Source organism: Streptodolium elevatio (assembly GCF_053592165.1).
This window is the reverse complement of record NZ_JBSFVE010000015.1, coordinates 57,672-153,584: the sequence shown is the minus strand read 5'-3', so window position 1 is coordinate 153,584 and position 95,913 is coordinate 57,672. Positions and strand designations below refer to the sequence as shown.

82 protein-coding genes, 2 tRNA genes and 1 pseudogene are annotated in these 95,913 nt (G+C 70.6%); 35 read left to right on the top strand and 50 right to left on the bottom strand.

The annotated features are described in order from the left end of the window. Window positions 1-403: 403 nt before the first annotated feature. Window positions 404-862, bottom strand: a complete 459-nt coding sequence (locus tag ACWD12_RS26175) for a hypothetical protein (protein WP_450101582.1) — start codon at window positions 860-862, stop codon at window positions 404-406. Window positions 863-912: 50 nt separating this feature from the next. Here ACWD12_RS26175 and ACWD12_RS26170 point away from each other — a divergent pair. Next, window positions 913-1,951, top strand: a pseudogene (locus ACWD12_RS26170) (site-specific integrase); the annotation flags it as partial. Between the two features lie 87 nt (window positions 1,952-2,038). Here the strand turns inward: ACWD12_RS26170 and ACWD12_RS26165 are convergent. Both ACWD12_RS26165 and ACWD12_RS26160 read right to left on the bottom strand, forming a co-directional pair. Next, a tRNA-Arg gene (locus ACWD12_RS26165) sits at window positions 2,039-2,111 on the bottom strand. A gap of 478 nt (window positions 2,112-2,589) precedes the next feature. Further along, window positions 2,590-2,680, bottom strand: a tRNA-Ser gene (locus ACWD12_RS26160). A gap of 148 nt (window positions 2,681-2,828) precedes the next feature. On the opposite strand from ACWD12_RS26160, the gene ACWD12_RS26155 reads away from it, so the two are divergent. Next, window positions 2,829-6,692, top strand: coding sequence for a PAS domain-containing protein (locus tag ACWD12_RS26155; RefSeq protein WP_450101581.1), 3,864 nt, complete (start codon window positions 2,829-2,831; stop codon window positions 6,690-6,692). Window positions 6,693-6,909: 217 nt separating this feature from the next. Here ACWD12_RS26155 and ACWD12_RS26150 read toward each other — a convergent pair whose 3' ends face one another. Together ACWD12_RS26150 and ACWD12_RS26145 are read right to left on the bottom strand one after the other, a co-directional pair. Further along, window positions 6,910-8,559 carry a long-chain fatty acid--CoA ligase gene (locus ACWD12_RS26150; protein ID WP_358351091.1) on the bottom strand — a complete coding sequence of 550 codons (1,650 nt, stop codon included), beginning with the start codon at window positions 8,557-8,559 and terminating at the stop codon, window positions 6,910-6,912. Window positions 8,560-8,667: 108 nt separating this feature from the next. After that, entirely contained in the window at window positions 8,668-10,425 is a 1,758-nt protein-coding gene (locus tag ACWD12_RS26145) for an MDR family MFS transporter (protein WP_450101580.1), read from the bottom strand. A 191-nt stretch (window positions 10,426-10,616) separates the two neighbouring features. Between ACWD12_RS26145 and ACWD12_RS26140 the strand changes: the two genes are divergently transcribed. Continuing rightward, on the top strand, window positions 10,617-10,979 hold the full coding sequence (locus ACWD12_RS26140) for a hypothetical protein (RefSeq protein WP_450101579.1): 363 nt from the start codon (window positions 10,617-10,619) through the stop codon (window positions 10,977-10,979). Here ACWD12_RS26140 and ACWD12_RS26135 read toward each other — a convergent pair. The 6 genes from ACWD12_RS26135 to ACWD12_RS26110 all read right to left on the bottom strand — a co-directional run bounded on the left by ACWD12_RS26135 (window position 10,933) and on the right by ACWD12_RS26110 (window position 16,826). After that, on the bottom strand, window positions 10,933-11,733 hold the full coding sequence (locus tag ACWD12_RS26135; protein ID WP_450101578.1) for a glycoside hydrolase domain-containing protein: 801 nt from the start codon (window positions 11,731-11,733) through the stop codon (window positions 10,933-10,935). The two genes, ACWD12_RS26140 and ACWD12_RS26135, sit on opposite strands and share 47 nt — an antisense overlap. A gap of 186 nt (window positions 11,734-11,919) precedes the next feature. After that, window positions 11,920-13,101, bottom strand: coding sequence for a lipid-transfer protein (locus ACWD12_RS26130; protein WP_358354983.1), 1,182 nt, complete (start codon window positions 13,099-13,101; stop codon window positions 11,920-11,922). Next, window positions 13,098-13,523, bottom strand: coding sequence for a MaoC family dehydratase (locus tag ACWD12_RS26125; protein WP_358354982.1), 426 nt, complete (start codon window positions 13,521-13,523; stop codon window positions 13,098-13,100). Before ACWD12_RS26125 ends, ACWD12_RS26130 begins: the two co-directional genes overlap by 4 nt. Continuing rightward, window positions 13,520-14,647 (bottom strand): acyl-CoA dehydrogenase family protein, encoded by a 1,128-nt coding sequence (locus ACWD12_RS26120; protein WP_450101577.1) that lies wholly within the window; start codon window positions 14,645-14,647, stop codon window positions 13,520-13,522. Before ACWD12_RS26120 ends, ACWD12_RS26125 begins: the two co-directional genes overlap by 4 nt. 2 nt (window positions 14,648-14,649) lie before the next feature. Further along, window positions 14,650-15,648, bottom strand: a complete 999-nt coding sequence (locus tag ACWD12_RS26115) for a bifunctional MaoC family dehydratase N-terminal/OB-fold nucleic acid binding domain-containing protein (RefSeq protein ID WP_450101576.1) — start codon at window positions 15,646-15,648, stop codon at window positions 14,650-14,652. Next, window positions 15,645-16,826 (bottom strand): acyl-CoA dehydrogenase family protein, encoded by a 1,182-nt coding sequence (locus ACWD12_RS26110; protein ID WP_450101575.1) that lies wholly within the window; start codon window positions 16,824-16,826, stop codon window positions 15,645-15,647. The genes ACWD12_RS26115 and ACWD12_RS26110 overlap by 4 nt, the downstream gene beginning before the upstream one ends. Before the next feature lie 144 nt (window positions 16,827-16,970). Here ACWD12_RS26110 and ACWD12_RS26105 point away from each other — a divergent pair, with 144 nt between their 5' ends. Then, window positions 16,971-17,858 (top strand): hypothetical protein, encoded by an 888-nt coding sequence (locus tag ACWD12_RS26105; RefSeq protein ID WP_450101574.1) that lies wholly within the window; start codon window positions 16,971-16,973, stop codon window positions 17,856-17,858. Here the strand turns inward: ACWD12_RS26105 and ACWD12_RS26100 are convergent. Continuing rightward, window positions 17,844-18,497, bottom strand: a complete 654-nt coding sequence (locus ACWD12_RS26100; protein WP_450101573.1) for a DUF4291 domain-containing protein — start codon at window positions 18,495-18,497, stop codon at window positions 17,844-17,846. The two genes, ACWD12_RS26105 and ACWD12_RS26100, sit on opposite strands and share 15 nt — an antisense overlap. Before the next feature lie 367 nt (window positions 18,498-18,864). On the opposite strand from ACWD12_RS26100, the gene ACWD12_RS26095 reads away from it, so the two are divergent. Further along, window positions 18,865-19,701, top strand: a complete 837-nt coding sequence (locus tag ACWD12_RS26095) for a phosphotransferase family protein (RefSeq protein WP_450101572.1) — start codon at window positions 18,865-18,867, stop codon at window positions 19,699-19,701. Between the two features lie 69 nt (window positions 19,702-19,770). Here the strand turns inward: ACWD12_RS26095 and ACWD12_RS26090 are convergent, their stop codons facing one another. Together ACWD12_RS26090 and ACWD12_RS26085 are read right to left on the bottom strand one after the other, a co-directional pair. Next, window positions 19,771-21,210, bottom strand: coding sequence for a DUF2079 domain-containing protein (locus ACWD12_RS26090; protein WP_450101571.1), 1,440 nt, complete (start codon window positions 21,208-21,210; stop codon window positions 19,771-19,773). A 52-nt stretch (window positions 21,211-21,262) separates the two neighbouring features. Beyond that, a complete protein-coding gene (locus ACWD12_RS26085) occupies window positions 21,263-22,081 on the bottom strand; it encodes a DUF1838 family protein (protein ID WP_358354970.1) in 819 nt (272 codons plus the stop codon). A 148-nt stretch (window positions 22,082-22,229) separates the two neighbouring features. On the opposite strand from ACWD12_RS26085, the gene ACWD12_RS26080 reads away from it, so the two are divergent. Together ACWD12_RS26080 and ACWD12_RS26075 are read left to right on the top strand one after the other, a co-directional pair. After that, the gene (locus ACWD12_RS26080) at window positions 22,230-23,750 is read left to right on the top strand and encodes a class I adenylate-forming enzyme family protein (RefSeq protein WP_450101570.1); all 1,521 of its coding nucleotides are present in this window, start codon (window positions 22,230-22,232) and stop codon (window positions 23,748-23,750) included. An 84-nt stretch (window positions 23,751-23,834) separates the two neighbouring features. After that, window positions 23,835-24,644, top strand: coding sequence for a cyclase family protein (locus ACWD12_RS26075; RefSeq protein WP_358354969.1), 810 nt, complete (start codon window positions 23,835-23,837; stop codon window positions 24,642-24,644). Between the two features lie 19 nt (window positions 24,645-24,663). Here ACWD12_RS26075 and ACWD12_RS26070 read toward each other — a convergent pair whose 3' ends face one another. Genes ACWD12_RS26070 through ACWD12_RS26055 form a run of 4 tightly spaced genes read right to left on the bottom strand, consistent with a single transcriptional unit; the run spans window position 24,664 to window position 27,161 of the window. Further along, window positions 24,664-25,872, bottom strand: coding sequence for a hypothetical protein (locus ACWD12_RS26070; protein ID WP_450101569.1), 1,209 nt, complete (start codon window positions 25,870-25,872; stop codon window positions 24,664-24,666). Between the two features lie 40 nt (window positions 25,873-25,912). Next, window positions 25,913-26,764 (bottom strand): 1-aminocyclopropane-1-carboxylate deaminase/D-cysteine desulfhydrase, encoded by an 852-nt coding sequence (locus ACWD12_RS26065; protein ID WP_450101568.1) that lies wholly within the window; start codon window positions 26,762-26,764, stop codon window positions 25,913-25,915. Continuing rightward, window positions 26,743-26,943: a DUF397 domain-containing protein gene (locus tag ACWD12_RS26060; protein ID WP_450101567.1), complete on the bottom strand. Its 201-nt coding sequence runs from the start codon at window positions 26,941-26,943 to the stop codon at window positions 26,743-26,745. Before ACWD12_RS26060 ends, ACWD12_RS26065 begins: the two co-directional genes overlap by 22 nt. Next, window positions 26,940-27,161 carry a Scr1 family TA system antitoxin-like transcriptional regulator gene (locus tag ACWD12_RS26055; protein ID WP_450101566.1) on the bottom strand — a complete coding sequence of 74 codons (222 nt, stop codon included), beginning with the start codon at window positions 27,159-27,161 and terminating at the stop codon, window positions 26,940-26,942. The genes ACWD12_RS26060 and ACWD12_RS26055 overlap by 4 nt, the downstream gene beginning before the upstream one ends. Before the next feature lie 317 nt (window positions 27,162-27,478). On the opposite strand from ACWD12_RS26055, the gene ACWD12_RS26050 reads away from it, so the two are divergent. Continuing rightward, window positions 27,479-28,720, top strand: coding sequence for a serine/threonine-protein kinase (locus ACWD12_RS26050; RefSeq protein WP_450101565.1), 1,242 nt, complete (start codon window positions 27,479-27,481; stop codon window positions 28,718-28,720). 49 nt (window positions 28,721-28,769) lie between these two features. On the opposite strand, the gene ACWD12_RS26045 is transcribed toward ACWD12_RS26050, so the two are convergent. Beyond that, window positions 28,770-29,627, bottom strand: a complete 858-nt coding sequence (locus tag ACWD12_RS26045; RefSeq protein ID WP_450101564.1) for an RNA polymerase sigma-70 factor — start codon at window positions 29,625-29,627, stop codon at window positions 28,770-28,772. 23 nt (window positions 29,628-29,650) lie between these two features. Beyond that, window positions 29,651-30,562, bottom strand: coding sequence for an NAD-dependent epimerase/dehydratase family protein (locus ACWD12_RS26040; RefSeq protein ID WP_450101563.1), 912 nt, complete (start codon window positions 30,560-30,562; stop codon window positions 29,651-29,653). 286 nt (window positions 30,563-30,848) lie between these two features. Here ACWD12_RS26040 and ACWD12_RS26035 point away from each other — a divergent pair, with 286 nt between their 5' ends. Then, window positions 30,849-32,249, top strand: coding sequence for an SPFH domain-containing protein (locus ACWD12_RS26035; protein WP_450101649.1), 1,401 nt, complete (start codon window positions 30,849-30,851; stop codon window positions 32,247-32,249). 24 nt (window positions 32,250-32,273) lie between these two features. On the opposite strand, the gene ACWD12_RS26030 is transcribed toward ACWD12_RS26035, so the two are convergent. From ACWD12_RS26030 to ACWD12_RS26015, 4 genes are all read right to left on the bottom strand, one after another. Beyond that, window positions 32,274-33,704, bottom strand: coding sequence for a chloride channel protein (locus ACWD12_RS26030; RefSeq protein WP_450101562.1), 1,431 nt, complete (start codon window positions 33,702-33,704; stop codon window positions 32,274-32,276). 184 nt (window positions 33,705-33,888) lie between these two features. Next, window positions 33,889-34,083: a hypothetical protein gene (locus tag ACWD12_RS26025; protein WP_358354952.1), complete on the bottom strand. Its 195-nt coding sequence runs from the start codon at window positions 34,081-34,083 to the stop codon at window positions 33,889-33,891. 188 nt (window positions 34,084-34,271) lie between these two features. Beyond that, a complete protein-coding gene (tenA, locus tag ACWD12_RS26020; RefSeq protein ID WP_358354949.1) occupies window positions 34,272-34,934 on the bottom strand; it encodes a thiaminase II in 663 nt (220 codons plus the stop codon). Window positions 34,935-35,082: 148 nt separating this feature from the next. Continuing rightward, window positions 35,083-35,400 (bottom strand): cupin domain-containing protein, encoded by a 318-nt coding sequence (locus ACWD12_RS26015; RefSeq protein ID WP_358354946.1) that lies wholly within the window; start codon window positions 35,398-35,400, stop codon window positions 35,083-35,085. A 123-nt stretch (window positions 35,401-35,523) separates the two neighbouring features. On the opposite strand from ACWD12_RS26015, the gene ACWD12_RS26010 reads away from it, so the two are divergent. From ACWD12_RS26010 to ACWD12_RS26000, 3 genes are all read left to right on the top strand, one after another. Then, the gene (locus ACWD12_RS26010; protein ID WP_358354943.1) at window positions 35,524-35,898 is read left to right on the top strand and encodes a phage holin family protein; all 375 of its coding nucleotides are present in this window, start codon (window positions 35,524-35,526) and stop codon (window positions 35,896-35,898) included. 79 nt (window positions 35,899-35,977) lie between these two features. Then, window positions 35,978-37,102: a cystathionine gamma-lyase gene (locus ACWD12_RS26005; RefSeq protein WP_450101561.1), complete on the top strand. Its 1,125-nt coding sequence runs from the start codon at window positions 35,978-35,980 to the stop codon at window positions 37,100-37,102. A gap of 874 nt (window positions 37,103-37,976) precedes the next feature. Beyond that, the gene (locus tag ACWD12_RS26000) at window positions 37,977-38,873 is read left to right on the top strand and encodes a LysR family transcriptional regulator (protein WP_358354938.1); all 897 of its coding nucleotides are present in this window, start codon (window positions 37,977-37,979) and stop codon (window positions 38,871-38,873) included. A gap of 61 nt (window positions 38,874-38,934) precedes the next feature. On the opposite strand, the gene ACWD12_RS25995 is transcribed toward ACWD12_RS26000, so the two are convergent. The 6 genes from ACWD12_RS25995 to ACWD12_RS25970 form a co-directional block, all read right to left on the bottom strand. Beyond that, on the bottom strand, window positions 38,935-39,399 hold the full coding sequence (locus tag ACWD12_RS25995) for an NUDIX domain-containing protein (RefSeq protein ID WP_358354935.1): 465 nt from the start codon (window positions 39,397-39,399) through the stop codon (window positions 38,935-38,937). A 187-nt stretch (window positions 39,400-39,586) separates the two neighbouring features. Next, window positions 39,587-40,258 carry a response regulator transcription factor gene (locus ACWD12_RS25990; RefSeq protein ID WP_358354932.1) on the bottom strand — a complete coding sequence of 224 codons (672 nt, stop codon included), beginning with the start codon at window positions 40,256-40,258 and terminating at the stop codon, window positions 39,587-39,589. Continuing rightward, window positions 40,243-41,781: a sensor histidine kinase gene (locus ACWD12_RS25985; protein WP_450101560.1), complete on the bottom strand. Its 1,539-nt coding sequence runs from the start codon at window positions 41,779-41,781 to the stop codon at window positions 40,243-40,245. Before ACWD12_RS25985 ends, ACWD12_RS25990 begins: the two co-directional genes overlap by 16 nt. 34 nt (window positions 41,782-41,815) lie before the next feature. Beyond that, a complete protein-coding gene (locus ACWD12_RS25980; RefSeq protein ID WP_450101559.1) occupies window positions 41,816-44,032 on the bottom strand; it encodes an MMPL family transporter in 2,217 nt (738 codons plus the stop codon). Between the two features lie 254 nt (window positions 44,033-44,286). Continuing rightward, on the bottom strand, window positions 44,287-44,931 hold the full coding sequence (locus tag ACWD12_RS25975; protein WP_358354924.1) for a response regulator transcription factor: 645 nt from the start codon (window positions 44,929-44,931) through the stop codon (window positions 44,287-44,289). Then, the gene (locus ACWD12_RS25970) at window positions 44,895-46,184 is read right to left on the bottom strand and encodes a sensor histidine kinase (protein ID WP_450101558.1); all 1,290 of its coding nucleotides are present in this window, start codon (window positions 46,182-46,184) and stop codon (window positions 44,895-44,897) included. The genes ACWD12_RS25975 and ACWD12_RS25970 overlap by 37 nt, the downstream gene beginning before the upstream one ends. Window positions 46,185-46,587: 403 nt before the next feature. Here ACWD12_RS25970 and ACWD12_RS25965 point away from each other — a divergent pair, with 403 nt between their 5' ends. The 3 genes from ACWD12_RS25965 to trxA (ACWD12_RS25955) all read left to right on the top strand — a co-directional run bounded on the left by ACWD12_RS25965 (window position 46,588) and on the right by trxA (ACWD12_RS25955) (window position 48,251). Next, window positions 46,588-47,349 (top strand): SDR family NAD(P)-dependent oxidoreductase, encoded by a 762-nt coding sequence (locus tag ACWD12_RS25965; protein ID WP_450101557.1) that lies wholly within the window; start codon window positions 46,588-46,590, stop codon window positions 47,347-47,349. A 138-nt stretch (window positions 47,350-47,487) separates the two neighbouring features. Continuing rightward, window positions 47,488-47,934 carry a MerR family transcriptional regulator gene (locus ACWD12_RS25960; RefSeq protein ID WP_358354916.1) on the top strand — a complete coding sequence of 149 codons (447 nt, stop codon included), beginning with the start codon at window positions 47,488-47,490 and terminating at the stop codon, window positions 47,932-47,934. Beyond that, window positions 47,931-48,251 carry a thioredoxin gene (gene trxA / locus ACWD12_RS25955; protein WP_358354914.1) on the top strand — a complete coding sequence of 107 codons (321 nt, stop codon included), beginning with the start codon at window positions 47,931-47,933 and terminating at the stop codon, window positions 48,249-48,251. Before ACWD12_RS25960 ends, trxA (ACWD12_RS25955) begins: the two co-directional genes overlap by 4 nt. A gap of 37 nt (window positions 48,252-48,288) precedes the next feature. On the opposite strand, the gene ACWD12_RS25950 is transcribed toward trxA (ACWD12_RS25955), so the two are convergent. The 3 genes from ACWD12_RS25950 to ACWD12_RS25940 form a co-directional block, all read right to left on the bottom strand. Beyond that, on the bottom strand, window positions 48,289-48,774 hold the full coding sequence (locus ACWD12_RS25950; protein WP_450101648.1) for a GNAT family N-acetyltransferase: 486 nt from the start codon (window positions 48,772-48,774) through the stop codon (window positions 48,289-48,291). Between the two features lie 5 nt (window positions 48,775-48,779). Further along, window positions 48,780-48,950: a hypothetical protein gene (locus ACWD12_RS25945; protein WP_450101556.1), complete on the bottom strand. Its 171-nt coding sequence runs from the start codon at window positions 48,948-48,950 to the stop codon at window positions 48,780-48,782. A gap of 61 nt (window positions 48,951-49,011) precedes the next feature. After that, entirely contained in the window at window positions 49,012-52,785 is a 3,774-nt protein-coding gene (locus ACWD12_RS25940; protein WP_450101647.1) for a replicative DNA helicase, read from the bottom strand. 541 nt (window positions 52,786-53,326) lie between these two features. On the opposite strand from ACWD12_RS25940, the gene ACWD12_RS25935 reads away from it, so the two are divergent. Further along, window positions 53,327-54,703: an MATE family efflux transporter gene (locus ACWD12_RS25935; protein ID WP_435839061.1), complete on the top strand. Its 1,377-nt coding sequence runs from the start codon at window positions 53,327-53,329 to the stop codon at window positions 54,701-54,703. Window positions 54,704-54,815: 112 nt separating this feature from the next. Here the strand turns inward: ACWD12_RS25935 and ACWD12_RS25930 are convergent, their stop codons facing one another. The 6 genes from ACWD12_RS25930 to rpsF all read right to left on the bottom strand — a co-directional run bounded on the left by ACWD12_RS25930 (window position 54,816) and on the right by rpsF (window position 59,431). Next, on the bottom strand, window positions 54,816-57,095 hold the full coding sequence (locus tag ACWD12_RS25930) for a heavy metal translocating P-type ATPase (RefSeq protein ID WP_450101646.1): 2,280 nt from the start codon (window positions 57,093-57,095) through the stop codon (window positions 54,816-54,818). A 180-nt stretch (window positions 57,096-57,275) separates the two neighbouring features. After that, complete coding sequence (locus ACWD12_RS25925) at window positions 57,276-57,500, bottom strand: heavy-metal-associated domain-containing protein (protein WP_450101555.1); 225 nt, start codon at window positions 57,498-57,500, stop codon at window positions 57,276-57,278. A 240-nt stretch (window positions 57,501-57,740) separates the two neighbouring features. Continuing rightward, the gene (gene rplI, locus ACWD12_RS25920; RefSeq protein ID WP_358354906.1) at window positions 57,741-58,187 is read right to left on the bottom strand and encodes a 50S ribosomal protein L9; all 447 of its coding nucleotides are present in this window, start codon (window positions 58,185-58,187) and stop codon (window positions 57,741-57,743) included. A 17-nt stretch (window positions 58,188-58,204) separates the two neighbouring features. After that, window positions 58,205-58,441 carry a 30S ribosomal protein S18 gene (rpsR, locus tag ACWD12_RS25915; RefSeq protein ID WP_003978893.1) on the bottom strand — a complete coding sequence of 79 codons (237 nt, stop codon included), beginning with the start codon at window positions 58,439-58,441 and terminating at the stop codon, window positions 58,205-58,207. Window positions 58,442-58,506: 65 nt separating this feature from the next. Further along, entirely contained in the window at window positions 58,507-59,085 is a 579-nt protein-coding gene (locus ACWD12_RS25910; RefSeq protein ID WP_358354900.1) for a single-stranded DNA-binding protein, read from the bottom strand. Window positions 59,086-59,140: 55 nt separating this feature from the next. Continuing rightward, the gene (rpsF, locus tag ACWD12_RS25905; protein WP_235056889.1) at window positions 59,141-59,431 is read right to left on the bottom strand and encodes a 30S ribosomal protein S6; all 291 of its coding nucleotides are present in this window, start codon (window positions 59,429-59,431) and stop codon (window positions 59,141-59,143) included. Window positions 59,432-59,672: 241 nt separating this feature from the next. On the opposite strand from rpsF, the gene ACWD12_RS25900 reads away from it, so the two are divergent. After that, window positions 59,673-59,990 carry a hypothetical protein gene (locus ACWD12_RS25900; protein WP_450101554.1) on the top strand — a complete coding sequence of 106 codons (318 nt, stop codon included), beginning with the start codon at window positions 59,673-59,675 and terminating at the stop codon, window positions 59,988-59,990. An 86-nt stretch (window positions 59,991-60,076) separates the two neighbouring features. On the opposite strand, the gene urtE is transcribed toward ACWD12_RS25900, so the two are convergent. The 5 genes from urtE to urtA form a co-directional block, all read right to left on the bottom strand. Further along, entirely contained in the window at window positions 60,077-60,772 is a 696-nt protein-coding gene (urtE, locus tag ACWD12_RS25895) for an urea ABC transporter ATP-binding subunit UrtE (RefSeq protein WP_450101553.1), read from the bottom strand. Then, window positions 60,772-61,596 carry an urea ABC transporter ATP-binding protein UrtD gene (gene urtD / locus ACWD12_RS25890; protein ID WP_450101552.1) on the bottom strand — a complete coding sequence of 275 codons (825 nt, stop codon included), beginning with the start codon at window positions 61,594-61,596 and terminating at the stop codon, window positions 60,772-60,774. The genes urtE and urtD overlap by 1 nt, the downstream gene beginning before the upstream one ends. Continuing rightward, entirely contained in the window at window positions 61,593-62,897 is a 1,305-nt protein-coding gene (urtC, locus tag ACWD12_RS25885) for an urea ABC transporter permease subunit UrtC (protein ID WP_450101551.1), read from the bottom strand. The genes urtD and urtC overlap by 4 nt, the downstream gene beginning before the upstream one ends. Beyond that, window positions 62,894-63,772: an urea ABC transporter permease subunit UrtB gene (urtB, locus tag ACWD12_RS25880; protein ID WP_358354888.1), complete on the bottom strand. Its 879-nt coding sequence runs from the start codon at window positions 63,770-63,772 to the stop codon at window positions 62,894-62,896. Before urtB ends, urtC begins: the two co-directional genes overlap by 4 nt. A 135-nt stretch (window positions 63,773-63,907) precedes the next feature. After that, window positions 63,908-65,152, bottom strand: coding sequence for an urea ABC transporter substrate-binding protein (gene urtA / locus ACWD12_RS25875; protein ID WP_450101550.1), 1,245 nt, complete (start codon window positions 65,150-65,152; stop codon window positions 63,908-63,910). Window positions 65,153-65,357: 205 nt separating this feature from the next. On the opposite strand from urtA, the gene ACWD12_RS25870 reads away from it, so the two are divergent. The 3 genes from ACWD12_RS25870 to ACWD12_RS25860 all read left to right on the top strand — a co-directional run bounded on the left by ACWD12_RS25870 (window position 65,358) and on the right by ACWD12_RS25860 (window position 68,147). Further along, window positions 65,358-66,476, top strand: a complete 1,119-nt coding sequence (locus tag ACWD12_RS25870; RefSeq protein ID WP_450101549.1) for a lipid II:glycine glycyltransferase FemX — start codon at window positions 65,358-65,360, stop codon at window positions 66,474-66,476. A gap of 83 nt (window positions 66,477-66,559) precedes the next feature. After that, on the top strand, window positions 66,560-67,591 hold the full coding sequence (locus ACWD12_RS25865) for an alanine racemase (protein WP_450101548.1): 1,032 nt from the start codon (window positions 66,560-66,562) through the stop codon (window positions 67,589-67,591). 37 nt (window positions 67,592-67,628) lie between these two features. Then, entirely contained in the window at window positions 67,629-68,147 is a 519-nt protein-coding gene (locus ACWD12_RS25860) for a nitroreductase/quinone reductase family protein (protein WP_450101547.1), read from the top strand. On the opposite strand, the gene ACWD12_RS25855 is transcribed toward ACWD12_RS25860, so the two are convergent. The 4 genes from ACWD12_RS25855 to ACWD12_RS25840 form a co-directional block, all read right to left on the bottom strand. Continuing rightward, on the bottom strand, window positions 68,140-68,826 hold the full coding sequence (locus ACWD12_RS25855) for an LppU/SCO3897 family protein (protein ID WP_450101546.1): 687 nt from the start codon (window positions 68,824-68,826) through the stop codon (window positions 68,140-68,142). The genes ACWD12_RS25860 and ACWD12_RS25855 overlap by 8 nt on opposite strands. Window positions 68,827-68,897: 71 nt before the next feature. Continuing rightward, complete coding sequence (locus ACWD12_RS25850) at window positions 68,898-70,112, bottom strand: glycosyltransferase family 39 protein (protein ID WP_450101545.1); 1,215 nt, start codon at window positions 70,110-70,112, stop codon at window positions 68,898-68,900. Between the two features lie 42 nt (window positions 70,113-70,154). After that, window positions 70,155-71,699 (bottom strand): glycosyltransferase family 87 protein, encoded by a 1,545-nt coding sequence (locus ACWD12_RS25845; RefSeq protein WP_450101544.1) that lies wholly within the window; start codon window positions 71,697-71,699, stop codon window positions 70,155-70,157. A 114-nt stretch (window positions 71,700-71,813) separates the two neighbouring features. Next, window positions 71,814-74,258 carry a transglycosylase domain-containing protein gene (locus ACWD12_RS25840; RefSeq protein ID WP_450101543.1) on the bottom strand — a complete coding sequence of 815 codons (2,445 nt, stop codon included), beginning with the start codon at window positions 74,256-74,258 and terminating at the stop codon, window positions 71,814-71,816. Between the two features lie 768 nt (window positions 74,259-75,026). Here ACWD12_RS25840 and ACWD12_RS25835 point away from each other — a divergent pair. The 6 genes from ACWD12_RS25835 (at window position 75,027) to ACWD12_RS25810 (ending at window position 80,827) form a co-directional block, all read left to right on the top strand. After that, complete coding sequence (locus ACWD12_RS25835; RefSeq protein ID WP_358354867.1) at window positions 75,027-75,677, top strand: PadR family transcriptional regulator; 651 nt, start codon at window positions 75,027-75,029, stop codon at window positions 75,675-75,677. Between the two features lie 48 nt (window positions 75,678-75,725). Beyond that, window positions 75,726-76,805 carry an inositol-3-phosphate synthase gene (locus ACWD12_RS25830; protein WP_358354864.1) on the top strand — a complete coding sequence of 360 codons (1,080 nt, stop codon included), beginning with the start codon at window positions 75,726-75,728 and terminating at the stop codon, window positions 76,803-76,805. A gap of 224 nt (window positions 76,806-77,029) precedes the next feature. After that, window positions 77,030-78,148, top strand: a complete 1,119-nt coding sequence (locus tag ACWD12_RS25825; protein WP_450101542.1) for a ScyD/ScyE family protein — start codon at window positions 77,030-77,032, stop codon at window positions 78,146-78,148. A 100-nt stretch (window positions 78,149-78,248) separates the two neighbouring features. Next, on the top strand, window positions 78,249-79,571 hold the full coding sequence (locus ACWD12_RS25820; RefSeq protein WP_450101541.1) for an MFS transporter: 1,323 nt from the start codon (window positions 78,249-78,251) through the stop codon (window positions 79,569-79,571). A gap of 155 nt (window positions 79,572-79,726) precedes the next feature. Continuing rightward, window positions 79,727-80,188 carry a hypothetical protein gene (locus tag ACWD12_RS25815; protein WP_450101540.1) on the top strand — a complete coding sequence of 154 codons (462 nt, stop codon included), beginning with the start codon at window positions 79,727-79,729 and terminating at the stop codon, window positions 80,186-80,188. A gap of 90 nt (window positions 80,189-80,278) precedes the next feature. Beyond that, window positions 80,279-80,827: an LppU/SCO3897 family protein gene (locus ACWD12_RS25810; RefSeq protein ID WP_450101539.1), complete on the top strand. Its 549-nt coding sequence runs from the start codon at window positions 80,279-80,281 to the stop codon at window positions 80,825-80,827. 79 nt (window positions 80,828-80,906) lie between these two features. Here ACWD12_RS25810 and ACWD12_RS25805 read toward each other — a convergent pair whose 3' ends face one another. Beyond that, on the bottom strand, window positions 80,907-82,418 hold the full coding sequence (locus tag ACWD12_RS25805; RefSeq protein ID WP_450101538.1) for a CCA tRNA nucleotidyltransferase: 1,512 nt from the start codon (window positions 82,416-82,418) through the stop codon (window positions 80,907-80,909). A gap of 115 nt (window positions 82,419-82,533) precedes the next feature. Here ACWD12_RS25805 and ACWD12_RS25800 point away from each other — a divergent pair, with 115 nt between their 5' ends. The 9 genes from ACWD12_RS25800 (at window position 82,534) to ACWD12_RS25760 (ending at window position 95,297) form a co-directional block, all read left to right on the top strand. Next, entirely contained in the window at window positions 82,534-82,995 is a 462-nt protein-coding gene (locus ACWD12_RS25800) for an NUDIX hydrolase (protein ID WP_358362352.1), read from the top strand. Then, window positions 82,992-85,334, top strand: a complete 2,343-nt coding sequence (locus tag ACWD12_RS25795; protein ID WP_450101537.1) for a DUF6049 family protein — start codon at window positions 82,992-82,994, stop codon at window positions 85,332-85,334. The genes ACWD12_RS25800 and ACWD12_RS25795 overlap by 4 nt, the downstream gene beginning before the upstream one ends. Window positions 85,335-85,469: 135 nt before the next feature. Continuing rightward, complete coding sequence (murJ, locus tag ACWD12_RS25790) at window positions 85,470-88,169, top strand: murein biosynthesis integral membrane protein MurJ (protein WP_450101536.1); 2,700 nt, start codon at window positions 85,470-85,472, stop codon at window positions 88,167-88,169. Window positions 88,170-88,476: 307 nt separating this feature from the next. Continuing rightward, window positions 88,477-90,633, top strand: coding sequence for a protein kinase family protein (locus tag ACWD12_RS25785; RefSeq protein WP_450101535.1), 2,157 nt, complete (start codon window positions 88,477-88,479; stop codon window positions 90,631-90,633). A 48-nt stretch (window positions 90,634-90,681) separates the two neighbouring features. After that, a complete protein-coding gene (gene sigM, locus ACWD12_RS25780; protein WP_450101534.1) occupies window positions 90,682-91,368 on the top strand; it encodes an RNA polymerase sigma factor SigM in 687 nt (228 codons plus the stop codon). Beyond that, window positions 91,365-92,396, top strand: a complete 1,032-nt coding sequence (locus ACWD12_RS25775) for an anti-sigma factor family protein (protein ID WP_450101533.1) — start codon at window positions 91,365-91,367, stop codon at window positions 92,394-92,396. Before sigM ends, ACWD12_RS25775 begins: the two co-directional genes overlap by 4 nt. 158 nt (window positions 92,397-92,554) lie before the next feature. Next, the gene (trxB, locus tag ACWD12_RS25770) at window positions 92,555-93,508 is read left to right on the top strand and encodes a thioredoxin-disulfide reductase (protein ID WP_450101532.1); all 954 of its coding nucleotides are present in this window, start codon (window positions 92,555-92,557) and stop codon (window positions 93,506-93,508) included. Window positions 93,509-93,621: 113 nt separating this feature from the next. After that, window positions 93,622-93,948 (top strand): thioredoxin, encoded by a 327-nt coding sequence (trxA, locus tag ACWD12_RS25765; protein ID WP_358362341.1) that lies wholly within the window; start codon window positions 93,622-93,624, stop codon window positions 93,946-93,948. A 182-nt stretch (window positions 93,949-94,130) separates the two neighbouring features. Beyond that, on the top strand, window positions 94,131-95,297 hold the full coding sequence (locus ACWD12_RS25760; protein ID WP_450101531.1) for an N-acetylmuramoyl-L-alanine amidase: 1,167 nt from the start codon (window positions 94,131-94,133) through the stop codon (window positions 95,295-95,297). 241 nt (window positions 95,298-95,538) lie between these two features. Here the strand turns inward: ACWD12_RS25760 and ACWD12_RS25755 are convergent, their stop codons facing one another. Further along, window positions 95,539-95,793, bottom strand: a complete 255-nt coding sequence (locus ACWD12_RS25755) for a hypothetical protein (RefSeq protein WP_358362338.1) — start codon at window positions 95,791-95,793, stop codon at window positions 95,539-95,541. Window positions 95,794-95,913: the final 120 nt, after the last annotated feature.

Genomic DNA, 95,913 nt, shown 5'->3' with positions numbered 1-95,913 from the left:
GTTTTTGTCGTCTTTGCGTTCCCTGGTGACCCCGGGGTACTGGGAGTACACCAGGATGCCCCCCGCCCCCCGGCCGGTGGGGGACCGCCGTGACCGGCGGCCACGCCGCACGCGCGGCGGTCCCCCACCGGCCGGGCGGTGGCGCGCCGCTTGCGGCGCGCTCTTGATCCACGAGAGATCAATTCGGCAGTTGATCTGTCCGGCACTGCATCACGCGTTGGTGAGTGGCACTCAGGCCGCGACCGGGGGCACCCAGGTCGGGAACGCTTGATCAGTGGCAGGCGTCGTCACGAACCGCGTAGGGGGGTCGGGGGAAGGACGGAACTTCCCCGGATCGGCCGGAGGTCGATCGGCGCGGTACGCGTCCACGGATCGTCACCTGGCGGGTCTGGGCTCCCACTGCTCAGGCAAGGCACCATGCGGCGGTGGCATCGTCCTTGTCCTTGCCGCGGGGCCAACGGGCGCCGTTCGGGTCGGAGTTTTCGGCGGCGCGGACTCGTGCGATGAGTTCGGCCGGCCCTTCGGTGCGGAAGACGTTCAGGGCGCCTGGCCAGTCGGTGAGGTCGAAACGGTCGACTGCTCGGGAGGCTCCGTCGGTTAGGGCTGACAGAGCCACGACATAGGAGCGGGGGACGCTTCCGGAGAGGGCCTGCGCAGCTGCGGCAGGATCGGCGGCGGCCACCCAGAACCCTTCGGGCTGATTGCGATGCGCGCGCAGGGCCTCGACGTACAACCGGTGCGCGGTGACGCGTTCGGGGGTGCCGTTGGGGATGGCGTCCATGGCGGCGCGGTACTTGTTGCCCACCTGGGCTTCGCGGTCGTCGGTGATGACCCGGATGCCGTCGTGTGTCTCGATGGCCAACGTGGAGTCGGCGAGTACGAGGTAGTCGAGGGCTTCACCGTTCGACGCCGACGGTTGAGTCGTACCTCTCTTACTGGCTCGCCGAGATCGTCAAGCCGGACCTCGCGCCGCTCACATACATCGCGTACGAGTGCTCGTCGCGCCTCTACATCACTCCGCACATCGGTAAGAAGAAGATCAACAGGCTTACGGTGCGGGACATTCGGACCTGGCTCAACACGCTGCGCGCGACGTGCCAGTGCTGTGCACAAGGAAAAGATGCGAAGCGTCCCGAAGAGCACCGGGGCCCACGACGTCGGCGGCGGTGCTGTGCGATCGGGCAGTGCTGCCGGCAGTACCCGTCCCAACGGACAATCCAGGCGGCGCGGGATGCGTTGCGCGCGGCGCTCACTCACGCGATCGCAGAAGAACTGATCTCAAAGAACGTGGCGGGGCTCGTCCCTGTGTCCAAGCCGCGCAAGCGGAAGTTCCGTCCGTGGACGGTGGATGACGCCAAGGCGTTCCTTGAGCACACGCGCAACGCTCGGGACTCGCTGTATGCCGCGTGGGTTCTTGTGCTCGTCCTCGGCCTGCGCCGCGGGGAAGTGCTCGGACTGACCTGGGACCTGGTCGACCTGGACGCCGGGGAAACTCACCCCCGAACGTCAGCTCCAGCGCGCCGGCGGCGAGTTGCTGCACCCGGAGACCAAGACGGAAAGCTCGGAAGCCACGCTCCCCCTGCCTGACATCTGCGTGACGGCGCTCAAGCTGCGGCGCGAGGAACAGCAGCGGGCCAGGGAACGCGCGGGCGAGTTGTGGCAGGACACGCGCGGCCTGGTGTTCACGACGCGGTACGGGACACCGATCGAGCCGGGCAACCTGACGCGGATGTTCCCGGCGCGGTGCACGAAGGCGGGCGTACGGCCGATCAAACTGCACGACACACGCCACACGTGTGGCTCACTCCTGGTCGCGCTCGGCGTGCATCCGCGCGTGATCATGGAGATCCTTCGGCACTCGCAGATCTCGGTGACGATGGAGGTGTACAGCCACGTGCCGAGTGAGGACACGCGGGCGGCGCTCAAGAAGCTAGGCGATCAACTCGGGTGAGCGTTGCTGTACTTCGCTGCTGTACGCGGGGGCATAACACGCAAGAGGCCCTCTCCCACGATCAGGGAGAGGGCCTCTGAGCTGCTGTGCGCTCGGCAGGATTCGAACCTGCAACCTTTTGATCCGTAGTCAAATGCTCTATCCGTTGAGCTACGAGCGCTGGTCGGTGAACCGAGAAGAACAATACAGGATCCGGCGCCGGGGCTGAAATCGATTGTGTGACTGGGGGCGGGAGGGGGAATTTGGGGCGGTTTGGGGGGAGGGAGGTCGACGGGGGTCGGAGTCTGCGGGAGGTGGGTCTGCGGGGGTGGTGTCGGGGTGCGGGTTGGGGGAGGGGTGTCTCGGGAGTGGGCGAGGGGGGTGGGTGAGGGCGGGGGGTGGAGTTGGGGTGGGGGTCGAGTGGGGGGTCGGGTGTTCGCTGAGAGCGAAAAGGGGGGTTTGGTCTGGGTGGGGCGAAGGTGGGGGTTGTGCGGCATAGATCACATGGCGGGAGGGGCGGAGGGGCGAAGCGGATGGAGGGGGATGGTCGGGGCAAAAGGGATTGCCCGGGTGCTGGGGGTGGCCGGGTGGTTACGGAGGGGTCCGGGGCGGGGACGCAGAACGGCCCGTCCGGTTGGACCGGACGGGCCGTTGAAGTGCGGAGGCTCCGGGATTTGAACCCGGGATGGGGTTGGTTACCCAAACCGCATTAGCAGTGCGGCGCCATAGACCAGACTAGGCGAAGCCTCCATCGGTGTATCCCGACGGCGGATAGATTACCCGCCCGGTCAACGCTGGGGCAAAAAGAATGCGATAGTCGGTCGTGACATGCCTCCGGGGGGACGGGCAGGATGGGCCGTCGGCACAGTCCAGGGGACGTTGAGGAGGTACGCGCTTCGTGAGCAGCAGGCCATCCCGAGGCGCTGCTCGCCTCGCCGCCATACTCGACGCCCTGCCTGACGCGCTCCTGCTGGTGAACCGCAACGGCACGGTGGTCAACGCGAATGCGATGGCGCTGGAGGCGTTGGAGGCCCCGGGCACGCCGATCGTGGGGCGGGGACTGCTGGACCTGCTGCCGACGTTCGACCGCAGCCGCATTCCGGGGTCCGTACGTGCCATGGACACGTCGGAGACGCGGACGAAGCCCACCCGGATGACCGCGCGGCGTACCGACGGCTCGCTGATGCCGGTCGAGGTGACGAGCGCGAACCTGCCGGGGGCCTACGACGACGAACTGCTCATGATCGTGGTGCGTGATCTGAGTGGTTCGGTGGACGTCGAGTCGGAGTTGCAGCGGCAGCAGCGGCAGACCGAGATGATTCTGCGGGCCGCGTCCGAGGGCATCGTCGGGATCGACGCCGAGGGTTCCATTGTGCTGGTCAACCCCGCGGCGGCGCGCATACTGCGGCACCGGGCGAGCGATCTGGGCGGCAAGTCGCTGCACGAGCTGCTGCAGCCGAAGAAGGCCGACGGCACGCCGATGCCCGCGGACGAGTGCCCCGCGCTGGTGACCCTGAAGACCGGCCGCAAGCAGCGGCTGCGGGACCAGGTCCTGTGGCGCGGCGACGGCGAGGCCGTCCCGGTCGAGATGACGACGGCACCGATTCTGCTGGGCGAGGCCGTGGTCGGTGCGGTGATGACGTTCACCGACACGTCGCGCGAACGGACGCTGGCCGAGCACCGCGAGCAGTTGGCGGAGCTGCTGGACGCCGAGTTGCTGGTACGGATCGAGGCGTCCCGCGCGCGCCTGAAGGCCCTGGCCGACGGCAGCATCGGCGAGCTGGGGCCGAGCGCGCGCCGCGTGGTACGCCAAGTCGCGGGCGAACTCGAGGAGATGGTCGGCCTCACCGGCGAGGTGCTGGAGCACCAGCGCGGGGAGACGAAGGACGGTGTCGAGCGCACCGCCGCGACCGTCGACGATCTGCTCGACCGCGCGCTGGAGACGGTGACCTACCCGGCACGCGCCGCAGGCGTCGAGTTCACGGTGACGGCCGCGGCCGTCGGCGTGCAGGTCGATGTCGACGCGATGACGCGGGCGTTGGGCCACCTGATCGCGGACACCGTCGGCGCCGGCCCCAAGGGCTCGACGGTCGTCGTCGCGGCGGCGGAGCGCGACGGCATGGCGCGCATCGAGGTACGCGGCCCCGCAAGCCGCGGCAGCTCGGTCCATGTGCCGCTGGCCCGTTCGGTGATCGAGGCGCACGGCGGCACGGTCGAGTCACATGCGGTGGAGGGGCGCGGCAGCACGTACGTGGTCAAACTCCCGGCCGACGACGAGGCCGCCGCAAAGGCACGTCCGCAGGATGCCGCGGAGGAGGGCAAGGACGTACGCGCCCGTGCCCGCAAGCGCGCCCGGACCTCACCTGCCGTACGCCCCGGCACCGCCGCGGCCAAGCCCGGCGCCAAGCCCGAGCAGGACGCGGCGCGGAAGCCGGGGTCCGGTGACGGCGCCGACGAGCGGCCCAGGACCGGCGAGAGCACCGAGGCGGCGGACAAGAACACCCCCGCGAGTGGCGACAGTTCGGCACCTCGGCTGCCGGCCGCCCGCGGCGACAACGCAGGCGACAACTCCGGCGGAGAAGACGGCGCCGGAGACGGCGGCGGGAACGGCAACGGGAACACGGGCGGCAACGCAACAGGCCGCGGAAACGGCAACGGCCACGGACTCGAGCCTGCCAACCCGGCAGGTCCGCCCACGCCGGCCACCCCGTCCCTCCCCCCCGCCCCCTCGAAGCCGATCGCGCTCCCGGCCGGTGAGTCGACGCCGCCTCCCGGGACGGCGCCGAGCGTTCCGCTGGTGCCCGCGTCCGGCGGACGCCGCGCGACCCATCGTGCGCTGCCGTCCGCCGACAGCGCCGCCGAGGGCCCGGGCGCCACGAGCGCCGGGCCGAGCGGCGGAACGGGTACGCAGCCCACAAGTCCCAGGCACGGCGCGACAAGTCACCGCGCGGAAGCCGGCACCGCGGAACCCGGTGTCGCGGAGGCGGGGACGGAATCCGAGGACGCCGGAACCGGCGTACCGGCGAAGGTCAACGGGCGTCACACGCCGCACATGGCACGCGCGCGGCACCAGATGTCGACGCCTCCCGCGGCGATACCGTCGCAGTCGCGCACGGGCGCCCCCGGCGCCGGAAGCCGCTCCACGAGCGTGCAGGACCGGCCCGACCCGGGCGAGCAGCCCGACCTCGCCCCGACCGAACTCCTGGACATGCCCGGCCTCCCGCAGGCCCCCGGCGCGGAGGCGGACGCCCCCACGGCCTTGATGCCGCACATACCGTTCGCTCCCGCCGACCCCTCGGCGACGCCGAACGTGCCGGCTCCCCCGGTGATCCCCCCGATGCCGCCGACTCCGCCGCCCACGCCGGGCGCCGCAGATGCCGGTACGGGCAGCACCGCTGCCCCCGAAGCCCCCGCCCCCGACGCGGCACCGCGCGCACCTTTCACGGGTCGCCGCCGCCGTGCCCTGGCCCCCGCACAGCAGCCGGAGGGCCTGCCCGGCCACGAACAGCCGCCGGGGGCCGAGCCCGAGGACCGCGGAGACGGCCGGACGAGCGGACCGTACGCGCTGCCGCCCGCCTACGGCGACTCCGCCCCGCACGCCTACGCGCCCCCGCACGACGGCCAAGGCGCGCCCATGCCGTTCCCCGGCACGGGCGCCGGCACGGGCACAGGCACCTCCAACGGCGGCGACGCCCTGCCCGCCGTGGAACTTCCGCAACGCACCCCGGGGGCCGCGCCCCACCCGGGCACCGTCCGCGAACCGACGCACCCGGGCCAGCCCGGGCAGCCGACCCAGCCGGGCCAGCACGACCAACCCGGTCAACACGCGCAATCCGCACAGGCCGCGCACCAAGCCCTGCAAGCCGCAGCGGCCCAACTCGCCCCCGCGCCCCCCGCTCCACCGAACCAGCAACCGCAGCAACCACAGCAGCTGCAACCACAGCAGCAACCCCCGTACCTCCCCGCGGGCTACGACGTCGACACTCCCCCGCCCGGCGAACTCGCCGCCGTGGACCCGAACTACCCGCCGATGGTCGCCCCGACCGCCGACGGCCGTCCCCGCAGGCTCCTGGTCTGGCCCTCCCCCGACGGCCCCACGTCGAGCGCGCTCACTGCCCGCGGCTGGGACCCGGTCCTGGTGCGGTCCCGCGAAGAGGTCGACGCAAACGCCACGGCGCACCCGGCGGCGCTGTTCGTGGACCCGCTGACCGGTCCGATCACGCGTACCGCCCTGCAGTCCCTGCGCACCGCCGCGACCGCCGCGCACATCCCGGTGCTCGTGACCGCCGGGCTCATGCAGGCCACGCGCGACGCCGCGTTCGGCGCCGATCCGGCCGTGCTGCTGCGCTCGCTCGCCCCGGCCGACAGTGCGGCCCACGCCTCGCGCGTCCTGCTCGTCGAGGCCAACCACGACATCGCCACCGCGTTCACCGGTTCGCTGGTACGTCGCGGCATGGACGTCGTGCACGTCACCTCGGAGAGCGAGGCGGTGTCGAAGGCCTCCAGCGTCGAGCCGAACCTCGTGGTTCTCGACCTCATGCTGGTACGTCGGCGCCGCCTCGGCATCGTCGACTGGCTGCGCAACAACCAGCGCCTGCACTCGACTCCGATCGTCGTCTACACGACGGTCGACATCGCGCCGGAGGACCTGCCGCGCCTGCAGACCGGCGAGACGGTGCTGTTCCTGGCCGAGCGCTCGACGCGCGACGACGTCCAGCAGCGCGTGGTCGACCTGCTCGGCAAGATCGCCTCGCTCGTCTGACCGGCCGGATTTCGCCGGAACTCGCCGCAACTCGCCGGAACTCGTCCAAGCAGCGCAAGCGCGGAAGCAGCAGAAGCCGCGAAAGCCAGCGAAAGAACCGATCCAGCCGCACAAACCCGTGGTCCCGACGCCAACTCGGCGCCGGGACCACGGTTTTCGTCTCACCACCCCCGATCAGGGGCTCCGCCTTCCGAGCGGGCTACGCCTTCCGGGCGGGCTACGCCAGCTTCACGACGTCGAGTTCGTCGTCCCCGTACTGACGCCGGATGACCTTCTTGTCGAACTTGCCGACGCTCGTCTTGGGAACGGACTCGACAAGGCTCCAGCGTTCCGGGACCTGCCAGCGGGCGACGCGGCCGGCCATGAACTCCTTGAGCTCCTCCAGCCCGGTCTCGGCTCCGGCACGCAACACGACGGTGGCCAGCGGGCGTTCGCCCCACTTGTCGTCGGGTACGCCGACCACCGCCGCCTCGGCCACGTCGGGGTGCGCCATCAGGTGGTTCTCCAGGTCGACCGACGAGATCCACTCGCCGCCGGACTTGATGACGTCCTTGGAGCGGTCGGTCAGCGTGAGGTAGCCGTCGGCCGAGAGCGTGCCGACGTCGCCGGTACGCAGCCAGCCGTCGTGGAAGCGGTCGCCCTCGACGGAGTCCGAGCCGGTCTCGCCGCTGATGTAGCCGCCGGCGATCCAGGGGCCGCGTACCTCCAACTCGCCCACGGACTTGCCGTCGTGCGGCATCAGCGAGCCGTCGGGGCCGACCAGCCGGCCCTGCACCGAGGCGGGGAGCCGACCCTGCGTGACGCGGTACGGCATCTCCGCCTCGCCCGTCACCCCGGCCGGCGCCCGGGCCACGGTGCCGAGCGGGGAGGTCTCCGTCATGCCCCAGGCGTGGATGATGCGCAGCCCGTGCCGCTCCTCGAACGCCTCCATCAGCGCGGGCGGGCAGGCCGAGCCGCCGACGATGACCTCGCGCAGCGAGGAGACGTCCTGGTGCGTCTCGTCGAGGTGGTTGAGCAGCGCGGTCCAGATGGTCGGGACGGCCGCGGCCATGGTCGGCTTCTCGGCGACGATCATCTCGGCGAGCGGTTCGGCCTGGAGAAAACGATCCGGCATGAGGATCGACGCGCCGGAGAGCATCGCGGCGTACGGCAGCCCCCACGCGTTGACGTGGAACATCGGCACGACCGGCAGCACCAGGTCGCCGGAGCCGAGCCCGAACCCCTCGACCATGCAGATCTGCATGCTGTGCAGGTACGTCGAACGGTGGCTGTAGGCAACGCCCTTCGGGTTCCCCGTCGTTCCGCTCGTGTAACACATGGCCGCGGCGGTCCGCTCGTCGATCTCCTCGTCCCAGTCGAACTCCGTGGGCTGACCGGCGAGGAGGTCCTCGTAGCGGTGGATCGTCTTGCCGTGGTCGCCGTCCAGCGGCGAGAGGTCCACGTCGCCGGTGACGACCACGTGCTCGATCGTCTTGAGCGCGGGCAGCGCGGGCGCGAAGAGCGGTACGAGGCTGCCGTCGACGACGAGCACCTTGTCGTCGGCGTGATTGGCGATGTAGATCAGCTGGTCGCCGGGCAGGCGCAGGTTGAGGGTGTGGAGCACGGCGCCCATGGACGGCACCGCGAGGTAGCACTCCAGGTGCTCCTGGTTGTTCCACAGGAAGGTCGCGACCCGCTGGTCGCCGGTGATGCCGAGGCCGCGCAGTGCGTGGGCGAGCTGTGCGGCGCGGCGGCCGACCTCGGCGTACGACGCGCGCCGCGGCTCCGCCCCGGTCCAGGTCACCACCTGGGAGGCGCCATGCACTGTTGTGCCGTGCCGCATGATCCTCGCGATCGTGAGCGGCACGTCCTGCATCGTGCTCAGCATTTACGAGACCTCCTGGTGGTCTGCGGCCGTGGGGGGCCAGGCAGCGCCGCGCTGCCTACCGACGGGTACGCCGATTACCAGGATTGTGCTGCCCGGAACCGCTTGTTGTCAGCCCCGAGCGCCGGCCCGTTCCGAGACAGGTCCCGCGAGATCGGCCGCGGCCGGATCTGACGATCCGTCAGGCTCCGCATCCGCGGCGTCACCGCCGCGCTCACCGCCACGCTCGCCCCCGCGGTCGCCCCCGCGGTCGCCCCCGCAGTCGCCTCCGCCGCGCGGGCCGTCGTCCGCCCCGACCTCCTCCTTGGCGTTCCGTCCGCCGCGCAGCGCGACCTCGCGGATCGCCAGGACGGCGAGGAAGCCGAGCAGCGTGACCGGGGCCGCGGTGAGGAAGACGGTGTGCAGGCCGTCGGTGAAGCCGTCCAGCACCACGCCGCGCAGCGGCGCGTCCAGGTCGTGGATGGCGGACGGGCTGCCCAGCAAGTGGCCCATGTCCGTGCCGGGCGGGGGGGTGACGTGGCGTTCCGCCATCAGTTCGGGGATCCCGGAGCTGAGCCGCGAGCTCAGGATGGCCCCGAGCACGCCGACGCCGACCGCGCCGCCCATCGAGCGGAAGAAGGACGCCGACGACGTCGCGGTGCCGATGTCGTCCGGGTCCACGTCGTTCTGGATCGCCAGCACGAGCACCTGCGACGACAGTCCCAGGCCCACGCCGAGGACGAGCATGTAGACGCCGGCGAGTGCGAGCGGCGTACCGACCTTGAGGTTGGCCAGCAGGAAGAGGCCCAGCGAAATCATCGGCAGGCCGATCAGCGGGAACGCCTTCCAGCGCCCGTACCGGGTGATGAGCCGTCCGGACAGGATGGACGCGCCGAGCATGCCGATCACCATGGGCAGCGTCATCAGGCCCGACCGCGTGGGGCTCATGCCGCGCACGATCTGGAGGTACTGCGGCAGGTAGATCATCGCGCCGAACATCGCGAAGCCGACGAAGAACGACCCGGTGCCGGCGAGCCGGAAGGTCCGGCTGCGGAACAGGTGCGGCGGCAGGATCGGCTGCTTCGCCCGGCGCTCCTGCCACGCCGCGCCGAGGCCGAGCACGACGGTCAAGGCAGCCAGCGTGTACGTCGTACCGGAGTTCCACGCCCACTTCTGCCCGCCGAGCGACAGCGCCAGCAGGACCGAGGTGATCGCGCCGGTGATCAGCGCGGCGCCGAGGTAGTCGACGTGCGCCTCGCGGCGGACGTGCGGCAGCTTGAGGACCCGCTCGACCATCACCAGCGCGGCGACCGCGAACGGGATGCCGACGTAGAAGGTCCAGCGCCAGCCGAGCGCCTCGGAGCCGACCAGGAAGCCGCCGATGAGCGGGCCGGCGACGGTCGCGACGCCGAAGGCCGAGCCGATCCAGCCGGAGTAGCGGCCGCGGGTACGCGGGGTCGTGACGTCCGCCATGATCGCCTGGGTGAGCGCCGTGATGCCGCCGACGCCGATGCCCTGGGCGGCGCGCGCCGCGATCAACTGGCCCATGCTCTGCGACAGCCCGGCGAGCGCCGAGGACACCGCGAAGAGGATGAGCGCGATGCGGAACAGGCGCTTGCGGCCGTACAGGTCGGACAGCTTGCCCCAGAGCGGGGTCGACGCGGTGGTGGTGAGCAGGCCCGCGCTCGCGACCCAGGCGAGTTGGTCCTGTCCCCCGAGGTCGCCGACGATCGTGGGCAGCGCGGTGCTGATGACCGTGCCGGATATGCAGGCCACGAAGAGGGAGACGAGCAGAACGCTCATCACCTTCATGATCTGACGGTGCGTGAACTCCCCGTCGGCGCCCGGCTCCGATCTGCCTGACGCCGTGTCACTCGCAATCGTCGACATCGCACTCCACCATCCACCATTGTTTCGTGCAACTAAAGATAGCGGCGTTAGTTGCGGCAAGCAACAGAGTTGACGGTCACCCGCGCCGGTGTGACGCGAGTCGCGCGATGCAAGTCCCCAAAAGCCCTACGTACGGGTGAAATCAGGAGCTTGTTCCACCATTCGGCCTAACCCCCGATGACAATCAGGCCATGTACGCGCCCTTCACCCCCAGGCCGTTCGACGTGATCCTCCCGGACGCCCTCGGCCACCCCGCGCTCGGCTTCCGCGACGGCAGGTGGTTCCGCGTCGGGGCCGACCAGCCGCCGCACCCCGTCGCGGCCCGCGCCGCCATCCTCGGCAACCCCGACGCCGCGGGCCCGATCGTGCAGATCATGTGCTGGTGGATGCGCGAGCACCCGCGCGAGGGGCACGCCGTCGACCTGGCCACCGAACTTGCCCTGCTGGTCGGCGAGATGAGCCGCGAGATGTCCCGGGGTGCCTCGCGGGGCACGACGGTGCGCGAACTCAGAGCACCCCGACCGGCCCTGCCAGCGCGTTCCGGTCGATATTGAGGGTCTGGCCGCCGTACGTCTCCTTGACGTTCCCCGCGTGCTGCTTGACCCGGCGCCCGGGCCACAGGTGGTCGGGAATGGCGCCGTCCCCACTGGTCACCGCCTTGTCGTCCCAGCGCGCGTACCAGACCGCGTCCGGCATCGACCGGGTCCCGGCGAACTCCACGAGATCGGCGATGCCCGAACTCAGGCTGCTGTAGTACCCCGGGACAAAGCCGCGGGCCCGCACCCGGTCGCTCCACGCCGACACGAAGTTGAGCACGTCACGCCGGCAGTCGGCGTTGCGGTTGTCGTAGTGCTCCATGTCGAGGTAGACGGCGCTGCCCTTCCTGAAGCCGACCGCGGCCGCCCGGTCGACGGCGTCGTCCGCCTCCGCGCCGCCCATGTCCCAACTGCGCGCGGGGTCGATGCGCTGCACCTTCCCGGAGGTCGTGCACGAGGCCTGCGAGCCGACGTACAGCGGCAGGAACTCCCAGCCCTGCGCCCGCACCTGGCGCACCCAGTCGCGCGTCAGCCCCTTGTTGGCACAGCCGCGGTTCACGCCGCCGACATAGATGCCGACCGCCTTGTACGGCGAGGCCCGCCACGCCTTCATCGTCGAGACCTTGGGCGCCTCGCAGGTGTCGAACCCGGCGCCGGTGACGGTGCGCATGCCGCGCGGCGCCGCGCCCCGGGCGTCGGCGACGGGGACCGCGAGCGCCATCAGGACCGCCGTGAGCAGGACGGACGTCCCCGCCCGGTGAATGCGGCGCACGGCCGCCTCCCTTCTCGTACACAGGTCTCGGTCGTTCAACGCTGCGTACGAGAAGGGCGACAATCAGAACAAATGCCCCGTGACGCGCGGCAGGACCACGCGTTCGGCGTAGCCCCGAAGCCCGTTGCGGCCCCGGGGCCCCACGCGACACCGAGCGATGACCAGGCCGGAACTCCGGCCCGAAGTTCAGGCCTGGCCCAGGATCAGACCCGAGGTCGGCACTCCCGTCCCCGCCGTCACGAGCACGTTGTGCACGTCGTCGACCTGGTTCACCGAGGTCCCGCGGATCTGCCGGACCCCCTCGGCGATGCCGTTCATGCCGTGCAGGTACGCCTCGCCGAGCTGGCCGCCGTGCGTGTTGGTCGGCAGCTTGCCGCCCTTCAGCAGGTTGTTGTCGGCCACGAAGCCCGGCGCCTCGCCGCGCCCGCAGAAGCCGAACTCCTCCAGCTGCATGAGCACGAACGGCGTGAAGTGGTCGTACAGCACCGCCGTCTGGATGTCGTCCGGCGTGAGCCCCGACGTCTGCCACAGCTGCTTCGCGACCACCTGCATCTCCGCGAGACCGGTCATCTCGTCGCGGTAGAAGCTGGTCATCATCTCCTGGTTGCGGCCCGCGCCCTGCGCCGCCGCGTTGATGATCGCCGGCTTCTGCTTCAGGTCCTTCGCGCGCTCGGCGCTCACGATCACCAGCGCCTGGCCGCCGTCGGTCTCCTGGCAGCAGTCCAGCAGGCCGAGCGGCTCGACGATGCGCCGCGCGTTCTGGTGGTCCTCCATGGTGATCGGCTTGCCGTGGAAGTACGCCGCCGGGTTGTTCGCGGCGTGCTGCCGGTCGGCGATCGCGACGTGGCCGAACGCCTCGGTGCTCGCGCCGTACACGTGCAGGTAGCGCTGCGCGAACATGGCCACCCACGACGCGGGGGTGAGCAGGCCGTACGGCATGTTCCACCCGATCGCGACACCCTCCGCGCTCGGCTCGCGCTCCAGCACACCCGAGCCGAACCGGCGTCCCGAGCGCTCGTTGAACGCCCGGTAGCAGACCACGACGTCGGCGAGCCCGGTGGCCACCGCCATCGCCGCGTGCGTGACCGTGCCGCACGCCGCGCCGCCGCCGAAGTGCACGCGGCTGAAGAACGTCAGGTCCCCGATCCCGCACGCCTGCGCGACCGAGATCTCCGGGTTGGTGTCCATGGTGAAGGTCACCAGGCCGTCGACCTCGGACGGCGCGATGCCGGCGTCGTCGAGCGCGGCACCTACCGCCTCGGCGGCCAGGCGCAGTTCGCTACGGCCGGAGTCCTTGGAGAACTCGGTCGCGCCGATGCCCGCGATCGCGGTCTTGCCCTTGAGGGAGTCCGCATGCTTGAGACTCACTTCTCGCCTCCCGGAAGCGCGACGGTGACGGTCCCCGTCACGTGGTTGCCGAGCTTGTTCGCCCCGACGACCGCCACCTCGACGAGGCCGTCGGCCTTCGCGGTGACCTTGCCGGTCAGCGTCATCGTGTCGCCCGGGTAGTTCGGAGCGCCGAGGCGGATGGCGACCTTGCGCAGCTCGGTCTCCGGACCGCCCCAGTCGGTGACCAGCCGGCCCACGAGGCCGTTGCTGGTCAGGATGTTCATGAAGATGTCCGGCGAGCCCTTGTCCTGCGCGAGGCCCGGGTCGTGGTGCACGTCCTGGTAGTCGCGCGTGGCGATCGCGGTCGCCGTGATCAGCGTGCGGGTGAGAGGGACCACCAGCTCGGGGAGCTCGTCGCCGACGTTGACGTCGGCGTACGTGAGGCTCTTCGTGTCGGTCATGCCCCTGCTCCCTTCGCACTGCCCCGCGCGAAAAGCGCGCCGAGGGCCGCGAGCTGCTGGATGCCGCTGCCGAGGGTCACGTCGATCTGACGGCCCCACAGGAAGTGGCGGTGGATCGGGTGGTCGATGTCGGAGCCCATGCCGCCGTGCAGGTGCTGGCACGCGTGGACGGCGCGCTTGCCGCCCTCCGAGGCCCACCAGCGGGCGACGAGCGCCTGTTCGGTCGCGGCCTCGCCCTGGTCCATGAGCCAGGCCGCCTCCAGGGTGGTGACGCGGATGGCCTCGGTGTCCATGTAGGACTCCGCGGCGCGCATCATGACGCCCTGCTTGGTGGACAGCGGCTTGCCGAACTGCTCGCGCGTCGTGACGTACTCGACGGTCCGGGTGAGCGCCTGGGCGCACACGCCGACCTGGAGCGCCGCGAGCGCGACCCGCGCCCGGTCGACGATCCACGCCGCGACGTCCTCGCCCTCGGCGACGCCGCCGACCGGCACGCCGCGCGCACCGGTGAGCGTGACGTGTCCGGACGCCCACGGCGCGGTCGTCGGCGCCGCCTCGACGGCGACCCCGTCCGCGGCCGTGTCGACGACGAACACCGCGGTACGCCCGCCCGCGTTCGCCGTCACCAGCACGCTGTGCGCGACCTGCGCCCACGGCACCGAGCGCTTGACGCCGTCGAGGACGTACGCGTCGCCCTCCTGACGCGCCGTCACCTTCGGCTTGCCGGGCAGCCCGGCACCGGCCTCGGCGATGGCGCCCGCGACGATGCGGGAGCCGTCGAGCAGCCCGGGCAGCTCGGCCTCGATGCGCTCGGCCGAGCCGAATCGGAGGAGCGGCAGGACGCCGTACGCCAGCGTGTCCAGCAGCGGCACCTGCGCCGTGAAGCGGCCCTGCTGCTCCAGCAGCAGCGCGAGGCCGACGATGCCCAGGCCTCCGCCGTCGTGCTTCTCGTCGATGACCGCGCCCATGAGCCCGGCCTCGGCCACGTCGCGCCACAGGTCGGCGTCGAACTCCAGGCCCGCGGCCTTGAGCTGCTTCATGCGGTCGTGCGTGGACCGGGCGGCGAAGATGTCGCCGGCGAGCCCGGCCAGGGCCTGCTGGTCCTCGGAGAGGTTGAAGTCCATGGTCAGGCCTCCTGCTCGACCGGGCGGAAGGCCGGCACCTTGAGGTCGGCGTCGTGCTGCACGAACTCCAGCTGCACGCGCATGCCGATGCGCACCTCGTCGTGCGGGATGCCCTCGATGTTGGACAGAGTGCGCACGCCCTCGTCGAGTTCGACGAGCGCGACCGCGTAGGGCATGTCGAACGCCGCGAACTTCGGGTAGTGCATCGTGACGTGCGAGTAGATCGTGCCGCCGCCGGCCGCCTCGATCGTGTCCCATTCCAGGGACGCGCACTTGTTGCAGCCCGGACCGAACGGCAGGCGCAGCGTCTGGCAGTTGGTGCAGCGCTGGATGAGGAGCTTGCCCTCGTCGATGCCGTCCCAGAAGGCCTGGTTGTCGCGGTTGACGACGCGGCGCGGGCGCGGCGGGCGCTTCGCCTCCTTGGCCTTCTTCTTGTGCGGCGTGTAGCGCAGGATGCGGAAGCGGTGGGTGCCGACCAGCTCCCGTTCGTCGCCGTCGCGCACGAAGAGGTTCATCAGCGTGGTGATGAAGTGGCCGGTGCCCAGGCCGGTGGTCTTCTCCTCCGACACCGTCTCGATGAGCTGGTCGAACTCGACGACCTCGCCCAGCCGCAGCGGGCGGACGTACTCCTGCTCGCAGTTGGTGGCCACGACGGAGCCGAAGCCGGCCTCGACCACGAGGTCGTACAGCTTCTGCACGGGGCTGTCCGGGTTGGCGACCGCGGGCTGGAGGCCGCGCATCGTCCACACCTGGAGCATGGTCGCGGGGGCGACGATGCCGCCGAAGTGGGTGTCCTTGGCGAAGTCCGCGTCCGTGTACACGGGGTTGGTGTCGCCCATGGTCTCGGCCCAGTGCCGGATCATCGGCCCGTTCACCGGGTCGAGCGCGACGACGCCCGACTCCGAGTGGACGCCTTCGAACTCCTTGAGGCGCGCGAGGAGCGCCGCCTTGGCCTCGCCGTCTGCCGCCTCGGCCGTGTTGGCCGCTGTGTTGACCGTCACCGCTTCACCTTCGTCATCCCGAGCCGCACCATGGCGACGATCTCGCGCTGGACCTCACTGACGCCGCCACCGAACGTGTTGATCTGCGCCCGGCGGTTCATCGCCTCCAGGTGGCCGCCGCTGAACGCGCCCGGCGCCTTGGGGCGCAGCAGGGCGTCCGGACCGACGATCTCCATGAGGTTCCGGTACACCTCGATGGCGCCCTCGGTACCGAAGAACTTGACCCCGGAGGCGTCACCGGCGTTGAGGGTGTTGTTGCCGACGTCGTGCACGAGGCGCCAGCTGAACATGCGCACCGCGGACAGGCGCGCGTACGTCTCCGCCAGCTTCAGCTGCACCCACGGCTGGTCGATGACCCGTACGCCGTCCTCGACCTCGGTCTCCCGCGCCCACTCCAGGACCTCGTCGAAGAAGTCCTCGGCCTGCATGCCGAGTGCGGCCAGGGCCACCCGCTCGTGGTTGAGCTGGTTGGTGATGAGGTTCCAGCCGCGGTTCTCCTCGTACACGAGGTTCGAGTACGGCACGCGGATGTTGTCGTAGTACGTCGCCGTCGTCGCCATGCCGCCGACCGTCACGATCGGGGTCCAGGAGAAGCCGGGGTCGTTGGTCGGCACCAGGATCATCGTGATGCCCTTGTGCTTGGGCGCCTCGGTGTCGGTGCGGCAGGCGAGCCAGATCCAGTCCGCGCCCTGCGCGGTGCTGGTGAAGATCTTCTGGCCGTTGATCACCCACTCGTCGCCCTCGCGGACCGCCTTGGTCTGCAACGACGCGAGGTCGGTGCCGGCGGACGGCTCGCTGTAGCCGATGGCGAAGATGATCTCGCCGGACACGATCTTCGGCAGGAAGTACTTCTTCTGCTCCTCGCTGCCGTACTTGATCAGCGTGGGGCCGACGGTGTTGAGCGTCACCATCGATACGGGCGCCCCGGCGCGGTACGCCTCGTCGAAGAAGATGAACTGCATCTCCGGGCCCTTGCCCTGGCCGCCGTACTCGACCGGCCAGCCGATGCCCAGCCAGCCGTCCGAGCCCAGCTGCCGCCGGACCCGCTGCGTCGTCTCGCCGCCCGCCTCCCCCTCTGCTTCGAGGGCTGCCCGGACGTCCGGGGTGATCACGCGGGCGAAGTACTCCCGCAGCTCGGCGCGCAGGGCTTCCTGCGCGGGTGTTGGGGCGAGATGCACGTCATCGGCTCCTATTACGCAGGTACTTGGCAGAGTCGAATTTCTCCCATACGAAAGAGCTTGTCAATATCAAGCATCTTGGGACGCCGAGACGGCCGCCGTCTCGGACTGCGGGTGAGCGTATGGCGGCTTAGCGTGGTTTGTATGGATACCGATCGGCCGTACGAGCCGCCGGACCCCGGGGCGTCCGCGACTCCGGAGCCCCCGCACGCCCCACCGCCCACTCCGCCGCCCGGCCAGACGCCCGGCCAGGCCCCCGGTCAGCCGCCGGTGGCGCCCTCGTCGTCCGGGCCGGCCCCGGGGCAGGCACCCGTCCCGCCGCCGCCCCCGCCCGGCGGCACGGGCTCGACCGCCGCCGGCCCCGCCGGCCCCGGAGCGGCCCCACCACCGCCGCCCGGACCTGCCGGGCCGCCCGCCGCGGCGTACGCGAAGCCCGGCCGTGCCTTCAACCTGGCCGAGGACTGGCCCGCGCTCGCGGTGATGCTCAGCGGCATGGTCGCGGTCGGGATGATGTTCCCGGACTGGTCGATCAGCAAGCTGTTCCGGCAGGAACAAGGGGTCAACGGCTTCAACCGCGACCTGCTGCCCGCCGCGCCGATCATGCTGGTGATCCTGTTGGCCGCCGTCGTGGTGATCGCCGGCTACTCGCTGCTGGTCCACCGGCCGAGGCTCCTGGTCCTTGCCGCGGTGCCCGCCTTCACGGCGCTGATGGTGATCATCGTGATGATGACCACGCTCAGCGAGATCGGGGACAGCATCCTCGGCTCGATCCCCGGCGGCTCGTTCGAGCTCGGCGTCGGGGCCTATCTGTGCCTCGTCTTCACCCTCATCGCGCTGTGCCTGAGCCTGTTCCCGCTCATGGCGATGCTCCGGCAGCCGGTCGTCCCGGCCGCCCCGCCCAGACCGCCGGCGCCGCACACACCGCAGGGACCGCAGACGCCGCACACCGAGAGCGAGTGGAGCGCGTCCGGGCCGGCGACTCCGTCCGCGGCGCCGCAGCGCCCCGGCGACGAGTCGTCACGCGACCGGTGACGCGCCGATCGTGGCGGTGAGGTCGGGGGTCAGCGCGTACGGCCGCTCGTCGGGCAGCAGCGCCGACGCCGCCGCGAGGTCGCCGGACCTGACCAGGTCGTGCATCTCGTGCGCCAGCGGGGTGACGTCGCGGACCGAGACCAGCCACTCGTCGGCGTAGGCCCGCGTCGCCCAGCCGGCCAGGCCGAGTTGGAGCGACCGGTGGGCCAGCGGCCGCAGGTGGAGGTCGCGCTCGGGGTCCCACTGCACGCGCACGGTGGTGGCGTGCAGCCGTCGGCCCCATGTGTCGCGGTCCGGGTAGACCTTCCGGTCGAAGTGGCTCAGGCACGCCCCGGCGAGCGCGGCCTCGAAGCCCTCGCGGGTGATCTCCAGGGCGAGCACGTGCTCCTGGAGCTTCTTCGCGGCCCAGCCGCAGCGGTACATCATCCACAGGAAGCTGGGCTTGACCCAGGTCATCCGCTCCCGGCTCCAGGTGTCCGGAAACCGGCCCTCGCGCGCCGCGAAGGACGCGATCTGCGGCTTGTACGCCTGATACACCGTCACCGTCTCGGCGGTGTGCAGGGCGCGGATTCGGCGGTTCGTCGGGGCGTCGTCCGCGGTGGTCCCGCGGTCCGCCGTGGTCTCCTCATTGCTCTTCATGTCCCGGGCAGTGTGCCGGGGACGCCGCCACCCCGACCACGGAATTACCGCACGAACGCATGATTCAGGCCGCGCGCCCTTGTTGTGCGCCCCTCGCACCGGCCATGCTCGATGCTCCGGGACACGACCGGTCCGGAGCACGACCACGCAGCGCGGGGGTGGGAACCGTGCCCGATTCATGTCCGCCGCACGACTGGGTCGACTGGAGCGGCAAGAAGCGGTGCCGCCTGTGCGGGGCCACCATGCAACCGCTGCGGCCCGCGCCCCCGCCACCCGGCGGCGACGACCGCGACACAACGTCGGGCAGGGGAGGTGCCGGCGGCTCGCGCTGGCGCAGACGGAGCAGTGGCCGCCCAGGCGGCCGGCGATGACACTCCGGGTCCCTCCGCCCCCGCCGGGATTCCAGACCGCGCCGCGCATCCCGTGGCCGGATCTGCACCCCGAGGTTCGCGCGTGCGTCGAGGAGACCGTCGGGGCCGTGGGCGACTCGGCCACCGTATGGGCCGGGTACAGCTGCGACTTCGCCTCCGCGCTCGGCACCTCGTCGGGGAGCTTCTTCGTCAAGGGGGTGCGCCACGGGCATCCGGCGGTCGCGCAACAGTACGTCGAGGCCACCGTGGCGCCGTACGTCACCGAGTTGTCGCCACGTCTGCTGCGGCACATAAGCACGTGCGGCTGGGACGTCCTGGTGTTCGAGTACGTCGAGGCGCGGCACGCCGACCTGTCCCCCGGCTCGGCCGATCTGCCGTGCGTGGCCGACGCGTTGCGGCGCCTGACCACGCTCCCGCCGCCGGACGGAGACGTACCGCTCGAACGGGTCTCCGACCGCTGGGCCGACTACCTCGACGCGACCGCGCTGCGGCTGCTCGACGGCGAGAGCCTGCTGCACACCGACCTGAATCCGCACAACCTGCTGTCCTGCGGCAAGCGGGCGTACGTCGTCGACTGGGCCACCGCCGCGCGCGGGCCCGCGTGGCTGGATGTCGCCCACGCCGTGCTGCGGCTCATGGAACACGGCCACACCGCGGCGGACGCGGAGGCGTGGGCGCGCCAGGTGCCGTGCTGGTCCGAGGTGTCCGCGGCCGAGATCGACGCGCTCGTCACCGCGCACGTCCGCGCGTGGTGGGCACTCGCCGAGCCGGACGACGCCCGGCGCTGCTCGGCCCGCCTGATCGCGCTCGGCGGTGTCAACCGCGCCCGATAAAGCCGAACAACGCCGGGCGGCGCCGGACAACGCCGACGCCGCCCACGTGCGACCGGATCACGCGCCCGCTCAGGGCATGTGCTTGAGGATCACGAACTTGTTCGCGAAGACGATCTCGTAGACCGCGCCGCCGTGCCGGTCGGCGGCCTCCTGCACCAACCGGTCGCGGGACTCCTGGTCCCACACCTCCGGTTCGCCGACCGCGATGTAGTCCGGCACCACGCCGCCGGTCGCGCCGATCCAGAACACCTGGGCGCGCGACGGAAGCTGCGAGATGAGCCCGAGGTCGGTCTCGACCGTGGACCCCTCGGCGACCTTGGCGACGGCCGCGTTGGCGGCGGGCAGCCGAGGCGGTGTCTTGTACTCCTCGGGCTCGATGAGCCGCGACGCCGGCAGGAAGGCGCACAGTGCGAGCGACGCGCCCGCAACGGCGGCGGGCAGGTTGCGCGCGTACGTCCGCAGCCACGGCCGCGGCGAGTCCCCCGCCCGTTTGATGCCGTCCACCAGCGCGACGAAGACGATCGGCATCAGCACCGCGTTGTAGTGCCAGTCCTGGCCCCAGTGGTTCGGGGTGTCGGAAAGCAGCCGCCACGCGAGCGTCGGAGCCGCGATGACCGCGACCGGCGAGCGCAGCGCGAGGAAGCCGGCCGCGCCGAACACCCACAGCAGTGTCTTGACCTTGACGAACGGCCACACCAGGTCCTTGGGGAAGCCCCCGAAGATCCCGAAGAGCGAACCGCCGCCCGCGCTCTTGCCCTGGTCGTACACGCCGTCCGGATTCAACGCCGGAATGAGGACGTACACGGTCAGCGCCATCGCCGCGGCACCCGCGACCATCATCACCGCGCCCAGGCGCCACTGCCGCTGGGTCAGCAGGTAGATGCCGACCGCCCCGACCGTCAGCGCGAGGTCCTCCTTGACCAGCAGCAGCGGAAGGCACCACAGGATCGCGGCGAGCCAGCGCCGCAGCAGCAGCTTCTCCAGCGTGAAGGCGATGAGCGGGACCGCGAAGGCGATCTCGTGGAAGTCGAACTCGACGGCCCGCTGGATCCCCCAGGACAGGCCGTACGCCACACCGACCGCGACACCGCGCGCCTCGCCGAGGACCCGGATGGCGATACGCGTCACGGGGACGACCGAGACCGCGAACAGCAGGGCCTGGGCGAGCAGCAGCGTCACCGGCGACGGGAAGACCCGATACAGCGGTGCGAGCGTCGCGAGGATCGGGCTGAAGTGGTCGCCGAGCTGGTTCATGCCCGGCTGCCGCACGTCCACGATCGGGGCGCCGAAGTGCGCGTACCCCTTGACCGCCTGCTCGAAGATCGCAAGGTCCCACGACGGGTTCTCGACCTTGCGGAAGCGGAGCAGCGATATCAGCGTGTAAGCGCCGAAGAACATGGTCGCCAAGAGGTACGGCACCGGCTGGACGATGATGTCCCGAGGCGGGCGGGACGTGTCGGTCTCGCGCTGCCTCGGGATGGTCAGGGTTCCGATCCGCAACTGCTGCACACACGTTTGTCTCTTACGAGGGCGGCACTTGTCCACTTGGCCCGGATGACTGTTACCCGCCGGACGCGTTTCGCCTGCGGAAATAGGTCCAGCTCGTCTCGTTGGGCGCGGACCACTCCTCAGGGGACCGGGCGAAGGCCGGGTTCTGCGCCGCGACGTACTTGCGCAGGTGCTCAGGCAGGTGGTCGTAGCCGCCCAGCTTGGTGCCGTGGCAGTGGAAGACGAGCCCGCCGGGCCGGTCGCCCATGCGCATCCACGGCAGCCACGGCGACAGCCGCGTCCAGGAGAAGTGGCACGGGACCGAGGGCAGGTCGGGGCGGTCCAGGTCGGTCCTGCGCGCGAAGAACTGGAACAGCTCGGCCGCGCGGTAGACGTCGTCCGCGGAGTTCTCCGGGTACTGCGCGACCGGCAGCGGCGACGGGTACGCCAGCAGGATGTCCTGGCCCCACATGACGTCGTCGCCGAGCTCGGTCACCAGGGCCCGCCACGGCCCGCGCGGTCCGTCGAGCAGGAAGTCCATGTTCACCGGGTCGTTCCAGATGTGCAGCACTTCGCAGTCGTCGCCGGTGACCGGGTTGGCCCAGCCCTCCAGGATCTCGCCGGTGCGCGGGTCCTGGTAGAACGCCGCCTCGCGGGCCAGGAAGCGGTGGCCGCCCTCGACCGCCACGGTCCGCCCGACGTTGAAGCCCTCGAAGCGGAACAGGTGCCGGAAGTTCTCGCCGGGAGCCTGGGCGTGCACGTTGCCCGTCCACCACACGACGGTGTCCTCGGGCCCGAGGCTCGCTCTGGCGCGCACGAACGCGCGCAGGTTCTCGGCCGGTTCGGCGAGGTCGGGCCGGGTCGCTTCGGGTTCTTCGCGGTCGTGCGGCACAGGGCACCTCCGTGCGATCGGCGTACCTGCGAAGCGTAGTCGGCCGTTGTGCGCCGCTGTGCGCCATTGCGCGGCTTTGCGGAACGGTGTTTCCATTCATCTCGGGAGCACGAACAGGGCATGGCGAACGCCTCGGGAGGCGACCGCAATGACGCTGTACGGCGGTGGGGCCGCGCTCAACATGGCGAACGGCGTACGCGAGTTCGCCCGTTCCGGACCGGACCGCCCCGCGGTGCTCGACGGAGACCGGACCCTGACGTACCGCGCCCTGGACGACCGCGCGAACCGCCTAGCGTGCGCGCTGCTCGACTGCGGCCTCGCACCCGGCGACCCCGTGGCCGTACTGCTGCCGAACTGCCTGGAGTTCCCCGAGGTGGCGACCGGCCTCGCGCGGGCGGGTCTGCCGATGGTGCCGCTCAACCCCCGGCAGACCGCGCCGGAAAGCGACTGGATCGTCCGCCACTCCGGGGCGCGGGCGCTGATCCTGGACGACGCGCTGGCCGACGTCGTGGCCGGCGTGCCGGTCGAGTTCGTCCTGTCGATGCGCGGCACGTCGACGGGACCGGACTACGAGAGCGCGCTGCGCACCGCCCGCGCGGTCGACCCGCACGTGCCGGTCGGCGACCTGGACGTGTTCGGGATCCAGTACACCTCGGGAACGACCGGGAACCCCAGGGGAGTTCTGATCACCCACCGGAGCCGGGTGCTCCAGGCGTACCTGGCCGCGCTCGAATGGGGGCTCGGCTCGGGGCGTACCAGCGTCGCGGTGGCACCGATGTACCACGGCGCGGGCCTCCTGTTCGGCTACGCCCCCGTCCTGACCGGCGGCACGGTGGCCATGCTGCCGCGCTGGGACCCCGAGCGGCTGCTCGCAACCGTCGAACAGGTCGGCGCGCAATCGGTGTTCCTGGTGCCCACCCACGCGCAGACCATCCGTGCGCTCGGCGAGGACGCACTCGCCCGACACGACCTCGGCACGCTGGACACGCTCTACTTCAACGCGGCTGCGCTGCCCGTCGCGCTCAAGCGGTGGGTGATGGCGGCCTTCCCGCGCTGCGGCGTGCACGAGCTGTACGGCTCCACCGAGGCCGGCGTCGTCACCAACCTCCGCCCGCGGCACGCGGCCGACAAGTGGGGGTCCGTCGGCCACCCCTGGTACATGACCGAGGTTCGGCTCGTCGACGACGCGGGCCGCCCGGTCGGACCGGGCGAGCCGGGCGAGCTGTTCAGCCGCTCGCCGTTCCTGATGAAGGGCTACCTGGGCGACGCCGCGGCCACCGCCGCGTGCACCACCGAGGACGGGTTCCTGACCTGCGGCGACGTGGCGGTCGCCGACGAGGAGGGCTTCCTGTCCATCGTCGACCGCAAGAAGGACGTGATCATCTCGGGCGGCGTCAACATCTACCCCCGGGAGATCGAGGAGGCGGTCGCCTGCCACGCCTCGGTCCTGGAGGCGGCGGTGACCGGCGCGCCCGACGAGACGTGGGGTGAGCGGGTCGTCGCGTACATCGTCCTGCGCCCTGGCACCACGCTGGACGCGGCGGAACTCGACGCGTTCCTGCGGCCGCGCATCGCAAGGCACAAGCTGCCGCGCGAGATCCGCCTGATCGACGCTCTACCGCGCAACGCGGCCGGCAAGGTCCTCAAGCGCGCATTGCACACGTGCTGAGCCCCCGTGCGGGCCCCGTTGCCGGTACGGTCGGTCTCGCTCTCGGGGGAAATAGGTCGGGGACGGCATGTCGAGGGAGAGCGCATGGCGTACATCGACGGGTACCGCTTGGCCGCGTCGCGCGTCCTGGACCTCGCACAGCCGATGCGGAAGGGCATGCCGCAGTCGGCGAACCACCCGCCCTTCCGCATGGCGCTGGAGCGCAGGCACGGCGACTACGTCCGCACGGACGGAGGCTCGGCGGCGAACGAGGTCATCGTCACCGGCGGCCACGTCGGCACGCACGTGGACGCGCTGGGCCACGTCTCGCAGGACGGCCTCGTCCACGGCGGACTGGCCGCCGCCGACGTCCAGAACCACCAAGGGCTGTCGGCGCTGGGCATCGACACCTTCCCGCCCTACGTCGGCCGCGCGGTCGTCCTCGACATCCCGCGCCTGTACGGCGTCCAGATCCTGCCGCCGGGCTACGAGATCACCGCCGACGACCTGTCGCGCGCCGAAGGCCTGGCGGGCTCAGATGTACGCCCCGGGCAGGCCGTCCTCATCGGCACCGGCTGGTCGCGGCTGTGGGACCAGTACGACGTCTTCACCGGCATGCGCGAGGGCGTACCCGGCCCGGGCGCGGACGCGGCCCGCTGGCTCGCGTCCCGCCGCGTGCGCGTGGTCGGCGGCGAGACCCTGGCCTTCGAACGCATCGGCCCGGGACTGGGCCACAGCACCCTGCCCGTGCACCGCATCCTGCTGGTCGAGTCCGGCATCAACATCGTCGAGACGATGCGCCTGCACGAACTCCTCGACACCGGCCTGGGCGAGTGCCTCCTGATCCTCGCCCCACTCCCCATCGTCGGCGCAACAGGAGCCCCGGTACGCCCCCTGGCCATCGTGCCCCAGTAGCCGGCGCCCGACCCGCGCCCTACTCGTACGCGACCACGGTCGCTCCCCGGCCCTCGTTGGAAGGCCCGTTGACGTCGCAGATCTTCACCGGAGCCGCGTTGGGGGTGTCCAGGTCCAGCCGGTAGAGGGCCGGCACGGAGGACGTACTGCCGTTCCCGGACAGGAACACCACGCTCTTGCCGTCCGGCGAAAGCATCGCGCCCTGACTGGTACGGGAGTTGGCCGGCAGCAGGTCCTCCACCGCCGTCACGGCGTCGAAGTCGTCCGAGAACGTGATCTGCACCAGCCGGGTGTCGGTGGCGCAGACGTGGACGGTGTCGCTGCGCCAGAAGCGCGGCATGCAGCCGTCGGGGACGTCGCCGCTCCCGGGCAGCACGGTTTCGTTGTGATAGCCGGGTTGGCCGGCCTTGCCGGCGACTTCGGGGTCCTCGCCCGGCAGGGACACCCGGAGGTCGGAGACGTCGTCCCAGTTGGCCGCCGCGGTCGCCGAGGGGTTGACCGACGTGGCGCTCACCTGCACTCCGTTGCCACCCAGGGGTGTCCACAGCTTGTCGCCGCCGAAGACGAACCCGGGGTACCGCTGCTCGGTCGTGGCGGCCTCGACCGCGGTACCCGGGTCGGTGCCCGCCTCCCGGGAGACGATCCGCCCACCTCCCTTGGGCTGGTACCAGAGGGTGTTGGTGCCGGGCTTGAACAGCGGCTCGATGTCGTTCGGCGCGTCGCTGAACGCGTCCTGGTCCGGCGGCGGTCCGGCGGCTTTGCCGGTACGCAGGTCGAAGGCGTCGGCCTGGCTTCCTCCCCCGAAGCCGGGTGCGGTGCCGGCGACCAGCGTGTAGTCCGCGTTGAAGAGCTGGCGAACCTGCTGCTGCGAGCGGCGTATCGAGCTGGACTTGCAGAGGTGTTCGGGTCGGCCGCCGGCCGGGCTGAAGGCAAGCTGCCGCTGCTCGACGACCCGGCCCGTGCTGAGCGAGTACGACGCGATCGACGCCACGGCCCCGTCAACCTCGGTCCGGCACCAGATGAGTGTCACCGTGCCGCGGCCGAACAGCTGCCCGGCACCGGGCGCCGACGGGGCCGACCCGCTCCGGTCTCCCGGGTCGGCCGGGGCGACCGGTCCGACGCCCGGCAGTGCGCCACCGCCGTCGCTGCACCCGGTGAGCATGATCGCCACCGCGGCAAGTGCGCCCGATATACCGCGACTCAGCAATTTCACAATGACCCCCGTCATGATCAGCCTCACCGCGGAGGCTAGCAGCCGCCCAACCGGGTCAGCCGGTTTTGACGGCGACGATGCGGGTGCCGGGGGCGAACTCGCCGCGGTGCGCGGCTGCGAAAAGGCCGTACAGCATCTTGCCGACGTAGATCTCGTCCGGCGCGATGCCGTGGCGCCGCGCGAAGTCGGCGAGGAAGACGGTGAGTTCGGGGGTCGTACGGGCGTACCCGCCGCAGTGCGCGGAGCCGTCGACGCGCCAGCTACCGCGCGTCTCGCCGTACGTCTGCCGCTGCAACTCCGCGACCTCGCGCGCGAGGAAGTCCCCTTTGAGGACCGCGAACCCGACCGCGGCCTTGTCGGACGGCAACCCGGCGGCGATCCCGGCCAGCGTGCCGCCGGTCCCGCACGCGACCGCGACCACGTCGTACGGGACGTCGATCTCGGACGGCAGTTCGGCGCATCCGCGCACCGCCGCCGGGTTGCTGCCGCCTTCCGGGATCGCGAAGAAGTCGCCGTACTCCTGGCGCAGTTCGTCGAGGTACGCCGACTCCGCCCGCCGCCGGTACGCCGCCCGGTCCTCGAACACGAGCCGCATCCCCCGCTCGACGGCGTAGGCCAGCGACGGGTTCAACGGCTTGCCGGCCAACTCGTCGCCGCGGATGACACCGATCGTCGCGAACCCGTGCAGCGCCCCGGCCGCGGCGGTGGCGCGGATGTGGTTCGAGTACGCCCCGCCGAAGGTGAGCAGGGTGCGGTGCCCGCTCTCGCGGGCCTCGACGAGGTTGTACTTGAGCTTGCGGAACTTGTTGCCGGGCAGCTCGGGATGGACGAGGTCGTCCCGCATGATCCACAGCCGGAGCCCGCGGGACGCGAACCGTTCGTCGTTCAGCTCGTGCAGTGCGGACACTTGATCGCCGAGAGGAAGGCCGGCCAGGAGCGGTTGGGAACGGTGAGGTTGCCTCGACCGCCGTCCTTCGTGTCACGGACACCGGTCACCGAGGCACATGCCGCGACCTCGACGCACTCGGACGCCTCCGCGTTGCCGGAGTAGGACGACGTCCGCCATGCAAATTCGTTGTCGATCACAGTTCTCGAAGCCTAGCTTGAATCGTGGAGAGCGACTCCTCCGGCGACAATGCGAGTGCCTTCAGGCGCGCCGCCTCTCTCTTGTGACGCCGGACATCGTGGGGCAGATGGTAGGCGTTCATGCCGCCTGCGTGTTCGGTATAGACGACGCTGGTGGCATTCGCCTCGAAGTCGAAGATGATCACACCACCAAGGGTCAGAACCTTCTCGACCGTCAACGGCACACGACCTGGATGGTGACGTTTCCACGCTCGCAGAGCGCGATGATGTGCTCAAGCTGCTTGAGCACATCCACACCGCCGGTAGGACGCGGCACGGCAAGGAGGTCTACTTCGCCTTGCACCTCGACAACTGACCGAACCGTGCGGACGTACGGGCGGGACTGCGGCGGCGCCTGAGCGTGTGGAGCGGGGACATAGAGCCCACATCCTTCACCGGCAAGACACGAACACGACTTTCCCGGCAAGGCAGTTCGGTTCGCGGCAAGCATATGATCGACTTTCGCCGCTTTGTCGCCCGCGTCGACGGAAGGTTGATGGCACGCAAAGGGAAAGGCCCTTCCCTGCCCGCCCGGTTCATTCCGGTACGGGAGATCGGGCGCGGCGCGACAGGTGGCGTCTGGGCGGCGTACGACCAGGTCCGCGGGCATGTGGTCGCGGTCAAGCTGCCGGGCGGCAGGTCCTACGAGGAGATGGCGCGGTTCGCCCAGGAGGGGCGGCTGCTGTCCGGGCTGCGGCATCCGAACATCGTGCGCGCGTTCGACTTCGAGACGGCACCGGGCGAGGCGTACCTGTCGATGGAGGCCGTGCAGGGGTCGACGGTGGCCGAACTCCTGGAAAGCCAGCAGCCGTTCACGCCGGAGCGGACGGCCTTCATCGGGGCGCAACTGGCGTCCGCGCTCAAGACCGTGCACGACGCGGGCTGGATCCACCGGGACATCGACACCGGCAACGTGCTGATCGAACCCGGCGACCGGCCGAAGCTGATCGACTTCGGCGTCGCCGCGCCCATCGACACGCGCGAGCCGGACCTCTCCCCCAGGGAGTACACGCCGGGGTACGCGGCACCCGAACGCGTCCCGTCCGAACTCGGCGGGATGGCCCACGGCGGACCCGCCACCGACCTCTACTCACTCGGCGTCGTGATGCACGAAATGGCCACCGGGCGTCCGGTGTTCCCCGGACGCGCCAGGCGGCGGCTGGCACGGCAGCAGCGCGAGGTCCCGCCCAGGCTGAGCCAGGTCGTTCCTGACACTCCTCGTGAGCTGAGCGACGTCGTGGCGCAACTCCTGTCCCGGGAGTACGCCCGACGGCCGCAGTCCGCGGACGAGGTTCTGGAACGGCTGTCCGCGGTCGTCGATCGCCCCGAATCCAAGCCCGAGCACGAGCGCGGGCCCGGGCTCGGACTCGGGCGGGGGCCGGGACCCGCGCCCGAGAGCAGGCGCGCTGATGCCTCCGCTCCCGAGGCGGCGCGCCATGAGCGGGGCGAGTCCGGTGACTCGCCCCGCCCGGAGGCGCGCAGCGATGCGCTGCCGGGGAAAGAACCACGGGACTTTCCGGGCGTCATCGGTCTCACCCGGGTCGACGGCAACCTCGTACAGGGTCCGCACCCCGATACCTCCGCGCCGCGCGAGCGGGGGCAGGCGCAGGCGCAGGGACAGACGCAGAGACCGGGCCACGCGCAGGAATCCGCGTACGGCGTCGATCGCCCGCGCCGGGAGTCCCGCGTACGACCCCCGGCGCCGGGGACGGACCACTCACGAGAACTCGAGCGCTGACCGGGTCGCCCTGCCGGACCTGCCGGACCTGCCGGACCGAAGCCCTGCCCTACGGCTGGAGCCCGCGGAGCTTGTTCGGGTTGAGGGCCATGCGGATCGCGGCGATGCGGCCGTCCGGGGACGCGTCGAAGTTGATCGCGCCGACGTTCGTGCCGCCGAGCGTGAGGAGCAGGCCGGCCTCGCCGTTGATGTCGGCGATGTGCATCTCGACGCCCTGCACGTCCGGCTTGGCGAGCACGCCGAGCAGCCAGCGGGCGACGTGATCCGGGCCGTGCAGCGGGCGGCGCGCGGCGGTGACGACGCCGCCACCGTCGGACCACGTGGTCACGTCGGGGGCGAGCAGCGCGAGCACGCCGTTGAGATCGCCGCCCGCGCACGCCTCGCGGAACTTCTCGGCGATCTCCCGCTGTGCGGCGGCGTCCGCGGTGAAGCGCGGACGGCGGGCCTGCACGTGCTCACGGGCGCGGTGCGCCTGCTGCCGGACCGTCGCCTCGGACTTGCCGATGACCTCGGCGATCTCGGCGTGCGAGTAGCCGAAGACCTCGCGCAGCATGAAGACCGCGCGCTCGGTCGGGGTCAGGGTCTCCAGCACGACCAGCACCGCCATGGAGACGGTGTCCGCCAACTCGGCCTCCTCGGCGACGTCGGGCGAGGTGAGGATCGGCTCGGGGAGCCACGGCCCGACGTACGCCTCGCGCGCCACCTGCGCCGACTTGAGGCGGTTGAGGCTGAGGTTGGTGACCGTGCGCACGAGGTAGGCCTTGGGGTGGTCGACCGCGGACCGGTCGGCCTGGTTCCACTTGAGCCACGCGTCCTGCACGATGTCCTCGGCGTCGGCCACGCTGCCGAGCATGCGGTACGCGGTGCCGAACAGCAGGCGCCGGTGCTCCTCGAAGACGTCGGTCATGGGCCTCACCGTCGCACCGGTGATCACGACGCGGCAAGGGCGCGCAGGCCCTCCGCGGAATCCGGGTACCGCGGCTCCCAGCCCAGTTCTTCCTTCGCCTTGGCGTTGGCCACCCGCATGCCGGCGGTGACCATCCGGTACGCGTACGACATGGGCCGCATCATCAGCGCCGGGACCCGCATCGGCCGCGGCGTCCCGAACACCTCGGCGACCTCGCGCACGTGGGCGCCGAAGCCCGTCGGCACGTCGTCCACGATGTTGTACGCCTCCCCCGCCCTACCGCCCTCGACCGCCAGCGCGACGGCCTCGCCGGCGTCCACGAGGTTCACCCACGGCAGCACGCGCCCGTGGTCGTTGACGGCCGGCAGTTTCTTGTCGCGCAGCAGCCGCACGATGCCCTCGGTGCCGCCCGGCCCGTAGAAGAGCCCGAAACGCAGGGCGATTCCCTCGATGCCCTGGGTGCCGAGCATCATGCTCTCCTTCACGCGCATGGCCTCGATGTGCCGGGCCACGCCCCGGTCGCCGGCCGCGCCGAAGGGGTCGTCCTCGGTGACGACGTGGTCGCCGAAGTCGCGGTAGCCGTACCCGAAGACCATCGACTCGGCGATCACCCGGCGGGCGCCGAGTTCCTGTGCGGCCTCCATCAGGTTGCGTGTGCCCAGGATGCGCAGGTCGTCGGTCGCGAACATGTCCTTGTGGCGCATGGGCGCCTCGCGCAGCGCGGTGGCCGCGTGCACCACCGCGTCCACCTCCAGGCCGTCGACAGCTCTCAGCAGTTGCTCGCGGTCCATCAGGTCGGCGGTCACGTCGGCGCCGGCGCCCCGGCCCAGCCCGATGACGTGGTACCCGGACCGGGTCAGGGCCTCGGCGATATGTCCTCCGAGGACCCCGCTCGCCCCTGCCAGCAGCACGTTCTTGGTGTCAGTCATGGCCATGGGACAAACACTCCCCTCCGAACGTGACACTTTCGACTGTGACCCGCGTCACACCACCTCCCGGGGTCGCGGAGGGATCTCCATCGATCTTTCAATCGGCAGTGTTCGTAACGGACTTCCCCCTTGGAGGTAGATCGGGCGGGGAGCACACTCCGAAGCGACGCACCGCACGGCGAGCGTGCCGCCGGCCGCTCAGCGGTGCGCGAAAGGGGGGACGTCCGTGGCCATCGGGATCATCGTGACGGCAGTTGTGCTGCTGCTCGCGGTCGTCATCGTGTTCAAGCTGATGTGGCGCGTCGCCGAGCCGAACGAGGCGCTGCTGATCTCCGGCTCGCGGCACCGCACGGAGGGCATCGGAGAAGGACTCGGGTTCCGCATCGTCACCGGACGCGGCACCCTCGTCCTGCCCGGGGTGCAGGCGGTACGCAAGCTCTCGCTCGACCTCAACGCCGCCGACCTCGCCGTCGAATGCGTCACGCAGCAGGGCATCCCGGTGCACCTGCGCGGCGTGGTGATATTCAAGGTGGGCGACGACTACATCTCGATCGCCAACGCCGCGCGCCGGTTCCTCGACCAGCAGACGAAGATGGTCGACCGGGTGCACAACGTCTTTGCCGGACACCTGCGTTCGATCGTCGGCGGGCTGACCGTCGAGGACCTGATCCGGGAACGCGAGAAGCTCACCGAGCAGACGCGCGCGTCGTCGGGTGCCGAGATGGAGAAGCTCGGGCTCATCATCGACTCGCTCCAGATCCAGGAGATCCTGGACCCCACCGGCTACATCGAGAACCTGGCCCGCCCGCACGCCGCCGCCGTGCAGCGGGACGCCCGCATCGCGCAGGCGCTCGCGGACCGCATGGCGACGGAGGCCGAGCAGGAGGCGGAAGCGCGCAAGGCCGAGGCGACGCGCGACAGTTGGCTGCAACGTACGGGCTACCAGGCCGAGATGGACAAGGCCGCGGCCGAGTCCAAGCAGGCCGGCCCGCTCGCGGACGCCGCGGCGCGCCAGCAGGTAATCGTGCAGGAGACCCGGGCCGCCGAGTTGGAGGCGCAGCGGCGCGAGCAGCAGTTGCAGGTGGACGTACGCAAGCCCGCCGACGCGCAGGCGTACGAGACCCGTACCGTCGCCGAGGCCAAGCGCGACGCGCGCATCTCCGCCGCGCAGGCGGAGGCACGCGAGACAGAGCTCCAGGCGGCCGCCGAGGCGACCCGGGTACGCGCCGCCGCCGAGGCCGAGGCCGACGCGGCCAAGGTACGCGGCCTCGCGCAGGCCGAGGCGACCCGAGCCGTCGGCACCGCCGAGGCGGACGCCGACCAGGCGCGCGGCATGGCCGCCGCGGAGGCCGCGAAGGCCCTCGGTCTCGCGGAGGCCGCCGCGATCAAGGCCCGCGCGGAAGCGCTGCGCGACAACCAGGACGCGGTCATCGCCCAGCAGTTGGCGGAGAACTGGCCGGAGATCGTACGGGCGGGCGCCGAGGCGTTCGGCAACGTCGACCACATGGTGCTGCTGAACGGCGCGGACGGGATGTCGGACATGTTCGCCAAGGCGCTGACCATGGGCGGCACCGGGCTCGGGCTCGCGCGGCAGCTGTTGGCGTCGATGAACCCGGCCCAGGAGAACGGCGCCGCCGGACAGAAGAACGGCACGCCGGTCGCGCCGGTGAGGCTGGACACCGAAGGGGCGTGAGCGGGCGCGGGCTTGCGGGGAGATCTACGAGAGGTCTTTCGGGGAGCTCTGCGGTGGGTCCTGCTGTCGGTTCTGTGGTGGGTTCCGCGGTCGGTTCCGCGGCGAGGCCTGCGGAGGGTCGTCCTGCGGCGGGTCCTGAGGCGGGTCTTGTGGGGAGTCGGCGGTGCCGGCGGTCAGGCGTTCCAGGGCGACCACCGTCAGCAGCGCGGTGACCGACGAGATCACCAGGATCGGCATGAGGTCGACCGCCTCGCCGCCGAGGAGCGCGGCGGCCAGCACAATGCCGGTGACCGGCAGGCGGGTCGCCGCGACTCCGGACGCGCAGATGCCGGCCGCGAGCGCGGGGCCCATGCCGAACCCCGGCAGCGCACCGCACGCGATGCCGACGGCGGCACCGATCATGATGGCCGGGAAGATCGGTCCGCCGCGCAGGCTGCCCAACGCGATGCCCCACCCCAGGGTCTTGGCGGCGACCAGCGCGACGAGGGCCAGGACCGCCCATCCGCCGGGATCAGCCGCCAGCAGGCCGACGGTCGTCTGGCCGGACAACGCGGCCTCTTCGGGCGAGCGGTCGGTGGTCAGCGCGTACAGGGTGATGCAGACGCCGACGGCGATGGCACACGCGAAGATGCGCGGGCCGGACGACCTGGTCCAGCGCTCGCTGCGGCGGCCGATCGCGAGGCCCGCGGCAACCAGAAGGCCGACGAGGACGGCCATCGGGATGCCCCACAGGAAGTCGCCCGCGTCCGGCAGCCCCACGGACGGCTTCGTGGGCAGCGACAGCGCGCCGATCTCCAGCCCCGTCCAGTGCCCGAACCCGGTGAACACCAGGGCGCCCACCCCGCTCGCCAGCAGGCAGGGCAGAAGCAGGACAACGCGGGCCGAGCCGGCCAGCGCGACGCTTTCCAGGATCATGACCGCCGGGATCAGCGGACTGCCGAAGATGGTGGCGATTCCCGCGGTGGATCCCGCCGTACCCAGCACCGTGGCGGCCTGCGGATGCCTGGCCCGCCGGGCGGCGGGAAGTGCGAGCAGCGCGACCGCACTTCCCAGTGCCATGAGCGGAGCCTCCGGACCGAGCATCACACCGAGCGGCAGACACGCCAGAGCAGCGAGCGCGACGCCGGGGGCCTCACGCGGCGGCGTCGGCGCACCGCCGAGGCCGTGCACGGGCACATGGCCGCCCGCCCCGGGCAGTCGCGTGATGACGGGCACGGCCAGCAGTCCGGCGAGAGCGAGCGTGGGCAGGCCCCACCACCAGGGAGCGCGCGAGTAGCCGAGCGCGTCGGGCGCGGATTCCCAGATCCAGTGCTGGAGTTCGTGCACAAGGCTGACGAACCCGAACGCGACCAGCGAGACCGGGATGCCGACGAGCGCCGCGATGAGCAGCAGCCGCAGGACCGCGGGGTCGGTGAGGAGCCGTTGGAGCGGCATCGTCTGCTGCGGCTCGCTCATGTGTGGGGTCCGTCCGTCCGATCCACTGCCCGCCGCAGCGCGCCCGTGGCGGCAGTAAATCAGACATTCGACCTATTTCATCTTATTAACCGCTGGGTTCGGCAGCATGAGCCGCATCCTGCGGAACGAGCCCTGCCCTGCGGCGTGAGTCACCAGCGGTACGGGGCGGCGTGCTCGGGAGGCGTCAGCGTGAAACCTGGCGGTCGCGGGTGTTGCCGGCGCCTATGAGGGCGACGAAGCCGATGACGATCACAGAGCCGACGAGCAGTTTGACGATGAATCCCAGGAACGCGCCGATGATCCAGATCAGCAGCGCGCCGATCATGAGCAGTACGAGAACCGGTACGCCGATGCGCAGCCACGCGGGTACGGCACCCATGGCATCCCCCACACGAAGTCGCGGACGGTACGCCGAGGACGGTGGTCCGTCGGCCGGGCACTCGCTATCTGCCCGTGACCGGTGACGTCACACGTAGTGTGTGCGGTTCCCGCGCGGAGCGTCCTTCCCCGGCGGACGCGGACGGTTCGCGCGGCCGGTTGGGGAGCACGCGTTCAGGGCGGGTCGCCTCAGACCGGCCAGGCTTCGCGGCGCCAGGCCGCGTCCCAGAACATCCACTCGTAGCGCGACGTCGTCACGAAGTGCGCGATCACCTTGGCCCGCTCGGTGGCCGAGAGGTCGGCGCCGACCCGGTCGGTGAGGTCGAGCACCGCGCGTACCGTCGACTGGAACTCCTCGTCGCCGTACGTCGCGATCCAGCGCGCGAACAGCGGGTCCGGCGACGACTTCTCGAGCAGCGCCTCGCCCACGCGCGCGTAGATCCAGTAGCACGGGAGGACCGCGCCCAGGCCCTCGGCGAAGGAACCGCCGTAGGCGGTGGCCAGCAGGTAGCTCGTGTACGCGCGCGTCGTGGGCAACACCGGCTCGGCGGCCGCCTGCGCGGCGGAACTGCCGTACGCGGTCATGAACTCCGCGTGCATGGCCTGCTCGGCGGCGATCGCTCCGGCGGCGTCCGAGGCGAACTGGCGTACGGCGTCCTCGTCGGGCGCCTTCGCGGCGCACACCGCGAGTGCGCGCGCGTAGTCGCGCAGGTAGTGCGAGTCCTGGACGACGTAGTGCCGGAACGCCTCGGGCGGCAGCGAGCCGTCGGTCAGGCCCTGGAGGAAGGGGTGGGCCAGGATCTCCGCGTAGACGTCGTCGATCGCCGACCACAATTCGTCGCGGAACGCCACGGTTCTGCCCCTCTCTCGTTCGGCTCGCTGTAGTGCGTTGGGTGGTTCGGTTGTGCGGCTCGCCGGTCAGGCGTGCTGGTCTTCGGTTCACCCTAACCGGGGCCGATTGCGGTGCCTGGCGCGGGACCGGTTGCGGGACGGGGCCGGCTCACGACTCCGGCGGTGAGAAGAAGACGAGCACGCGCAAGGGCTCGGTGATCCGCTGGAAGCGGTGCTCGACTCCGGCCGGGACGAAGACCACGCTGCCGCGCGCGACGTCCGTCACCTCGGTCCCGACGGTGAGGGCGGCGCGGCCGCTGATGACGACGTACACCTCGTCCTGGCCGTGCGGCTTCTGGGTGTCGACCTCGCCGGGCTCCAGCGCGTACAGGCCCATCGAGAAGTGCCGCTCGTTGAGGAACCGCAGGTACGCACCCCGCTCCTGGGCCCGCTCCAGGTCGAGATCGTCGAGTCGGAACGCCTTCACTCCGGGTGTCTCCTCACGGACCGTGGCCCCCGCGGGACCGCTGCGTGCAGAAGATACGACACAGCCGGTCGGCTCGCCGCCCCTCTCCTCACAACAGATGGCCTGACCTGACACGATGCGGACATGAAGAGCCTCGTCATCAAGCTGATCGTCAACGCGGCGGCCATCTGGATCACCGCGGTGGTCGTGGACGGTGTGAACATCACGGGCGACTCGTGGGGCAACAAAGCCCTCACGGTGCTGTTCGTCGCGCTGATCTTCGGTGTCATCAACATCGTGATCAAGCCGATCGTGAAGTTGTTCTCGCTACCGTTGTTCATCCTCACGCTCGGGTTGATCACCTTTGTGATCAACGCCCTGATGTTGTGGCTGACCTCGTGGGTGTCCGGCAAGCTCGATCTGAGCTTCCACGTCGAAGGGTTCTGGCAGGCGCTGCTCGGTGCCCTGGTGATCTCGCTCGTCAGCTGGTTCCTCAACCTGGTTCTGGACCGCGACTGACGAGTCGGTTGGATGTTTCACGTGAAACTTCGCGCGGACGGGTGACGAAACCGGCGAAGGACCACAGTCAAGGAGCGACATGACCTCGGACGGGACGCGCGCCGTACATGCCGGACTTCCCACGGTTCACCCGGGAGGTCCGTTCGGGAACAACCCGGTATTCGCCAGTACGTTCCATATGAGCGGCGATCCGGAGGGTCCATACCAGTACGGGCGGTATGCGAATCCGACGTGGGTCGCACTCGAAGAGGCCGTCGGTGAACTCGAAGGTGCCGACGCCGCATCCACGGTGACCTTCGCCTCGGGCATGGCGGCCGTCTCGGGAGCGCTGCTCGCACTCGCGGAGCCGGGGGCCACGGTCGTCCTGCCGTCCGACGGGTACCCGGCCACACGCGCGGTCGGCGACCACCTGGCCGCGCGCGGAGTGACCGTGCGCGTGGCCCCGACCGCCGCCGACGCGCAGGCCACGGCCCTACGAGGGGCCGACTTGGTGTGGCTGGAGACGCCGTCCAACCCGGGCCTCGACGTGTGCGACATCGCCCGGCTGTGCGAACTGGCGCATGCCGAAGGCGCCTTGGTCGCCGTCGACAACACCCTCGCGACACCGCTCGGGCAGAACCCGCTGGCGCTGGGTGCGGATCTGTCCGTGGCCAGCGGCACCAAGGCCCTGACCGGGCACAGTGACATCCTGCTCGGTTACGTCGCCTGCGCGGACCGGGCCGTCGCCGACCGGGTGCGCGGCTGGCGCACGATGACCGGCGGCATTCCGGGTCCCATGGAGGCATGGCTCGCGCATCGCTCGCTGGCCACCCTCCACCTGCGCGTCGACCGACAGGCGGCCAACGCCCTCGCACTGGCGACGTGGCTGCGCGGTCGGGCCGAGGTCGGCGACGTACGCCATCCCGGTCTCGCCGACGACCAGGCGCACGCTGTCGCGTCACGGCAAATGCGCAGGTACGGCTGCGTGGTGGCGTTCACACTTCCGGGCCGCGAGCACGCCGAGCGCTTCCTCGACGCGCTGCGGCTGACGGCGGTCGCCACCAGCTTCGGGGCGACGCACAGCATGGCCGAGCGCCGCGGACGCTGGCCGGGCGACGATGTTCCGGCGGGCTTCATCCGCTTCTCCGTCGGATGCGAGGACACCGAGGACCTGATCGCCGACGTGGCTCAGGCGCTTGATGCCGCGCTCGCGCATCGTGCCTGACACGCAGCTGGGTACGGACGTCGGTACGGATCTCGACACGGACGACGGACCTCGATACGCACGTCGATACGGACGTTGCCCCGGGGGTCGATGCGGGGATCGATACGGGGGTCGACACCGGCGGTGACGGCTTGCTCGGCACGAATCGTGGCGCCCCGCGGGACTCCGGGCTTGACGCTGCGTTGGGCTCCGCTCGCGAGGCCGGGCCCAAGTTCACTCGCGGCTCCGCTCGTGACGTGGCGCGTGCCTCCGCGCCGGATTCCTCGGTCGATTCCGCACCCGACTCCGCGCCACCCGACTCCGCGCTTTGAGGACCCTCGAGGTCTCGTCCGGAAGGACGACGGCGATGGGTCCGGGGAGGACGGACGCTGGGGAAGTCAGACGCTGGGAAGGTCAGACGCTCGTGGCGCTGCCGCTGCGGGCGAGATGTCGGCGGCGTCGTACTTGGCGTCGAACGTGGCAGTGTTGAACCTGGCGGGGTTGAGCGTGGCACCGAGCCTGGCGCGGTTGAGCCTGGCGCGGTTGAGCCTGGACGTCGAACGAGGCGTCGAACGCGGTGGGCCTTCGTTGTTTCGGGTGGTCGGGCGTCGCGGTCGGCACCTTGGGGCGGCGGCGGACGTTCCCGAGGCAAGGAAGGGCGGGCAGGGCGGAGGTCATCGCAGGCCACCGAAGACCCGCCTTCGTCACAAGATCACGTCAACCCTCGACGGTTTCCGGTCATTACCCCAGGATCCGGTGCACAACGACTTGTTCACGCTCCCAGGCGCGTCAAGGATGACACTGGCCCCGTGCGGGGCCGACACTTCATGAGGGAGCAACACGCGTATCCCGCACCGGGGAACGCGCGGGTGGGGTTGAACGGCGAGGGGGGTCAGTGGATCTGACGTTGCTGCGCACGTTCCTTGCGGTGCACCGGGCGGGGTCCTTCACCCGCGCCGCGCACCTGCTCGACCTCTCGCAGCCCGCGATCACCGCGCAGATCCGCAGCCTGGAGAAGCAGGTCGGGCGGCAGCTCTTCCAGCGCCTCCCTCGCGGCGTGACGCCGACGACAGTCGCCGACGAACTGGCCGCCAAACTCGCCCCGCACCTCGACGCGTTGGAGGAGATCACCGCGCGCGACGTGCTCGGCACCGATCCCCTCCAGCACACCGTGCACCTGGCCGGTCCGCCGGAGGTCACCGGCCGCCGGGTCCTGCCCGCGCTCGCCGACCTGGTACGCCGGGGCCTGCGCCTGCGGGTGACCCTCGGCTCCGGCGACGACCTGCTCACCGGACTCGCCGCGGCCCGGCACGACATCGTCGTCTCCGACGTCCGGCCGCGCGGCCGCGGCATCTCCTCGACCCCGCTTGCGGACGAGGAGTACGTCCTCGTCGGCGCCCCGCGCTGGGCCGAACTGCTGCCCCGCGGCCGAATAGAAGCCGGCGGGCCCAGCGCGCTGGACGGCGCCCCGCTCATCTCCGACAACGAGGAACAACTGCTCGTCGAGCGGTACTGGGCAAGCGTGTTCGACACCAAGCCCACGTCGCCGGCCGGACTTGTCGTGCCCGACCTGCGTGCGGTGCTCGACTGCGTGCGCGCGGGCGCGGGCATCGCCGTACTGCCGCGCTACCTGTGTGCGGACGCGCTGGCGGACACGTCGGTCGTGGCGCTGCTGGAGCCCGAAGTCCCACCGCTCAGCACGCTGTTCCTGGCGGTACGCACGGGCGAACTCAGCCGCCCGCACCTCGCCCAGCTGCACGCCCGGCTGGTCGCGCGCGCCGCCGAGTGGTGACGCGCGCGGGCGGCACGCACCTCCCCGCCTTCGTACGGCAGCCGCCCGCACCCACCGGCACCTACTGAAGGTCGCGCTCCAGCAGCGTCAGAATGCCCTCGATGTTCGCGGTCAGATACGCGGCGAGCGTCGCGGGAACCACGTCCACCGTGGCCAGCCCCTCGGGCGTGAACGGCACGCGCACCACCTCGTACGCGCCGTTCGGCTCCTCCACCTCCGGCCCGTGCCGCAGCCCCGGGTCGATCGACTCCAGCCGGCACGCGAAAAAGTGCTGGACCTTCACGCCGCCGCCGGGCTCAGGCACGGTGTCGACGAACGCCGGGACGCCGCACGCGAGTTTCGCACCCAGCTCCTCCAACACCTCACGCCGCAGGCCCTCGGCGACCGTGGTGTCCCCCGCCTCGACACCGCCGCCCGGGGTGATCCAATACGGCGTGCGCCCCGGCTTGGTGCGCTTGATCAGGACCAGCCTGTCCTCGTCGTCGAGCAGGATCGCGCGAGCCGTCCGTTTGACCACTTCCCGCATGGGGCGCTCCAAGGCTTTCCGGGGTACCTGAACGGATCATTCCGATCAGCGGCCCGATTCATGCCTGGACGACCGCGTCATCCCGCCGTTCGGACGCACACCCGCGCCCCGACTCCGGAATCCGACACCCGAGCCCGAGGCCCACACCCGAGCCCGCCCCCGCCTCCGACGCCGCCCCCGCCCGACGTCAGCCCGCCTGCGGACCAGGCCGTACAACCCCCGACTCATAGGCGATGACGACCAGTTGCGCGCGGTCGCGCGCCCCCAGCTTCACCATCGCGCGGCTCACGTGCGTCTTGGCGGTCAGCGGGGACACGAACAAATGCTCGGCGATCTCGTCGTTGCTCATCCCGGACGCGACCAGTGCCAGCACCTCGCGCTCACGATCGGTGAGCGCGGTCAGCCGATCCGGCGCGGCCACCTTCGGCTCCGGCTGCGAGAGGAACCGGCTGACCAGTGCTCGGGTGGCCCCCGGCGACAGCAGCGACTCGCCCGACGCGACCGTCTTGATGGCCCGCAGCAGGTCGGCGGGCTCGGTGTCCTTCACCAGGAAGCCGCTCGCCCCCGCCCGCAGCGCCTCGAAGACGTAGTCGTCGACCTCGAAGGTCGTCAGGACCAGCACCTTCACCCCGGCGAGGTCCTCGTCGCCGACGATCCGCCGAGTCGCCTCCAGACCGTCCATCTCCGGCATCCGGATGTCCATGAGCACGACGTCGGCCCGCGTCTCGCGCGCCATCTTCACCGCCTCGGCGCCGGTCGCCGCCTCGCCGACCACCTCGAGCTCGGGATCCGAGCCGATCAGCACCTTGAACCCCGCACGGACCAACGACTGGTCGTCCGCGATCAGCACCCGGACCATTTGCTTCCCTCCGTAGATTTCGGACGCGTCGGCCCGCTTGCCGCGATGGGCGGATTTTCGGTGGGCAGCTCCGCGGTGACCAGGAACCCGCGCTCACCGCCGCGCGGACCCACGCCCAAGGTCCCGCCCACGGCGGTGGCGCGCTCGCGCATGCCGAGCACGCCGTGCCCGGTGCCGTGGCCCGTCGCGTCCGCGGCGGCGTCCCCGGTCTGCTCGGCGGCGACACCGAATCCGTTGTCGGCGACCTCCAGGCGTACCGAGTACGCCTGGTAGCTGATCCGCACCGTCGCCTCCGCCCCCGGCCCCGCGTGCTTGACCGCGTTGGTCAGCGACTCCTGCACGATGCGGTAGAGCGCGAGCCCGACCGGCGCGGGCAGTGCCCGCTGCTCACCGGTCACCTGCAACAACACCGGCAGCCCGGCGGTACGGAACGAGGCGACGAGCGCCCCGATGCCCTCCGCCCCCGGCGTCGGCTCGGTCGGAGTGTCGCTGTCGCCGTCCTGGCGCAGCACGCCGAGCGTCGTACGCAGCTCCGCGAGCGCGTCGCGGCTCGCCTCCTTGATGTGCACCAGCGCCTGCTTCGCCTGCCCCGAGTCCTGGTCGATGACGTGCGCGGCGACCCCGGCCTGGATGTTGATCATCGCGATGCTGTGCGCGACCACGTCGTGGAGTTCGCGCGCGATGCGCATGCGCTCGGCCGTGACGCGGCGGCGGGCCTCCTCCTCGCGCTCACGGTCCGCACGGGCGAGGCGGGCCTGTACCTCGGCCCAGTACGCCCGCTTGGCGCGTACCGCCTCACCGACCGCGACCGGCAGGTACAGCCAAACCGCCGACAGGTAGTTCTCCGGGCGCAGGAACGCCGTGCCCAGCACGGTCAGCCGGATCACCGTGTGCCCGACCGCGACCGCGGAAGCGATCCACAGCGACCGGCGCAGTCCCTCCCGCGACGCCACCGTGTACATCGCGATGAGCGTCGGGATCAGGATCGAACCCTCGCGCCCGTCCGCGGCGAGGTACGCGAGTTGGCCGAGTTCGGTGAGCGCCAGCACGACCAGCGGATGGCGGCGGCGGATCAGCAGCGGCAGGCACGTCACGACACCGAGCGCCAGGTTGAAGGCGTTCGGGTGGCCGATGACCTGGGCGTGCTCCTTCGGCTGGGCGAGCGCCCCGCCGATCACGGCGCAGATCGTGAACGCGGTGAGCAGCGCGTCGAACGCCCACGGCCGCTCGCGCAGCACCCGCAGCCGTTCCACCCACGGGCCGCCGGGGCGGCGCGGGAGGGACGTCGGCGTGTGCTCGGAGGCAGCGGCGGAGGCCCGGCCGGGCAGAACCGGGGTGATGACCGGGCCGGGCGCGTGCGCGGCTCCGGACGCACCCGCGGAACCAGGTGAAGCCCCGGCACCAGACGCGCCCGCGGCACCCGACGCCTCGGCGGCGTCACCATTCGCCGCAGGCGCGGGCGCGGACGCGGGCGCAGGACGGCCCCGCGCGGCGTCGCGCACGGGGCCGTCCTGCTGCTGCATCACTTCTCCTCAGGGTCCTTCACGGTGTACGGGATCAACGCCCCCCGCCGACGAGGACCGGCTCGCGGTCCTCCTCGCCGCGTCCCCCGTGCCCGGGATCGGGCCGGTCGCCGTGACCGGGCCACCAGGCGGCGTGTCCGATCAGTGCGGTGACCGCGGGCACCAGGAACATCGACATCACGAACGCGGAGATGCAGATGCCGGCGGAGACCGCGAAACCCATCTCCGTCATCATGCTGATTCCCGCAAACATCAGGGAGGCGAACGTCCCCGCAAGGATGACACCTGCGGCGGCCACCGAGGGACCGGCGTGTTCGACCGCGAGTGCCGCGGCCTGGCGTGGCTCGTTCCCCTCCTTCGCCTCCTCGCGCAATCGGGCGACCATGAGGATGTTGTAGTCCGTGCCGATCGCGACCACGAACATGTAGATCATGATCGGCAGCATGAACATCACACCCGCATGGTCCAGCAGCATCTGGAACACGAACACCGTCGCGCCCAGTGTCGCCGCATAGCCGAGGACCACCGCCAGCATCAGGTACCAAGGCGCCACGACACTGCGCAGCAGCAGGCCCAGGATCAGCGCGATCAGCAGGCCGGCCACCGGGAAGATGACCTTCATGTCGTGGTTGGTCGCCTCACGGACGTCCGTGAACGCGGCCGTCGCGCCGCCCACCAGGACGTCGGTGCCCGGCGGCGCCGCCCGGTCCGCCGCGTCGCGCAGCGGATCGATCGTGTCCAGCGCCTTGTTGGTGTACGGGCTCTCCTCCAGGACCAGCTTGATCTCCGCCGCCTTGCCGTCCGCGCTGTACTTCACGTGGCCGGCGTTCGGGTCGTCCGGGTTGACCTCGTTGACGTCGCCGACGCCCGGGGCGTTCTGCAGGTCCATCGCGAAGCGCTCGACGGCCGGCTTGTCCAGTGTCGCGCCGCCGGTGGACTTGACGTACACCTGCGTCGGGTTCAGCGTTCCGGCCGGGAAACCGGTCTGCATGTCCTTCATCGCCTTGGCCGACTCGGTGTCGCTCGGCAGCTGGCTGATCTGGTCGTAGTCCGCCTTGAAGCCCAGTACACCGGACGCCAGCGCGAGCATGATCGCGCCGGACACCACCGCCACGCCGAGCGGCCGGCGGCCGACCAGCTTGCCCATGCGCTGGAACGTCGTGCCCTCGGGCTGCTTCTGCCACGTCTTGCTGGGCCAGAAGATGCGGGGGCCGAGCAGCGAGACGACGGCCGGGACCAGGGTCAGACCCGCGATGGCCATGACGATGACCGCGATGGCCAGGCCGGGGCCCATCGAGCGGAAGCTGCCGAGGGTGGCCAGCAGCATCGCGCCGAACGCGATCACGACCGCACCCGCCGCCGACGCGATGGCCTCGCCGACACGCTCGACGGCGACGATCATGGCCTGCTTCTTGTCGTCCCCCGCCCGCAGGCGTTCTCGATAGCGGAACAGCAGGAAGAGGATGTAGTCGGTGCCGATGCCGAACAGCACGACGATGAGGATCGTCTGCAACGACTGCTCGACCTCGAACCCGAAGGCCTTGCCCGCGAGCGCGATCACCGCCGGGGCCACCATCGCGACCAGGCCGACCACCACGATCGGCATCAGTGCCGCGACCGGGCTGCGGTAGATCACCAGCAGCAGTACGAGGATCAGCACGATCGTCACGATGCCGACGATCGCCTCGGCCTTCTTGAAGGCGTCCTCGTTGTCGAGGTTCATCGCCGGACCGCCGGTGTAGCCGACCTTGAGGTCGGTGCCGTTCATCAGCGGCTCGGTCGCGTCCCGCAGATGCTTGACGGCGTCGTTGACCTCGGTGTCCTGCGCGGTGCCCTTGATCGTCGCGTTCGCGAGCATGATCTGCTGGTTGTCGGAGAGCTGCCCGGCCTCCACCGAGGTGACCGCGCCGACCTCCGCCTCGGCGCCCGGCGCCACCGGCTTGACCTGGCTCTCCGCCAGCTTCGCGACGATGCCCTTCACGTCGGACTGGTCGTCCGCGGTGAACGCTCCGCCGTCGGCGCGCTTGAAGACCATCAGCGCGCTCTGGTCCTTGGACTGCGGGAACTGCTGCTCGGCGAGGTCATCCGCCTGGACCGACTCGTACTTGCTGGGCAGGAAGCTCGCCGTGTCCTGATTGGTGATGTCGGAGAGCTTCGGGGCGAACGCCACGAGGGCGACCGCCGCCACGAGCCAGACCCCGATGACCTTCCAGGGATTGTGGACGACGAGCCTTCCGAGTCGTCCGAACATGCTGTCTCCTTCATGCTGCTGTCCCGCGGGCACGCGGATGGGCAGCATTGAACGTAGGCAGGCATGTGCGCCCTACACAACCTGAAAAGGCGCAGGTCAGATAAGTTCCGCCCGCTGTATGACAGGCCCGCACGCCGCGCGCAGAAGCGCACTTCGGGCGCTACTTCGACGGGAGTAGTGCAAGTTCGTCCGGGGGAACGAAAAAGCGTTTCACTTCGCGGATCGCGTCATACCGGGCCGTCTCGTGCGCCCGGTCACGCACCGAGGTACGCGAGCACCGCCAGCACCCGCCGGTTGTCGTCGTCCGACGCCATGATGCCGAGCTTCCCGAAGATGCTCGTCGTGTGCTTGCTGACAGCGCCCTCGGACACGAACAGCTGCTTGGCGATCGCCGCGTTCGAACGGCCTCCCGCCATAAGCTCCAGCACCTCGCGCTCGCGCTGCGTCAGCTGCTCCAGCGGCGCGGTCTCCGCGCTGCGGGTCAGCAGCTTCGCGATCACCTCGGGGTCCATGGCGGTGCCGCCGCCCGCGACCCGGCGTACCGCCTCGACGAACTGGTCCGTGTCGAACACCCGGTCCTTGAGCAGGTAGCCGACCGCACCGGACCCGTCGGCAAGCAATTCCCGGGCATACAGCTGCTCGACGTACTGCGACAGCACCAGCACCGGCAGCCCCGGAACACGACGACGGGCCTCCAGCGCAGCCTGGAGGCCCTCGTCGGTGAAGGTGGGCGGAAGCCGTACGTCCACCACCGCAACATCGGGGTTCTTCTCGACCAGGGCCTTCAGCAGCTCCGGTCCGTTGTCCACCGCCGCGACGATCTCGAACCCGTGGGCTTCGAGCAGCCGCACCAACCCGTCCCTCAGGAGGGCGAGGTCTTCGGCGAGGACAACACGCACGGCAGCTCCATGGTGACCGTGGTCGGGCCGCCCCGGGGACTCACCAGGGCGAGGGTCCCGTCGAATGTACCGAGCCTGCGCTCGATCCCGCGCAGTCCGGTGCCCTTCTCCAGCGCCGCACCGCCGCGCCCGTCGTCGGTCACCTCGATGCGCAGCCGTCCCGCGCGGTACCGCACGTCGATCCAGACGTTCTGCGCGGCGGCGTGCTTGGCGACGTTCGTCAGCACCTCGTTGACCGCGAAGTAGCCGGCCGACTCGACCGGAGCCTCCAGGCGGCCGGGCACGTCCACCGTCACGTCGACGTGCAGCGGGCTCTCCAACGCGAGGGCGCGCACCGCGTCGCCGAGGCCGCGGTCGGCAAGGACCGGCGGGTGGATCCCGCGTACCAGGTCGCGCAGTTCGTGGAGGGCCTTGGCGGACGCCTCACGCGTCTCGGTGAGCAGCGCGCGGGCCGCCTCGGGGTTCGTCTCCAGCAGCGCTTCGGCGGCGCCGAGGTTCATGCCCATCGCGACCAGCCGGGCCTGGGCGCCGTCGTGCAGGTCCCGCTCGATGCGGCGCAGTTCGGCGGCGGACGCGTCGACCGCGTCGGTACGGCTGACCGTCAGCTGGGCCACCCGCAACCGCATCTCGGCCTTCTGGGTCGGCGCCAGCAGCGAGCGGGTGAACACCGCGTGCGCCTTGAGCATGGCCGGCGCGATCGCGAAGCCGATGAAGATGTACGCGATGCCGAGCAGCACCGCGAGCATCGCCCGGCCGTCGCTGTCCACCTTGAGGAACGTGTACCAGCCGCTGTCGCCCGCGTCGACCAACGTCTCCCACAGGAAGGGGTGGAGCAGGCCGAACACGCCCTGCGCGATGAACCCGAGCGCCAGGATCGACAGGAACAGGCCCACCACCCAGTCCGCGATCAGCCACAGCAGGTCGCGCCACGTCGCCGGGTCGGCGAGCACGTGGCGGCAGCGCTGCACGACACCGGGGATGCCGCGGTCGTACTCGGGCTCCGGGCGGTAGGGGCGCGGGATCTCCACCCCGGTCCAGGCCAGCGAGCGGCGCCGGGCCAGGTCGGCGAGCGACCGGGTGGCGACGACCAGCACCGGAACGACGAGCACGCCGATGCCGATGATCATCAGCGGCAGGAACGTCACCGTCAGGCAGAACAGGACCAGCCCCGGGATCATCGCCGGAACCAGCCACAACCCCCGCAGCGCCGCGATCCCCCCGCGCCGGAAGCCGAAACCGGCCTCTGCACTCATGACTCCTCCTCGGTACTTCCGGCCGTGCCCCGACCTGCGGGCTCTTCTTCCTACACCAAGGAGTCTGCCGATCCGGGGCCTCGCGGGCACTGGCCCGGGCCCCCGGAACGGGGTGGGCCCAGGCCCACCCTGCCATGGCGGCGTGCCGTGGTGCCGGGTCCGATTTCCGCTGGTCACGCGAGGTCCGATTACCGCCAGCAGGTTTGGGGGCGGTCGCGCAGTCTTGTGGTGGTGACGGCGGCACAGGGCCCGGCCGCCGGACACCGGCGCAGGTCGATCGCCTGATCGTCCGATCACCCGACCGATTGCCGTGACCCGTCTCCCCGACCGGTCACCGCGTCGGCCGGCGGTGGAACCAGCCGCGCCCCTTCCGTTTCCTGCTTCTTCTTCGAAAGGCACAGCCATGTCTTCGCGCCTTGCGTCCAAGGTCTTCATCGTCACCGGCGGCACCTCGGGTATGGGCCTCGCCGTCGCCCACCGCCTCGCCTCGGAGGGGGCCGCCGTCGTCCTCGGCGCCCGCCGCAAGGACGTCGGCGAGCAGGCCGCCGCGGAGGTCCGGGCGGCCGGCGGCCGGGCGCTGTTCGTCGCCGCGGACGTCACCGTCGAGGAGGACGCCGCCGCCCTGACCGCCGCCGCGGTCGCCGAATTCGGGCGGCTGGACGGGGCGTTCAACAACGCGGGCGGCATGAACGCGTTCGGCCCGGTCCCGACCGTCGAGCGGGGTGCCTGGGACGCCGACATCGCCCAGAACCTGACCAGCGTCTTCCACTCCATGAAGCACCAGCTGCCCGCCGTCATCGCGTCGGGTGGCGGCTCGATCGTCAACAACGCGTCCAACCTCGGCGTGGTCGGCATGCCGGAGGTGGCGGCGTACGTCGCGGCCAAGCACGCCGTCGTCGGACTGACCCGGGCGACCGCGCTGGAGGTGGCGGAGCAGGGCGTACGCGTCAACGCGATCGCCACCGGCGGCGTCGACACCCCGCTGGCCCGCGCCACCATGCTCACCAGCGACGAGGCGCACGCGCACATCGCGTCCCTGCACCCGGTGAACCGGATCGCGGAGCCCGCGGAGATCGCCTCGTTCGTGGCGTACCTGCTCAGCGACGAAGCGTCCTTCATCACCGGCGCAGCCCTCGCCATCGACGGCGGCTTCACGGCTCGCTGAACCGCGCCCACTCCCGCACCCACTCCCCTGCTCCCGGTCCCGGGGGAATCGCGCGGCCGGCTCCGGCGCTGGCCTTGACGTCGACGTCAAGGTCTAGCGTCGGAGCCGACGACGCGGGAGGACGCGGGAGGAGCGCTCATGCGCATCGGAGAACTGGCCGAACGGGCGGGCACCACCACCCGCACGCTTCGCTACTACGAGGCGCGCGGACTGCTCCCGGCGCGGCGCACCGTCAACGGCTACCGCGAGTACGACGAGGACGACCTGCGGCTCCTGCACCAGATCCGGACGCTGCAGGACTTCGGCTTCGAACTGGAGGACACCCGTCCTTTCGTGGAATGCCTCCAGGCCGGCCACCCCGCGGGCGACTCCTGCCCGGCCTCCCTCGACGTCTACCGCGCCAAGCTCGCCGAACTCGACCTCTGCATCGACCGCATGATGCGGGTGCGCGCCGAGGTCGCCGTCCAACTGGCCCGCGCCGAAGTGGAGGCCGCCGCGCGTACGCCGGGCGGCCCCGACCCCAAGTGCGAGCTGGCGCCGTGCGACTCCGCCGCGCTCTCCCCTCGAAAGGACCCCGTCCCGTGAGCACTCTCTCCCCCGTCACCGACGCCACCTTCGCCGACGAGGTGCTGGCCTCCGACACTCCCGTCCTGGTCGACTTCACCGCGGCGTGGTGCGGCCCGTGCCGCATGATCGACCCGGTGCTCGGCGACATCGCCGCCGAGGAGTCCCGCTTCCGCATCGTGAGCCTCGACGTGGACGCCAACCCGGAGACGACCGCCGCCTACGGCGTGCTCTCCATGCCCACGCTCATGCTCTTCCGCGCGGGCGAGCCGGTGAAGTCCCTGGTCGGAGCCCGCCCCAAGCGCCGCCTCCTGGCCGAACTGGACGAGGTGCTTTAGACCGACGAGGCGCTCCCTATACCCGACGAGGCGCTCGCTAAGCCGTCGACGTTCTCTGCGCCGTTGCCGCCCCGCCCACGGTGAACCGCAGTTCGGGCCGCTCCCAGGTCACCTTGGGCGGCTGCGGGGGCAGCACGGCGACGCGTACCGCGCCCATGCGCACGTAGAACTGCTCGGCGGGCGGGTGCGACACGACCCGGACGTGGTCCGCCCCCGCGTCGTGCGCCCGATGCAGCATGTGGTCCACGAGCCGCCTGCCGACGCCCAGCCCTTGGGCCCGGTCGGCGACGAACATCAGGTCCAGTTCCGGGGGTTCCAGCAGCAGCCCGTAGAAACCGAGCAGCGCCCCGTCGCCCTCCGCCTCGGCGAGGTAGACGGGGTTCTGCGCGATGTAGTCCGGGGCCACCTCGTAGCCGTCGATGATCGAGGCGTACTCCCCTTGGTAGGCGCTGAGTTCGTGCATCAGCCGGGTCAACCCGCCGGCCTCGTCGGGCCGCGCCCGGCGAACGCGCACCGTCACCACGGACCTCACCGGCTGTCCTTCCGCCGCGGCATCACCGCCGACACGCACGTCCCCCCGTCGGCCGCGAACCCCACATCCTCGTGCGCCCGGCACCAGGCGGACGTACCCGGCGCCGCCGGATCAAGGACGTACGTCTCCGCCGACGACGGCAACCCCAGCGGCACAGTCTGAACCATGCCCCCATCCTCCCCCGCCCGACCGACAGCCGCCGACCCATGCGCCGGCCCAGTTCCGCGATCAGCCCTGCTGCATGTCCACGAAGCGGGAGTAATGGCCCTGGAACGCCACGGTGATGGTCGCGGTCGGACCGTTACGGTGCTTCGCCACGATCAGGTCCGCCTCCCCCGCACGCGGTGACTCCTTCTCGTACGCATCCTCACGGTGCAAAAGGATCACCATGTCCGCATCCTGCTCGATGCTGTTGTGGACGTTGATCCCGTTTGCCACGAAGTTGTGGCTGCCCAGCACCGTCGCGTCGAAGACCGGCTCGACTCCCAGCGTCTCGATCTCCACGACTTCATCCCAGAAGGCATCACTGGTCGCCAGCAGTCCGAGGTCTGCGTCGGCCAGGATCGCCGCTACTGCGGCGAGCCGCGATCGGCTCGGACTCGGCTTGTGGAAGGCACTGCCGCAGTATTGGGTGCCAACCGCCGCTTGCAGCGCCCGTGTTGTCACGCGCTGCTCGACCATCTGGGCACGCACCCGCTCCCATACCTGGCGCGGCACGGTGTCGAGGTTCGTGTTGGCCTTGACTCCGTCGAGACGAGCGGCCGCATCCACGCACTTCTGGGCGCGGGCGCCGTGTACCCCGACCTCGGTGATGAAGCGCCGTTGGTCATCGGCGCCGGAGACGTCGACCGTCCAGCCCGTACGTCCGTTCTTGTGTTGAACGGTCCGCAGTCTGGCGCGCACGTCGACGCGCAGCAGAAGCATCTGCAAGTCCTCGGCCAGCCGGCGGCTACTTGTGGCGTAGTAGACGCGGACGGGGCGCGAGCCCGATGCGCCGACCGTGACGGACCCGTCCGTCGCCCACAGGTGTCGGAGGAACAAGCGGATCTGCTCGTCAGGCAGCGAGAACACCTCGGGCGGCAAGAACTTCTCGTACGACCGCTTGCCATACAGGCCGAAGCCGTCGAGCCACGCGGCGATGGGGTTTCGGCGACCATGTGTCAGGCGCTGCGGCGACGGCAGGTAGACGTGCGTCCACGTGTCCTGGGCGACCCGTCGCGGCGTGACGCCGAAGTGCGCCGCGGCGGTCTCGACCGCGACCAGGTTCGCCTCGTCCTCGCTTGTGTAGTGGATCGGCTGCCTGGGGGCGACACAGCCGTCGCCGATCAGGTGCGCCAGCATCACGATCTCGGGCTCGGCCATCGGCGTGGACTCGAGCGGGGGATCGAGACGGCGCGGCACCGACAGCCGGTCCCCCACCGCCAGCTCGCCAAGCGGCTTCCACCCGTCGTACGTCAGGAACGGGTGGTTCGCCGTCGCCTTGATCTCGCGCCCCGAGGCGAGCCGAAGCCGGAACACCTGCTTCGTCCCACTCGGGAAGACGTGCGTCATCGTGCGGGGAACCATGCGCAGGTGTTCGTCCATGGACCACACGGGGATGTCGCGTTCCCCCGACTCCAACAGCTCGCCGAGCGTGACCTCCGCGTTGGTGTCGGCTCGCAACACGCGCGTGTCGGCGGTCAGGCAGCCGGACTCACGCAGGTCGGACACCATGGGCTTTTTGTCGGTTCGCTGTTCGGGGCCTCGGTTGAGCTGGGACAGGGCGATGACCGGGACTTCGAGTTCCTTGGCGAGGAGCTTCAGATTTCGCGACATCTCGGAGACCTCCTGCTGGCGGCTCTCCGCGCGGCGGCTGCCGCCGCCGGTCATCAGCTGGAGGTAGTCGATGACGACGAGGCGAAGGTCGTTGCGCTGCTTGAGGCGTCGGCACTTCGCACGGATCTCCATCATGGAGAGGTTCGGCGAGTCGTCGATGTAGAGCGGCGCCGCGCTCACGTCCGGCATGCGCCGGGCGAGCCGGGTCCAGTCCTCGTCGGTCATGTTGCCCGAGCGCATGTGGTGCAGCGCGACCCGCGCCTCGGCGGACAGCAGACGCATCGCGATCTCGTTGCGCCCCATTTCGAGCGAGAAGATCACACTCGGCAAATTGTGCCGAATTGAGCATGCCCGCGCGAAGTCCAGGGCGAGTGTCGAGTTGTGGGTGGGGATCCAGCTCTTCCCCGCCAGGTACATGTGGTCGGCGTTGTCGACCTGGACGCAGCGGACCGGCACGGACTCGATCGGGCGTACGTCGGTGATGAAGCGCATCCGCGTCGTGGGGTAGGCGCGGGTCGCCTGCCGAGCAAGCTTGCGAGGAAGGCGGAACACCGGTTCACACGGGGTGAACGTGATGCGGTAGCAGGTCGAGGACACTTCGCTCCGGCCACGAACAGCCTTGGTACGCATGGACGCCTGGTGGCCCAGGCTGAGCACGAGTTCGAGCACGTCCTCCGCGAGACGCCGGTTGGTGACCGCGAACTGGACCGTACCGGACGGAGAGGTGTAGCCGTCGGTGTCCAGCAACCCGGAGAGCAGCGCGCGGCGTTGGTCTTCGGACGCGCGCAGATACTCAGCCGGAATGTGCTTGTCGCCGAGAACACCGAGGGTCCGCAGGATCGCCTGGACGCTGCCGTACCCATCGCGGCATTCGGCGCACAGCGCCAGGCCCGTGGACGCGCGTCCGCAGTCGGGGCAACGCGGCCCGGGGACCGGTGCCGAGACGAACCGAGCCTTGCCACCACAGCTTTGACCGCAGGTACGCACCTGGGCGGTCCTCGGCTGGAAGGCGCGGCCGCACACGACACAGGTACGGGCGGGCAGTGGCGCTCGCTCGGGCAACCGCAGCGAGTAGTTGAGCGCAGTCTGCTTGTCGACGCGGAGGCCTTCGGCGCGGAGTTCGGCGACGATCTCCTCGTCGGTCGTGGTGATGCAGGCCGACTTCGTATGGCCGTCGCCCAGCCAGCACCCCAGGGCGTACGGTGACAGCGGCAGATCTCGTTCGGGCATTTGGAGCGCGGACGCGACACGAACCGCGTGGTTGTGTCGTCGGTCGCCGGTGTCGCAGTGCAGAGTTGCGGCGATCTGGCGCGTGGTGGTCACTGCTGCTGCGACCGGCCGGTGCTTCGGGCCCACGGAACCTGTCAGGACGGCCTGCGCCGAACGCCGGGCGGCGCGGGTTTCGGTGAGCCACTGGTGCTCCGCGTCGGCGACGATGACGGTGCCGTCCGAGAACACCACCTCGTAGCAGGGACGGTTGACCATGACATCCGTGGCGGCGACCACCTTTGTCGCCCGGCCGTCGGCCCCGACAAGGAAGTCGCCGACGCGGACCTCGCCCATCGTCGTCCAGCCGCCGGGCGTGGGCAGCGGTGTCTCCAGGGCCAAGGCCTTGCCCATGGCGGGGCGGGCGGCGATGACGATCATTTGGCCGGGGTGGAGGCCGTTGGTGAGGGCGTCGAGGTCGGTGAAGCCGGTGGGGACGCCGGACATCTGGCCGTTGCGGGAGCCGATGGCCTCGATCTCGTCGAGGGCGCCTTCCATGATGTCGGCGAGGGGGGCGTAGTCCTCGCTGGTGCGCTGCTCGGTGACGGCGTAGACCTCGGCCTGGGCGCCGTTGACGATCTCGTCGACGTCGCCGTCGGCGGCGTAGCCCATCTGGACGATGCGGGTGCCCGCTTCGACGAGGCGGCGCAGGACGGCCTGTTCGCGGACGATGCGGGCGTAGTACTCGGCGTTGGCGGCGGTGGGGACCGAGGAGATGAGGGTGTGGAGGTACGGGGCCCCGCCGACGCGGCCGATCTCGCCGCGCTTGGTGAGCTCCGCCGCGACGGTGACGGCGTCGGCCGGCTCGCCGCGGGCGTAGAGGTCGAGGACGGCGTTGTAGACCATCTCGTGCGCCGGGCGGTAGAAGTCGATCGGCTTGAGGTTCTCGACGACGTCGGCGATCGCGTCCTTCGAAAGCATCATGCCGCCGAGGACGGACTGCTCGGCGGCGATGTCCTGGGGCGGTGTGCGCTCGAAGCCCTCGCGGGTGGGGGGAGCGTCCTCGTACTCCGAGACACTCATGCCGTGCTTCCTTCCTCGGCGTCGGGACACGGCGTGCGCCCGGACCCTCCGGGGGCGCCTGGTGGTCCTGCTCTTTCATACGGCAACGGGCCGACAAAACGGCCGCACCACGCGTTGTGCAGTCCCTCACCGTAAGGGTGGACCCGGCCTCGGCCAACGCCGTCGTCCACAGGGGGTGTGGATAACTGTGGAAAGTCTGTGGACCGACACCGCCGCAGCTGTGCACAACCTGTGCGCAGAGCGCCGGACAAGCATTGTCCACAGCTGTGGAAACCGGGCCTGACCTGGGGTTTCTCTATCCACCGCCTGTGCATGTGAAAAACTTCCGGTCCGATGGACCGGCAATCGCCCCGCGTATGTGGACAACCACCGCCCGCAGCCACAAGTAATGACCATAGATGGATTGTGATCATTACCTGTGGATGACTACCGTGGACAAGTGCACACCCCCCTCGAAAGCGACCCGCGACCCCGCCCCGACCTGCGACGACAGGTCGGCCGCGCGCAGGACCGGGAGATCCTGCGGCTCGCCGTACCGGCCTTCTTCGCGCTGGTCGCGGAGCCGCTGTTCATCCTCGCGGACGCCGCGATCGTCGGGCACCTGGGCACCCCCGAGCTGGCCGGCCTCGGCATCGCGGGCACGGTCCTCAGCACACTGGTCAACCTGTGCGTGTTCCTCGCGTACGCGACGACCGCGAGCGTGGCGCGCCTGGTCGGCGCCGGTGACCGGCGCGGCGCGATCCGCCAGGGTGTGGACGGCGTCTGGCTGGCGGCCCTGATCGGAGCCGCGCTGCTGGTGGTGGGAGCGGTGGCCGCGCCGTGGATCGTGGACGCGTTCGACGCGTCCGCGACCGCCGCCCCGCACGCGACGACCTACCTGCGGATCAGCAGCCTCGGCATCCCGGCGATGCTCATCGTGCTCGCCGCCACCGGCGTGCTGCGCGGGCTCCAGGACACCCGCACCCCGCTCGTCGTCGCCGTCGCCGGGTTCGGTGCGAACCTCGTGCTCAACCTCGCCCTCGTCTACGGCGCCGACCTCGGCATCGCCGGATCCGCGTGGGGCACGGTGATCGCCCAGTGGGCGATGGCCGCGGCGTACCTCGTGGTCGTGGTGCGCGGCGCGCGCAGCCACGACGCCCGCCTCACCCCCGACTTCGCGGGCATAAAGGCCTCCGCCGCGGCGGGCACGCCCTTGTTCGTACGCACCGTCAGCCTGCGCGCCATCCTGGTCGTCGGCGCGGTCGCGGCGACCCGCATGGGCGACACCGAGATCGCGTCGCACCAGGTGGCCTGGCAGATATGGACGTTCCTCGCCTTTGCGCTCGACGCCCTGGCGATAGCGGCACAGGCGATCGTGGGGCGCGCGCTGGGCGCGGGCGACGTCGCGGGCGCGCGCTCCGCGACCCGGCGGATGCTCATGTGGAGCGTGTGGACGGGCGTGGTGTTCGCCGTCCTGATCGTGGCCGCCCGGCCGCTCTACATCCCGCTGTTCACCGGCGACCCCGCGGTACGCGACCTGCTCGGCCTGGTCCTGCTCGCCGCCGCCGCGCTGCAGCCGCTCGCCGGGCCGGTGTTCGTCCTCGACGGCGTCCTGATAGGCGCGGGCGACGGCCGGTTCCTGGCCTGGATGATGCCGGCCGTGCTGCTCGTGTTCCTGGCCACCGTCGCGGTCGTCCTCGGGCTGGGCGGCGGCCTCGTGGCGCTGTGGTGGTGGGGTGTCGGAGCGTTCATGGTCACGCGCCTGGTCCTGCTCGGCTGGCGGGCGCGCGGCGACGCGTGGCTGGTCACGGGGGCGAGCGTACGGAAGTCCGGCTGACGCACGGCCCGCACCGCGAAGCCCGGTCGCCGAGACCGTCGGTGACGACGACCCCGGCAACCGGGCTTGACCCTCTCGGCGACGGCTCGCCCGCCGCCGGGTCGGGCGGCACTCAGCCCGCGGCCGGGACTGCCTCGCGCTGCTCAGCGGCGGCCACGTCGCCGCGTACGCCCGTCTCCGGCGCCGTCGACTTGAACCCCCGCAGCCGCAGCGAGTTGCCGACCACGAACACCGACGAGAAGGCCATCGCGGCCCCCGCGATCATCGGGTTGAGCAGCCCCGCCACCGCCAGCGGGATCGCGGCGACGTTGTAGGCGAACGCCCAGAACAGGTTCGTCTTGATCGTCCGCAGCGTCGACCGGGACAACCGGATCGCGTCGACCGCGGCGCCCAGGTCGCCGCGCACCAGAGTGAGGTCGGCCGCCTCGATGGCCGCGTCGGTGCCCGTGCCCATCGCGAGCCCGAGGTCCGCGGTGGCCAGCGCCGCGGCGTCGTTGACGCCGTCGCCGACCATCGCGACGACGCGTCCCTCGGCCTGGAGCGCCTTGACCGCGTCGACCTTGCCGGCCGGCAGCACCCCGGCGATGACCTCGTCGATGCCGACCTGCGCCGCCACGGACCGCGCGGCCCGCTCGTTGTCGCCGGTCAACAGCACCGGGGTCAGCCCCAGTTCGCGCAGTCCGGCGATTGCCGCCGCGGAGGTGGGCTTGACGGTGTCCGACGTGACGAGCACGCCGCGCACCCCGCCGTCCCAGGCCACCGCGATCGCGGTACGCCCCGCGTCCTCGGCCTCGTCCAACGCCGCCGCCAGTTCCGCCGGCAGCGCCAGCCCCCAGTCCGCGAGCAGCGCCGGGCGTCCCGCGACGACCGCGTGGCCCTCGACGACACCCTCGACGCCGAGGCCTTCGCGGTTCGTGAAGCCCTCGACCGGCGGCAGCGTCCCGTGCCGCTCGGCCGCCGCGGCGGCGATGGCCTTGGCGATCGGGTGCTCGCTGGCGTACTCCACCGCGCCGGCCAGGCGCAGCAGTTCGTCGGCGTCGCCGCCGTCGACCGGGACCGTGGCGACCAGCGCCATGCGTCCCGTGGTGACGGTGCCGGTCTTGTCGAGCAGGACGGTGTCGGCGCCACGGGTGTTCTCCAGGACCTCGGGGCCCTTGATCAGGACGCCGAGTTGCGCGCCGCGGCCGGTGCCCACCAGCAGGGCGACCGGGGTGGCCAGGCCGAGGGCGCACGGGCAGGCGATGACGAGCACGGCGACCGCCGCGGTGAAGGCCGCGGTGGCCCCTTCGCCGCTGCCGAGCCAGAAGCCGAGCGTGGCGACGGCCAGCGCGATCACGATCGGCACGAAGACGCCGGAGATGCGGTCGGCGAGCCGCTGGACGGCGGCCTTGCCGGTCTGCGCGTCGGTGATCAGCCGTGCCATCTGCGCGAGTTGCGTGTCGGCACCGACCTTGGTGGCGCGTACGACGAGGCGTCCGCCCGCATTGATGGTGGCGCCGGTGACGTTGTCGCCCGGACGCACCTCGACCGGCACCGACTCGCCGGTCAGCATGGACGCGTCGACCGCCGACGAACCCTCGGCCACCACGCCGTCGGTGGCGATCTTCTCGCCGGGACGCACCACGAACCGGTCGCCGACCGCGAGGCGGTCGACCGGGATGCGCTCCTCGCGGCCGTCCGCGCGCAGCACGGACACCTCGCGGGCACCGAGTTCGAGCAGCGCCTTGAGTGCGGCGCCCGCCTTGCGCTTGGAACGGGCCTCGAAGTAGCGGCCGGCGAGGATGAACGCGATGACGCCGGACGCGGCCTCGAGGTAGATCTCGGCGTGTCCGCCCCCCGCGGTGAAGCTGAACGCCATGGTCATGCCGGGTTCGCCCATGCCGCCGATGAACAGCGCGTACAGCGACCAGATGAAGGCCGCGAGCGTGCCGAGCGAGACGAGGGTGTCCATGGTCGCGGTGCCGTGCCGCAGGTTCTTCGCGGCGGCCTTGTGGAACGGGAACCCGCCCCACACCACCACGGGTGCCGCGAGCGCGAGCACCAGCCACTGCCAGAACCGGAATTGCAGCGGCGGGATCATCGAGAGGGCGATCACCGGCACGGTGAGCAGCGCGCTGTAGACCAGGCGCTCGCGCAGCGTCCGCAGTTCGGCGTCCTTGCCGTCGTCGGCGCGGTCGCCGTCCCCGGCCGCGCCGCCGGACGGTCCGGGCTCGTCGCGTACGGGGGTCGCGCTGTAGCCGGCCGCCTCGACCGCCTTGACCAGGTCGGCCGGGTCGAGGGCGGCGGGGTAGGTGACGGTGGCCTTCTCCAGGGCGAAGTTGACGGTGGCCTCGACCCCGTCCAGCTTGTTGAGCTTGCGCTCGATGCGGTTCGCGCACGAGGAGCAGGTCATCCCGCCGAGAGCGAGGTCGATGCGCGCGGCGTTTGCGGAGTCTGCCTGCGGCGGGGTGGTCACTGTTCCTCCTCGGTGACGCTCAGGACGATCGTTCTGCCCTGCTACATATCCCTACGGGGTAGGGGTACCCGGGGAGCAGAATCCCGGGCACCTCTCGGCGGCCTGGCGGCCCCGGGGTCAGGAGATGACCTTGGCCCCGTCCACGGCGGAGTAACCCGCCTCCGCGACCGCCGCCCGGACCGCGTCGCGGTCGACGTCGCCGTCCGACGACACGGTCAGCAGGCCGCTCGCCAGCTCCACCCGCACGTCCCGGACGCCGGGGACCTCGGAGACCTCCTCCTGCACGGACGAGACGCAGTGGCCACAGGTCATGCCGGTTACGGTGAAGGTCGCGGTGCTCATGACGGTGCCCTTTCCGGAGATGGTGCGGGATCCGGCGTACGCCCGATCCCCTGCCCTACTGAAACTATACCCCCTAGGGGTATCAAGCAAGCCCGGGGCCCGCCGCCCTGTCCAACGAGCGGGGACGGGCCGGGAAAGGCCCCGGCACGAAACGCCCCCGGAGCGGGTGAGCGGACCCGGGAAAGGCCGAAGGCCCGGAGCTCCTGTAGGAGCTCCGGGCCTTCAGGGGGTGCGGTCAGGTCAGGCCGAAACGACGTCGAGGTCGAGAGCGGCGGAGACCTCCGGGTGGAGGCGGACCGTGACCCGGTGCGTGCCGAGGGTCTTGATCGGCGCACCGAGCTCGACACGGCGCTTGTCCAGGTCCGGACCACCGGCGGCCTTGATCGCGGATGCGACGTCGGCGACGGTGACGGATCCGAACAGGCGCCCGCTTTCGCCGGCACGGGTCGCGAGCTTCACCTTGAGACCGGTGAGCTGCGCCTTGACCTCGTTCGCCTGGTCCAGGTTCTTGATCTCGCGGACCTTGCGGGCACGGCGGATGGAGGCGACCTCCTTCTCACCGCCCTTGGACCAGCGGATCGCGAACCCGCGCGGGATGAGGTAGTTGCGGCCGTAGCCGTCCTTGACCTCGATGATGTCGCCGGGCTCGCCGAGCCCGGTGACCTCGTGCGTGAGGATGAGCTTCATGTCAAGTCCACCCTCTCTCAGCGCGCCGTGCTGGTGTACGGCAGCAGCGCCATCTCACGGCTGTTCTTGACGGCCGTGGCGACGTCACGCTGGTGCTGCGTGCAGTTGCCGGTCACGCGACGGGCACGGATCTTGCCGCGGTCGGAAATGAACTTCCGCAGCAGGTTCGTGTCCTTGTAGTCGACGTAGGAGATCTTCTCCTTGCAGAACACGCAAACCTTCTTCTTCGGCTTGCGCGCAGGCGGCTTCGCCATTGCTTTCTCTCCAGATCAAGAAGTCTTCGTCCGGACGTGCGCGGCACGGGGGCCGCGCGGGCGTCCTAGAACGGGGGTTCGTCCGTGTAGCCGCCGGGCTGGGGACCCCAGCCGCCGCCTCCGCCACCGGTGTTGCCACCTGCGGGGGACGACCACGGGTCGTCGGCCGGCGCGGGGTTGCCCGACGGAGGACCGCCGTAGCCACCCTGCTGGCCGCCGCCCTGCGGACCGCCGTAACCACCGCCGCGGTTGTACTGACCACCACCGCCGCCGCCACCCCGGCCGGCCTTCGTGACCTTCGCGGTCGCGAACTTGAGCGAGGGGCCGATCTCGTCGACCTCCAGCTCGTAGGCCGTCCGGTTCTCGCCTTCCTTGGTCTGGTACGACCGCTGCTTGAGGCGTCCCTGGACGATGACCTGCATGCCCTTCTGCAAGGACTCGGCCACGTTCTCGGCCGCCTGCCGCCAGACCGAGCAGCGGAGGAACAGCGCTTCGCCGTCCTTCCACTCGTTGGTCTGCCGGTCGAACGTCCGCGGCGTGGAGGCCACGGTGAAGTTCGCGACGGCCGCGCCGCTGGGGGTGAAGCGCAATTCAGGGTCGGCGGTCAGATTCCCGACCACGGTGATGACGGTGTCGCCTGCCATGCCTTACCTTCCCCTGCGCCTTGATGACGGTGTCGTCGGTATCCGCTGCGAGTGGTTACCGCTGGTCGGGACGCAGCACCTTCGTGCGCATGACCGACTCGTTGAGGTTCATCTGGCGGTCGAGTTCCTTGATGACCGCGGGCTCCGCGGCCAGGTCCACGACGGCGTAGATGCCCTCGGACTTCTTCTTGATCTCGTACGAGAGCCGGCGACGGCCCCACGTGTCGACCTTCTCGACCTTGCCGCCGCCGTTGCGGACGACGTTCAGGAACTGCTCGAGCAGCGGCGAGACCGCACGCTCTTCGAGGTCCGGGTCGAGGATGACCATGAGCTCGTAGTTACGCATGAAAACACCCACCTCCTATGGACTGATACGGCCACGGAATCTCCGTGACAGGAGGGCTTTGCGTAGACCGCGGCAGCCGGGCACACCACCCCGTGAGGGTGGCAACCATGGCGCTGCGGACGGTACAGCGTACCCGGCGCGGCGCTATCTGTTGAAATCCGCCGTGCGGCGGATGCACCCTGTGGTAGGGAGATCACGGACAAATCGTCCGTACCCCCGTGTCTACCATCGGAGGTGCGAGATGGCTCAGACCATGCGCCGCGGCCCGTTGGCCGCCCTCAACCTCGAAACGATCAACCGCGTCCATGACGACAGGCCGCACACCAAGGAGAACGCCCTCGCGGCGGCGACCGTGGTGTTCGGCGTCGTAGCCATCGTGTGCGCGTTTTTCCCGAGCATGCACATCCTCGGCGCCTGGAGCGGTCTCGCCGGCGTGCTCGTGGGCCTCGGCGGCCAGATGATCTCGGCGACGACCCTGGAGCGGTTCGTGCTGGTCATCGGGCTCGGCGGGGCGGCCGTGGGCCTGTTCATCAACATGGCCAACGGCGGCTTGTACTAACTCTCTGCAATCAGTCCGCTGCAGCGGCCCCGCAGTGGCCGCGTCCGCCATTGGCACGGACGCGGCCGCCTGCGCGCGGGAGGCACCTACACCGCGAGCAACCGCTGGACGCCCTCGTCCGCCAGTTCGGCCCCCGCCCCCTCGTGCACGACGACGCCCGCGTCCAGCACGGTGAAGCGGTCGGCCAGCCGCATCGCGAAGTCGAGGTACTGCTCGACGAGCAGCACCGCGAGTCCGCGCTCCTTGTGCAGTTGCTCGATCACGTCCTCGATCTCGGCGACGATCGACGGCTGGATTCCCTCGGTCGGCTCGTCGAGGATCAGCATGCGCGGGCGCGTCACCAGCGCCCGCGCGATCGCGAGCTGCTGCTGCTGGCCGCCGGAGAGGAATCCGGCACGCCGCCTGAGCAGCGGCCGCAGCCGCGGGAACACGTCGAGCGCCTCGTCGATGACCCCGCGGTCCTTGGCGCCGCCGGCCTCCCAGGTCACCCGGAGGTTCTCCGCCACCGTGAGTTGCGCGAACGACTCGTGGCCCTGGGGCACATAGCCCATCCCGAGGCGGACCCGCTGGTGTGTGGACAGCTTGGTGATGTCGTGGCCGTCGAACACGACCGTGCCGCCGCGCGTGGGCAGGACGCCCATCACGGCGTTGAGCAGCGTCGTCTTGCCGACGCCGTTGCGGCCCATGACGCAGGTCAGCGACCCGGCGGCCACCGCGAGGTCGACGCCGAACAGCACCTGGGCGCGGCCGTACGCCACTTCGAGGCCGGTCACCTCCAGCATCAGGCCACCCCTTCCCGCACCGCGCCGCTGTCCACCGCGCCGTCCTCGCCGCCCACGAGCACCGGCTCGGCCGCCCTGGTGTCGCGCGAGCGGCCCAGATAGACCTCCTGCACCTTGGGGTCGGCCTGCACCTGCGCCATGTCGCCCTCGGTGAGAACGCGGCCTTCGTGCAGCACGGTCACCGCGGAGGCGTACGTACGCACGAACTCCATGTCGTGTTCGATCACCACCACCGTGCGGTCCCGCGCGATCTCGGCGAGCAGTTCGCCGGTCCGCTCGCGCTCCTCGCGCGACATGCCGGCCACCGGCTCGTCGAGCAGCAGCAGACGCGGCTCCTGGGCCAGCAGCATCGCGATCTCCAGCCACTGGCGCTGCCCGTGGGAGAGCACCGCGGCCGGGCGTTCGGCGAGGTCGAGCAGGCCGGCCCGCTCCAGGACGGAGCCCACGATGTCGGTGCGCGCCCTGCGCCGCCGCAGCAGCGCCGGAAGCCGCATGCGGAAGCTGGCCGCGAGGTCGACGTTCTCCTCGACGGTCAACTCCTCGAACACCACGGCGGTCTGGAACGTGCGGCCGACGCCGAGCCGGACCACCTGGTGCTCGCGCTTGCCGACGAGTTCCTTGCCGGCGAACACGACGCTGCCCTCGGTGGGCCGGGTCAGGCCGGTGACGACGTCCACCAGCGTCGTCTTCCCGGCGCCGTTGGGGCCGATGAGGAACCGCAGTTCGCCCTCGGCGACGGACAGGTCGATGCCGTCGATCGCGCGGAAACCGTCGAAGACCACGGAGAGCCCGCTGATCTTCAGCAGCGGCTCGGTGCCGGTCATGCGACCACCTCCGTCTTCTCGTCCGACACGCTCGGTGCGGGCCGCGGGACGCGGCGTTCGGGGCCGGGTTGCCGCGGGCCGTCCGACCGGCGGTTGCCCAGGCGGCGGGCCTGCTCGGCGGCGAAGTCGCGTATCTGGCCCGCCACTCCGATGACGCCCTTGGGCGCGTACGCCATCACCGCGATGAACAGCGCGCCCTGGAGGTAGAGCCAGCCTCCCGCCCAGTTCTCCGAGAACGTGGTCTTGGCGTAGTTGAGCAGCACCGCGCCCAGGACCGCCCCGGCCAGGGCGTAGCGCCCGCCGACCGCGACCGCGAAGACCAGTTCGAGCGACGGTACGACGCCGAGCAGCGCCGGCGAGATGATGCCGACCACCGGGACGAACAGCGCGCCGGCGATGCCCGCCGAGATCGCGGACAGCGTGAAGGCGACCGTCTTGACGACCGCCGGGTCGTAGCCGAGGAACCGCACGCGGTCCTCGCCGTCGCGCACCGCGATCAGCAGGCGTCCGAACCGGCTGGCGACCAACTGCCGGAATCCCAGGTAGAGCAGCCCGAGCACGGTCGCGACGGCGAAGTAGAGCACCCGCTTGTCCGCGTCGTCGGCCAGGTCCAGGCCGAAGAACGTGCTGAAGTTGGTCAGTCCGTTGGTGCCGCCTGTCAGGCCCTGTTCGCCGACGAGCCAGATGACGAAGGCCGCGGCGAGCGCCTGGGTGAGGATGGCGAAGTACGCGCCGCGCACCCGCCGCCCGAACACGAGCAGGCCCAGCAGCGCCGCGATCGTCCCCGGCAGCAGCACCACCATGAGGATCGCGAACCACGGCTGACGGAACGGCTCCCACAGCATGGGCAGTTCCTCGACGCCGCTCCACACCATGAAGTCGGGCAGTTCGCCCGGGCCCGCCTCGGCGAGTTTGAGGTGCATGGCCATCGCGTAGCCGCCCAGGCCGAAGAACACCCCTTGGCCGAGGGTGAGCATGCCGCCCTTGCCCCACGCGAGGCCGATGCCGAGCGCGGCGATGGCGAAGCACAGGTACTTCGCGAGGAGTTCGAGCCGGAACGGGGACAGCGTCGCGGGGGCGACGGCGAAGACCAGCAGGGCGACGGCGACGAAGCCGATCGGGCCGTGCCACTTCGTGGTGCCGGACCTGAGTCGGCGTACGAGCGGCTCGCGCGTCCCCGAACCGCCCTTCCCCGACCCGTTCTTGGGCGCGGTCGAGGCGGTCGACGCGGTCGACGCGGAGGACGTGGTGGACGTGTTGCTCTCGGGCCCGCCGTTCGCGGACCGTGCGCCGCCCGTCATGTCAGCTTCCTGGAGCGCAGCACGAACAGACCCTGCGGTCGCAGTTGGAGGAACGCGATGATCACGGCGAAGACCACCACCTTGGCGAGTGAAGCGTCGGACCAGAACTCGACATAGCTGTTGACGAGGCCGAGGACGAACGCGGCGATCACCGCGCCCTGGAGTCGTCCGAGGCCGCCCGCGACGACCACGAGGAACGCGTCGACGATGTAGTAGGTCCCCAGGGCCGGGCCGACGGGGCCGATGAGGGTGAGCGCCACGCCGGCGACACCCGCGAGGCCGGAGCCGATGAAGAACGTGCGCTGGTCGACGCGCGAGGTCGCGATGCCGCTGCACGCGGCGAGCTGGCGGTTCTGCATCACGGCCTGCATGCGGCGGCCCTGCTTGGTGCGGGCCAGGTAGAACCAGATGGCCACGACGCACACCACGGCAAGGGTGAAGATGAAGACGCGGGCGTAGGGCAGCCGGATGCCGAGCCACTCGCCGCCGCCGACGAGCCAAGTGGGCGCCTTGACCTGCACGTTAGGGGCGCCGAAGAGGTCGCGCGCCACCTGCTGGAGGACCAGGCTCACGCCCCAGGTCAGCAGCAGCGTGTCGAGCGGACGGCCGTAGAAGCGCCGGATGAGCGTACGTTCCAGGACGAGGCCCATGAGCCCCGCGACCGCGAACGCGACCGGCAGCGCGACCAGGACGGCCTGGCGGCCCGCCCAGTCCTGGAGCATGTAGGCGGTGTACGCGCCGGCCATGATGAATTCGCCGTGCGCCATGTTGATGACGCCCATCTGACCGAACGTGAATGTCAGGCCGAGGGCGATGAGGAGCAGCACCGCGCCGATGGAGAGTCCGATCGGCAATTGGTTCATGAAGGCGTTCAACGGATCTCCCTTTTCCTCCGGACCCCGCCGAATCCCCCGAGATCCGGGACGGTGGAATCCGCCGGCGCCCGGCCGGACTCCGCCCCGGGAACGGGCCGCGGAGTCCGGCGGGCGCTGCGGTGGATCAGCGGGCGGTCAGGACAGGTCCTTGGCCCACGGGTATTCCTTGAGGTACGGGTCCGGCTTGACGGGCTCCCCGGAACTCCACACCTCCTTGATGAGTCCGTCGTCCTGGACGATTCCGATGCGCGCGGTCTTGTAGACGTGCTGGGTCGCGCCGTCGATCGTGACCTTGCCTTCGGGTGCGTCGATCGACACGCCGTCGCACGCCTTCTTGACGGCTTCCGGGTCGAAACTCCCCGCCTTCTCGACCGCGGCCTTCCACAGGTAGACCGAGTTGTAGCCGGCTTCCATGGGGTCGGAAGTCACCTTGTCCGCACCGTACTTCGCCTTGTAGGCGGCGACGAATTCGGTGTTCCGCGCGCCTTCGGTGGTCTGGTAGTAGTTCCAGGCCACCGGCTGGCCCTTGAGGTAGTCCGGGCCGATGCCGCGGACCTCCTCCTCGGCGACGCTGACCGAGAGCACCGGCATCTGCTCGGCGCCGATCCCCGTGCTGCGGAGCTGCTTGAAGAAGGCCACGTTGCTGTCGCCGTTGAGGGTGTTGAACACGGCGTCGGGCTTGGCCTGGGCGACCTTGTTGATGACGGTGCTGTACTCGGTGTGGCCGAGCGGCGTGTACTCCTCGCCGACGACCTCCATGCCGTTCGCCGCGGCGTACGCCTTGATGATCTTGTTGGCGGTACGCGGGAACACGTAGTCGCTGCCCACCAAGAAAATCTTCTTCTTGCCCTGGGCCTTCAGGTAGTCGAGGCCGGGCACGATCTGCTGGTTGGTGGTGGCGCCGGTGTAGAAGATGTAGGGCGAGGATTCCAGGCCCTCGTACTGCACCGGGTAGAACAGCAGCTGCTTGTTCTTCTCGAAGACCGGCAGCATCGCCTTGCGGCTCGCCGAGGTCCATCCGCCGAACGTGACGGCGACCTTGTCCTTCGAGATCAGCTTCTCCGCCTTCTCGGCGAAGGTCGGCCAGTCGGAGGCGCCGTCCTCGGTGACCGCGGAGATCTTCTTGCCGAGGACACCGCCCTTGGCGTTGATCTCCTCGATCGCCAGCAGGACCGAGTCCTTGACGGTGACCTCGGAAATGGCCATCGTGCCGCTGAGGGAATGCAGCACGCCGACCTTCACGGTGTCGCCGCTGGTGTCCGCTCCGGCCGATCCCTTCGACGTACTCTCATCGGACGCACAGGCCGTGGTCGCGAGAGCGACGGCGAGGGAAACGGCCGCGAGTCTGGCGGCACGTCTGCCCAGGGATATTCTTCGCACGCGTCAGGGCTCCTTATTCCAGGGGATGACGCCCATGAGTGTTGCGACGCGCGGTTTCTTTGCTGATTCGCGATTGTTAATCGCTGATTGCCAAACGCGCATGGCCGATTACCGACTGTTTGCCCGGATCTGCTCGCCGCTGCACCCGCAGGGCCCGCGGCCGAGTAACCTCTGACTCGGCCGAACCGATCCGAGGAGCCTGTCGATGACCCTGCGCCTGAGGTCGCTCACCCGGGATGAACACCTCACCTTCATCAAGGGCAAGCCCTCCGTGAGCTTCCTCCAATGCCCCTCGTGGGGTGACGTGAAGAGCGAGTGGCGGAGCGAGAGCATCGGCTGGATCGACGAGACCGGTTCGGTCGTCGGTGCCGCCGAGGTGCTGTACCGCCAACTGCCCAAGATCAAGCGGTATCTCGCGTACATGCCCGAGGGGCCGGTGATCGACTGGTTCGACGGGGACCTGCGGCGCTGGCTCGACCCGATGCTCGCGCACCTGAAGTCGCAGGGCGCCTTCTCGGTGAAGATGGGCCCGCCGGTCGTCGTCAACCGCTGGGAGTCGGAGACCATCAAGAAGGCGATCGCGGCCAAGTCCGCGCGTCGCCTCCGCGACCTCCCCCCGGACTGGACCGACGAGCGGGCCGCCGACGTCAACCGCCAGCTGCGGCGGCTCGGCTGGCTCCAGGACCAGACCGCGGGCGCCGGCTTCGGCGACGTCCAGCCGCGCTACGTCTTCCAGGTGCCGCTGATGCGCCGCTCGCTCGACGACGTGCACTCCGGCTTCAACCAGCTGTGGCGCCGCAACATCAAGAAGGCCGCCAAGGCCGGCGTCGAGGTGGTCCAGGGCGGCCGCGAGGACCTGAAGACCTTCCACGAGGTCTACAAGGTCACCGCGGTGCGCGACCACTTCACCCCGCGCCCGCTCCCCTACTTCAAACGCATGTGGGACGTCCTTAACGCCGAGGACCCCGAGCGCATGCGCCTGTACCTCGCCAAGCACGAGGGCGAGGTGCTTGCCTCCACCACGATGGTGACGGTGGGGGACCACGTCTGGTATTCGTACGGTGCGTCCGCCAACCACAAGCGTGAGGTGCGGCCGTCGAACGCGATCCAGTGGCGCATGCTGCGGGACGCGTACGCCCTCGGCGCCTCGGTCTACGACCTGCGCGGCATCAGCGACACGCTCGACGAGAACGATCACCTGTTCGGCCTCATCCAGTTCAAGCTGGGCACCGGCGGCCAGGCGGTCGAATACCTCGGCGAGTGGGACTTCCCGCTCAACAAGGTGCTGCACAAGGCGCTCGACCTCTACATGTCGCGCCGCTGACCCGGCCGGCACCCCGCAAGGCACCGCAGAGCACGGGAACAAGCACCGGGACGAGCACCGGTCCGAGCAAGAAAGGCCCGCCGATGTCGCTTTCGCTGTACGTCGACTCCGCACGCTGGCGCAAGCACATCGACCAAGTGCGCGACACCCACCCCGGCATAGTCCCGGTCATGAAGGGCAACGGGTACGGCTTCGACAACGCCCGCCTCGCCGACGAGGCGTCGCGCATGGCGGTGGACACCATCGCCGTCGGCACGACGTACGAAGCGGCCCGCCTCAAGGACCACTTCGACGGGCGCGTCATGGTGCTCACGCCGTACCTGCGCGGCGAGGACGCCGTGCCGCTGCCGGACCGGGTGATCCGCACGGTCTCGTCCGTGCAGGGCGCCCGCGACCTGGTCGGCAGCCGCGTCGTCATCAGCTGCATGACCAGCATGAAGCGCGACGGGGTCACCGAGGAGGACCTCGTCGCGCTGCGCGGTTCGCTGGACGGAGTGCGCCTGGAGGGCTTCTCGGTCCACCTGCCGCTCGACCACCCGGACGGCACCGACCCGGCCACCGAGGTCGTGGCCTGGGTGGAGCGCCTGCGCGCGGCACGGCTGCCGGTGCACACGATGTTCGTCAGCCACGTCTCGGCGGCCGGCCTCGCGTTGTTGCAGCAGCGTTTCCCCGACACGGTGTTCCGACCGCGCATCGGGACCGACCTGTGGCTCGGCGACCACGACGCGCTGATCGCCCGCGGCACCGTGCTGGACGTCGTGCCGATCGCGCGCGGCGAACGCTACGGCTACCGCCAGCGCAAGGCGCCCGCCGACGGCCACCTGCTGGTGGTCAGCGGCGGTACGGCGCACGGCGTCGGCTTGGAGGCGCCCAAGACGGTGCGCGGTGTGATGCCGCGCGCCAAGGGCGTCGCCCGCGCCGGGCTGGCGACCGTGAACCGCACGCTCTCGCCGTTCAGTTGGGCGGGCAAGCAGCGGTGGTTCGCCGAGCCGCCGCACATGCAGGTGAGCCTGCTGTTCCTGGCGGGCGACGTGCAACCGCCGCGTCCCGGCGAGGAACTGGACGCGGAACTGCGCCACACCACAACGCACTTCGACCGCGTCGTCCTGCAATAGCGGCAGGGCTCGCGGACGTCCCCGGGGAGGCGGACCGATGGGCTTGTACGCGCGTGGCCTCAGGCGACTGGGACACACTCGGTGGCTGGCGGCCTTGGGGCCGCGCCTGGTCGCCGCGGATCGCAAGGTGCAGCGGCGCACCCGCGGACGCATGTCCGTGATGGGCCGCGGTTTCACCCAACTACTGCTGACCACGACGGGGCGGCGCAGTGGGCAGGCCCGCGTCTCGCCGCTGATCTACGCGGCGGCGGACGGCGGATTCGTGGTCGCCGGAACGAACTTCGGACAGCGGCACCACCCGGCGTGGACCGGGAACCTGCTCGCCGAACCGGCCGCGGTCGTCTCGGTCGACGGCCGGGAGACACCCGTGCGGGCCCGGCTGGTGCCCGACGCCGGGCCCGAGCGGGAGCGCCTGTGGGCCGCGATGCTGCGGGTGTGGCCCGCGTACGACACCTATGCGCGCCGCGCGGGCCGCCCCATCCGGCTGTTCCTGCTGGAACCGGCGGACGGGGCGGCCGACGGGACGGCGAACGGACCGGCCCCGCGGGCTACTTGACGCCTTCGATGCCGGCCGCGGCAAGCTCCTCGCGGAGCTCGTCCAACTGGCCCTGGGGCATCGACGCCTGGAACGCGCTGAAGTCGGCGGAGGTGGTGTTCTTGGTGATCGTCAGGCACAGGACGCCGTCGTTGCCGCCCTTCCAACGCACCGAGAGAATCGCTCCCTTGTCGGTGATCTCCGGCGCGTCGCACTTGCTCCGGTCGCTGGAGTCCTCGAAGTTCTCGATCACGCGGAACGCGGCATTGGCGTCGCCGCAGTCGGTGATCTTGGGATCCTTGGCCTTCGCCGTGATGCAGTCGCCCGGCTTGGCGTTGGCCGCGCTGTCCTTGCCGACGACGTACCCGATCACGCCCAGGATCACGACAAGGCCCACGATGCCGCCCACGATCCACGGCCACTTCTTGCGGCGACGCGGCTCCATGTAGCCCATCGGCGCACCCGGGTACTGCTGGGGGTACGGCTGCTGCGGCGGGTAGGGCTGCTGGCCCGGCTGCTGCGGGTACGGCGGCTGACCGCCGTACGGCTGCTGCGGGGGCGGCCCGCCCGGCTGCTGCGGATAGGGCTGCTGACCTCCGTACTGCGGCGGCTGCTGACCGCCATACTGCGGCGGCGGCTGCTGCCCATACGGGTTCTGGTCGCCGGGACCGGACTGACCGGGGCCGAAGGGATTCGACATGCGTGGCTCCGTGGGTGCTGGATGCGCCGTGGGACTTCGGTGTGAGCGGCCAGACTAGATGATCGGAAAAACTACCCGGCCCAACGTCCCGCACCGAACAGCAGCGCGAAAACCACAGCAAATGGTGCAATGAGCGCCAAATAGGCGGTGAATGCCGCCTTATGACGCATCGTCACCTGCGCCAGCACGATCCACAGCGGCCACCACAGCAGCGTGGCCCGCGGAACCGAGAAGTAGGCGCTCGAGATCCCCAGCGACGCGACCGTCAGACCGATGTACGTCGCCTCCGCCCACCGCCGCTTGCGCAGCAGGTACACGGTGAGCACCACACCCACCGCGACCGCCAGCATCTCCCAGCGGTACATCCACGTGAAGCCGAGGATCGTGCCCTGCCCCGTGGTGAACGCCCGGTCCCAGGTGTTGGTGAACGCGTCGATCGGGCCGACCAGATGCCGGTCCCAGCCGGTCGCCTGCGCGCTGTTCCAGGCCGTCCAGTCGCCGGTGCGCCGGTACAGGAAGCCCATGTAGATGAGCACCGGGAGCCCGCCGACGACCAGCCAAGGCGCGTCCTTCCACCGGCGGCGCCCGTCCGTCGCGGTCAGGAACTCGACCACCAGCGCCGCTAGCAAGAACGCCCCGCTGACGCGTACGAACAACGAGGCCGCCGCCAGGATCCCCGCCCAGTGCCACACGCCGCGCTTGGCGCACAGCCACGCGCCGAGCGCCAGCATGAGGAACAGCGCTTCCGTGTAGCCCGCCGCCAGGAAGACCGCGGACGGCGACAGCAGCAGGAGCAGCACCGCGCGTTCGCCGGTCCCCGACGGGTTCTCCAGTCCCGCGATGCGCGACAGCAGCACCATGGCGACGCCGCCGCACACGAACGAGATGAGCAGTCCTGCGACGACCCAGTTCCCCACGACCATGTGCACGGCCTTGAGGAGGTAGGGGAATCCGGGGAAGAACGCCTCCAGCGGGACCGGCGGTCCGGCCTTCGGGTTCCCGTCGTAGCCGAACTCCGCGATGGTCCGGAAGTGCCGGAAGTCCCAGCGGTCCCAGGTGTCGAGGTAGCCGGTGGGCTGACTGGCGCCCTCGGCCGCGAAGATCCAACCGGACGCCCCGACCAGCAGGAACATCGCCGGCCGCGTCACCAGCCACACCGCGAGCGCGGCACGGTCGTCACGCGACGGCATGCGGAGCCACCGCAGCAGCGCCGCGCCGAGGCGGCCCCCGGGCGCCGCGGGCGGCTTCGCGGTGTCGGTGTCCGGCTCGGCGTCCGTACTGGTCACGCGGCCCGTTCTCCCTGTCGTTGCTCGCTGTCGTGCGGTGGGCTACGTGGAGATCTTGCCGGGCAGGTCGCCGGTGGCGCCGCGCGGGCCCACCGGAACGGCCTGGCGCGCGTTGTCGAGGCTGTCCTCGTCGTCCTCGTAGCCGCGGCCGTACCAGTCCGCGCGCCGACCGGGGACGAACGCCAGGACGTCCGGCGCGCGGTCGAGCACGCCGCCCGACGGGTCGTCGCTGCCGTCGCGGCGTACCGGGTCGCGGTCCGGCCACAGGATGTCGCGGACCACGAGCGCCGAGATGTACAGGATGCCGAGCAGGTGGATCAGGATCACCACGTGGTAGGCGTTCTGCGACAGGCCCTTCGAGCCGTCGCCGCCCGCGTACGACTCGATGTACAGCCACACGCCGAGGAAGTAGATGACCTCGCACGCCTGCCAGATGAGTACGTCGCGCCAGCGCGGCCGGGCCAGCACCACCAGCGGCAGCAGCCACAGGACGTACTGCGGCGAGTAGACCTTGTTGGTGAACAGGAACGCCGCGACGATCAGGAAGGCGAGCTGTGCGAAGCGCGGCCTGCGCGGTGCGCACAGCGCCAGCGCGCCGATGCCGACCGCCATGGCGATCAGCAGGCCGGACACCCACGCGTTGAGCGTGTCGATGGGCATCGCCTCGCCGCGCTGCTGCAGGATCAGCCACAGCGACCCGAAGTCGGCGCCGCGCTCCTGGCTGAAGGTGTAGAAGAGCTTCCAGCCCTCCCGGATCTTGAAGCCGCCGTCGGTCGGCTCCAGCATGATCGGCAGGTTGACGACCAGCCACGCGGCGACCGCGGCGCCCGTGACCTTCGCGAAGTCGACGAGTTTGCCCGCTCTCAGGCACAACAGGAACAACGGCCCCAGCAACAGCACCGGATACAGCTTCGCGGCGGTCGCCAGTCCGATCAGAATGCCCGCCAGCACGACGTTTCTGCGTGCCCACGCCATCATCGCGACGGCCGTGATGGCGACCGCGACCATGTCCCAGTTGATGATGCCGTTGAGCGCCAGGACCGGGGCGGTCGCGACAATCGCGGCATCCCAGAACCTTCGCCCGGATGTTCGGGCGACCGCCACCACGACCACGACCGCACAGGCCATCATGATCAACGCGTTGACCATGACGAACAGCTTCTTCTCGTCGTTCAGGTCGCCGCCGAACTCGCGCGCGACCACCCCGGCGAAGTACATGACGCCGCCGGTGAGGACGGGGTACTCGAGGTACTCCATGCCCTCGTCCGGCGTCTTCTCGAAATACGGCACCGTGCCGTCCGCGAAGCCGCGGCCCTGGTAGAGGTGCGGCATGTCGCTGTAGCAGGCCTTCGAGTACTGCGAGCCGACGCCGAACCACGCGCCGTCGTAGCACGGCTTCTTCTGCACGAGCCCCAGCGCGAAGGTCACCACGGCGAGCAGGATCAGCACCCGCGTGGCGTTCCACCAGCTGCTGTTCGGTCCGAACCGGATCCGCTTCCCGGCGGGTCCGCCCACGACCTCACTGCCGGTACGCACGACCGGGTCGTCGTGCGAGGGCAGGACGGGCTCGGTCGGATTCGGCATCATGCCGCCAATCCTCTCGCAGGGGCACGGGTGCTCTGGCACATCGGCTTACGCGTGTGCCCCACCGCGCGGGCGGCGGGGCACAGCGATCGTACGGGGCGGCGTGGCGCCCGGCGGTCACTCGTCGCCGAAGATCGGCGGCCTCGTTCTCGTGCTGGTCGACGACGATCCGGTGCTGGGCGGCGGCTTCGACGAGGTGGGCGGCCTGCTGCTGGAGGTCCCGGGGTCCGGCGAGTCCGAGGTCGGCGGCGCCGAGGTCGTCGTGGGCGGCTCGGACGACGGACCGGTCTGCGGAGGCGGCCCGGGCGGGGCCGAGGAGGACGGCGGCGCGGACGACGAGGGCGGTGCCGACGTCGCGGTCGCGGTCGGCGTGGCCGACTGCTTCGGCGCGGGGTTGGCCGGCTTGATGAACTCCGGCGCGGGCATTCCCTGCATCGCGGCCTTCATGTAGGCCGTCCAGATCTCCGTGGGCACGGCGCCACCGTGCGTCTCGTCGTTGCCCAGCAGGCCCTTCAGATCACGGCGCTTGGTGGACTCGTCCTCCCGGAAGAGAGCCACCGATGTCGACAGGTTGGGCGTGTAGCCGACGAACCACGCGGAGAAGTTGCCGTCCGTGGTGCCGGTCTTGCCGGCCGCGGGGCGTCCGAGCGCCTTTGCCTTGTCGCCGGTGCCGTCTTTGTCCTGGATCACGCCGATCAGCATGTCGTTTATGGTGTCGGCGACTTCCTCGTCGAAGACCTGCTTGACCTCCGGCTTGGGGGTGTCGATCTTCTTGTCGTTCTTCTTGAGCTCCTGGATGACGTACGGGTCAGCGTGCTTGCCGCGGGCCGCGAACGTCGCGTACGCGCTCGCCATGTCGAGCGGCGAGGGCTCGCTCGTGCCCAGGGCCATGGCCGGGGTCAGCTTGTCGAGGCCGGGAGTGTCCTCCGGCAGCCCCGCGTCGATCGCCGCCTGCTTGACCTTGTCGAAGCCGACGTCGGCGGCGAGCTGCGTGAACACCGGGTTCAGGGATCTCTCCATGGACTCCCGGATGCTCATCTTCCCGTAGTCCCTGCCCGTCTCGTTGGGCACCAGGTAGACGCCTTGCTTGTCGGACCACTTCTTGCCGTCCGGCATGATCACCGGGATCTTGTTGTCGGCGCTGTACAGGTCCTCGATGGTGATCGGCTTGCCGTCGTACTTGCCGTCTCTCAGCGCCGCGGCGACCACGAAGGGCTTGAACGTCGAGCCCACCTGGATGTCGTCGCGCGTGGCGTCGTTGAACTCCTGCTTGAAGAAGTCCGGACCGCCGTACAGCGCGACCACCGCGCCGTCCCCCGGCACCACCGACGCGATGCCGGTGCGCAGGTACTTGTCCGCCTCGCGCTGGTCGGGCTTGAGCCGCGCGGTGAGCTGCTGCTCCACGGCCGCGACCGCGGCGTCCTGCTTCGCCTTGTCGAACGTCGTGACGATCTTGTAGCCGCCCAGCGCCAGTTCCTCCGCGCTGACCAGGTTGTTGTCGATCATGTAGTCGTTGGCGACCTGCATCAGGTAGCCGGCCTGGCCCTTCTTGCCGGCCGCGGGCTGCGGCTTGATCGGCATCGGGAACTGCTGGGCGTCGGCGGTGGCCTGGTCGATCCACTTCATCTCGACCATGCCGTTGAGGATCCACTTCCAGCGGCCCTGCACGCGGTTCAGCCGGCTCTCGCTGACCTCGCCGTTCACCCACACGTCGTTGATGCTCGGCGCGTTGAGCAACGTCGAGATGTACGCGCCCTCGCCCACCGTGAGGTCGTTGACGTTCTTGCCGTAGTAGGCCTGCGCGGCCGCCTGGATGCCGTACGCGTTGCGCCCGTAGAACGAGGTGTTCAGGTACCCGGCCAGGATCTCGTCCTTGGTCATCTGCCGGTCGACCTTTATCGCGATGAACATCTCCTTGAACTTGCGTTCGAAGGACTGTTCCTGCGACAGGAACGCGTTCTTGACGTACTGCTGGGTGATCGTCGAGCCGCCCTGCGTCGGGCCGCCCTTGGCCATCGCGACCGCGGCGCGCGTGAGGCCCTTCGGCGAGACGCCGGAGTCGGAGTAGAAGGTGCGGTTCTCCGCCGCGAGCACGGCGTGCTGCACGTCCTTGGGCACCTGGTCGAGCTTGACGTTCTGGCGGTTGTACTTGCCGGACTGCCCGATCTCGGTGACGCCGTCCGAGTAGTAGTAGATGTTCGACTGGATCTGGGTCGCGGCGTTGACGTCCGGGATCTCGACCAGGGAGTAGGCGAGTCCGGCCAGGCCGAGCAGCGAGCCGATGAAGAAGAGGAACATCGCGAGGATCTGCTTGAAGGACGGCAGCCAGCGGCGCACGCCCTTCTTGCCGTACCGCGGGTAGTCGATGAAGCGGCGCTTCTTCTTGCCGTCCTTGCCGACCGGGCCCTTGCCCCTGCCGCGCCCGCCGGGCGACGTACCCGCGCCCTCGTCGTCGCGCCCGGGGCCGGACGGACCGCCGCCGCCCCCGCGCCCGCCCTTGCCGCGGCCGCCACCGCCGCGGCCGCCGGACCGGGCCGCCTGCCGGGCCTCCATCCGCGTCATCGGCCGGTCGCCGGCCTCCGACGCCGACCCTCCGGAGGCCGAGGGCGAAGCCGTCGGCGTGCCGGGCTTCGGGTCGGCCGGAGAGCCCGGTGAGGGCCGGGCCGGCGAAGGGCCGGCCGGAGAGGAGCCGGCCGAGGAACGTGCCGAACGCGCCGGACCGGCCGGGTCCGCGGCACCCGTGGACGGCATGCTCCCCCGAACATGCGAAGTGCCGCGCCCCTCGGGGCGCGGCTGTGACGACCTGCGACGGTGTTCGCTCATGCGTATTCGCTGCTCCTCGGCCGCACGACGGGGGTCGGCCGTACGGGTCGTGGCTGTCCGTTCCCCAGGACGCGCCCCGGCCGCGGAAGGTTGCGCGCGTGATCGCACCGGCCGGTGGAGGCGGTGTCCGGATCAACGGCCTTGCACGGGAGCGGCAGCGCTCGGAGGTACCACACGGCGGACCAGACTACGCGCGGACGCAACGCCCAAAAGACGGACTCCTCGGGGCATACCCGCCCGAGTGAACGGCCGGACAAGGCGATTCCCGGGCGTGTTGCCGCGCATCCGGAGCTACCGGCGTCCCGGTCGTACTCCGCCCGGGTCCCCCGAACGACCGGCGAATGGCCGCCAGGTAACCGATGCGAGACCGCCACGTGACCCGCCTGTGACTTCTGTCACCGGGCCCCTCCTTGCACGCCGGGAGCAAGGGACCTATCGTTCCGATGTATCGACTCGATACATCGAGCCGATACGACAGCCGGAACCGCTCAGGTTGGAGGGAAGCGGATGAGCAGGCGCGGAGGCGTCCTCGAGTTCGCCACTCTCGGCCTCTTGCACGACACTCCCATGCACGGGTACGAGCTGCGCAAGCGGCTCAACACCGTGCTCGGCCCCTTCCGCGCCATCGCGTACGGCACCCTCTACCCGTGTCTGAAGTCCCTGCTCGAACGGGGATGGATCACCGAGGAGGAGCCCGAGCAGGTCGCCGCGGCACTGGCCGGGGGCAAGCGGGCCCGCATCGTGTACAAACTCACGGCGCAGGGCAAGGAGCACTTCCAGGAGCTGCTCTCCGAATCCGGGTCCACGACCTGGGAGGACGAGAACTTCGGGGTGCACTTCGCCTTCTTCGGCCGGACGGACCGCGAGGTGCGGATGCGCATCCTCGAGGGCCGTCGCAGCAAGCTCGAAGAGCGCCTCGAGCGGGTGCGCAGCTCGCTGTCGAGCACGCGGGAGCGGCTCGACGGATACACGCTCGAACTCCAGCGACACGGTCTGGAGTCGGTCGAGCGTGAGGTGCGCTGGCTGAACGAGCTCATCACCGCCGAACGCGTGGCCGGGGAGACCCCGGAGACCGACGGCGCCGATGACACAGAGGCCGGGGAGACCCGGCAGACCAAGCAGGACGCGGCCTCGGACCCGTCCGCAGCAACCAGTTGAGGTCCGGCCTTCGGGCCGGCCTCATTGAGAACACAGGGAGCAACCGGAATGGGTTCGGTTCGCGTAGCCATCGTCGGCGTGGGCAACTGCGCCGCTTCGCTGGTGCAGGGCGTCGAGTACTACAAGGACGCCGACCCCAACAGCCGCGTACCCGGCCTCATGCACGTGCAGTTCGGCGACTACCACGTGCGTGACGTCAAGTTCGTTGCCGCGTTCGACGTGGACGCGAAGAAGGTCGGGTTCGATCTGGCGGACGCCATCGGCGCCAGCGAGAACAACACCATCAAGATCTGCGACGTGCCTCCGACCGGCGTGACCGTGCAGCGCGGTCACACCCTGGACGGCCTGGGCAAGTACTACCTGCAGACGATCGAGGAGTCCTCGGAGCCGGCGGTCGACATCGTCAAGGCGCTCAAGGACACCGAGGCCGACGTGCTGGTCTGCTACCTGCCCGTCGGGTCGGAAGAGGCCGCGAAGTTCTACGCCCAGTGCGCGATCGACGCCGGCGTGGCCTTCGTCAACGCGCTCCCGGTGTTCATCGCGGGCACCAAGGAGTGGGCGGACAAGTTCACCGAGGCCGGTGTGCCGATCGTCGGCGACGACATCAAGTCGCAGGTCGGCGCGACCATCACGCACCGCGTGCTGGCGAAGCTCTTCGAGGACCGCGGTGTCCTCCTGGAGCGCACCATGCAGCTGAACGTCGGCGGCAACATGGACTTCATGAACATGCTCGAGCGCGAGCGCCTGGAGTCCAAGAAGGTGTCGAAGACGCAGGCCGTCACCTCGCAGGTCGACCGCGACCTGGGTGCGAAGAACGTGCACATCGGCCCGTCGGACTACGTCGCGTGGCTCGACGACCGCAAGTGGGCGTACGTGCGCCTCGAGGGCCGCGCGTTCGGCGACGTCCCGCTGAACCTGGAGTACAAGCTCGAGGTCTGGGACTCCCCGAACTCGGCCGGCGTCATCATCGACGCCGTGCGCGCCGCGAAGATCGCCAAGGACCGCGGCATCGGCGGCCCCATCCTCAGCGCGAGCAGCTACTTCATGAAGTCGCCGCCCGTGCAGTACTTCGACGACGAGGCCCGCGACGCGGTCGAGAAGTTCATCAAGGGCGAGGTCGAGCGCTGACGCGCTGACCTTCCCCGGTTCCCGGGCCGACCCACGCGGCCCGGTTCGGACCAAGGAGAGGCCCGGCGACTCCATTTGGGGTCGCCGGGCCTCTTGTCGTGCGCTGGTTACGCGCACTGGTTTCGTGCACTGATGTCGTGCGCTGATCTTGTCGGGGACTTACTGTGGGACGCATGAGCCGGCTGGGGGGCCGGCTCCTCACTTTCCTTGGGGGGAAAGCCATCATGCGCAGGAGTACTCCTGTGCTGGGTGCGGTAGTTGCCGCCCTGGCACTCGGCATGTCCGCAATACCGGCGACCGCGCACGAGGACGGCGTCGAGCCGTCCGTCGACGTCGTGGTCACCGGGCTCAACAATCCGCGTCAGCTCTCCACCGACTGGCACAACTGGTCGATCTACGTGGCCGAGGCCGGTCGCGGGGCGGAAAGCCCGGACCAGTGCGGCGAGTTCGGCTGCATCGGGCGTACCGGCTCGGTCACGTGGATCAAGTCGCCGGCGAAGACCACCAACAGTGTGACGCCCAAGCGCGTCGTGGTCGGCCTGCCGTCCAACGCCTCGCCCGACGGGGCGTTCGCGGTCGGGCCGAACGGCGTCGACGCGGTCCAGGGCAAGCTGTGGACCGTCGTCGGGGGCGGGGAGCAGGAGATCCCCGGCGGGTACAAGGAGGCCGGAAAGCTGCTCTCCGTGCAGACGCACGGAGCGAATCCCAAGGTCGTCGCCGACATCGAGAAGTACGAGCTGGACCACAACCCGGGCGGCAACCCCGAGGACGTGCACTCCAATCCGTACGCGGTGCTGGCGCTGAACGACCGGCAGATCGTCGCGGACGCGGGCGCCAACACGGTGTACGAGGTGCGCAACGGCCGGATCAAGGTCCTGGCGGTGCTGCCGGGCGGGCCGGGCGGCGAAGGCGGCGCGAACGGCCCGCAGCAGGTGCCTTCGTCGGTGACGCGTGGGCCGGACGGCGACTACTACGTGGGCGTGCTGGCCGAGGGCGACGGCCCCGGCGGCGCGAAGGTGTACCGGATCGGGGCCGGCGGCGGGGTCAAGGGCACGATCGACGGGTTCACGGGCGTGCACGGCCTCACCTTCAACCACGACGGGGACCTGTACGTCAGCGAGCTGTTCGGCGGCGAGCAGGGCTCGGGCCGGGTCGTTAAGGTCGACGCGGACAGCGGCGCCCGCACGTACCTGGACGTCCCGTTCCCGGCCGGCCTCGCGGTGGACCGGGCGGGCACGGTCTACGTGGCGGCGTGGAGCATCTCGGACGCGGACGGTTTCTCGGACCCGGAGAGCGGCATGACCGGGGAACCGGGCCAGGTCTGGCGGCTGAACGACTTCTGAGCACGCCTGGCCGGGGTTCGGCCGTGACGCGCCCCCGGTGACGGGGGTGGCAGGTGCGCCCGGCGGGGGTCCCGCCGGGCGCACCGGTACGTTTGCGTCCGTGACCCTGCTGCGCGATCTCGCGTCCCTCCTGCGCCTGCGCGACTTCCGCAGGTTGTTCGGGACGCGGTTGACGTCGCAGCTGTCGGACGGGGTGTTCCAGGTCGCGCTGGCGGGGCACGTTTTCTTCTCCCCGGAGAAGCAGACGACGGCGAGCGACGTCGCGGCGGCGTTCGCGGTGCTGTTGCTGCCGTACTCGCTGGTCGGGCCGTTCACCGGCGTGCTGCTGGACCGGTGGCGGCGGCGCCAGGTGCTGGTGCGCTGCAACCTGCTCCGTGCGCTGCTGGCCGCGCTGACCGCGGCGCTGGTGCTGGCGGACGTGCCGGACCCGGTCTTCTACGGCGCGTGCCTGGTCGTGCTCTCGGTCAACCGGTTCGTGCTCGCGGGGCTTTCGGCCGCGCTGCCGCGCGTCGTACCCGAGGACCGGCTGGTGATCGCCAACGCCGTGTCGCCGACGGCGGGCACGGTGGCGGCGTCGGCGGGTGCGGGCGCGGCGTTCGTGGTGCACCTGTTCGTCGAGGAGGGGTCCGGGGCGACGGCGCTGGTGATCCTCATCTCCGGTGCGCTGTACCTGTGTTCGGCGGCGGTGGCGGCGACGATGGCGGCCGGTCTGCTGGGGCCGGACCCGGACCGCGTGGTGCCGGGCGTACGCGAGGCGCTGGCCGGTGTCGCGCGCGGACTCGGCGAAGGCGCCGCGCACGTGTGGCGGCGGCGCGCGCCCGCGCACGCGCTGGCGGTGATCACCGCGATGCGGTTCTGCTTCGGCGTGCTGACGGTCATGACGCTGCTGCTGTGCCGCAACCTGTTCAACGACCCCGACGACACGGACGCCGGGCTGGCGACCCTCGGGCTCACGGTCGGGGTCACGGCGGCGGGCTTCTTCCTCGCGGCGGTGCTCACGCCGATCGTCACGCCGCGCATCGGGGTGCCGCGCTGGATCGTGCTGTGCGCGTTCGTCGGTGCCGCGGCGCAGCTGGGGCTCGGGCTGCCGTTCGCGCTTGGGCCGATGCTGGCGGCCGGCTTCGTGTTGGGGCTGGTGTCGCAGGGCGCCAAGATCGGGGTGGACACGATCGTGCAGACGACGGTCGACGACGCGTACCGGGGCCGGGTCTTCTCGGTGTACGACGTGTTGTTCAACGTCGCCTTCGTGGGCGCCGCGGCGGTCTCCGCGGTCGCGCTGCCGTCGGACGGCAGGTCCCCGGCCGTGCTGATCGCGGTCGCCGCGGGCTACGCGGTGACAGGGCTGTTGTATGCCGTCGCGGTGCGCCACCATCCACTGCGCCCCATCAAAAAGGTTGATTCGTCCGGTTTTCCCGGCATTTAGTCGCCATCTCCGGTGTGCAGAACGTTACTTGCGGGCTTCCGAAGTATCGACTTAGCGTCAAGTAGTGCGCAACGGCGCAAGACCCTCTAATCTGCCTCAGCGATCGATCGCTCAGTCATGCCTTGTGCCACATTCATGCCCATCGGAGACCGAAGATGAGCAACTACCCGAGTGGGTCTGATTCGGACCGCGTCCCCTACGTGCCTGCATGGCTGGATTCGACGCCGCCGGAGGGCAGCCGGGTCCCCGCCCCGCCGACCGTGACGGACGGCGGACGGCGCGAGCGGCGCGAGGCGGCGTCACGCGAACGCAGCGTGCTGCTCAGCCCGTTGGTGATGGGGCTCACACTGCTGCTGACCGCGGTGGTGGGCGTGGGCGCGTTCTTCTACTTCCAGGGCGGCGAGAAGCGGGCGTATGGCGAGGGTTCGTGCCTCGACGATCTGGCCGGCAGTACACCGCACCTTGCGGAGTGTGGAACACCCGGCGCGAAATACCAGATCATTTCCATCATTCCGGACACGGTTGACGGCACCCAGTGCGGCTCGGTCACCGGCGCGAACATCCCGATCGTCGTCGACCGCAAGGACCTTCTCTGCGTGATGGACATCAGCCGGTAGCGGATCTATGGGGATGCGGTCGTCGGTCTCACCCCCTAGGGTTTCGGGCGCTCGACATCCCCCCGCAGCCCCCACACAAACGGAGCTCCCGTGTCCAACCCGTTCGCGAACGGCCCGCAGGGTCCCTCGGACCAGTCGCCCTACGGACAGCAGCCCCAGTCCTACGGACAGCAGCAGCCGTACCCGGCGCAGATGCCGCCGCAGCAGCCGCCCTACGGCCAGCAGCAGCCGCCGAACTACTACGGGACTCCGCCCCAGCAGCCGCGCCGCAAGCCGTGGATGAAGTACATACGCATCGGCGTGCCTGTCGTGGTCGTCATCGTCGCCGCCGCCGTGTACTTCACCAAGGACGACAGCGCCGCGAAGTCCGCCAAGGTCGGCGACTGCATGGAGCACGTCAAGAAGGACGGCGGCGACGACATCAAGAAGGCCGAGTGCGGCACGCCCGCCGGCCAGTACACCGTCGTCGGCAAGTTCTCCGGCACGACCAAGGGCGAAAAGTGCCAGGAGATCCCGGCCTGGAAGTCGGGCGAGGGCGAGGGCGTCTACTTCTATCTCGACGAGGGCAGCTCCGAGACGCTGCTGTGCCTGAACGCCAACGAGAACGCCCCGGACCCACTCACGGTCCCGGAGGGCTAGGAAGTACTGCTGGAACGACGGCTGGGGGCAGAACGGACGACCGTGCCCGTTCTGCCCCCACCGCCATTTGTACGTCGCGTCAGCCGGCGGTCTGCGCGTCCCACCACTTGCGCAACTCCGCAACCGCTGTGTCGTGGTCCATCGGGCCGTTCTCCAGGCGCATTTCGAGCATGTGCTTGTACGCCTTCCCGACCAGCGGTCCCGGCGGCACGTCGAGGATGCGCATGATCTCGTTGCCGTCCAGGTCCGGGCGGATCGCGTCCAACTGCTCCTGCTCCTGGAGCTTGGCGATGCGCTCCTCCAGCGAGTCGTAGGCGCGGGCGAGCGCGGCGGCGCGGCGGCGGTTGCGCGTCGTGCAGTCCGAGCGGGTCAGCTTGTGCAGGCGGTCGAGCAGCGGACCCGCGTCCCGCACGTAGCGGCGCACCGCCGAGTCCGTCCACTCCCCCGTGCCGTAGCCGTGGAAGCGCAGGTGCAGTTCGACCAGGCGCGTCACGTCGTCGGTGATGTCCTTCGGGTACTTCAGCGCCTTCATGCGCTTCTTCGTCATGTGCGCGCCGACCACCTCGTGGTGGTGGAACGACACGCGCCCGTCGTCCTCGAAGCGCCGCGTGCGCGGCTTGCCGATGTCGTGCAGCAGCGCGGCAAGGCGCAGCACGAGGTCCGGCTCGCCCGGGGCCTCCAGGTCCATCGCCTGTTCGAGCACGGTCAGGGTGTGCTCGTAGACGTCCTTGTGCCGGTGGTGCTCGTCCAATTCGAGTCGCAGCATGGGCAGTTCGGGCATCACCCGGGCCGCGATGCCGGTCTCGACCAGCAGCAGCAGGCCCTTGCGCGGGTGCGGCGAGAGCACGAGCTTGTTGAACTCGTCGCGTACGCGCTCGGCCGACACGATGTCGATGCGGTCGGCCATCGCGGTCATCGCGGCGACGACCTCGGGCGCGACGTCGAAGTCCAGCTGCGCGGCGAACCGGGCGGCGCGCATCATGCGCAGCGGGTCGTCGCCGAACGACGCCTCGGGAGTGCCGGGTGTGCGCAGCACGCGGTCGGCGAGGTCCTCCAGACCCCCGTACGGGTCGACGAAGTCGACGGCGGGCAGGTCGACCGCCATCGCGTTGACCGTGAAGTCGCGGCGGACCAGGTCGTCCTCGATCGAGTCGCCGTAGCTGACCTCGGGCTTGCGCGACGTGCGGTCGTACGCCTCCGAGCGGTACGTGGTGATCTCGATGAGGAAGTCGTGACCGTTGGGAGCCTGCTTGCGGCAGCCCACCGTGCCGAAGGCGATCCCGACCTCCCACACCGCCTCCGCCCAGGGCCGCACGATGGCGAGCACCTGCTCGGGGCGGGCGTCGGTGGTGAAGTCGAGGTCGTTGCCGAGCCGGCCGAGGAGCGCGTCGCGCACCGAGCCGCCGACGAGGGCCAGCCGGTGCCCGGCCGCCGCGAATCTGCGGGCGAGGTCGTCCGCGACCGGGGCGACGCGCAGCAGTTCGGTGACGGCGCTGCGCTGGACGAGGTTCAGCCGGTCGGTCGGCACGTCGGCGTCCGCCGCGGGAAGGTCCTGCTCGGCGGCGTGCGGTGAGTTCTTCGCGTTGGGCACGACGTACAAGGGTACGTGGACCGTGCGGGCGGATCGTCACCTTTATCGGAGCCCGGGGCTGCGATGGGGTGATCTTGTCACCCAACTCCACGGCGCGGCGCACTAGGATTTCAGGATGCCCTCTGAGACCACCCCGCCGCGGCGGAGGCTCAAGGCGGTCGAGGAACACTCGGCCGGTGGCCTCGTTGTGGACAGGGACACACTGCGTGCCGCGCTGATCGCCCGACGCGATCGCCGCGGCCGTCTGTTGTGGTCCCTGCCCAAAGGGCATATCGAAGACGGTGAGAGCGCGGTCCAGGCGGCGCTTCGCGAAGTCGAGGAGGAGACCGGCATCGTGGGCCGTGTCCTCGCCCCGCTGGGCGTCATCGACTACTGGTTCACGGCTCCGGACCGCCGGGTGCACAAGACCGTCCACCATTATCTGATGGAGGCGGCCGGCGGGGATTTGTCCGACGAAGACATCGAGGTCGAGGCGGTCGCGTGGGTTCCGTTGGGTGCGCTGTCGGCAAGGCTCGCGTATCCGGACGAGCGCCGGCTCGCCGTACGGGCGCCGGAGCTGTTGGCGGACAGCGCGTGACCCGTACCCGCGACGGCGCCGGGCGCGCGGTCGGCGTCCTCGTGCTCGTCCTCGTGCTGGCCGCGACGGCCGTCGTGACCGGGCTGCAGCGTGCGGCGCACGCCGCGGACGGTACCCCCGTCCAGGTGGTCCTGACCGCCGTGACGCCGGCGGTCCTGCAGCCGAAAGGCACTCTGACCGTCAGGTTCGAGGTGGTCAACAACTCGGGGCGCGACCTGGACCAGGTGACGGTCAAGCTGCGGGTCAGCCAGGCGCTCACGCTGCGCGGCGACCTCGCCGCCCCGGACTCCTGGTCGAACCGGGACGTCCGGGACGCCTCGGCGACGAAGCAGATCGCGCACATCGCCGCCGGCGCCACGCAGCCCGACACCTTCACCGTCCCCGTGGACAAGATGTCGCTCGGTGGCGACGCCGCCGTCCACGGGCTGACCGTGCAGGCACTCGACGGCGGCTCCGAGGTCGGATCGTCGCAGGTGCTCGTGCCCTGGGTTCCGAAGGACGGCCTCAACAGCCTGAAGAAGACCCAGGTCGGCGTGCTGTGGCCGCTGATCGACCAGCCCCGGCTGGACGGCACGACGATCGGCGACCGGGTCCAGACGCCGGTCTTCACCAACGACGGTCTGACCGCCGAGCTGTCCGGCGAAGGGCGCCTGAACCAGCTGCTCCAGACGGGGCAGCAGATCCCGGGGGTCACCTGGGTGGTCGACCCCGATCTGCTGGACACCGTGCGCGCGATGGAGACCCCGTACCGCGTCGCACCGCCCAGGACCGACCCGCCGGCGGACAAGAACACCGAAGAGGGCGACGGCGCCGGGCGCGAATCGGACCCCGCCGCCGCGACGCCGCGTACCGAGGAGGAGACCGAGCCGGGCAAGGGAACCGCGGCCGCGGCGGACTGGCTCCGGCAGCTGCGTGCGGCGGTCGCCGACGACACGGTGGTCGCGCTGCCGTACGCGGACACCGATGTGGCCACCGTCGCGCACGCCTCGTCGACCAAGTCGAAGACGGATCTGCTCCCGGAGCTGCGCGCGGCCGTCGATCGCGGCAGGGCCACGGCCACCGCGACGCTCGACGGCAAGACCGTCCGCAGCGACGTCACTTGGCCGATCGCCGGGGCGGTGGACCCGCCGATCCTGGAGACCGCGAAGGCGACGGGCTCCTCGATCGTGGTGGCGTCGGGGGCGAGCATGCCGCCGCGCAGCAGCAAGCTGGACCACACGACTTCGACGCGCTCCCAGGTCGGGCCGGGCACCGCGGCGCTGGTCACCGACCCGCGCATCGACGTGCTGCTGGACGAGGGGGCGGACGGGCCGGACGGGCAGCTGCGGTTGCAGCAGGCGCTGATCGCCGAGCTGTTCACCATCGCGATGGAGCAACCGGCCCTGCAGCGCGCGCTGTTGATCGTGCCGCCCCGGCACTTCGACGCGGCGGTCGGGCGGGCGATCGCGGCGGCGATGTCGGTCGCCGCCGGAACCGGCGGGTGGGCCGAGACGGCCTCGCTCGACGCGCTCGCCGAGACGGCGCCGGGCGAGGAGCGGACGATGCGGGCGTACCCGCCCGGGCTCAAGCGCACCGAGTTCTCCGACAGCTACCTGCGGTCGATCCCGGATCTGCAGCGCAGTGTGGACACGTTCGCGGCGATCCTGGAGGACAAGAGCCGGATCCGCGACCCGTACGAACCGGCGGTCCTGCGCACGCTGTCGGTCACGTGGCGCGGCGAGACGATGGACGCGGACGCGTACCGGCTGGACGTGACGCGGAGCCTGCGGGTGCTGGAGCAACTGGTCCGCATCGCGCCGAAGACCGCGGTGACGTTGTCCGGCGACAACGGCACGATCCCGATCACCATCATCAACGGGCTGCAGCAGACCATCACGGTCCGCCTGGACGTGGTCTCCAGACAGCCGAACCGGCTGAACCTGACGCAGCCGCACGAGGTCGAGATCCCCGGTGGACGCACCATCGCCATCCCGGTCGACGCGCAGTCGGCCGCCAACGGCAAGGTGCTCGTCGACGTGCGGATGCTCACCCCCGACGGCAAGGAGGCCTTCGGGCCCACGCAGACGTTCTACGTCAACACCACCAGCATTGACGGCATCACGTTGGGCATCATTGGGGTGATCGCGGGGCTGCTCGCGCTGTTCTCGCTCCGCGCCTACATTCGGCGGCGCAAGGAGCCGCCGACCGGGGCGGAGGGTGCCGACGAGGCGGGCGAGGGCGAGGCGCACGACCCGGAAGGCCCGGTGGCGGGCGGCCCGGGGGCACACGCAAGGATCGAGGGGGGCACCAGGCGGCACGCGAGCCGGGACAGGCCGGAGGACCATCACGCACCGGCTTGACCGATTTGCGCCTCTTGTCGATATATCGGCGGACACTTGGCGCGGGGGACCGCCTCAGCAGGCCCCGGATGAGAAAGTAGGCACCTGGAGCCGACCACCATGACGATCTGAAGCGGAAGACGAGGACCTGCCCGCATGAGTGACCGGAGAGACGAGCGGCAGCCGTACGACGGCGGCACGGACGACCCGGCCGACGGGCACGACCCGTATTCCCCGCGTCGTGGCGAACGGCGCCCGGTGGACCCCTACCTGGGCCAGTACGGCCAGCAGTACTCCGACCCGGCCCAGGAGTACTCCCCTTATCCCCCGCCCCCGGAGCCCGGCAACTGGCAGTCCGCCCCGCCGCAGCAGAGCGGCGACGGGTGGTTCCGCGACGACCCCGGCGGTCAGAGCGGCGGGCTCGACGACGTGTTCGCCCCGACGCCGCAGGCGCCGGGCGGGGCCCCCGGCTATCAGCCGGGCTACGACCAGGGCCAGGGCTACGGGCAGCAGCCGTACGACGCGGCCTACGGCGGTCAGCCGCCGCAGTACCCCGAGCAGCAGCCGTATCCCGAGCAGCAGTACCAGGACCCGCAGTATCAGGACCCGCAGTACGCCAACGACCCTTACGCGGCCCAGCAGTACGGGGCCCCGCAGGTCCCGCCGCAGCCGTACGACCAACAGCAGTACGGCCCGGGCCAGGACGGCGGCTACGGCCAGGGACAAGGCCAGGGCGACCAAGGCCAGGGCGACCAGGGCGGCGGCTACGGCCCGGACGGCGGCCAGTACTCCCCCGAGCCTCCCCCCGAGCGGCGGCGTTCGCGGCGCTCCGCGGCCCAGGCGGCGAACGAGCCGTCCGGCGCCGGTTCCGGCGGTCCGCGCGGCGGCTCGGGAGGTTCCGGCGGCGCGGGCGGCGGCTACGGCGCGGGCGGCGGCTGGGGCGACTACGACCGCCCCGGCGGCTGGCTCATGGACCAGACGCTCACCGGCATCCACCTCGGCCTCACCGGCGAGATCGGCATGCCGACGTACACCGAGGCGTACCAGCGCTATGAGACGCGCCAGCGCGCCGAGGCGGCCGCGGCCGGCTCGCTCACGGTCACCGAACCGGACCTCATCGAGCCGCTCCCGGGCCCGTCCCAGTCGCCCGTCTACCGCCTGCCCGGCAGCGGCGCCGAAGAGCGCATGGCCGGCATCCCGGTCGGCGGCAAGGTGGGCGGCCGGCTCTCCGGCATGATGCGGTCCAGTGCGCTGATGGCGTCGGGCACCATCGTCTCGCGCATCACCGGCTTCATCCGCAGCCTCGTCATCGCCGCCGCGCTCGGCACCGCGGTGTTCGCGAACACGTACAACGTCGCGAACACGATGCCGACCCTTCTCTACATCCTCGTCGGCGGCGGCGCGCTGAACGCGGTCTTCGTGCCGCAGCTCGTGCGCGCGATGCGCAACGACGACGACGGCGGCGAGGCGTACGCCAACCGGCTGCTCACGCTGGTCATGACGCTGCTGCTGGCGCTCACCGCACTCGCCGTCTTCGCGGCACCGTGGCTGATCCGGATAATGGCCAACTCGCTCGCCGAGCAGGAGGCCGAATTCGAGCTGGCCACCACCTTCGCGCGCTACTGCCTGCCGATCATCTTCTTCATGGGCCTGCACGTGATGTTCGGACAGATCCTCAACGCCCGTGAGCGCTACGGCCCGATGATGTGGACCCCGGTCCTCAACAACCTCGTCATCATCGCCACGTTCGGCCTCTACATCTGGGTCGCCGGAACGCAGCACAGCAGCGGCATGACGGCGGCACGCATCACGCCCGACGAGGCGCGGCTGCTCGGCATCGGCACATTGCTCGGCATGGTCGTGCAGGCGCTCGCCATGGTGCCCTACCTGCGTGCGGCCCGGTTCCACTTCCGGCCGCGCTTCGACTGGCGCGGGCACGGGCTCGGCAAGGCGGCCGGGCTCGCGAAGTGGACGTTCCTGTTCGTGCTGGCGAACCAGCTCGGCTACCTGGTGACCACGCAGCTCGCGAACGCGATCGACAGCGACGCGCAGACGGACGGCATCACCTGGGGTGTCGGCTTCTCCGCCTACACGAACGCCCTGCTGGTCTGGCAGTTCCCGCAGGCGGTCATCACCGTCTCGGTCATGGCGGCGATGCTGCCGCGGATGTCGCGCGCCGCCGCCGACAACGACAAGACCTCGGTACGCGACGACATCTCGGCCGGCCTGCGCATGTCCGCGGTCGCGATCGTGCCGTGTGCGGTCGTGTTCGTCGCGCTCGGCCGCGACATCGGCGGCCTGATCTTCGCGCCCACCGGCGTCAACAGCGCCCACTGGATCGGGTACATGCTGATGGCCCTCGGCCTCGGCCTCATCCCCTTCTCGGCGCAATACGTGCTGCTGCGCGGGTTCTACGCGTACGAGGACACGCGTACGCCGTTCCTCAACACCGTGTGGGTGGCGGCAACTACGGCCGCCCTGTCCGGACTCGCCTATCTGGTGCTGCCCACGAAGTGGGCCGGTGTCGGCATGGCGGGGGCCTACGGGGCGGCCTACCTCGTCGGCGTCATGCTCGCCGCGCGGCGGCTCAAGACGTACCTCCCCGACCTGGACGGCCGGCGGGTGGCACGCACGTACACCCGTTTGATCGTCGCGTCGGCGATCGGCGGTGTCGCCGCGTTCGCCGTAGCGCGCATGTGCACCAACGCGCTGGGCGTCGGCTTCGGCGGATCGCTCGCGGCGGTGCTGGCCGGACTCGTGGCCATGGCCGTGGTGTTCCTCGTCGCGGCGAGCCGCATGCGCATCGAGGAACTCTCCGCGATGACAGGCATGGTGAAGGGCCGTCTGGGACGCTGACCGGCGTGGCCGGGATGCGGCCGACGTCGGCCGGAACCTCACCCACGCCCCACGCGTCGGATGAGACGATGGCTGTCACAGCAGTGTCCGACGAGCGATTTCGCGCGGGATGGATCACGATGGGGCATACAAGCGGTGCCCCAAGGCGATTCGGGGTAGTAGTGCCCGGGACGAAGTCGGTTTGCCGGAAAGATCGAGGGGCAACCTGTTTGCCCCTCGAAGATGTCGTACGAAAGAGCAGGCGGGTGACGCGCCGTGCCGCCGCGCTCGTACGATGGGGCGGGGCTACGAGGAGGGTGAGTATACGGTGACGGACCGAACCGCAGGCTCCGTCCACCTGATGGCGGACGGCCCTTCCGGCTCCAGCACCCTCGACTCCGGCAAGACCGATACCGTCGACACCGATACCACCGGCTCCGACACCGATGCGAACACCGACACCGACACCGGCGGCAACTCCGGCACCGACATCAGCATTGACTCCAACTCCGGCACCGGCGCGGCCACCCGCGCGGACGGCGGCACCGAAAGCGGAACGGAAATAAGCGCGGTCAACGGCACTGCCGAGAGTGTCGGCGTCACCGACACCAACGAGGCGAAGGCGGCCGACGTCACGGCCGAGACCGTGGCACTCGACCCCGCCGCCGATGTGGCGGACACGATCGTGGACCACGAAGTCCCGGAGGCCCCTTCGGTGGACGGCAAGTCGGCAGAGGCCACCGCGGAGACGACTGTCGTTCCCGCCACCGACACGGACGACACCCCGGGCACCACCGACACCGAAGCCGCCGAGGACGCCCCGCAGCACGACCGACCCGCCGAGGTCGCCGCGGAGACCCGGGAGTTCGAGTCCGAGGAGGCCGAACCCCCGCGCCGGGTCGCGGACGTCGCACACGGGACGCGCTTCGCCGGGCGCTACCGGCTTGAGGACAAGCTCAGTTCGAACGGCAAGAGCGCCACGTGGCGGGCCGTCGACGAGAAGCTGCGCCGTGCCGTGGGCATCCACCTTGTGGCGGCCGGGAGCGAGCACGCGCGCAGCGTGATGGCCGCGGCCCGGGCGGCGGCGCTGGTCGGCGACCCCCGGTTCGTGCAGGTGCTCGACGCGGCCGAAGAGGACGGCCTCGTCTACGTGGTGAAGGAGTGGCTGCCGGACGCGGACAACCTGGCGTCGCTGCTGGCCACCAACCCGCTGCCGCCGCACGAGGCGTACGAGATGGCGCGCTCGGTCTCCGACGCCATGGCCGTCGCACACCGCGCGGGTCTGTCGCACCTGCGCCTCGACCCCGACAACGTGCTGCGCATGCACACCGGGCAGTACAAGATCGTCGGCCTGTCGGTCGAGGCGGCGCTGTACGGCCACGACACGACCGATGCGGCACGTGACGACACCCGTGCCATCGGCTCGCTGCTGTACGCGTGCCTGGCGCGGCGCTGGCCGGACGCGGCGGCGTACGGGCTGCCGCAGGCCCCGCGCAACGGCGACAAGCTGTGCACCCCCGGCCAGGTGAAGGCGCACGTGCACATGCCCCTCGAAGCGATCGCGATGCGGGCGCTCGGGCAGGAGTACAAGCACCAGGCGCCGTTCGAGGCCCCCGAGGACGTCGTCGCGGCCCTCGCGGCGATACCCACGGTGCTGCCGCCGGAGCCGGAACCGCCGGTGAGTGCGGCCGGTGCGGAGTTCGACGACGAGTACACCCCGACGGCGCTGCTGTCGCGCGGCAGTAGCGGCTACAACGGCGGTCCGCCGCGGGCGGTTGCCACCAGGTCCCCGGCGGGACCGCCGCCGGCGCTGGGCGGCGGCTTCGGCCGGTTCGTCAAGAGCATCGTCGCCGTCATCGTGCTCGTCGCGATCGTCTTGGCCACCTGGCAGATCGCCGTACACGTCAACAAGGACCGGGACGAACAGCCCGCCCCCACGCCCACCCCGAGCAGCAGCCCGCAGACCTCGGCACCTCCGGCGGCCGCTCCGCCGCAGACCGGGCAGCCGATCGCCGTCAGCGGCGCCAAGCAGTTCAGCCTGACCCCGAGCGGCGGTGCTGCCTCCGACTACCCCGAGAACGTGGGCCTCTCCTTCGACGGCAAGCCGGGCACGTCCTGGCGCCCGCAGAGCTACGTCGACGGGCCGGAGGCGAAGATACGGATGGGCATCGGCATCATCTACGACCTGGGGTCCGTACAGGATCTGCGCACCGCCCGGATCCAGCTCGCGGGCGACGGTGACCACACCACGCTCGCGATCTACGCCGCCGACCCCGGCGCTTCGTCGTTCCCGACCCGGCTGGACGGTTTCAGCCCGATCAAGGAAGCGACGACCCAGGGCGACGAGGTCACGTTCACGTTCGAGGCGCGGACGCGCTTCGTCCTCGTCTGGATGACCGCGATGCCGATGCAGCGCGGCGACGGCCAGCCCTTCTACAGCAGCGGCTACCAGAACGGCTTCGCCGAGGTCGGCTTCACCAGCTGATCCGTGCCAGGATGACCCCCGGAACTTTCCAGCCGCCGGGGGGTGAGCTTGAGCGCGGAGTCCGCGTACGTCGACGTGTCGGACGTCGACCTGCTCGCGCTGCACTCCTCCGGAGACGCGGACGCGTTCGGCGAGTTGGTGCGGCGACACCGCGACCGGCTCTGGGCCGTCGCGCTCCGCACCCTCGGTGACCGCGAAGAGGCCGCTGACGCCCTCCAGGACGCCCTGGTATCCGCCTACCGGGCGGCGGGGCGCTTCGAGGGCCGTGCGGCGGTCACGACGTGGCTGCACCGCATCGTGGTCAACGCGTGCCTCGACCGCGCGCGGCGCAAGGCCGCACGGCCGGCCGTACCGCTGCCCGAGGACCTCGACCAGCGCATCCCGGCGCCGGCCGGAGAGGACCCCGCGGTGCGCGGCGAGACGCGGGACGCCCTGTTGTCGGCGCTGGCGACGCTGCCGCCCGAACAGCGCGCGGCACTCGTCCTGGTGGACATGGAGGGCTACCCCGTCGACGAGGCCGCACGGGTCCTCGATGTCGCGCCCGGAACGATCAAGAGCCGCTGTGCGCGCGGCCGTGCCCGGCTGCTGCCGCTCGTCCGGCATCTACGCGAAGGGAACCAGGCGGCCGGGGCATCCGTCAGACCGTCGGACGACGGCACCGCGGCCGTGCGTCCCCGACCGCATGTGAACGGTGGAGGAACGGACGGGCATCGGGACGGAGGTGTGACGCGATGACCGCGCAGAACCGCATGGTCGGCCCGGACGGGCACGTGGACGTCGACGTCCTCTCCGACCTCGTCGAGGGGCTGCTCTCCGACCCGGAGGCCGCCGAGGTCCGAGCCCACGTCGCCGAGTGCGCCGAGTGCCGTGACACCGTCGACGCCCTTGCCGAGGTACGCGAACTCCTCGCCGCGCAGCCGGCCGAGCCGATGCCCGACGACGTCTACGCCCGGATCGAGTCCGCCCTCGCCGAGGCGGCGGGTGCGTCCGGCGGAGCCGCGGGAGCGGCGGGCGTCGACGCCGAGGTCCCCGCACCCCGTCCTTCGACGCGCCCCGACCTCGGGTCCCTGCCCCCACCCCGCCCGCGCGGCGTCCCCGAGGCATCGGCGAGGGTCGTCGATCTGGGCGAGGTACGCCGCAGGCGGCTCGCCCCCGGCCTGCTCGGCGCGGCGGCAGCGGTCGCCGCCGTACTGCTCCTGGTCGGAGTGGTCGTCAGCGGCGGCCTGGGCGGCTCTGATTCCGACAGCAACTCGGACAGTCAAGGCGCGGCCAGTGCGCCGCTGCAGGAACAGGGAACCGCCGGGAGGCCCGGCGGCCCGACAGGCGCCGGTCCGCCTGGGGCCGCGGCGCCGTCCGCGTCCTCGGCGGCGGCACTGCCGGAGTACCACGAGGACAACCTGCGCTCCCAGGTCGCCGCCCTGCTGGGACGGCAGGGTCGGCCCGGGCTCGGCAGCGACTCCGCCGAGACCACGACGAGCCGCCCGGCGGTCCCGGACGCCCCCGGCGTGAAGGGCGCGGCGGCAGGCGTTCCGCGTTGCGTCACCGAAGCAGCCGAGGACGAGGCCGCGGGCCGCAGCCTCATCGCGTCCGAGCGGGCCCGCTACCTGGATCAGGTCGCGTACGTCCTCGTGTACACCCGGGACAGCGCGAGCGTCGACGTGGTCGTCGTCTCCGCCGCGTGCGACGAGCCCGCGACGGTGTCCGCGAGCAGGTCACCGGTGGCCTCGTGGGTGCTCCTCAGCCGCATCGTCCCCACGCGCTGAGGACCGGGCGCAGGCGTGGTAGAGACGGGAATGGCGCGGACCTAGGATCGGTTGAGCGGACAGTGCCGCACCCCGCAGTACGGGGGTGGCCCCGCAACCACCGGCATAGCCGTCCGACGTACCCGGCCGGCTCGACGAGAAGCAGGGATGGGCCCAGCGTGAGCGACGTCCGTAACGTGATCATCATCGGTTCCGGCCCGGCCGGATACACGGCCGCCGTCTACGCCGCACGCGCCGACCTGACGCCGCTCGTCTTCGAGGGCGCGGTCACGGCGGGCGGCGCCCTCATGAACACCACCGAGGTCGAGAACTTCCCCGGCTGGCCCGAGGGCATCATGGGCCCGGACCTGATGGACAACCTGCGCAAGCAGGCCGAGCGCTTCGGCGCCGAGCTGGTCGCCGACGACATCGTCGAGGCCGAGCTCGAGGGCGACATCAAGGTGGTCAAGGACGGCTCGGGCAACGTGCACCGCGCCAAGGCCGTGATCCTCGCGACCGGTTCCGCGTACCGCGAGCTGGGTTTGCCGAACGAGAAGGAACTGTCCGGGCACGGCGTCTCGTGGTGCGCCACGTGCGACGGCTTCTTCTTCCGCAACCAGCACATCGCGGTGGTCGGCGGCGGCGACTCGGCGATCGAGGAGGCGACGTTCCTGTCCCGCTTCGCGACGACGGTGACGGTCATCCACCGCCGTGAGGAGCTGCGCGCCTCGAAGATCATGCAGGACCGCGCGTTCGCCAACGACAAGATCAAGTTCGCGTGGAACAGCGAGGTCGCGGAGATCGTCGGCGACGGCAAGCTGACCGGCGTGAAGCTGCGCGACACGGTCACCGGCGAACTGCGCGACCTGGCGGTCACGGGCCTGTTCATCGCGATCGGCCACGAGCCGCGCACCGAGCTGCTCAAGGACCAGATCGATCTGGACGAGGAAGGGTACGTGAAGGTCACGCACCCGACCCAGCACACGAACCTCACCGGCGTCTTCGCGTGCGGCGACGTCGTGGACCACATCTACCGCCAGGCCATCACCGCGGCCGGCAGCGGCTGCGCCGCGGCCCTGGACGCCGAGCGGTACCTGGAGGACCTCAAGCACCGCGAAGAGGTCTCCGTCTGACCCCGCACGACCCCGCGTACCGCAGCTTCTCCTACCGCAGCTTCTCGTCGCCGACGGCGGCGAGCACCGAGCCGGGCATCCGCCGACCGAGCCCTACCACCAAAGGAGCCACCATGGCCGAGGGCATCATCAAGACGACCGACAAGACCTTCGACGCCGAAGTGCTCCAGAGCGACAAGCCCGTGCTGGTCGACTTCTGGGCCGAGTGGTGCGGGCCGTGCCGCCAGATCGCCCCGGCGCTGGAGCAGATCGCGGCGGAGCACGGCGACAAGCTCGGCATCGCCAAGCTGAACATCGACGAGAACCCGGAGATCACCACCCGGTACGGCGTCATGTCGATCCCGACCCTGCACGTCTACCAGGGCGGCGAGATCGTCAAGACCATCGTCGGCGCCAAGCCGAAGTCGCTGCTCCTGAAGGAGCTTGCGGACTTCATCTGAGCGACGTCCGACCGACCCGCCGAGCACCGTCCGGCGGGGCCGCGCGAAGGAAGGCGCCTCCCGGAACCGGGGGGTGCCTTCCGCGCGTGTTGAGGCCCGGAGCACGCGGCGCGGGCAGGTTCGCGTGCGGTCCGGCGCGCGTACGATCGAGTGTCGCGTCCATCTCGGGAGGATTCCGTTCCATGACCTTGCAGCGGCAGTACCGACGCGGAGACACCGGCCCTGCCGTGGCCGAGATCAGATCCAAATTGGTGCTGCTGGGCCTGCTCGCCGCCGACGCCCGGGTCGACCAGGACCCGGACCGCGGCGACGACGCGCTCTTCGACGACGCGGTGGACCGCGCGGTGCGGCACTTCCAGCAGCAGCGGGCCCTCACCGTCGACGGCATCGTGGGCCCCGAGACCTACCGCCAGCTCGACGAGGCCCGCTGGCGGCTCGGGGACCGCGTCCTCTCCTACTCGGTGAGCCACATGATGGTCGGCGACGACGTCGCCACCCTCCAACAGCGCCTGCTCGACATGGGCTTCGACTGCGGGCGCGTCGACGGCCTCCTCGGCCCCGGCACCGAGCGCGCGCTGCGCGACTTCCAGCGCAACTACGGGCTGCGCGCCGACGGCACCTGCGGCCCGGCGACGTTCCGCGCGCTGGACCGGCTCGCGCGCACGGTGGTCGGCGGGCAGCCGCACGCGATGCGCGAGTCGGAGCTGATCCACCGGTCGGGTCCGGCACTCTCCGGCAAGATCCTCGTGATCGACCCCGGACACGGCGGCACCGACCCCGGCGTGGTCGCGCACGGGCTGAGCGAGGCCGACGTGATGTGGGACCTCGCCCGCCGCCTGGAGGGCCGCCTGTCGGCGCTCGGCGTCCAGGCGTACCTGACCCGGGGACTGGACGGCGACGGCGTCGTGGTGGCCGAGGAGCAGCGCGCGGCGTTCGCCAACGCGACCGACGCGGACCTTGTCATCTCGCTGCACGCGGACCGCAACGACAACGCGCAGGCGCGCGGCGTCGCGACGTTCTACTACGGGAGCGGCAGCGACGCGCACGGGCTGCGCTCCCCCACCGGGGAACGCTTCGCCGGGCTCGTGCAGCGCGAGCTGGTGGCACGCACCGGCATGGTCGACTGCCGTACGCACGGCAAGGCGTGGCCGCTCCTGCGCAGCACCCGGATGCCCGCGGTGCGGGTCGAGCTCGGCTACCTGACGAACCCCGAGGACGCCGCGCTGCTGACCCAGGCGGCGTTCCGCGACATGGCGGCCGAGTCGATCGTGGTCGCGTTGCAGCGGCTGTACCTGCCGCCGGACCAGGACGAGCCGACGGGCATGCTGCGGCTGCCGGCCTTCATCTGAGGGTGGCCCGGCGAATCCGACGGCGGCCTGCGGTCGCCGGGTGAGCGGCAGGTGAGAAGAGAACGCCGAGGGCGGTCCGGAGACTCTCCGGACCGCCCTCGGCGTTCTCGCGGTTCTTGCGGTTCGCGCGGTGCCTGCGGTGCCGCGGCTCGGCTTTCACGGCCTGCCCGGTTTCACAACCGGTTCGGTCGACCAGGGTTCACGGCTCCGAGTCCATGACGCATGGCTCAGGTTTCACGGCTCAGGTTTCACGTGAAACGTGCGCCATCGCTTCGTCGCCGAACTCCGGGGCGGGCTCCCCCACCAGCACCAGCTGCGGGTTGCCCGGCAGGACACGGTCCTCGGCGGGGAGTTCGCGCACCGGGACCGCCGGGCCGTCCGGCAACCACGCGCGCTGATCGCGCGTCTCCGGACGGGACGAGGTGAGGAAGCCGCCCACGAAGCCGCCGACGACGCCGACTCCGAGGCCGGTGATAACCCATCGCACCGAGCGCATGGGGCCCTCCAGAATGGGTGGTTACGCCAAGACGCATGGTAATCGCCCGCCGCCCACCCGACCCAATGCGGCTGTACGACGCAGACGGTTTGTCCGCCGAAGACCACTCCTATGGCGGCA

What these genes read in the sequence shown, in the direction of transcription:
- ACWD12_RS26150 (WP_358351091.1), bottom strand. Translation starts at nt 8,559, where the DNA reads ATGCTGAGCACGATGCAGGACGTGCCGCTCACGATCGCGAGGATCATG.
- ACWD12_RS26145 (WP_450101580.1), bottom strand. Translation starts at nt 10,425, where the DNA reads ATGTCGACGATTGCGAGTGACACGGCGTCAGGCAGATCGGAGCCGGGC.
- ACWD12_RS26140 (WP_450101579.1), top strand. Translation starts at nt 10,617, where the DNA reads ATGTACGCGCCCTTCACCCCCAGGCCGTTCGACGTGATCCTCCCGGAC.
- ACWD12_RS26125 (WP_358354982.1), bottom strand. Translation starts at nt 13,523, where the DNA reads ATGACCGACACGAAGAGCCTCACGTACGCCGACGTCAACGTCGGCGAC.
- ACWD12_RS26120 (WP_450101577.1), bottom strand. Translation starts at nt 14,647, where the DNA reads ATGGACTTCAACCTCTCCGAGGACCAGCAGGCCCTGGCCGGGCTCGCC.
- ACWD12_RS26105 (WP_450101574.1), top strand. Translation starts at nt 16,971, where the DNA reads ATGGATACCGATCGGCCGTACGAGCCGCCGGACCCCGGGGCGTCCGCG.
- ACWD12_RS26100 (WP_450101573.1), bottom strand. Translation starts at nt 18,497, where the DNA reads ATGAAGAGCAATGAGGAGACCACGGCGGACCGCGGGACCACCGCGGAC.
- ACWD12_RS26095 (WP_450101572.1), top strand. Translation starts at nt 18,865, where the DNA reads ATGACACTCCGGGTCCCTCCGCCCCCGCCGGGATTCCAGACCGCGCCG.
- ACWD12_RS26080 (WP_450101570.1), top strand. Translation starts at nt 22,230, where the DNA reads ATGACGCTGTACGGCGGTGGGGCCGCGCTCAACATGGCGAACGGCGTA.
- ACWD12_RS26075 (WP_358354969.1), top strand. Translation starts at nt 23,835, where the DNA reads ATGGCGTACATCGACGGGTACCGCTTGGCCGCGTCGCGCGTCCTGGAC.
- ACWD12_RS26070 (WP_450101569.1), bottom strand. Translation starts at nt 25,872, where the DNA reads ATGACGGGGGTCATTGTGAAATTGCTGAGTCGCGGTATATCGGGCGCA.
- ACWD12_RS26050 (WP_450101565.1), top strand. Translation starts at nt 27,479, where the DNA reads ATGGCACGCAAAGGGAAAGGCCCTTCCCTGCCCGCCCGGTTCATTCCG.
- ACWD12_RS26045 (WP_450101564.1), bottom strand. Translation starts at nt 29,627, where the DNA reads ATGACCGACGTCTTCGAGGAGCACCGGCGCCTGCTGTTCGGCACCGCG.
- ACWD12_RS26040 (WP_450101563.1), bottom strand. Translation starts at nt 30,562, where the DNA reads ATGGCCATGACTGACACCAAGAACGTGCTGCTGGCAGGGGCGAGCGGG.
- ACWD12_RS26035 (WP_450101649.1), top strand. Translation starts at nt 30,849, where the DNA reads ATGTGGCGCGTCGCCGAGCCGAACGAGGCGCTGCTGATCTCCGGCTCG.
- ACWD12_RS26030 (WP_450101562.1), bottom strand. Translation starts at nt 33,704, where the DNA reads ATGAGCGAGCCGCAGCAGACGATGCCGCTCCAACGGCTCCTCACCGAC.
- ACWD12_RS26025 (WP_358354952.1), bottom strand. Translation starts at nt 34,083, where the DNA reads ATGGGTGCCGTACCCGCGTGGCTGCGCATCGGCGTACCGGTTCTCGTA.
- ACWD12_RS26010 (WP_358354943.1), top strand. Translation starts at nt 35,524, where the DNA reads ATGAAGAGCCTCGTCATCAAGCTGATCGTCAACGCGGCGGCCATCTGG.
- ACWD12_RS26005 (WP_450101561.1), top strand. Translation starts at nt 35,978, where the DNA reads ATGACCTCGGACGGGACGCGCGCCGTACATGCCGGACTTCCCACGGTT.
- ACWD12_RS25995 (WP_358354935.1), bottom strand. Translation starts at nt 39,399, where the DNA reads ATGCGGGAAGTGGTCAAACGGACGGCTCGCGCGATCCTGCTCGACGAC.
- ACWD12_RS25990 (WP_358354932.1), bottom strand. Translation starts at nt 40,258, where the DNA reads ATGGTCCGGGTGCTGATCGCGGACGACCAGTCGTTGGTCCGTGCGGGG.
- ACWD12_RS25985 (WP_450101560.1), bottom strand. Translation starts at nt 41,781, where the DNA reads ATGCAGCAGCAGGACGGCCCCGTGCGCGACGCCGCGCGGGGCCGTCCT.
- ACWD12_RS25980 (WP_450101559.1), bottom strand. Translation starts at nt 44,032, where the DNA reads ATGTTCGGACGACTCGGAAGGCTCGTCGTCCACAATCCCTGGAAGGTC.
- ACWD12_RS25970 (WP_450101558.1), bottom strand. Translation starts at nt 46,184, where the DNA reads ATGAGTGCAGAGGCCGGTTTCGGCTTCCGGCGCGGGGGGATCGCGGCG.
- ACWD12_RS25965 (WP_450101557.1), top strand. Translation starts at nt 46,588, where the DNA reads ATGTCTTCGCGCCTTGCGTCCAAGGTCTTCATCGTCACCGGCGGCACC.
- ACWD12_RS25960 (WP_358354916.1), top strand. Translation starts at nt 47,488, where the DNA reads ATGCGCATCGGAGAACTGGCCGAACGGGCGGGCACCACCACCCGCACG.
- ACWD12_RS25945 (WP_450101556.1), bottom strand. Translation starts at nt 48,950, where the DNA reads ATGGTTCAGACTGTGCCGCTGGGGTTGCCGTCGTCGGCGGAGACGTAC.
- ACWD12_RS25940 (WP_450101647.1), bottom strand. Translation starts at nt 52,785, where the DNA reads ATGCTTTCGAAGGACGCGATCGCCGACGTCGTCGAGAACCTCAAGCCG.
- ACWD12_RS25930 (WP_450101646.1), bottom strand. Translation starts at nt 57,095, where the DNA reads ATGACCTGCTCCTCGTGCGCGAACCGCATCGAGCGCAAGCTCAACAAG.
- ACWD12_RS25925 (WP_450101555.1), bottom strand. Translation starts at nt 57,500, where the DNA reads ATGAGCACCGCGACCTTCACCGTAACCGGCATGACCTGTGGCCACTGC.
- rplI (WP_358354906.1), bottom strand. Translation starts at nt 58,187, where the DNA reads ATGAAGCTCATCCTCACGCACGAGGTCACCGGGCTCGGCGAGCCCGGC.
- rpsR (WP_003978893.1), bottom strand. Translation starts at nt 58,441, where the DNA reads ATGGCGAAGCCGCCTGCGCGCAAGCCGAAGAAGAAGGTTTGCGTGTTC.
- ACWD12_RS25910 (WP_358354900.1), bottom strand. Translation starts at nt 59,085, where the DNA reads ATGGCAGGCGACACCGTCATCACCGTGGTCGGGAATCTGACCGCCGAC.
- rpsF (WP_235056889.1), bottom strand. Translation starts at nt 59,431, where the DNA reads ATGCGTAACTACGAGCTCATGGTCATCCTCGACCCGGACCTCGAAGAG.
- ACWD12_RS25900 (WP_450101554.1), top strand. Translation starts at nt 59,673, where the DNA reads ATGGCTCAGACCATGCGCCGCGGCCCGTTGGCCGCCCTCAACCTCGAA.
- urtE (WP_450101553.1), bottom strand. Translation starts at nt 60,772, where the DNA reads ATGCTGGAGGTGACCGGCCTCGAAGTGGCGTACGGCCGCGCCCAGGTG.
- urtD (WP_450101552.1), bottom strand. Translation starts at nt 61,596, where the DNA reads ATGACCGGCACCGAGCCGCTGCTGAAGATCAGCGGGCTCTCCGTGGTC.
- urtC (WP_450101551.1), bottom strand. Translation starts at nt 62,897, where the DNA reads ATGACGGGCGGCGCACGGTCCGCGAACGGCGGGCCCGAGAGCAACACG.
- ACWD12_RS25870 (WP_450101549.1), top strand. Translation starts at nt 65,358, where the DNA reads ATGACCCTGCGCCTGAGGTCGCTCACCCGGGATGAACACCTCACCTTC.
- ACWD12_RS25865 (WP_450101548.1), top strand. Translation starts at nt 66,560, where the DNA reads ATGTCGCTTTCGCTGTACGTCGACTCCGCACGCTGGCGCAAGCACATC.
- ACWD12_RS25860 (WP_450101547.1), top strand. Translation starts at nt 67,629, where the DNA reads ATGGGCTTGTACGCGCGTGGCCTCAGGCGACTGGGACACACTCGGTGG.
- ACWD12_RS25855 (WP_450101546.1), bottom strand. Translation starts at nt 68,826, where the DNA reads ATGTCGAATCCCTTCGGCCCCGGTCAGTCCGGTCCCGGCGACCAGAAC.
- ACWD12_RS25845 (WP_450101544.1), bottom strand. Translation starts at nt 71,699, where the DNA reads ATGATGCCGAATCCGACCGAGCCCGTCCTGCCCTCGCACGACGACCCG.
- ACWD12_RS25840 (WP_450101543.1), bottom strand. Translation starts at nt 74,258, where the DNA reads ATGACGCGGATGGAGGCCCGGCAGGCGGCCCGGTCCGGCGGCCGCGGC.
- ACWD12_RS25835 (WP_358354867.1), top strand. Translation starts at nt 75,027, where the DNA reads ATGAGCAGGCGCGGAGGCGTCCTCGAGTTCGCCACTCTCGGCCTCTTG.
- ACWD12_RS25830 (WP_358354864.1), top strand. Translation starts at nt 75,726, where the DNA reads ATGGGTTCGGTTCGCGTAGCCATCGTCGGCGTGGGCAACTGCGCCGCT.
- ACWD12_RS25825 (WP_450101542.1), top strand. Translation starts at nt 77,030, where the DNA reads ATGCGCAGGAGTACTCCTGTGCTGGGTGCGGTAGTTGCCGCCCTGGCA.
- ACWD12_RS25815 (WP_450101540.1), top strand. Translation starts at nt 79,727, where the DNA reads ATGAGCAACTACCCGAGTGGGTCTGATTCGGACCGCGTCCCCTACGTG.
- ACWD12_RS25800 (WP_358362352.1), top strand. Translation starts at nt 82,534, where the DNA reads ATGCCCTCTGAGACCACCCCGCCGCGGCGGAGGCTCAAGGCGGTCGAG.
- murJ (WP_450101536.1), top strand. Translation starts at nt 85,470, where the DNA reads ATGAGTGACCGGAGAGACGAGCGGCAGCCGTACGACGGCGGCACGGAC.
- ACWD12_RS25775 (WP_450101533.1), top strand. Translation starts at nt 91,365, where the DNA reads ATGACCGCGCAGAACCGCATGGTCGGCCCGGACGGGCACGTGGACGTC.
- trxA (WP_358362341.1), top strand. Translation starts at nt 93,622, where the DNA reads ATGGCCGAGGGCATCATCAAGACGACCGACAAGACCTTCGACGCCGAA.
- ACWD12_RS25760 (WP_450101531.1), top strand. Translation starts at nt 94,131, where the DNA reads ATGACCTTGCAGCGGCAGTACCGACGCGGAGACACCGGCCCTGCCGTG.
- ACWD12_RS25755 (WP_358362338.1), bottom strand. Translation starts at nt 95,793, where the DNA reads ATGCGCTCGGTGCGATGGGTTATCACCGGCCTCGGAGTCGGCGTCGTC.